Origin of the sequence: Microbispora oryzae, from assembly GCF_017896165.1 — a bacterium.
Classification (GTDB): Bacteria; Actinomycetota; Actinomycetes; order Streptosporangiales; family Streptosporangiaceae; genus Microbispora; species Microbispora oryzae.
In genome coordinates, this window is the sequence record NZ_JAFCNB010000018.1 from 1 (window position 1) to 111,726 (window position 111,726).

The 111,726-nt window shown below is 71.0% G+C and carries 111 protein-coding genes and 1 tRNA gene (1 of these 112 only partly in view); 69 read left to right on the forward strand and 43 right to left on the reverse strand.

Annotation, left to right across the window (positions count from 1 at the left end; translation table 11 throughout):
• The first annotated feature begins 413 nt into the window (after positions 1–413).
• From JOL79_RS25860 to JOL79_RS25870, 3 genes are read left to right on the forward strand one after another with little or no spacing between them, the layout of a single operon-like run.
• Positions 414–932, forward strand: coding sequence for an XF1762 family protein (locus JOL79_RS25860; protein ID WP_210158498.1), 519 nt, complete (start codon positions 414–416; stop codon positions 930–932).
• Positions 929–1,939, forward strand: a complete 1,011-nt coding sequence (locus tag JOL79_RS25865; protein WP_210158499.1) for a DNA-methyltransferase — start codon at positions 929–931, stop codon at positions 1,937–1,939. Before JOL79_RS25860 ends, JOL79_RS25865 begins: the two co-directional genes overlap by 4 nt.
• Positions 1,936–2,154: a helix-turn-helix domain-containing protein gene (locus JOL79_RS25870; RefSeq protein WP_210158500.1), complete on the forward strand. Its 219-nt coding sequence runs from the start codon at positions 1,936–1,938 to the stop codon at positions 2,152–2,154. Before JOL79_RS25865 ends, JOL79_RS25870 begins: the two co-directional genes overlap by 4 nt.
• A gap of 65 nt (positions 2,155–2,219) precedes the next feature.
• Here JOL79_RS25870 and JOL79_RS25875 read toward each other — a convergent pair whose 3' ends face one another.
• From JOL79_RS25875 to JOL79_RS25890, 4 genes are all read right to left on the reverse strand, one after another.
• A complete protein-coding gene (locus JOL79_RS25875) occupies positions 2,220–4,133 on the reverse strand; it encodes a hypothetical protein (protein ID WP_210158501.1) in 1,914 nt (637 codons plus the stop codon).
• Between the two features lie 427 nt (positions 4,134–4,560).
• Positions 4,561–5,118: a hypothetical protein gene (locus JOL79_RS25880; protein WP_210158502.1), complete on the reverse strand. Its 558-nt coding sequence runs from the start codon at positions 5,116–5,118 to the stop codon at positions 4,561–4,563.
• A gap of 356 nt (positions 5,119–5,474) precedes the next feature.
• Positions 5,475–5,551: transfer RNA gene (locus tag JOL79_RS25885), tRNA-Pro, on the reverse strand.
• A gap of 36 nt (positions 5,552–5,587) precedes the next feature.
• Positions 5,588–6,529: a metallophosphoesterase gene (locus tag JOL79_RS25890; protein WP_210158503.1), complete on the reverse strand. Its 942-nt coding sequence runs from the start codon at positions 6,527–6,529 to the stop codon at positions 5,588–5,590.
• Positions 6,530–6,603: 74 nt separating this feature from the next.
• Between JOL79_RS25890 and JOL79_RS25895 the strand changes: the two genes are divergently transcribed.
• On the forward strand, positions 6,604–7,059 hold the full coding sequence (locus JOL79_RS25895) for a GatB/YqeY domain-containing protein (protein WP_210158504.1): 456 nt from the start codon (positions 6,604–6,606) through the stop codon (positions 7,057–7,059).
• 112 nt (positions 7,060–7,171) lie between these two features.
• On the opposite strand, the gene JOL79_RS25900 is transcribed toward JOL79_RS25895, so the two are convergent.
• The gene (locus JOL79_RS25900) at positions 7,172–9,406 is read right to left on the reverse strand and encodes a transglycosylase domain-containing protein (protein WP_210158505.1); all 2,235 of its coding nucleotides are present in this window, start codon (positions 9,404–9,406) and stop codon (positions 7,172–7,174) included.
• A gap of 258 nt (positions 9,407–9,664) precedes the next feature.
• On the opposite strand from JOL79_RS25900, the gene JOL79_RS25905 reads away from it, so the two are divergent.
• Positions 9,665–9,961 (forward strand): WhiB family transcriptional regulator, encoded by a 297-nt coding sequence (locus JOL79_RS25905; protein WP_030506755.1) that lies wholly within the window; start codon positions 9,665–9,667, stop codon positions 9,959–9,961.
• Positions 9,962–10,177: 216 nt separating this feature from the next.
• Here JOL79_RS25905 and bagB read toward each other — a convergent pair whose 3' ends face one another.
• Complete coding sequence (bagB, locus tag JOL79_RS25910; protein ID WP_210158506.1) at positions 10,178–11,332, reverse strand: ATPase BagB; 1,155 nt, start codon at positions 11,330–11,332, stop codon at positions 10,178–10,180.
• Positions 11,333–11,390: 58 nt separating this feature from the next.
• Positions 11,391–12,425, reverse strand: a complete 1,035-nt coding sequence (gene bagA, locus JOL79_RS25915; RefSeq protein WP_210158507.1) for an ATPase BagA — start codon at positions 12,423–12,425, stop codon at positions 11,391–11,393.
• 164 nt (positions 12,426–12,589) lie between these two features.
• Between bagA and JOL79_RS25920 the strand changes: the two genes are divergently transcribed.
• The 5 genes from JOL79_RS25920 to JOL79_RS25940 all read left to right on the forward strand — a co-directional run bounded on the left by JOL79_RS25920 (position 12,590) and on the right by JOL79_RS25940 (position 15,918).
• Positions 12,590–13,525 carry a slipin family protein gene (locus JOL79_RS25920; RefSeq protein ID WP_210158508.1) on the forward strand — a complete coding sequence of 312 codons (936 nt, stop codon included), beginning with the start codon at positions 12,590–12,592 and terminating at the stop codon, positions 13,523–13,525.
• 20 nt (positions 13,526–13,545) lie between these two features.
• Positions 13,546–13,698 carry a Sp36 family protein gene (gene sp36, locus JOL79_RS25925; protein WP_143737071.1) on the forward strand — a complete coding sequence of 51 codons (153 nt, stop codon included), beginning with the start codon at positions 13,546–13,548 and terminating at the stop codon, positions 13,696–13,698.
• Positions 13,698–14,159 carry a RidA family protein gene (locus tag JOL79_RS25930; protein ID WP_210158619.1) on the forward strand — a complete coding sequence of 154 codons (462 nt, stop codon included), beginning with the start codon at positions 13,698–13,700 and terminating at the stop codon, positions 14,157–14,159. The genes sp36 and JOL79_RS25930 overlap by 1 nt, the downstream gene beginning before the upstream one ends.
• A gap of 71 nt (positions 14,160–14,230) precedes the next feature.
• A complete protein-coding gene (locus JOL79_RS25935; RefSeq protein WP_210158509.1) occupies positions 14,231–15,121 on the forward strand; it encodes an NUDIX hydrolase in 891 nt (296 codons plus the stop codon).
• Positions 15,118–15,918, forward strand: coding sequence for an MBL fold metallo-hydrolase (locus JOL79_RS25940; protein WP_210158510.1), 801 nt, complete (start codon positions 15,118–15,120; stop codon positions 15,916–15,918). The genes JOL79_RS25935 and JOL79_RS25940 overlap by 4 nt, the downstream gene beginning before the upstream one ends.
• A gap of 61 nt (positions 15,919–15,979) precedes the next feature.
• Here JOL79_RS25940 and JOL79_RS25945 read toward each other — a convergent pair whose 3' ends face one another.
• A complete protein-coding gene (locus JOL79_RS25945; protein ID WP_210158511.1) occupies positions 15,980–16,660 on the reverse strand; it encodes a Crp/Fnr family transcriptional regulator in 681 nt (226 codons plus the stop codon).
• 84 nt (positions 16,661–16,744) lie between these two features.
• On the opposite strand from JOL79_RS25945, the gene nth reads away from it, so the two are divergent.
• Together nth and JOL79_RS25955 are read left to right on the forward strand one after the other, a co-directional pair.
• Positions 16,745–17,464 (forward strand): endonuclease III, encoded by a 720-nt coding sequence (gene nth, locus JOL79_RS25950; RefSeq protein WP_210158512.1) that lies wholly within the window; start codon positions 16,745–16,747, stop codon positions 17,462–17,464.
• Between the two features lie 126 nt (positions 17,465–17,590).
• Complete coding sequence (locus tag JOL79_RS25955; RefSeq protein WP_372446813.1) at positions 17,591–18,238, forward strand: NUDIX hydrolase; 648 nt, start codon at positions 17,591–17,593, stop codon at positions 18,236–18,238.
• Here the strand turns inward: JOL79_RS25955 and JOL79_RS25960 are convergent.
• A complete protein-coding gene (locus JOL79_RS25960; RefSeq protein ID WP_210158514.1) occupies positions 18,185–18,898 on the reverse strand; it encodes a HEAT repeat domain-containing protein in 714 nt (237 codons plus the stop codon). The genes JOL79_RS25955 and JOL79_RS25960 overlap by 54 nt on opposite strands.
• Before the next feature lie 70 nt (positions 18,899–18,968).
• On the opposite strand from JOL79_RS25960, the gene JOL79_RS25965 reads away from it, so the two are divergent.
• Positions 18,969–20,156 (forward strand): MarP family serine protease, encoded by a 1,188-nt coding sequence (locus tag JOL79_RS25965; protein WP_210158515.1) that lies wholly within the window; start codon positions 18,969–18,971, stop codon positions 20,154–20,156.
• 30 nt (positions 20,157–20,186) lie between these two features.
• On the opposite strand, the gene JOL79_RS25970 is transcribed toward JOL79_RS25965, so the two are convergent.
• The 4 genes from JOL79_RS25970 to acs all read right to left on the reverse strand — a co-directional run bounded on the left by JOL79_RS25970 (position 20,187) and on the right by acs (position 24,445).
• Positions 20,187–20,681 (reverse strand): DUF309 domain-containing protein, encoded by a 495-nt coding sequence (locus JOL79_RS25970; protein WP_210158516.1) that lies wholly within the window; start codon positions 20,679–20,681, stop codon positions 20,187–20,189.
• 142 nt (positions 20,682–20,823) lie between these two features.
• Positions 20,824–21,744 (reverse strand): alpha/beta fold hydrolase, encoded by a 921-nt coding sequence (locus JOL79_RS25975; protein WP_210158517.1) that lies wholly within the window; start codon positions 21,742–21,744, stop codon positions 20,824–20,826.
• The gene (locus tag JOL79_RS25980) at positions 21,734–22,231 is read right to left on the reverse strand and encodes a phage holin family protein (RefSeq protein ID WP_210158518.1); all 498 of its coding nucleotides are present in this window, start codon (positions 22,229–22,231) and stop codon (positions 21,734–21,736) included. The genes JOL79_RS25975 and JOL79_RS25980 overlap by 11 nt, the downstream gene beginning before the upstream one ends.
• 237 nt (positions 22,232–22,468) lie before the next feature.
• Entirely contained in the window at positions 22,469–24,445 is a 1,977-nt protein-coding gene (gene acs, locus JOL79_RS25985) for an acetate--CoA ligase (protein ID WP_210158519.1), read from the reverse strand.
• 278 nt (positions 24,446–24,723) lie between these two features.
• Between acs and JOL79_RS25990 the strand changes: the two genes are divergently transcribed.
• The 4 genes from JOL79_RS25990 to JOL79_RS26005 all read left to right on the forward strand — a co-directional run bounded on the left by JOL79_RS25990 (position 24,724) and on the right by JOL79_RS26005 (position 29,557).
• The gene (locus JOL79_RS25990; protein WP_210158520.1) at positions 24,724–25,500 is read left to right on the forward strand and encodes a Fic family protein; all 777 of its coding nucleotides are present in this window, start codon (positions 24,724–24,726) and stop codon (positions 25,498–25,500) included.
• A 945-nt stretch (positions 25,501–26,445) separates the two neighbouring features.
• Entirely contained in the window at positions 26,446–27,486 is a 1,041-nt protein-coding gene (ssd, locus tag JOL79_RS25995) for a septum site-determining protein Ssd (protein ID WP_210158521.1), read from the forward strand.
• Positions 27,487–27,635: 149 nt separating this feature from the next.
• Positions 27,636–28,778, forward strand: a complete 1,143-nt coding sequence (locus tag JOL79_RS26000) for a TadA family conjugal transfer-associated ATPase (RefSeq protein ID WP_210158620.1) — start codon at positions 27,636–27,638, stop codon at positions 28,776–28,778.
• Positions 28,766–29,557: a type II secretion system F family protein gene (locus tag JOL79_RS26005; RefSeq protein ID WP_210158522.1), complete on the forward strand. Its 792-nt coding sequence runs from the start codon at positions 28,766–28,768 to the stop codon at positions 29,555–29,557. The genes JOL79_RS26000 and JOL79_RS26005 overlap by 13 nt, the downstream gene beginning before the upstream one ends.
• 74 nt (positions 29,558–29,631) lie before the next feature.
• On the opposite strand, the gene JOL79_RS26010 is transcribed toward JOL79_RS26005, so the two are convergent.
• On the reverse strand, positions 29,632–29,799 hold the full coding sequence (locus JOL79_RS26010) for a hypothetical protein (RefSeq protein WP_210158523.1): 168 nt from the start codon (positions 29,797–29,799) through the stop codon (positions 29,632–29,634).
• A gap of 87 nt (positions 29,800–29,886) precedes the next feature.
• Between JOL79_RS26010 and JOL79_RS26015 the strand changes: the two genes are divergently transcribed.
• The 4 genes from JOL79_RS26015 to JOL79_RS26030 all read left to right on the forward strand — a co-directional run bounded on the left by JOL79_RS26015 (position 29,887) and on the right by JOL79_RS26030 (position 34,066).
• On the forward strand, positions 29,887–30,504 hold the full coding sequence (locus JOL79_RS26015) for a type II secretion system F family protein (protein ID WP_210158524.1): 618 nt from the start codon (positions 29,887–29,889) through the stop codon (positions 30,502–30,504).
• A 218-nt stretch (positions 30,505–30,722) separates the two neighbouring features.
• A complete protein-coding gene (locus JOL79_RS34490) occupies positions 30,723–31,325 on the forward strand; it encodes a DUF4244 domain-containing protein (RefSeq protein WP_230985496.1) in 603 nt (200 codons plus the stop codon).
• Between the two features lie 72 nt (positions 31,326–31,397).
• Positions 31,398–32,330: an Rv3654c family TadE-like protein gene (locus JOL79_RS35605; protein ID WP_307848733.1), complete on the forward strand. Its 933-nt coding sequence runs from the start codon at positions 31,398–31,400 to the stop codon at positions 32,328–32,330.
• A 167-nt stretch (positions 32,331–32,497) separates the two neighbouring features.
• The gene (locus JOL79_RS26030) at positions 32,498–34,066 is read left to right on the forward strand and encodes a hypothetical protein (RefSeq protein ID WP_210158526.1); all 1,569 of its coding nucleotides are present in this window, start codon (positions 32,498–32,500) and stop codon (positions 34,064–34,066) included.
• 56 nt (positions 34,067–34,122) lie between these two features.
• Here the strand turns inward: JOL79_RS26030 and JOL79_RS26035 are convergent, their stop codons facing one another.
• Positions 34,123–36,621, reverse strand: a complete 2,499-nt coding sequence (locus JOL79_RS26035) for a DEAD/DEAH box helicase (RefSeq protein WP_210158527.1) — start codon at positions 36,619–36,621, stop codon at positions 34,123–34,125.
• A 147-nt stretch (positions 36,622–36,768) separates the two neighbouring features.
• On the opposite strand from JOL79_RS26035, the gene JOL79_RS26040 reads away from it, so the two are divergent.
• The 5 genes from JOL79_RS26040 to JOL79_RS26060 all read left to right on the forward strand — a co-directional run bounded on the left by JOL79_RS26040 (position 36,769) and on the right by JOL79_RS26060 (position 43,360).
• A complete protein-coding gene (locus tag JOL79_RS26040) occupies positions 36,769–37,119 on the forward strand; it encodes an STAS domain-containing protein (RefSeq protein WP_030506779.1) in 351 nt (116 codons plus the stop codon).
• A gap of 19 nt (positions 37,120–37,138) precedes the next feature.
• Positions 37,139–37,567: an ATP-binding protein gene (locus JOL79_RS26045; protein ID WP_210158528.1), complete on the forward strand. Its 429-nt coding sequence runs from the start codon at positions 37,139–37,141 to the stop codon at positions 37,565–37,567.
• 513 nt (positions 37,568–38,080) lie between these two features.
• Positions 38,081–40,411, forward strand: coding sequence for a sodium-translocating pyrophosphatase (locus tag JOL79_RS26050; protein WP_210158529.1), 2,331 nt, complete (start codon positions 38,081–38,083; stop codon positions 40,409–40,411).
• 221 nt (positions 40,412–40,632) lie between these two features.
• Positions 40,633–41,133, forward strand: coding sequence for a SixA phosphatase family protein (locus tag JOL79_RS26055; protein ID WP_210158530.1), 501 nt, complete (start codon positions 40,633–40,635; stop codon positions 41,131–41,133).
• A gap of 61 nt (positions 41,134–41,194) precedes the next feature.
• Positions 41,195–43,360: an FUSC family protein gene (locus tag JOL79_RS26060; protein WP_210158531.1), complete on the forward strand. Its 2,166-nt coding sequence runs from the start codon at positions 41,195–41,197 to the stop codon at positions 43,358–43,360.
• Positions 43,361–43,387: 27 nt separating this feature from the next.
• Here JOL79_RS26060 and serB read toward each other — a convergent pair whose 3' ends face one another.
• On the reverse strand, positions 43,388–44,611 hold the full coding sequence (gene serB / locus JOL79_RS26065; RefSeq protein ID WP_210158532.1) for a phosphoserine phosphatase SerB: 1,224 nt from the start codon (positions 44,609–44,611) through the stop codon (positions 43,388–43,390).
• Positions 44,612–44,791: 180 nt separating this feature from the next.
• Between serB and JOL79_RS26070 the strand changes: the two genes are divergently transcribed.
• The 3 genes from JOL79_RS26070 (at position 44,792) to JOL79_RS26080 (ending at position 47,967) form a co-directional block, all read left to right on the forward strand.
• Positions 44,792–45,508, forward strand: coding sequence for a GNAT family N-acetyltransferase (locus tag JOL79_RS26070; RefSeq protein ID WP_210158533.1), 717 nt, complete (start codon positions 44,792–44,794; stop codon positions 45,506–45,508).
• On the forward strand, positions 45,505–46,404 hold the full coding sequence (locus JOL79_RS34495) for a lysophospholipid acyltransferase family protein (RefSeq protein ID WP_210158534.1): 900 nt from the start codon (positions 45,505–45,507) through the stop codon (positions 46,402–46,404). Before JOL79_RS26070 ends, JOL79_RS34495 begins: the two co-directional genes overlap by 4 nt.
• A gap of 201 nt (positions 46,405–46,605) precedes the next feature.
• A complete protein-coding gene (locus JOL79_RS26080) occupies positions 46,606–47,967 on the forward strand; it encodes an extracellular catalytic domain type 1 short-chain-length polyhydroxyalkanoate depolymerase (protein WP_210158535.1) in 1,362 nt (453 codons plus the stop codon).
• 126 nt (positions 47,968–48,093) lie between these two features.
• Here JOL79_RS26080 and JOL79_RS26085 read toward each other — a convergent pair whose 3' ends face one another.
• The 4 genes from JOL79_RS26085 to JOL79_RS26100 form a co-directional block, all read right to left on the reverse strand.
• Positions 48,094–48,654 (reverse strand): DUF11 domain-containing protein, encoded by a 561-nt coding sequence (locus tag JOL79_RS26085; protein WP_210158536.1) that lies wholly within the window; start codon positions 48,652–48,654, stop codon positions 48,094–48,096.
• Positions 48,655–48,781: 127 nt separating this feature from the next.
• Positions 48,782–49,330: a hypothetical protein gene (locus tag JOL79_RS26090; RefSeq protein WP_210158537.1), complete on the reverse strand. Its 549-nt coding sequence runs from the start codon at positions 49,328–49,330 to the stop codon at positions 48,782–48,784.
• Between the two features lie 48 nt (positions 49,331–49,378).
• Positions 49,379–50,386, reverse strand: coding sequence for an S-adenosylmethionine:tRNA ribosyltransferase-isomerase (locus tag JOL79_RS26095; protein WP_210158538.1), 1,008 nt, complete (start codon positions 50,384–50,386; stop codon positions 49,379–49,381).
• Positions 50,383–51,051, reverse strand: a complete 669-nt coding sequence (locus tag JOL79_RS26100) for an SDR family NAD(P)-dependent oxidoreductase (protein WP_210158539.1) — start codon at positions 51,049–51,051, stop codon at positions 50,383–50,385. Before JOL79_RS26100 ends, JOL79_RS26095 begins: the two co-directional genes overlap by 4 nt.
• 123 nt (positions 51,052–51,174) lie before the next feature.
• Between JOL79_RS26100 and JOL79_RS26105 the strand changes: the two genes are divergently transcribed.
• Together JOL79_RS26105 and JOL79_RS26110 are read left to right on the forward strand one after the other, a co-directional pair.
• Entirely contained in the window at positions 51,175–52,443 is a 1,269-nt protein-coding gene (locus JOL79_RS26105; RefSeq protein ID WP_210158540.1) for a GAF domain-containing sensor histidine kinase, read from the forward strand.
• On the forward strand, positions 52,440–53,069 hold the full coding sequence (locus JOL79_RS26110; protein ID WP_210158541.1) for a response regulator: 630 nt from the start codon (positions 52,440–52,442) through the stop codon (positions 53,067–53,069). Before JOL79_RS26105 ends, JOL79_RS26110 begins: the two co-directional genes overlap by 4 nt.
• A gap of 85 nt (positions 53,070–53,154) precedes the next feature.
• On the opposite strand, the gene JOL79_RS26115 is transcribed toward JOL79_RS26110, so the two are convergent.
• Complete coding sequence (locus tag JOL79_RS26115; RefSeq protein WP_210158622.1) at positions 53,155–53,880, reverse strand: Rv1486c family protein; 726 nt, start codon at positions 53,878–53,880, stop codon at positions 53,155–53,157.
• 71 nt (positions 53,881–53,951) lie between these two features.
• Here JOL79_RS26115 and JOL79_RS26120 point away from each other — a divergent pair, with 71 nt between their 5' ends.
• The 3 genes from JOL79_RS26120 (at position 53,952) to JOL79_RS26130 (ending at position 55,815) form a co-directional block, all read left to right on the forward strand.
• Positions 53,952–54,740: an ABC transporter ATP-binding protein gene (locus JOL79_RS26120; RefSeq protein WP_210158542.1), complete on the forward strand. Its 789-nt coding sequence runs from the start codon at positions 53,952–53,954 to the stop codon at positions 54,738–54,740.
• A 73-nt stretch (positions 54,741–54,813) separates the two neighbouring features.
• The gene (locus tag JOL79_RS26125; protein WP_307848735.1) at positions 54,814–55,563 is read left to right on the forward strand and encodes a sulfite exporter TauE/SafE family protein; all 750 of its coding nucleotides are present in this window, start codon (positions 54,814–54,816) and stop codon (positions 55,561–55,563) included.
• Positions 55,564–55,569: 6 nt separating this feature from the next.
• Positions 55,570–55,815: a DUF8836 family protein gene (locus tag JOL79_RS26130; protein WP_230985497.1), complete on the forward strand. Its 246-nt coding sequence runs from the start codon at positions 55,570–55,572 to the stop codon at positions 55,813–55,815.
• Positions 55,816–55,854: 39 nt separating this feature from the next.
• Here the strand turns inward: JOL79_RS26130 and JOL79_RS26135 are convergent, their stop codons facing one another.
• Together JOL79_RS26135 and JOL79_RS26140 are read right to left on the reverse strand one after the other, a co-directional pair.
• Entirely contained in the window at positions 55,855–56,766 is a 912-nt protein-coding gene (locus JOL79_RS26135; RefSeq protein ID WP_210158543.1) for a Rieske (2Fe-2S) protein, read from the reverse strand.
• A 104-nt stretch (positions 56,767–56,870) separates the two neighbouring features.
• A complete protein-coding gene (locus JOL79_RS26140; RefSeq protein ID WP_210158544.1) occupies positions 56,871–57,122 on the reverse strand; it encodes a hypothetical protein in 252 nt (83 codons plus the stop codon).
• A gap of 286 nt (positions 57,123–57,408) precedes the next feature.
• Between JOL79_RS26140 and JOL79_RS26145 the strand changes: the two genes are divergently transcribed.
• Both JOL79_RS26145 and JOL79_RS26150 read left to right on the forward strand, forming a co-directional pair.
• Positions 57,409–58,266 carry a helix-turn-helix domain-containing protein gene (locus tag JOL79_RS26145; RefSeq protein ID WP_210158545.1) on the forward strand — a complete coding sequence of 286 codons (858 nt, stop codon included), beginning with the start codon at positions 57,409–57,411 and terminating at the stop codon, positions 58,264–58,266.
• Between the two features lie 48 nt (positions 58,267–58,314).
• On the forward strand, positions 58,315–58,521 hold the full coding sequence (locus JOL79_RS26150; RefSeq protein WP_210158546.1) for a DUF397 domain-containing protein: 207 nt from the start codon (positions 58,315–58,317) through the stop codon (positions 58,519–58,521).
• A 112-nt stretch (positions 58,522–58,633) separates the two neighbouring features.
• Here the strand turns inward: JOL79_RS26150 and JOL79_RS26155 are convergent, their stop codons facing one another.
• Together JOL79_RS26155 and JOL79_RS26160 are read right to left on the reverse strand one after the other, a co-directional pair.
• Entirely contained in the window at positions 58,634–60,082 is a 1,449-nt protein-coding gene (locus JOL79_RS26155) for a catalase (protein WP_210158547.1), read from the reverse strand.
• Positions 60,079–60,582, reverse strand: a complete 504-nt coding sequence (locus JOL79_RS26160; protein WP_210158548.1) for a Fur family transcriptional regulator — start codon at positions 60,580–60,582, stop codon at positions 60,079–60,081. Before JOL79_RS26160 ends, JOL79_RS26155 begins: the two co-directional genes overlap by 4 nt.
• 101 nt (positions 60,583–60,683) lie before the next feature.
• On the opposite strand from JOL79_RS26160, the gene JOL79_RS26165 reads away from it, so the two are divergent.
• Complete coding sequence (locus JOL79_RS26165) at positions 60,684–61,808, forward strand: CapA family protein (protein WP_210158549.1); 1,125 nt, start codon at positions 60,684–60,686, stop codon at positions 61,806–61,808.
• Positions 61,809–61,895: 87 nt separating this feature from the next.
• On the opposite strand, the gene JOL79_RS26170 is transcribed toward JOL79_RS26165, so the two are convergent.
• Positions 61,896–63,245, reverse strand: coding sequence for an HNH endonuclease signature motif containing protein (locus tag JOL79_RS26170; protein ID WP_210158550.1), 1,350 nt, complete (start codon positions 63,243–63,245; stop codon positions 61,896–61,898).
• Between the two features lie 1,042 nt (positions 63,246–64,287).
• Between JOL79_RS26170 and JOL79_RS26175 the strand changes: the two genes are divergently transcribed.
• Positions 64,288–64,920, forward strand: coding sequence for a TetR/AcrR family transcriptional regulator (locus JOL79_RS26175; protein ID WP_210158625.1), 633 nt, complete (start codon positions 64,288–64,290; stop codon positions 64,918–64,920).
• Here the strand turns inward: JOL79_RS26175 and JOL79_RS26180 are convergent.
• Entirely contained in the window at positions 64,914–65,309 is a 396-nt protein-coding gene (locus tag JOL79_RS26180) for a hypothetical protein (RefSeq protein WP_210158551.1), read from the reverse strand. The genes JOL79_RS26175 and JOL79_RS26180 overlap by 7 nt on opposite strands.
• A gap of 162 nt (positions 65,310–65,471) precedes the next feature.
• On the opposite strand from JOL79_RS26180, the gene JOL79_RS26185 reads away from it, so the two are divergent.
• Entirely contained in the window at positions 65,472–66,008 is a 537-nt protein-coding gene (locus JOL79_RS26185; protein WP_307848737.1) for a YfgM family protein, read from the forward strand.
• A gap of 206 nt (positions 66,009–66,214) precedes the next feature.
• On the opposite strand, the gene JOL79_RS26190 is transcribed toward JOL79_RS26185, so the two are convergent.
• The 7 genes from JOL79_RS26190 to JOL79_RS26220 all read right to left on the reverse strand — a co-directional run bounded on the left by JOL79_RS26190 (position 66,215) and on the right by JOL79_RS26220 (position 75,181).
• Positions 66,215–67,693, reverse strand: a complete 1,479-nt coding sequence (locus JOL79_RS26190; protein WP_210158552.1) for a hypothetical protein — start codon at positions 67,691–67,693, stop codon at positions 66,215–66,217.
• 134 nt (positions 67,694–67,827) lie between these two features.
• On the reverse strand, positions 67,828–70,416 hold the full coding sequence (gene clpB, locus JOL79_RS26195; RefSeq protein WP_210158553.1) for an ATP-dependent chaperone ClpB: 2,589 nt from the start codon (positions 70,414–70,416) through the stop codon (positions 67,828–67,830).
• 25 nt (positions 70,417–70,441) lie between these two features.
• Positions 70,442–70,789, reverse strand: a complete 348-nt coding sequence (locus JOL79_RS26200) for a heat shock protein transcriptional repressor HspR (RefSeq protein WP_210158554.1) — start codon at positions 70,787–70,789, stop codon at positions 70,442–70,444.
• Between the two features lie 4 nt (positions 70,790–70,793).
• The gene (gene dnaJ, locus JOL79_RS26205) at positions 70,794–71,960 is read right to left on the reverse strand and encodes a molecular chaperone DnaJ (RefSeq protein WP_210158555.1); all 1,167 of its coding nucleotides are present in this window, start codon (positions 71,958–71,960) and stop codon (positions 70,794–70,796) included.
• A 92-nt stretch (positions 71,961–72,052) separates the two neighbouring features.
• Positions 72,053–72,712, reverse strand: a complete 660-nt coding sequence (gene grpE, locus JOL79_RS26210) for a nucleotide exchange factor GrpE (protein WP_210158556.1) — start codon at positions 72,710–72,712, stop codon at positions 72,053–72,055.
• A complete protein-coding gene (gene dnaK, locus JOL79_RS26215) occupies positions 72,709–74,577 on the reverse strand; it encodes a molecular chaperone DnaK (protein ID WP_210158557.1) in 1,869 nt (622 codons plus the stop codon). Before dnaK ends, grpE begins: the two co-directional genes overlap by 4 nt.
• A 127-nt stretch (positions 74,578–74,704) precedes the next feature.
• Complete coding sequence (locus JOL79_RS26220) at positions 74,705–75,181, reverse strand: hypothetical protein (RefSeq protein WP_210158558.1); 477 nt, start codon at positions 75,179–75,181, stop codon at positions 74,705–74,707.
• Between the two features lie 132 nt (positions 75,182–75,313).
• On the opposite strand from JOL79_RS26220, the gene JOL79_RS26225 reads away from it, so the two are divergent.
• Both JOL79_RS26225 and JOL79_RS26230 read left to right on the forward strand, forming a co-directional pair.
• A complete protein-coding gene (locus JOL79_RS26225; RefSeq protein ID WP_230985498.1) occupies positions 75,314–76,042 on the forward strand; it encodes an ABC transporter ATP-binding protein in 729 nt (242 codons plus the stop codon).
• Positions 76,039–76,773, forward strand: coding sequence for an ABC transporter permease (locus tag JOL79_RS26230; protein WP_210158559.1), 735 nt, complete (start codon positions 76,039–76,041; stop codon positions 76,771–76,773). The genes JOL79_RS26225 and JOL79_RS26230 overlap by 4 nt, the downstream gene beginning before the upstream one ends.
• 164 nt (positions 76,774–76,937) lie before the next feature.
• On the opposite strand, the gene JOL79_RS26235 is transcribed toward JOL79_RS26230, so the two are convergent.
• On the reverse strand, positions 76,938–78,509 hold the full coding sequence (locus JOL79_RS26235; RefSeq protein WP_210158560.1) for an alpha/beta hydrolase: 1,572 nt from the start codon (positions 78,507–78,509) through the stop codon (positions 76,938–76,940).
• A 254-nt stretch (positions 78,510–78,763) separates the two neighbouring features.
• Here JOL79_RS26235 and proC point away from each other — a divergent pair, with 254 nt between their 5' ends.
• The 10 genes from proC (at position 78,764) to JOL79_RS26285 (ending at position 87,828) form a co-directional block, all read left to right on the forward strand.
• On the forward strand, positions 78,764–79,558 hold the full coding sequence (gene proC, locus JOL79_RS26240) for a pyrroline-5-carboxylate reductase (RefSeq protein WP_210158561.1): 795 nt from the start codon (positions 78,764–78,766) through the stop codon (positions 79,556–79,558).
• A gap of 84 nt (positions 79,559–79,642) precedes the next feature.
• Positions 79,643–81,037 (forward strand): efflux RND transporter periplasmic adaptor subunit, encoded by a 1,395-nt coding sequence (locus JOL79_RS26245; protein WP_210158562.1) that lies wholly within the window; start codon positions 79,643–79,645, stop codon positions 81,035–81,037.
• A gap of 17 nt (positions 81,038–81,054) precedes the next feature.
• Positions 81,055–81,780, forward strand: coding sequence for an ABC transporter ATP-binding protein (locus JOL79_RS26250; RefSeq protein WP_230985531.1), 726 nt, complete (start codon positions 81,055–81,057; stop codon positions 81,778–81,780).
• Complete coding sequence (locus tag JOL79_RS26255) at positions 81,777–82,961, forward strand: ABC transporter permease (protein ID WP_210158564.1); 1,185 nt, start codon at positions 81,777–81,779, stop codon at positions 82,959–82,961. Before JOL79_RS26250 ends, JOL79_RS26255 begins: the two co-directional genes overlap by 4 nt.
• 55 nt (positions 82,962–83,016) lie before the next feature.
• Positions 83,017–84,180: an acetoin utilization protein AcuC gene (locus JOL79_RS26260; protein WP_210158565.1), complete on the forward strand. Its 1,164-nt coding sequence runs from the start codon at positions 83,017–83,019 to the stop codon at positions 84,178–84,180.
• A gap of 52 nt (positions 84,181–84,232) precedes the next feature.
• On the forward strand, positions 84,233–85,006 hold the full coding sequence (locus JOL79_RS26265; RefSeq protein ID WP_210158566.1) for a phosphatase: 774 nt from the start codon (positions 84,233–84,235) through the stop codon (positions 85,004–85,006).
• 336 nt (positions 85,007–85,342) lie between these two features.
• Positions 85,343–85,546 carry a helix-turn-helix domain-containing protein gene (locus tag JOL79_RS26270; RefSeq protein ID WP_030456159.1) on the forward strand — a complete coding sequence of 68 codons (204 nt, stop codon included), beginning with the start codon at positions 85,343–85,345 and terminating at the stop codon, positions 85,544–85,546.
• Between the two features lie 162 nt (positions 85,547–85,708).
• On the forward strand, positions 85,709–85,807 hold the full coding sequence (locus JOL79_RS26275; RefSeq protein WP_018654693.1) for a 30S ribosomal protein bS22: 99 nt from the start codon (positions 85,709–85,711) through the stop codon (positions 85,805–85,807).
• Between the two features lie 71 nt (positions 85,808–85,878).
• Positions 85,879–86,907, forward strand: a complete 1,029-nt coding sequence (locus JOL79_RS26280; RefSeq protein WP_210158567.1) for an NAD-dependent epimerase/dehydratase family protein — start codon at positions 85,879–85,881, stop codon at positions 86,905–86,907.
• A gap of 63 nt (positions 86,908–86,970) precedes the next feature.
• The gene (locus JOL79_RS26285) at positions 86,971–87,828 is read left to right on the forward strand and encodes a lysophospholipid acyltransferase family protein (protein ID WP_210158568.1); all 858 of its coding nucleotides are present in this window, start codon (positions 86,971–86,973) and stop codon (positions 87,826–87,828) included.
• Between the two features lie 30 nt (positions 87,829–87,858).
• On the opposite strand, the gene JOL79_RS26290 is transcribed toward JOL79_RS26285, so the two are convergent.
• The 3 genes from JOL79_RS26290 to JOL79_RS26300 form a co-directional block, all read right to left on the reverse strand.
• Complete coding sequence (locus tag JOL79_RS26290) at positions 87,859–88,728, reverse strand: HAD family hydrolase (protein WP_210158569.1); 870 nt, start codon at positions 88,726–88,728, stop codon at positions 87,859–87,861.
• 135 nt (positions 88,729–88,863) lie between these two features.
• The gene (locus JOL79_RS26295) at positions 88,864–89,625 is read right to left on the reverse strand and encodes a DUF5667 domain-containing protein (protein ID WP_210158570.1); all 762 of its coding nucleotides are present in this window, start codon (positions 89,623–89,625) and stop codon (positions 88,864–88,866) included.
• Between the two features lie 87 nt (positions 89,626–89,712).
• Positions 89,713–90,252: a sigma-70 family RNA polymerase sigma factor gene (locus JOL79_RS26300; protein ID WP_230985500.1), complete on the reverse strand. Its 540-nt coding sequence runs from the start codon at positions 90,250–90,252 to the stop codon at positions 89,713–89,715.
• 349 nt (positions 90,253–90,601) lie between these two features.
• On the opposite strand from JOL79_RS26300, the gene JOL79_RS26305 reads away from it, so the two are divergent.
• A complete protein-coding gene (locus JOL79_RS26305; protein WP_210158572.1) occupies positions 90,602–92,194 on the forward strand; it encodes a putative quinol monooxygenase in 1,593 nt (530 codons plus the stop codon).
• On the opposite strand, the gene JOL79_RS26310 is transcribed toward JOL79_RS26305, so the two are convergent.
• Positions 92,191–92,439 carry a glutaredoxin family protein gene (locus JOL79_RS26310; protein WP_210158573.1) on the reverse strand — a complete coding sequence of 83 codons (249 nt, stop codon included), beginning with the start codon at positions 92,437–92,439 and terminating at the stop codon, positions 92,191–92,193. The two genes, JOL79_RS26305 and JOL79_RS26310, sit on opposite strands and share 4 nt — an antisense overlap.
• 179 nt (positions 92,440–92,618) lie before the next feature.
• Between JOL79_RS26310 and JOL79_RS26315 the strand changes: the two genes are divergently transcribed.
• The 7 genes from JOL79_RS26315 to hemL all read left to right on the forward strand — a co-directional run bounded on the left by JOL79_RS26315 (position 92,619) and on the right by hemL (position 100,413).
• Positions 92,619–93,317: a redox-sensing transcriptional repressor Rex gene (locus tag JOL79_RS26315; RefSeq protein WP_210158574.1), complete on the forward strand. Its 699-nt coding sequence runs from the start codon at positions 92,619–92,621 to the stop codon at positions 93,315–93,317.
• A gap of 25 nt (positions 93,318–93,342) precedes the next feature.
• Positions 93,343–94,698, forward strand: a complete 1,356-nt coding sequence (locus JOL79_RS26320) for a glutamyl-tRNA reductase (protein ID WP_210158575.1) — start codon at positions 93,343–93,345, stop codon at positions 94,696–94,698.
• Positions 94,695–95,606 carry a hydroxymethylbilane synthase gene (gene hemC / locus JOL79_RS26325; protein ID WP_210158576.1) on the forward strand — a complete coding sequence of 304 codons (912 nt, stop codon included), beginning with the start codon at positions 94,695–94,697 and terminating at the stop codon, positions 95,604–95,606. The genes JOL79_RS26320 and hemC overlap by 4 nt, the downstream gene beginning before the upstream one ends.
• Positions 95,603–97,192 carry a bifunctional uroporphyrinogen-III C-methyltransferase/uroporphyrinogen-III synthase gene (locus JOL79_RS26330; RefSeq protein WP_210158577.1) on the forward strand — a complete coding sequence of 530 codons (1,590 nt, stop codon included), beginning with the start codon at positions 95,603–95,605 and terminating at the stop codon, positions 97,190–97,192. The genes hemC and JOL79_RS26330 overlap by 4 nt, the downstream gene beginning before the upstream one ends.
• 23 nt (positions 97,193–97,215) lie before the next feature.
• The gene (hemB, locus tag JOL79_RS26335; protein WP_307848738.1) at positions 97,216–98,238 is read left to right on the forward strand and encodes a porphobilinogen synthase; all 1,023 of its coding nucleotides are present in this window, start codon (positions 97,216–97,218) and stop codon (positions 98,236–98,238) included.
• A 206-nt stretch (positions 98,239–98,444) separates the two neighbouring features.
• Positions 98,445–99,089 (forward strand): bifunctional DNA primase/polymerase, encoded by a 645-nt coding sequence (locus JOL79_RS26340; RefSeq protein WP_210158578.1) that lies wholly within the window; start codon positions 98,445–98,447, stop codon positions 99,087–99,089.
• Positions 99,090–99,123: 34 nt separating this feature from the next.
• Positions 99,124–100,413: a glutamate-1-semialdehyde 2,1-aminomutase gene (gene hemL, locus JOL79_RS26345; RefSeq protein ID WP_210158579.1), complete on the forward strand. Its 1,290-nt coding sequence runs from the start codon at positions 99,124–99,126 to the stop codon at positions 100,411–100,413.
• A 139-nt stretch (positions 100,414–100,552) separates the two neighbouring features.
• On the opposite strand, the gene JOL79_RS26350 is transcribed toward hemL, so the two are convergent.
• A complete protein-coding gene (locus JOL79_RS26350; RefSeq protein WP_210158580.1) occupies positions 100,553–101,488 on the reverse strand; it encodes an EamA family transporter in 936 nt (311 codons plus the stop codon).
• 199 nt (positions 101,489–101,687) lie between these two features.
• Here JOL79_RS26350 and JOL79_RS26355 point away from each other — a divergent pair, with 199 nt between their 5' ends.
• The 6 genes from JOL79_RS26355 (at position 101,688) to ccsB (ending at position 107,475) form a co-directional block, all read left to right on the forward strand.
• A complete protein-coding gene (locus JOL79_RS26355; protein ID WP_210158581.1) occupies positions 101,688–102,596 on the forward strand; it encodes a LysR family transcriptional regulator in 909 nt (302 codons plus the stop codon).
• Between the two features lie 28 nt (positions 102,597–102,624).
• On the forward strand, positions 102,625–103,362 hold the full coding sequence (locus JOL79_RS26360) for a histidine phosphatase family protein (protein WP_210158582.1): 738 nt from the start codon (positions 102,625–102,627) through the stop codon (positions 103,360–103,362).
• 76 nt (positions 103,363–103,438) lie between these two features.
• Positions 103,439–104,005, forward strand: a complete 567-nt coding sequence (locus JOL79_RS26365; protein WP_210158583.1) for a TlpA family protein disulfide reductase — start codon at positions 103,439–103,441, stop codon at positions 104,003–104,005.
• Positions 103,998–104,729 carry a cytochrome c biogenesis CcdA family protein gene (locus tag JOL79_RS26370; RefSeq protein ID WP_210158584.1) on the forward strand — a complete coding sequence of 244 codons (732 nt, stop codon included), beginning with the start codon at positions 103,998–104,000 and terminating at the stop codon, positions 104,727–104,729. The genes JOL79_RS26365 and JOL79_RS26370 overlap by 8 nt, the downstream gene beginning before the upstream one ends.
• Positions 104,729–106,504, forward strand: a complete 1,776-nt coding sequence (gene resB, locus JOL79_RS26375) for a cytochrome c biogenesis protein ResB (RefSeq protein WP_230985501.1) — start codon at positions 104,729–104,731, stop codon at positions 106,502–106,504. Before JOL79_RS26370 ends, resB begins: the two co-directional genes overlap by 1 nt.
• 2 nt (positions 106,505–106,506) lie before the next feature.
• Positions 106,507–107,475, forward strand: coding sequence for a c-type cytochrome biogenesis protein CcsB (ccsB, locus tag JOL79_RS26380; RefSeq protein ID WP_210158585.1), 969 nt, complete (start codon positions 106,507–106,509; stop codon positions 107,473–107,475).
• A 28-nt stretch (positions 107,476–107,503) separates the two neighbouring features.
• Here the strand turns inward: ccsB and JOL79_RS26385 are convergent, their stop codons facing one another.
• Positions 107,504–107,812, reverse strand: coding sequence for a PLD nuclease N-terminal domain-containing protein (locus tag JOL79_RS26385; protein WP_230985503.1), 309 nt, complete (start codon positions 107,810–107,812; stop codon positions 107,504–107,506).
• 188 nt (positions 107,813–108,000) lie between these two features.
• On the opposite strand from JOL79_RS26385, the gene JOL79_RS26390 reads away from it, so the two are divergent.
• Positions 108,001–108,969 carry a hypothetical protein gene (locus tag JOL79_RS26390; protein ID WP_307848739.1) on the forward strand — a complete coding sequence of 323 codons (969 nt, stop codon included), beginning with the start codon at positions 108,001–108,003 and terminating at the stop codon, positions 108,967–108,969.
• Positions 108,970–108,978: 9 nt separating this feature from the next.
• Positions 108,979–109,215, forward strand: a complete 237-nt coding sequence (locus JOL79_RS26395) for a hypothetical protein (RefSeq protein ID WP_210158587.1) — start codon at positions 108,979–108,981, stop codon at positions 109,213–109,215.
• 364 nt (positions 109,216–109,579) lie between these two features.
• Here the strand turns inward: JOL79_RS26395 and JOL79_RS26400 are convergent, their stop codons facing one another.
• Complete coding sequence (locus JOL79_RS26400) at positions 109,580–109,801, reverse strand: BldC family transcriptional regulator (RefSeq protein WP_079315524.1); 222 nt, start codon at positions 109,799–109,801, stop codon at positions 109,580–109,582.
• Positions 109,802–110,060: 259 nt separating this feature from the next.
• Here JOL79_RS26400 and JOL79_RS26405 point away from each other — a divergent pair, with 259 nt between their 5' ends.
• Complete coding sequence (locus JOL79_RS26405; RefSeq protein ID WP_210158588.1) at positions 110,061–110,273, forward strand: DUF4229 domain-containing protein; 213 nt, start codon at positions 110,061–110,063, stop codon at positions 110,271–110,273.
• Here JOL79_RS26405 and JOL79_RS26410 read toward each other — a convergent pair.
• Positions 110,270–111,541, reverse strand: coding sequence for a hypothetical protein (locus tag JOL79_RS26410; protein ID WP_210158589.1), 1,272 nt, complete (start codon positions 111,539–111,541; stop codon positions 110,270–110,272). The genes JOL79_RS26405 and JOL79_RS26410 overlap by 4 nt on opposite strands.
• 101 nt (positions 111,542–111,642) lie before the next feature.
• Here JOL79_RS26410 and JOL79_RS26415 point away from each other — a divergent pair, with 101 nt between their 5' ends.
• On the forward strand, positions 111,643–111,726 hold the 5' portion of the coding sequence (locus tag JOL79_RS26415) for a demethylmenaquinone methyltransferase (protein ID WP_210158590.1). The gene runs 654 nt beyond the window's last position; the window shows 84 of its 738 coding nt (coding positions 1–84); the start codon lies at positions 111,643–111,645; the stop codon falls past the right edge of the window.

The window sequence follows — 111,726 nt, forward strand, 5'->3', positions numbered from 1 at the left end:
ACGCGGTTCGGCAGCCCGCCGAGCCCGCCACCGCTCCCGACAGTCGCGTGGATCAACCCACCGACCCCCCAAGCACTCATAGCGTCCAAATAGCAGGACACTGTCTCAAAATCCTTGACAGGTACCGATTTCTTGCTCCAGTCCGAGAGGATTTCGTTGGTCTCGGAAACTGGTCTACGCACCGCCTCAGAATTTGCTCATAGCTGTTTCAGAGTATCGCCACAGAGTTTTCGCATAATCCGCCGCCCGGGACCTCTGAGTTGGTCAGAGTCGGCGTTTCCCGGCTCAGATCCGGCTCTGAGGGCTCGCTCTCTGAGGGCTCTCTGAGCCGCTGGTTATCCCTGGTCATGCGCCTCGGGCCGCCCGGCGGACCGACGGCGCACGCATCCGGAGAAACGTGTCCCGACTACACGATGGGAAGCAGGAATGACAAGAAGACAATCGCCAACGAGCGCGAGGGCCTAAGCGGTACCGAGCGTCTGGAGAGTCGTCGGCTGGTGATTTCGCCGGTGCCGATTCAGACCGCGCGGGCATTCATCGCTTGGACCCAGCCCCGCCTCGCTTTGCCGGCCGGTGCCGCGTTCGCTGTCGGTGCCCAGACCGGTGACGGCACGCTCGTTGGTGTTGCAGTCATCGGCTGGCCCACCGCCTGGGCCTTCGACGACGGCGACACCGCCGAGGTCCTCGCCCTGGCCACCGACGGCACACCCGACGCCAACCGGGCGCTGCTCGGTTCCGCCTGGCCCCTGGTCCGCGAGATGGGTTACCGGCGCCTGATCGCCTACACACGCATCGAGGAGTCCGGCACCGACCTATGGGACGCCGGGTTCCGCGTCGTTCCCAGGCCCTTCGGGTGGTGGGACACCGCCGGTCGAGCCGATAACGTCGCCCGCGTCCTGTGGGCGATCCGGGCCGTCGGGGGCCGCCGATGAGCGGGCTACGTGAGCCGTACTGGCACGACGACCACGCGGCGATCTACCACGGGGACGCGCGTGCGGTGCTGGCCGAAATGGCCGAGGGCTCGGTGGACTGCATCGTCACCAGCCCGCCCTACTGGGGCCTGCGGAACTACTGCGAGGGCCAGTACGGGCAGGAGGCCACACCGGAGGCGTACGTGGAGAACCTTCGGGCCACCTTCGCCGAGGCCCGCAGGGTTCTCGCCGACGACGGCACCTGCTGGCTGAACCTCGGGGACTGCTACGCGGCCAACTCCGACGGCTGGTCCCGCGGCAAGGACTACAACGCGCGCCAGCCCGAGGTGCGGCCCAAGGCCCGTCTGGCCGTACCGCCGAAGAACCTGCTCGGCATGCCGTGGCGGGTCGCCTTCGCCCTCCAAGAGGACGGCTGGATTCTCCGCAACGCCATCGTGTGGCAGAAGCCCAATGCGATGCCGCAGTCCGTCCGCGACCGGATGTCCAACAGGTACGAGCTGATCTTCCTGCTCGTCAAGCAGCAGCGGTACTGGTTCGACCTCGACCCGGTCCGTCAGCCCTACACCGGCGACCGTCCGATTTCCAGGCGGGCACGAGCCGGGGGCAACAAGCCGAACAGCATCACGACGGCCTGGCCTCCGAGCGGCAAGTACGGGGAGGACTCGGCCGGCCCGCGGCACGGCGCGGCGTTGCGGCCCACGGGTGAGCGGCATGCCGCCGCGCACCCCAACGGCAGGAACCCCGGGGACGTCTGGTCGATCCCCACCCGGCCACTGCGGGCCGCGCACTTCGCGGCATTCCCGATCGACATCCCGCTCAGGGCGATTGCCGCCGGCTGCCGTCCTGGCGGCACTGTCCTGGACCCGTTCACCGGCAGCGGCACCACCGGCATTGCCGCCCGGCAACTCGGCCGGAAGTTCGCCGGTATCGAACTGCACGCACCGTTCATCCAACTTGCTGGCGCGAGGTTCCGAGAGGCTGGAGCGGCATCGGGAGGCATGAGATGAAGTCGATGACATTCCGCGATCTACAGGACCTGCCGCCCACGATCGACCTGATGACCGCTGCCCGTGCCCTCGGCATCGGCCGGTCGAAGGCCTACCAACTTGCACGTGACGGAGAGTTCCCCGTTCGCATCATCCGCATCGGCGACCTCTACCGTGTCTGCACAGTCGACCTCATGAAGGTCCTCGGGGTGGACACGGGCGAACGAGCGATCTGAACTCGGGGCGTGTCCATGCCTCCTTTCGGCTTGGACACGCCCCTTGAGGATCTTGAGATTCCGCGTTAGGGCTGCGCTCCTGCTTTCCGCTCTGCTTCGGCGACGGTGTCCAGGACAGGGCCAACTGCTTGGAGCCATAGGGACTCCAGCCGACGCGAGCGTGATGGCTGGCGGCGCAAAATCGCGATTATGTAATCGCGGACGCTGGCCCGGCTGAGGTTTGATTTGCTCTTCCCCTCCAGAATCTGCTTGAGGCTCGGCCCTCCCTCTTCCTGAAGTGCCTCGACGAGTTCTAGTTCCTCGGTATCCAAGACTTCGAGCGGAGCGATGTCCGGGTCTTGAAGGAGGTTCTTGGCGCGCAGCCGCTCCCAGAGAACTGTGAGCGTAACGGGGTTGACTGGGAACCCTTCAGCAAGGACAAGCACTGGAAAGAACTTGCGATATGGCCTGTGAGCGGCTCCTGTGAGGCGGGATTCGTCCTCGCGGAGAGACTCGATCGTCGCATGGATCTGCTCGGCTTCTCCGACGAGCTTGTCCAAGTCCTCCACCTGCGCTTCTTCAGACTGTGCAACAACCGATTGGCGCTTTAGCTGGGTCGTGGTTGTTTCGATAACGACCCAGGCGTCGCCGTAGTCGATGACGATGTCCGCCACGCGGCGCTTCAGCTTTCGGAACACTGCACGAAGTTCAGCATCACCGTAGACCCGCTGCGCGGGGCTTCCCTCGGCCACGCTCTGGAGGACCTCGAGTACGTAAAACTCGCTGAGATGGCGGAGGCACTGTTCAGCCTGTTTCGCGGTCTTGGTGGTGACCGAACGCTTCCCTGAAGTTGCTCCTGCCTTGATGTCAAACAGCGGGAGCCATCCTACGATGCGGTTGATCAGCAACTTAGGATCAAGGACAAGGAGACTGCCGTCGGCCAGTCGAACGACGGGCCAGCGCTCAAAGGTGCTGAAGGCCCACTGGAGGCCCGGCTCGCCATATAGATCTATTTCCTCCTTGACCCCAAGTCGCAAGGTCAGTAGATCGGCGCCGAGGAGGTGGAGGACGCGATCCAGACGCTCTGACGACCATTTCAAAATGCTGAAGTAGCCAGCCGGGACATGGGGGCGACCTCCAGCGGCGGATGCCCAAAGGGCAAGGCCGACTGTCATGAGATCGTCAAGCGTGATGCCGGTGGCGTCCTTGTAAGCCTGAGCCAGGTCGATGACCTGCGGGTCGTCGCGATGTTCCGCAGGCATCTGGCGCCATCGACGGATAAAGCGCGCCATGAGGTGCACTTCGGAAGGTGGACTGTTGAAGTACTGATTGGCGATGATCTCGCGACCGAGTGGTCCTGGCGTGTCGCCCACCACGGACTGAGCAGGATGTTCTGCGCCTGAGCCGAGGTACTGCGTGATTGTGAGCAAGGCCAGGACGATATTTCCTGGATCGCCTTCGCGTTCACCCTGATCATTGCTACGGGCCAACGCGAGTTTGGCTAGAAGCAAAAGTGCTTGTGGAACGACCAGGCCGCGCTTGGGTTCGCGCAGCAAGTTCGTTACACGGTGCTGTAGCTCTCCCTCGAACCATATGGAGGCGTAGTGTCGGTCGAGCTCGGAACGTGCGGCACCGGGGGCTCGGAACGACGAGAGGATGTCGGCCACGAAGAAGAGTACGTCGTAGACGGATACACGGCGCAGTTCCTCTGCGATCAACGACGGTGGAGGAGCGAAACCTAGTATCTCCTTCGCGGTTAGATAGACCAGCAACAGGTCAATGGGGGCGGGCCCAGCCGAATCAGCGTGAACTGGCACGAGAAGCCCGCTGTCCAGGCTGCGCCATTCCGTCACCAGCGCCGGCACGGTGGTGCCCGATACAACGGGCCGGTCTGGATAGGAAGCCACGAGGCGGCTGTTGCTGAGCTTCCGCGGCTCGCCGTCCACAAGCAGGGCTCGTGCCCGAGCAATCTGAGCTCGCAGGCGGTGCTCGTCGTTCATGACACCTCGGCGAAGTTGGTAGCTGAACACCTATGCACAAGAATATCGAAAGTGCGATCGAACTTTGTAGCAGAATCCTTCGATTGTCTTGGCGTCGAGCTAATGAGGGACGTCCATAGGGCGCCTGCGGATGGGATCTAAGGATCGATCATGGTGGCCATCACTGGCGACCGCGGGTCGTGATGGCGGTGTCGATGAACAGTGCTCGTATCGAAGACACCTCCGCCGATCTTGCTGGTACCTCCGGCCGATGGCACTGCTCTCGGTGACTATGCACGGCGATTGCCTCGTCCAGTACCTCGTGGGGCCAGCGATGTCATTGCATCCAACGACACCAATCCGTCGAGCATGGTGAACCACTAACGTCGCCTACCTCGCCGTGATCCCGGATAGGGGCCGAGCTGGAGGAGGGGTCGCAGTCGCCCTGTCACCAACTAACGGCCACGGCGATTGGAACGGCCATGGGCTCATCCTGCCCGTCCCAGGTCAGCCACAACTCGTGGGGCGTGTCTACCTGAGCTACCTGAATGAGGAGGAACTCCAGCGACTCGCCCGCGCGAACGGCCGCATCGCGAGGGAGCTGTCGTGCAAGCCCTTGGAAGGGAACGTCGTCAGCGGTGACACCCGTGGCAGTCTGGGTTCCTTCGTTCCGCAACAAGTACCGCGCGCCTTGGACATGTTCTATCTTCCACCGCACGTCCTGCTGCACAGTAAGCCTTCGCTTGGGGGCGGCCGAGAGCTCTGCCGCCTGGATCTCGGGGAGTTGAGCGAGGGCGGCGGTCTTCTCCGCAGCGTTCGCAGAGCGGACCGCTGCTTCGGCAGCGATCTCGGTCGCCTTAGCCGATCTCTCTGCGATCTTCGAGTTCTTTCGCTGCCACACCCCAGTGGACACCAAGGTGAGCAGGGAGAGAGCGAAAGCAGCCCAGGCCGCGACGTCGCCGAAGTCGATATCCGACTGTTTGATCCATTCGATCACATCGTGCATGCGGCGGACTGTAGAGCACCTGGCGCCCTTACGTCCCGCTGAACCTGAGCTCCTGCGCGAGGGAGAGCCGCCGACTATGGGGGCGCTAGCGAGGTATCGCTTCCTTCCGGGGCTGTAGGGGCCGCGTACTCCTCAGGCTCGCTGGCCGGGGCATTAGAGCGACTGCACGCCTGGCCTTAAGCATTCCGGGGGCCCGAGACCTGAGGTTCAACCGGGCGCCGGGGCGGGTGATTTTCAAGGCTGCCTGGGGTTGCTAACGGCTACGTGATCGGGTTCAAACCACTAACGCCACGCTAACGAACGATCAAGGGCCTGATCGCTGTCTCCAGCAATCAGGCCCTTGACCTGCAACTACCTGGTCGGGGTGGCGGGATTTGAACCCACGGCCTCTTCGTCCCGAACGAAGCGCGCTGCCAAGCTGCGCTACACCCCGGTGGCTCAGGACCTCTGCCCTGTTGCCTCGGCAAGTCTAGCGGACTTTGCGGCTGCTTGTGCCATCTGACGTGACCGGGCGGCGTGGCACCAGGGTGAGCAGGGTGGCCTCCGGCGGGCATGAGAACCGCGCGGGCGCGTACGGCGAGGTGCCGAGCCCGGCGGAGACGTGCAGCCAGGCGCTCTCGTGGCGGCTCAGCCCCTTCACACGGGCGCGGTCGATGCCGCAGTTGGTGACCAGCGCGCCGTAGAAGGGGATGCACAGCTGACCGCCGTGCGTGTGGCCGGCGAGGAGGAGCTGGTAGCCGTCGTCGGCGAACCTGGACATGTTGCGCGGCTCGGGCGAGTGCATGACGCCAAGCCGCAGATCGGCGTCGACCGGTGCGGGGCCCGCGATGTCGTCGTACCGGTCCCGGTCGATGTGGGAGTCGTCGATGCCTCCCACGTGGACGTCCAGCTCGCCGACCTTGAGCCGGGCGGTCGTGTTGTTCATGTCCAGCCAGCCCGCGGAGATCATGGCGGCGCCCAGCTCACGGTAGGGCAGGTCGGGATGGTGCCGGCCGGAGTCGCCCTTGGAGGTCCGCCACAGGTAGCGGGCGGGGTTCTTGGGCTTCGGGGAGTAGAGGTCGTTCGATCCGTACACGAACAGGCCGGGCCGCTCGAGGAGGGGCTCGACGGCGCGGAGGTACGCGTCGACGGCGTCGGGGTGCGCCAGGGTGTCGCCGGTGTTGACCACGAGGTCGGGATTGAGCGAGGCGAGCGATCTCACCCAGGAGATCAACCGGGAACGGCGCGGGGTGAGGTGCAGATCCGAGATCTGCAGGATCCGCATCGGCCGTTGCCCCGGCGCGAGCACCGGCACGTCGAAGCGGCGCAGGCGGAACCAGTTGCGCTCCACCACGGAGGCGTAACCGAGACCGGCCACGCCGAGGCCGAGCAGGGACAGGGGAATCGCGGCGGCTTTCCTCACAACAGCCATGATGCCCGACGTACGCTCCGCCTCCCGCCATAACCTGGCGAGGATGCCGTCCCCCGCACGGCAAGATGGACCGCATGAGTGCGTTGAAGGACAAGCTGAAGGCCGATCTGTCGGTCTCGATGAAAGCCCGCGACGAAGTGCGGGTCCGGACGATCCGGATGGCCCTCGCGGCGATCAACGTCGAGGAGGTGGCGGGCAAGGAGGCCCGCGAGCTCTCCGACGACGAGGTGGTCAAGGTGCTGACCCGTGAGGCGAAGAAGCGCCGCGAGGCCTCCGAGGCGTTCGCGGGCGCGGGCCGCGTGGAGCAGGCGCAGGCGGAGCTGGACGAGCAGGCCGTCCTGGACGCCTACCTTCCCGCCCAGCTGAGCGACGAGGAGCTCGCGCGGCTGGTCGACGAGGCGATCGCGGAGAGCGGCGCGGAGGGCCCCAGGGCGATGGGCCAGGTCATGAAGGTCCTGAACCCGAAGGTGGCGGGGCGCGCCGAGGGCGGCCGGGTCGCCCAGGCCGTGCGGGCCCGCCTGTCCGCCTGACGTCGTCCGCCTGAACCCCGTCCGCGGGGGTCGGCGCGCGACGCTTGCCATGCCTGTGACAAGCGGGAACGGCCCTTCTCCGGTCACCCGGTGAAGGGCCGTTCCGCACGCGTCAGCGGTTGCCGAAGGGGGAGTTGGGGCCGGCGTTGAAGAAGTCGCCGGGCCCGCCGCCGTTGTCGCCGCCGTGCCCGCCGTTGTCGGGACCCGGTCCGCCGTCTCCGCCGCGACCGCCCTTGTCGTTCTTCGGCTTCGGCGGGGGAGCGCAGACGTGGGAGCAGCCGCCGAACCTCGACATGTCCGGCTTGACGAACGACGAGGGTTCGACGCCCTTGAGCGCTGACAGGAAGGTCGCCTTCCAGATCGGGCCCGGGATGCTGGCGCCGAAGACCGAGCCGTACGACCGGCCACCGATGACGCGGTTGCTCAGCGGGTAGCGGACCGGGCCGCGCGGGTCGCCGAGGCTGACCGCGCCGGCCAGGTCGGGGGTGAAACCGGCGAACCAGACGGTGCGGGAGACGTCGCCCGTACCGGTCTTACCGGCCGCGTCCCTGCCGATGCCGCCGACCCCCGACATGGTGCCCTTGGTGAACACGCCCGACAGGATGCTCGTGGCCGCGTCGGCGACCTCGGCCTCGACGGCCTGCTTGCACTCGGGCTTGAACGAGGTCACCTTGTTGAAGCGGTCGGTGATCTCGGTGATGGCCATCGGCGTGCAGTACTTGCCGCGGGCCGCGAGGCCGGCGTACGCGCTGGCGACGGTCACCGGGTCCATCTCGTTGAAGCCGAGCGTGAACGGCTCGAACTCCTGGAGCTTGCCGCCGTCGGCGCGCTTGATGCCGAAGTCCTTGGCGGTCTTCACGACGTCGCAGAGGCCGACCCTCTGCTCAAGGGTGAGGAAGAAGGTGTTCACCGAGCCCCACGTGCCCGTCTGCAGGGTCAGGAACCCGCCGTGGCCCTCCGCGTTGTGCAGCGGGGTCTTGATGTCGCCGACGGAGTTGCCCTTGCAGTCCTTGAACGCGGAGTAGCTGGGCGCCGTGTAGGTGCTGCCGACGTTGAAGCCGTCGTTGAACTTGTAGCCTTCCTTCAGCGCCGTCACCAGGGTGAACATCTTGAAGGTCGATCCGGCCTGGAAGCCCGTACCGCCGCCGTGCAGGGCGTCGGCGACGATGTTGAACGACATCTCGTTCTTCTTGCGGTTCGACCCGAACTTCCGGCTGGACGCCATGGCCTTGATCGCCCCGGTGCCGGGCTCGATCAGGGCCTCGGAGGCCACCGGCTTGTCGGACGGGTGAACATACTTCTTGATCGCGTTCTCCGCGGCCTTCTGCGCCTTCCGGTCGATGGTGGTCCTGATGGTCAGGCCGCCGCGGGCCAGGAAGTCCTCCCGGGCCTTGTCCGTCTTGCCGAACTGCGGGTCGTGCAGGATCTCATTGCGGACGTAGAGGCAGAAGTAGGGGAACTCGCTCTCCTCGCAGCCGCCGGGGATCGACTTGTCCTTGTAGCCGAGCTTCTTCGCCTTGGCCGCGGCGGCGTCGGCGGCCGTGACGATCCCGAGCTGCTGCATGCGGTCGATGACCACGTTGCGGCGGGCCAGGAGCCGGTCGCGGTACGACTTGCCGAGGTTGGGGTCGGTCGCGTTCGGGTCCTGTACGGCGCCCGCCAGCGTCGCCGCCTGCGAGAGGTTGAGCTCGGACGCGTGCTTGCCGAAGAACCGCTTGGCGGCGGCCTCGATGCCGTAGGCGCTGGCGCCGAAGTAGGCGATGTTGAGGTACCGGTTGAGGATCTCGTCCTTGCTGTAGCGCCGCTCGACGTCCATTGCGTAGCGGATCTCGTTGAGCTTCCGCGAGACCGTGGGGGCGATCGCCGCCTGCTTCTCGGCCTCCGTCTCGGCGCGGTTGAAGAGCACCTGCTTCACGTACTGCTGGGTGATCGACGATCCGCCCTGCGTCACGCCGCCCTTGGCGAGGTTGCGGACCAGCGCGCGGGCGGTGCCCTCGATGTCGAGCGGGCCGTGCTCGTAGAAGCGGAAGTCCTCGATCGCGACGATGGCCTTCCGCATGATCGGAGCGATCTTTTCGAGCGGCACGGACTCGCGGTTCTGGTAGTAGAACTGCGCGATCGGCTTGCCGTCGGCGTCGAGCAGCGTCGTCTTCTCCGGCAGCGGGGGTTCCTGCAGCGCCACCGGCGCGATGTGCAGCTCATTTATGCCGGCTTTGACCGTCACGCCGGCGCCGCCGATGGCGGGCAGGGCGATGGCCGCCACCAGCACTCCGGCCACGATCGCCGCCCCGATGAGGCGCACCAGACCCGCCGTACTGGACCCCAGTGATTTGCCGTGAGCTTGCACGAATCTAAGGGTACGTCGGATACGTGACTTCCCCGGCACCGCTTGCACGGCGGGGGATTACCCGTGCGAGGGGGGGACTAGTCATTCCCGGCCACATGGCCTGACATGACCATGCACGAATTTGGTCCCCCCGGGGTATGTCGGTTCGATCGTTTCGTTGCGTACGTTCTCCTCTGCGGCTACTGCAACCAGGAGGCCCGACGCCCGCGCCCGTCGGCCGAAACGACGACTGACCACCTAAGGGGAGTGGGGTCGAACATGTGGATCACGGATTGGACCTCCCGTGCCGCCTGCCGGGGTGCGGATCCTGACGCACTCTTCGTGCAAGGCGCCGCTCAGAACCGGGCGAAGCTCATCTGCCGGGGATGCCCTGTCCGTACGGAGTGCCTGGCCGACGCGCTGGACAACCGAATCGAGTTCGGCGTGTGGGGCGGGATGACGGAGAGGGAACGCCGCGCGCTGCTCAGGCGCCGGCCCGATGTGGAGTCATGGCGCGACCTGCTTGAGTCGGCCAAGGAAGAGTACGAGCGCACGAACGAGCTGATCGCCGGCTGAGCCGGTGGCTCGTGTGGAGTGAGCGTCGCCCGCGTCCCACCTCGCCGCCGCATCAGGCGGTGGGGCGGGCCTCCCTCCAACCCCGGGCGACACGCTCGAACGGCCGCGCGGCATGCGCGTGTCCGGCGAGCCGGTGAAGGCAGGCCGGTAGAGGCCGGCCTGTATGGCGGGCCTTATGGCAGGCCTTATGGCAGGCATGGCCCGTAAGGCTGCCCGTCAGGCGGTTCTGCGCGCCAGAGCCGACGACGCGAGGAGCCGTCCGATCTGGCGGAGCCCCGTCAGGTCGTGCACGTCCTCGGGCATCGCGAGCACCTGGGCGACCGGGACCGTGGGATGCGCCGAGGTGAAGTGCTCCCGCTGACGCTGTTCCCGGGCGGCGAGGCGCATGCGGTCGGCGTGCAGCCGCAGCACCGCCGCGGTGAGCTGGTGCTCGCCGCGGGCTTCGAGGTCTTCGGCGGCGGCCCAGCTCCGGGTCGCCGACAGCCCCGGCGCCGGCGACGTGTGCACCCGGTTGACGACGACCCCGGCCAGCGGCATGCGCTCCTCGGCCAGCCGTTCGACGAAGTAGGACGCCTCGCGCATGGCGTCGCGCTCGGGCGCGGCGACCACCAGGAAGGCCGTGCCCTGGGCCTGGAGGAGCTGGTAGGTGTGCTCGGCACGCTGCCGGAAGCCGCCGAAGACGGCATCGAGGGCGGAGACGAACATCTGGATGTCCCGGAGCACCTGCGCTCCGATGATCTTGGTGAGAATGCCGGCGACCATGCCGAACCCGGCGTTCAGCAACTTGAACGCGCTGCGCCCGCCGGCCTTCGCGGGGGCGGTGAGGATGCGGATCAGCTTCCCGTCGAGGAACCGCCCGAGCCGTTCCGGCGCGTCGAGGAAGTCCAGGGCCGACCGTGAGGGCGGGGTGTCCACCACGATCAGGTCCCACTCGTTCGAGCGGCGCAGCTGTCCCAGCTTCTCCATCGCCATGTATTCCTGCGTGCCGGAGAAGCTCGACGACAGCGACTGGTAGAAGGGGTTCGTCAGGATCTGCCGGGCCCGTTCCGGATCGGCGTGGGCCTCGATGATCTCGTCGAAGGTCCGCTTCATGTCGAGCATCATGGCGTGCAGCTCCCCGCCGGACCCGCCGACGCCCTCGACCCTGCGGGGGGTGTTGTCGAGCTCGGTCAGGCCCATGGCCTGGGCCAGTCGCTTGGCGGGGTCGACGGTCAGCACCACGACCGACCGGCCGCGCTCGGCAGCCCGCAGCCCGAGGGCGGCGGCCGTCGTGGTCTTGCCGACGCCGCCGGAGCCGCAGCACACGATGATGCGCGTGCCGGGATCGTCCAGGATCGCGTCGATGTCCAACGCGGGCGCGGTCCGGCTCACGGGATCAGCCCTTCCGGTACGACGTCAGACGTCGGGTACGACGGGACGGGGGCGGCGCTCATGCGGCCCCCTGGGCGCGCATCGTCTCGGCCAGCTCGTAGAGCCCGGCCAGGTCGGCCCCCTCGGTCAGCAACGGCAGGTCGTACTGCGGCACGAGAGTCGTCTCCAGTTCGGCGCGCTCGCGTTTCTCCAGCTCCGCGCGGCGGGCGTGCTCGCCGACCTCCTGGGCGAGCGCCTTGGCGAAGGCCGAGGCGTCGACGCCGTCGGCGAGCCCGGCGGCTTTCAGCCCCAGCGCGATCTCGGCCTGGTCGAGCCTGCCGTCGTAGGCGGCGTCGAGCGCCGGCCCGGGCAGGCCCTCCGCGCGGACCATGTTGACGAAGACGCCGCCGACCGGGAGCCCGGCCTCGCGGAGCTCGGCGATGCCGTCCAGGGTCTCCTGGACCGGCATCTCCTCCAGCAGCGTCACGAAGTGGACGGCGGTCTCCGGGGAGGCGAGGACGCCGCGCACCAGCTCGGCGTGGTTCTTCACCGGTCCCATCCGGGCCAGCCCCACGACCTCCTGGGTGACGTTCAGGAATCGGACGATCCGGCCGGTCGGCGGCGCGTCCATGACCACCGCGTCGTACGCCCTGCCCCCGGATCTGTCGCGCCGCCGCACGGCCTCGCTGGTCTTCCCGGTGACGAGCACGTCGCGCAGACCGGGCGCGATCGTGGTGGCGAAGTCGACGACACCCATCTTGGTGAGGGCCTTGCCCATGCGCTTCATGCCGTAGAACATCTCGAGGTAGTCGAGCATGGCCTCTTCGGGGTCGATCGCGAGCGCGTACACGTCGCCGCCGTCGGGCGCCACCGCGATCTTGCGCTCCTCGTACGGCAGCGGCGGCAGGTCGAAGACCTGCGCGATGCCCTGCCGGCCCTCCACCTCGACCAGCAGGACCTTGCGGCCGCCCGCGGCGAGCGCCAGCGCGAGCGCGGCGGCCACCGTGGTCTTCCCGGTGCCGCCCTTGCCGCTGACGATGTGCAGCCGGACGCCGTCCCAGTCGGTGTCGCGCGCGCCCGGCCGAGCTCTGCCTGTCTGGTCCCGTTCGCCCACGACTGGAAGGCTACCCAACGGTTACGTGCGGATTCGCGAGGGTTGCCGTCCGGGAACCGGGAGGTACGGCTCGCGCGTCGATTGGGTAAGGATTCGGCCAGGATCACTTCTGGTTCGTCCCCGGGCCGGGTCGGACCGCTCAGTCGGCAAAGGAGGTACCGGCCATGGAGTCGGTGCTGTTGGCGTTCATCGTCGTAGTGGGTTTCCTCCTGCTCGTCGCCCTGGCCCGGGGCGTGCGCGTCGTCCAGCAGTTCGAGACCGGGATCGTCTTCCGGCTCGGCCGGATCCAGTCCGAGATCCGGGGGCCGGGAATGCACCTGATAGTCCCGATCGTCGATCGCATGCAAAAGGTCAACATGCAGATCGTCACGATGGGCGTCCCGGCGCAGGAGGGCATCACCCGCGACAATGTTTCGGTCCGCGTCGACGCGGTCGTCTACTTCCGCGTCATCGACCCGATCAAGGCCGTCGTGAACGTGCAGAACTATCTCTTCGCGGTCTCGCAGGTGGCCCAGACCTCGTTGCGGTCCGTGATCGGCCAGTCGGAGCTCGACCAGCTCCTGTCCGACAGAGACTCGTTGAACTCCCAGCTCAAGGCCGTGATCGACGAGCCGACCGAGGGGCCGTGGGGCATCCGCATCGAACGCGTGGAGATCAAGGACGTCGCCCTCCCCGAGGGCATGAAGCGGTCGATGTCGCGGCAGGCTGAGGCCGAGCGGGAGCGGCGCGCCCGCATCATCACCGCGGACGGCGAGTTCCAGGCGTCCAAGCGCCTGGCGGCGGCGGCCCGGCAGATGTCGTCCGACCCGTCCGCGCTCCAGCTGCGCATGCTGCAGACCGTCGTCGAGGTCGCGGCGGAGAAGAACAGCACCCTGGTCATGCCGCTGCCCGTCGAGCTGCTGCGGTTCTTCGACCGGATGGCCCCGGCGGAGCAGCCGCCCGCCGCCGCCCCGCAGGAGGAGGAGCCGGAGCCGGCGGACGGGACGCTCGACGACCTGCCCGCCCTCGACGCCCCGGCCGACCTGCCGTCCGCGCCCGCCGACGGTTCCGTACGGCAACCGAGCCCGCGGATCGGCGGAGGCGACGGCGGCACCCCCTGACCGATCGATAGCCTTTGCCCATGACCAAGTGGGAATACGTCACCGTGCCGCTGCTGACGCACGCCACCAAGCAGATCCTGGACAACTGGGGAGAGGACGGGTGGGAGCTGGTCTCCGTCATTCCCGGGCCGAACCCCGAGCAACTGGTCGCCTACATGAAGCGGGCCAAGTGATGGCGACCCCGGAGGAGCGGCTCGCCGCTCTCGGGCTGAGCCTGCCCGAGGTCCCGGCCCCCGTGGCCGCGTACGTGCCGGCGGTGCGCACCGGCGCTCATGTCTACACGTCGGGTCAGCTTCCGACGGTGGAGGGCAAGCTCGCGGTCACCGGGAAGGTGGGCGCCGAGGTCTCCGCCGAGGAGGCGTACGACCTGGCCCGGATCTGCGCCCTCAACGCGCTGGCCGCGATCGCGTCGGTGACCGGCGACCTGTCGGCCGTCGTCCGCATCGTGAAGGTCGTCGCCTTCGTCGCGAGCGCCCCGGACTTCACCGGACAGCCTCAGGTCGTGAACGGCGCGAGTGAGCTGCTCGGCGAGGTGTTCGGCGATGCGGGCAAGCACGCCAGAAGCGCCGTCGGGGTGGCCGCCCTGCCGCTGGGCGCTCCCGTCGAGGTGGAGATCCTCGCCGAGGTCCGCTGACGTCACCGCTCCCTCACGGTGTGCCCGCTCCGGGCGCGTGAGGGAGCACGAGGCTCGGAACTGGAGGCCCGATGGGGATTCCGCTGCCGGGACACCTCGCGGACCGGGCCCGGGCGATGGCCGCGGGCGAGATCGTCGCGGTGCCGGCGCGTGACGCCGCCACCGTGGTGCTGCTGCGCGACGATCCGCTGGAGGTGTATCTCCTCGAACGCGCGGCCACGATGGCCTTCGCGGCGGGCGTGCACGTCTTTCCCGGCGGCTCGGTCGACCCGCGCGACGCGGATCACGCCGTCGCCTGGGCGGGTCCCCCGGCCGCCGAGTGGGCCGAGATCTTCCACGTCGACGAGCGGACGGCCCGTGGCCTGGTCTGCGCCGCCGTACGGGAGACGTTCGAGGAGTCGGGTGTGCTGCTGGCCGGCGCCGACGACGGAACCGTGGTCGGCGACACCACCGGGGACGACTGGGAGGCCGACCGGCTCGCGCTGGTCGGCGGCACCTTGTCGCTGGCCGGCTTCCTCGCCGGGCGCGGCCTGGTGCTGCGGTCCGACCTGCTCAGGCCGTGGGCCCACTGGATCACCCCGGCGGTCGAGACCCGGCGGTTCGACACCCGCTTCTTCGTGGCGGCCCTCCCGCCCGGGCAGCGGACGCGGGACGTCGGCGGCGAGGCGGCCGGGGTCGCCTGGATGCGGCCCGCGGACGCCCTGGCCGGCGCGGCGGCCGGGCAACTGGGCCTCATGGCGCCGACCCTGAACACGTTGACCGAGATCGGGGCCTTCGAGAGGATCGACGAGGTGTTCGCCGCCGAACGGACGATCATGACGGTGCTGCCCGCGGCCGTCGAGGTCGACGGGCGGATGGTGCTGACGGTTCCCGGCCTCGACTACCGCTCGGCAGTGCGGGGCGGCTCCGGGCGGAGCGCTGGAGGAGACGTGACGAACGACCCGGTGCGAGGGATCCGATGAGCGGGCTGCGCATCCCCGTGGACGGCGCCGGCGGCCCCGACGGTCAGGGTACGGCGAGTGCGGTGGCCGTCCTGGCGCCCAACCCGTCGCCCATGACCCTCGACGGCACCAACACCTGGGTGATCGGGCTCGGCGAGTCCGTCCTGGTGGTCGACCCCGGTCCGGACGACGAGGGGCATCTCAAGCGGGTGGCCGCGTCGCTGGCCGGCCGACGGGTGGCGGCCGTCCTGCTCACCCACGGCCACGAGGACCACAGCGCGGGGGCGGCCACGTTCGCCGGGATGGCCGGTGCGCCGGTCCGGGCGCTCGACCCGCGCCACCGCCTGGGCGACGAGGGGCTCGGCGACGGGGACGTGATCGTGGCGGGCGACACCGAGGTCAGAGTCGTCGCCACCCCCGGTCACTCGTTCGACTCGCTGTGCCTCTGGCTGCCGGCCGACCGGGCCATGCTCACCGGCGACACGATCCTCGGGCGCGGGACGACGTTGATCGCCCCCGACGGCGACCTGGGCGACTACCTGCGCAGCCTGGACCGGCTGCGGGCGAGCGCGGAGATCCTAGAGGCGGAGGCGCTGCTGCCGGGCCACGGACCGGTGCTGCCCGACCCCGTCGGCGTGCTCGACGCCTACATCGCGCACCGCAGGGAGCGCCTGGAGCAGATCAGGGAGGCGATCCGGCGTGGGGCGAGGGACGCTCGGGAGATCGTCGAGATGGTCTACGCGGGGGTCGACAGATCACTGTGGCCGGCCGCGGAGATGTCGGTGGCGGCGCAGCTCAACTACCTCAAGACACTCTGACCGTGCCGGGGCGCGCCAGGCGGGACGCGCGGCCGGACCGTTCCCGGCATCGGCCCGGTGACTAGCGGGACCGGTTGTAGAGCCGCTCGCGGTCCATGATGACGACGGCCTTGGCCTCGATCCGCAGCCAGCCCCGCTGGGCGAAGTCGGCCAGTGCCTTGTTGACCGTCTCCCGCGAGGCCCCCACGAGCTGGGCCAGCTCCTCCTGGGTCAGGTCGTGGTGCACCCGGATGCCGTCGTCGACCTTCTGGCCGAACCGGTCGGCGAGGTCGAGCAGCTGCTTGGCCACCCGCCCGGGGACGTCGGTGAACACGAGGTCGGCCAGGACGTCGTTGGTACGGCGGAGCCGCTGGGCGAGGGCCCGCAGCAGATGGAGGGCCACCTCAGGGCGACCAGTCAGCCACGGCCGCAGGTCGTCGTGGCCGAGGCCGGCCAGCCGGACGTCGGTCAGCGCGATCGCGGACGCCGTACGGGGCCGGGGATCGAACAGCGACAGCTCGCCGAACATCTCACCGGGACCGAGCACGCTCAGCAGGTTCTCCCGGCCGTCCGGGGCGGTGCGGGCGAGCTTGATCTTCCCTTCGAGCACCACGTAGAGCCGGTCTCCGGTCTCGTTCTCGCTGAAGAGGGTGCGTCCCTTGGGTAGTTCCACCTCGGTGATGCTCGTCCGCAGCGCCGCGGCGCTCTCCCGATCGAGCGCGGAGAACAGGGGAGCCTTGCTCAATACTTCTTCGGTGCTCACGGTGCCCCTCCTTGCAGTGGTCGCGCTCGGTCGCCGGCTCCGTGCTAGCCATTGTGACCCACGCCCGCCGCGTAGGCTTACGGGGTGTCCCGTAAAGTCCCGGCGGCTGGGGAGTCCCGGCTCGCGCTCGTGCGCCGTGCCCGGCGGATCAACAGAATCCTGGCCGAAACCTATCCTGACGCCCATTGTGAACTCGACTTCAGTACGCCGCTCGAGTTGCTGGTCGCCACGATCCTCTCGGCGCAGTGTACGGACAAAAGGGTAAATATGGTGACTCCGGTGCTTTTCGCGAAGTATCGGACCGCCGAGGATTACGCCGGGGCCGACCGCGCGGAGCTTGAGGAGATCATCAGATCCACCGGCTTCTACCGGGCGAAGACCGCCAGCATCATGGGCATGGCGCAGGCCCTGTGTGAGCGGCACAAGGGCGAGGTGCCCGGCAGGCTGGCCGAACTGGTCAAGCTGCCCGGCGTCGGCCGCAAGACCGCGAACGTCGTGCTGGGCAACGCCTTCGGCGTCCCCGGCATCACGGTGGACACCCACTTCCAGCGGCTGACCAGGCGCTTCGGGTGGACGACCCAGACAGACCCGGTGAAGATCGAGCACGAGGTGGGCGACCTCATCCCCAAGCCGGAGTGGACGATACTGTCGCACCGGCTGATCTGGCACGGCCGCCGGATCTGCCACGCCCGCAAGCCCGCCTGCGGCGTCTGTCCCGTCGCCGCCCTCTGCCCGTCGTACGGCACCGGCCCGACGGCCCCCGACGAGGCGGCGAAACTCGTCCGGCCGGGCCCGTTCTCCTGACCGCTCCCCGGCCCGTCCGGCGAAGCACGCGTACGGCGGCGGGAAGTTCGCGCGCCGCGTCATGGTTGTAAGGCACGCTTCTCATAGCGGGCCGACGCCCCGGGAGGGGCCGGACTACCGGAGGTGATCGTGGCTCCCGCCTGGTTGACGGAGCTGGCGTCGAAGGCCGGGGATCACCCCGTGCCGGCGGGCCTGCGGCCACCACCGGACGGCACCGGCCGCCGCGCGGCGGTGCTGATGCTCTTCGGCGACGGCCTCGAGGGGCCCGACATCCTGCTCATCCAGCGCAGCTCCAAGGGGCGGGTGCACGCGGGCCAGCCCGCGTTCCCCGGCGGCGGCGTCGACCCGCAGGACGACGGCCCAATCGCCGCCGCCCTCCGGGAGGCGGAGGAGGAGACCGGGCTCGAACCCGGTGGAGTCGAGGTCGTGGGCATGCTGCCCGAGCTCTATCTCGGGCACAGCGACAACCGGGTGACGCCCGTGCTGGCCTGGTGGCACACGCCCTGCGCCGTGCACGCCGCCTCGCCGGACGAGGTCGAGACCGTCGAACGGATCCCGATCGCCGAGCTGGTCGATCCGGCCAACCGGCTGCGGCTCCGGGTGCGGGGCACGGCCCTGTCCGTGGCGTTCCGCGTCCGCGGCCTGCTCGTGTGGGGCTTCACCGCCATGGTGCTCGACGGCGTGCTCGGCGCCGCCGGGTTCGAGGTGCCCTGGGACAGGTCACGGATCGAAGATCTGCCCGCCGAGATCGTCGAACTCGCCGCTCGCGGCTGAGGCCCCGGTCTGCGGGGCGGAGCCGCTCATGGCCAGCCCGCCCAGGTTGAGCCCGAGCGAGGCCCAGTCGGCGACGTCCTCGTCCGGATCCGCGGTCAGGCGACGCAGCGCCGTCAGACCGGCCTCATCGGGCGGATCGCCCAGCACGTGCGGCAGCGCGTAGGCCGCGCCGTACCGGACGGCCGGGTTCTCGTGGCCGGAGAGCATGATGACGGAAGACAGGGCGCGCCGGTCGCGCAGGTGACCGAAGGCGATCAGCACCGAGTAGAGCACGCGCGGGTCGGTCTCGCTCACCGCCAGGTAGCGGAGCACGGGCAGCGCCAGGTCGATGAACGGGCGGGAGCGGCCGAGCTCACCCAGGATGTCCACGCCGAGCACCCGCTCGGGCACGTCGCCGTTCGCGCAGAGCCGCCGTGCCACGGTGAACGTCTCCATGTCGCCGTGTTCCTGCAGCGCGGCGATGGCCTGCCACCGGGCCGGGCCGTGCGGATCCCGGTCGACCAGCGCGCTTCTGACCAGCTCCTCGATCGCCGACGGCTCGTGGCCGGCGGCGCCGCGGGCGTACGGCCACGAGGCCGGCCTCCCGCCGTCCCGGTCGTGCCCGGCGTGTGATTGCCGCCTCTGACCATCCCCGTCGTACGGCCCTTCCGATGCCCCCATGACGTCACGATATCGGCGAGACCTGGGAGACGCCCGCACGACGACGGGCGTGGCTGGATACCGTTGAGTCGTGCGCGGAGATTTCCTCGACCTCATCCTCATCGGTCTCGTCGTGGCCTTCGCCGTATCCGGCTACCGCCAGGGCTTCATCATCGGAGCCTTCAGCTTCATCGGCTTCGTCGGCGGCGCCGTGCTGGGGATGTTCATCGCGCCGCCCATCGCGGGGGCGATCGTGAGCGGGGACACCGAGAGGGCCCTGCTCGCCATCGTGATCGTCTTCCTGGCGGCGACGGTCGGGCAGTTCGCCTCCTCGACCATCGGGGCCGTCGTACGCAGCCACGTGACCTGGGAGCCCGCGCGGATGGTCGACGCCCTCGGCGGTTCCGTGGCGAGCGGCCTGTCCGTCCTCGCCATCGCCTGGCTGCTCGGCTCGCTGCTGGTCTCCATGAGTTTCGTCGGATCGCTGAAGGAGCAGGTCGACGGCTCCCTCGTCTGGCAGACGGTCGACGAGGCCATCCCCAACCGCGTCCGGGCCTGGCAGAAGCCGTTCAGGGACTTCGTCGACTCCTCCGAATGGCCGCAGGTCATCACCTCGATCGGCGGGCAGAACGTCGCGCCGCCCGACCAGAGCATCCTGACCGGAAGCGCCGGGCTGGCCCGGGCGCCGCGGGCGATCGTCAAGGTGCAGGGCACCGCCCCGAGCTGCCGCAAGCTCATCGAGGGCACCGGATTCGTCTACGCCCGCCACCGCGTCATGACCAACGCCCACGTCGTCGCCGGCGTGAGCGAGGGACTGCGGGTCACCGACTCTGACGGGGTGCAGCACGCCGCCAAGGTCGTGCTCTACAACCCCGATCGGGACATCGCGGTCCTCCTCGTCCCCGACCTGCAGGTTCCGTTCCTCAAGTTCGACATGACCGCCAGGAAGGGCGACAACGCGGTGATCGCCGGATATCCCAAGGGCCACGGGTTCACCCCGCTGGCCGCCCGCATCCGGATCAAGCAGCCCGCCGAGTCGTACGACATCTACAACCAGCGGAAGGTCAACCGGGAGGTCTACGCGATCCGCGGCAAGGTGCAGCCGGGCAACTCGGGCGGTCCGCTGCTCAGCTCGGACGGAAGGGTCTACGGGGTGATCTTCGCCGCGGCGACCGACCAGGCCGAGACGGGCTACGCGCTCACCGCCGAGGAGGTCCTCCCCGACGCCCAGGACGGGAGCAAGGCCGTCGCCACCGTGGGCACGCAGGAGTGTGACTAGGGGATCCGTCCGGCCGGGGACAGGGGGACCTCAGCCCCGGGAGGCCGCGTCGTCGTGGAGATGCGCAAGGACCGTGGCGATGGCGCCGCCCGCGTCGGCCAGTCCCGCGTCGATCTCCGCCGTCAGCCGGTCCGTCGCCAGCGCCAGCGCCCGCAGATCCAGTCCGTACGGCCGCCGCGAGCCGTACACGCCGAGCCGGGCCGCGCCCCTGGTCAGCAGCGCCGCGGCGCCGGACAGGTTGCCGCGCTGAACATGGGTGAGCCCCACGCAGATCTGGGCCAGGCCCTGCCAGAGCTCCCGCTCCTCGTCCGGACCGGTCTTCCAGCGGGCCTCCAGCACCTCGTGCGCGTGGAAGGGCCGCTCGGCGGCGAGGAGCCGCCTCGCCTCCTCAAGGGCCTGCCGGGCGCCGGGGGAGTAGTCGTCCGGGACGCGGGGAACGCCCTGCGCGCCACGCGGCAGCGGCCTGCCGTACTCGTCCCTCGGACGGGAGCTGCGGGGTCGTCCCGCCTCGTCACGGTCACGCATGGTCCCTCCGCGGGTGGGGTCATCACGGCCGCCTGGTAGTCCGGGCACTTCAGGGCACATTTCTACAAGAGTCTGCTCGATCGCGTTGTGGATTCGAGCAGGTGGGCACCCCAACCGCCGTCCGGAGAGCGGGGAGCCGTGGTCAGCGGTCGGGCTCGGGGTCGTTCAGCCAGGAGATCAGCTCGGCGTCGAACTGCTCGGGACGTTCCTCGTGGGGGAAGTGGCCCGCGCCCTCCACGAGTCGCCAGCGGTACGGCGCCGCGACGAACCGGCTCGACCCCTGGGCCGTACGGGGAAGGACGCAGGGATCGAGGGCCCCGTGCAGTTGCAGCGTCGGCGCCTCGATCTCGGTGCGCATCTGGCGGATGTAGCGGAATCCGTCCGGCCGGAACTGGGAGCGGGCCAGCCACCGGTAGTACTCCAGGGCACAGTGCGCCGCCGCTGGGATCCGCAGCGCGTCCTGATAGACGCGGGTGGCGGCCTCCGAGGGCCGCTCAGGGCCGGACCACCGCTCGATCAGCCGCCCCACGAGCGCGCCGCCGTTGCGGGTGAGCCGGCGCTCGGGCAGGAGCGGGATCTGGAAGCCCAGGGCGTAGCGGCTCGCCCTGAGCTGCCCGAAGGGCTCGGTGAACAGGGAGGCCCACAGCCGGACGGGGTGCGGCGCGGAGACCGGCACCAGGCGGCGGACGACCTTGGGGTCGACCACGCTCATCGTCCAGGCGAGCAGGCCGCCCCAGTCGTGCCCGACCACGATGGCTCCGGTCTCGCCGAGGGCCCGGACGAGCCCCGCGGCGTCGACGGCGAGCGTCGGCAGGTCGTATCCCCTCGGCGGTTTGTCGCTGGCGCCGTATCCCCGCAGGTCGGGGGCCACGGCGCGGTAGCCGGCCTCGGCGAGCGACACGAGCTGGTGTCGCCAGGTCCACCAGAACTGGGGGAAGCCGTGCAGCAGCAGCACCAGCGGGCCCTCGCCCGCCTCGGCGACGTGGAACCGGGTGCCTCCCGCGTGCACCGTCCGATGGCTCCATGGGCCGTCGACCTGGACCATGCTCTCGTCAGCCGGCATCGGTCACGGACTCCCGGTGCGCGCCCACCTCGCCGGCCGTCGGCCCGGTGTACGGCCGCCCGGGCGCCTTCTCCGCCGATGTGGGACCCACCCAGCGCTCGGCCGCGAGTTCGGGCGTCTCGCCGTCGCCCTTGAGGCCGCGCAGGCTCCGTACGGTCCGCTTCATCCCGGCCAGGCCCTTCAGCCGCCGGTAACCGATGAAGACCAGGAGCGCGGCCACGAGCAGATAGAAGACCGTGACGACGGTGAACGCCAGCCACGCGGCCAGACCGGCCGCTATCAGCCCGTACGCGATGGCGAACGAGGCGAGGATCAGGCACAGGTGCCCCATGAACGCGGCGGCGCCGAACAGCCCGGAGGCCATGCCGACCCGCTTCGCGTCGAACTTGAGCTCGGCCTTGGCCAGCTCGATCTCCGAGCGGACGAGGGTCGAGATGTGATGGCTCGCCTGGGCGACCAGCGCGCCGAGCGATTCGTCCTCAGGCATCGGACACCTCCTATCTGCGACTATCAAACATCATTCCGTGTCCGTCCCGCGCACGCGCATGCGATGCCTGTGGATACGCTCCGTGATTCCCTAGGGGTTCCGTTCGGCGTTCCGCCTCGCGGATCACGGCTCCGCCGGCGGTCTGGCCCCCGAGTCGTCGCCGGAGCGGCTCGGGGGACAACCGGGGACATCCCCGGGGACCGGCGTCCCCGAGAGACATCCCCTGTCAAGCTCGGCTCAGTCGTCGCTCTTGGCGCTGGGCAGCTTCTCGGCGATCAAATTCATCACGGAACTGTCGGTGAGCGTGGTGACGTCGCCCAGAGAGCGGTTCTCCGCGACGTCGCGGAGCAGGCGGCGCATGATCTTGCCCGAGCGGGTCTTGGGCAGCTCGGGGACGACCATGATCTGCCGGGGCTTGGCGATCGGCCCGAGGGTCTTGGCCACGTGCGCCCGCAGTTCGCCGGCGATGTCCCCGCTCTCGTCGGCGCCGCCCCGCAGGATCACGAACGCGACGATGGCCTGGCCGGTCACCGGGTCGGTCGCGCCCACGACCGCGGCCTCGGCGACCTTCGGGTGGCTGACCAGCGCGCTCTCCACCTCGGTCGTCGAGATGTTGTGGCCGGAGACGAGCATGACGTCGTCGACGCGGCCGAGCAGCCACAGGTCGCCGTCTTCGTCGCGCTTGGCGCCGTCGCCCGGGAAGTACATGCCGTCGAAACGCGACCAGTAGGTGTCGACGTACCGCTTGTCGTCGCCCCAGATGGTGCGGAGCATGGACGGCCAGGGCTCCCGTACGACGAGGAAGCCGCCGCCGCCGTTCTGGACCGAGTTGCCCTGATCGTCGACCACGTCGGCCACGACTCCGGGCAGCGGGCGCATGGCGGCGCCCGGCTTGCCCGCGGTGACCCCGGGCAGCGGGCTGATCATGATGCCGCCGGTCTCGGTCTGCCACCAGGTGTCGACCACCGGGCAGCGTCCGGCGCCGATGTGCTCGCGGTACCAGACGTACGCCTCGGGGTTGATGGGCTCGCCCACCGAGCCGAGCACCCGGAGCGACGACATGTCGAACTTCGCCGGGATGTCGTCGCCCCACTTCATGAACGTCCGGATGGCCGTCGGGGCCGTGTAGAGGATCGTGACCTTGTACTTCTGCACGATCTCCCAGAACCGGCCGCGGTGCGGGGTGTCCGGGGTGCCCTCGTAGATGACGCTGGTGGCGCCGTTGGCCAGCGGGCCGTACACGATGTAGGAGTGCCCGGTGACCCAGCCGATGTCGGCCGTGCACCAGTAGATGTCCGTCTCGGGCTTGAGGTCGAAGACGGCGTGGTGGGTCCAGGCGACCTGGGTCAGATAGCCGCCCGTGGTGTGCAGGATGCCCTTCGGCTTCCCGGTGGTGCCGCTCGTGTAGAGGATGTAGAGCGGGTCCTCGGCGTCGTGAGGGACGGGCTCGTGCGTGTCGGCCTGACGGTCGACGAGGTCGTGCCACCAGACGTCCTTGTCGCCGAACGGCACGTCCTGGCCGGTCCTGCGGACCACGAGCACGTGCTCCACGCCGGGCGACTCGGCGACGGCCTCGTCGACCGTGGGCTTGAGCGCGCTCGGTGCGCCGCGGCGGAATCCGCCGTCCGCCGTGATCACGATCTTGGCGTCGGCGTCGTGGATGCGGCTCTTCAGCGCCGTGGCCGAGAAGCCGCCGAAGACCACCGAGTGGATGGCGCCGATGCGGGCGCAGGCGAGCAGCGCGATGGGCAGCTCGGGGATCATGGGCATGTAGACGGCGACCCGGTCGCCCTTGCGCACGCCCAGCTCCTCCAGCGCGTTCGCGGCCTTCGCGACCTCCTTCGCCAGGTCGGCATAGGTGATCGTACGGCTGTCGTCCTCCGGCTCGCCCTCCCAGTAGAAGGCGACCTTGCCGCCCCTGCCCTCCTCGACGTGCCGGTCGACGCAGTTGTACGCGACGTTCAGCCGGCCGCCCACGAACCACTTCGCGAACGGGGGCTCCCATTCGAGGGTCGTGTCCCAGCGCCTGGCCCAGGTGAGCCGGTCCGCGGCGCGCTCCCAGAACCCGAGGCGATCCTCGGCGGCCTCCTCGTAGGCCTCCGCCGTGACGTTCGCGGCCGCCGCCAGGTCGGCTGGTGGGGCGAACCGGCGCGTCTCGCTCAGCAGGTTCGACAGCGTCTCCTGGGTCTCCTGACCGGGGGTCTCGGTGGCCACTGCGTACTCCTTCACAACGTCCCGTGTTCTGCTTAGGTCGGCCGCCTCGGCCAAGCCGGGGTATGTCCGGTCCCACTTCACCAGGCGCGGGGTGTCAAGTACAAGTAATCGAGGCCGGTGGCGCACAATGCGCCGCCTCGGCTGTTAGCAGAGGTAGTCGCGCTATAGAGGAAATTTAGTGATACGCCGGGGTGGTGCCTCGGCTCCCCGGTTCACTGCGCTGAACGGCCGCACCTCCTCGCCGAACGACCCCCTACCCGCCGGTAAGGTCGGTGGGCGTGAGCGATCCATTGGCGGCCATCGCCGAGTTGCCGGGGGTTCCGGAGGCCGTACGAGAGGCCCGTGAGGCGATCGACCGGCTCTACCGGCACCGGGTGCTGCGGCGGCGGAGCCCGGAGGTCTCGGCGGAGTCGGCCCTGCGCGGCGCCCGCGCCTCCGCCGCGCTGGAAGGGGTCGACGTCCCGCTCGATCCGGTACGGCGCGGTGAGGTGACCGATCCGGTCGTCCAGGGCGCGCTGCGGGTGTCGGCCGAGCTGGGGCGGCTCGCCGGGGTGTGGCGGTCGGCCCCCCGCCAGGCCCTCGCCCGCCTGCACGCGCTGGCGGCGGTCGGGCTCACGGACGCGCCCGGACGCCCGAGGACCACGCCCACCTCGGTCGATCCCCTCGGCCTCGGGCCGGCGCCGGGCCCGGAGGAGACCGCGGCCCGGATGTCCGCCCTTGCCGATCTGGCGTCGGGCGCGACGACGGCGCCGGCGCTGGTCACCGCATCGATCGTGCACGCCGAGCTGGCCGTGCTGCGGCCGTTCGGGACGGCCGACGGCCTGGTCGCGAGGGCCGCGCAGCGGCTCATACTCGTCGAGTTCGGACTCGACCCGAAATCGCTGGACGCGGTCGAGATGGGGCATTTCGAGCTCGGCGACGCGTACGCCGAAGGGCTGCGGTCATACCTGAAGGGCACGGGGGAGGGCGTCGGCGCCTGGGTGCGGCACTGCGCGGACGCCGTCGTCCTGGGTGCGCGGGAGGCCGTCGCGGTCTGCGAGGCCCTCTCCCGCTGACGCGAGGATCGACGGGTGGCTCCGCTGGGGATCTACCGGAGACTTCGCCGAGGGGCTGCCGGGGACCGGTGAGTCTGCCCCGCACAAGCGAACGGCGTCCCTGGTCTGGAACGCCGTCGCCGTACGTCTCACCGGGTTACCAAGCGTGCACCTCTGTTTGCCGGATCGGGTCGAGCCCGTCTCGGCACGCCTCCCGCGGCTGGTCGCGCGTGGGTGCCCGGTGGCCGTACGCGGGCTCAGCGGCCCGCACCCCCTTTCTACGTCGGTTTCCCAGTGGGGGAAAGCCTCCCGCCAAGACCTTTACTGGGACCCCCGATTACGGCCATGTGTCCGCTTGGTGGCGGTATGTCAGCTATTGATGTGATCTACCCATTTATGGGAATGTGAAAGCCGCAAGCGTCCGGAGGGGCACAGGAGCCCTGCGGGGCATTGCGGCCAGCCGTGCCGACATGCAACACTGACTGCTGGAAAAAAAATTACTCAGATGTGAGATGGCGCTCGACGAACGTCTCGTCGGTCAGGCAGCATACGTGTGTCCTTCCTGTGGGGATGACCCGTTCGCGAGCCGGAGTTTGACAGCTCTTGCCATGCTCCTGGTACATGAATAAAGCTTTCTTCTAACACGGGACCGGCTCTACCCCCCCAGAGCCGGACCGCTCGGCGACCCCCGCTCTCCCCCCCGGCGGGGGTCGCCCATTTCTGCCGGGGTTTGTCACGCGGCGTCTCGCCACCTGGCCTCGTATCTCTGTCCGGCCCGCTTCCTAGCCCGGCCCGCTTCCTAGCCTGGCCCGCTTTGCCATCCGGCCCCGGTCCGTCCACAGGCGCCCGCCCGTCCACAGAACGGCATTCGCCTTCCCGGCCTCACCGCGCTCCCACGCACCCTGTTCTCCCGGACGTTCTTTCTGGCGTTCTTCCGGACCTACCTCCGGACGAGAGGAGACAGCCGTGCACCGCCCCCTGGCCATCACCGACGATCGGGAGTTGCTCGACGACCTCCTTCGCATCGCGGCCGCCGCGGGCGTCGAGCTGGAGATCGCGCGCGCGGCGGCACAGGCCCGGCCGCACTGGGGCCGGGCTCCGCTCGTCGTGGTGGGGGACGACCTGGCCGACGACCTCGCCGCCACTGGGCCGCCCGCCCGGCCGAACGTCGTCATCGTCACCAGGACCACCGGCGACCCCGAGATGTGGCGGCGGTGCGTCGCGGTGGGGGCGCGCGGCGTGCTTGAGCTGCCCCGGGCCGAGCGCCTGCTGGTCGAAGAACTGGGCGACGCCGTGGAGCCGCTGGCCAGAGCCGGCACCGTGGTCTGCGTCGTCGGCGGCCGGGGCGGGGCCGGAGCGACCGTGCTCGCCACGTCACTGGCCCTGACCGCCTCCCGAGCGGGATCGCGGACGCTCCTCGTCGACGCCGATCCGCTGGGCGGCGGCATCGACGTGGTCCTCGGGCAGGAGGAGGCGGTGGGCGCCCGCTGGCCCGACATCGTGGGCAGAGAGGGACGGGTCAGCTTCGCCGCCCTGCAGGGCGCGCTCCCGACATTCGGCGAACTGACCGTGCTGTCGTGGCACCGCGGCCAACCGGGGCCGATACCGCTTGAGGCGATGCGGGCCGTGCTCGACGCGGCCCAACGCGGCTGTGACCTCGTCGTCGTGGATCTTCCCCGGCACGTCGGCGAGGCGGCGGCGGAAGCCCTGGCCCGGGCCGCGACGACCCTCGTCGTGGTCCGCGCCGATCTACGCGGAGTGCTGGCCGCTGCCCAGACCGTCGCCATGCTCCGGCGTCACACAGGCGAGCTGCGTGGGGTCCTGCGCGCCGGCACCGTGGAGCCCGACGTGGCCGCCGGCTCCGCCGGCCTGCCGTCCGCCGGAGTCGTCCCCGAGGTCCGCGCGCTGGTCGAGACGCTCGACCGCGGTGATCCGCCTCCGCTCGGCCGCACTCCACTGGGCCGCTTCTGCTCGGAGCTGCTCGCGTCTCTGGCGGACCTGTCATGAGCGGTTCCCGGCAGGCGTCCGGCCGGGCCGGCTCGGGCCTGCCCACTGCCATCGGCGATCTCGGGGGGAACTCCCGCGTGGACGCCGATCCGGGCGTGGACCCGCGCGCCGATCGGCCGGCCCGGGAGCCGGCGGTCGCACCCGAACTGATGGAGTCGGTGCGGGTGCGCCTGTCGCGGTCCGGTGCTCCTCCCACCGCGGCCGAGGTCGCCGCGGCCCTGCGGGCCGAGCGGGCGGTTCTGGGAGACGCCGAGGTGCTCGCCATCGCCCGCATCCTCCGCGCGCACCTCATCGGAGCCGGACCGCTTGAGACGCTGCTGGCCGAGCCCGGTGTCACGGACGTCCTGGTGAACGGCCCCGACCAGGTCTGGATCGACGACGGCCGTGGGCTGCGCCGGACCGCGGTGACCTTCCCCGGCGACGAGGACGTCCGGCGGCTCGCCCAGCGCCTCGCCGCGGCGGCCGGACGACGGCTCGACGACGCCTGCCCCTATGTCGACGCGCGTCTGGCGGGCGGCGTGCGGCTGCACGCGGTGCTTCCGCCGGTGGCGCCCGAGGGCACGTGCCTGTCTCTCCGCCTCCCGCCGAGAAGGACGTTCACGGTCGAGGAGCTCGTTCCCCACGGCGGCGCGGCGATGCTCCGGGCAATCATGACGGCGCGGCTGGCGTTCCTCGTCACGGGCGGAACGGGCACGGGCAAGACGACGCTCCTGTCCGCCATGTTGTCCTGCACCGATCCGGGTGAGCGGCTGCTGCTGGTCGAAGACTCGGCGGAACTCCATCCTCGGCACCCCCACGTCGTACGGCTGGAGGCACGGCCGCCCAACCTCGAAGGCGCGGGCGGGGTCGGCCTGCGCGAGCTCGTCCGGCAGGCCCTGCGCATGCGCCCGGACCGGGTGGCCGTCGGCGAGGTCAGAGGCGCCGAGGTCGTCGATCTCCTGGCCGCGTTGAACACGGGCCACGAAGGCGGCTGCGGCACGCTCCATGCCAACAACGCGGCCGACGTGCCCGCCAGGCTTGAGGCTCTGGCCTGCGCGGCGGGGCTGTCCCGGGAAGCGGTGCACAGCCAGATCGGCGCGGCGCTCGACGTGGTCGTCCACCTTGTCCGCGACCCCGGTGGGGGACGCAGACGGGTGGCCGAAATCTGTCTCCTTCACCGTGAGCCGTCCGGACTCGTCGTGGCGGTGCCCGCCGTCACGTTCGCCGCCGACGGCACGCCGCACGCCGGACCGTCGTACGAGACGCTCGGGTCACGGTGCGCCCGGCACGGGGAGGCGCGGTGGCCGTCCTAGCCGTTCTCGCCGCGATGATCGCCGCCTGGGTCTGGAGCGGCCCCGACGCCGTCCGCGCCCGGCTGCGCCCGCTCCTCGGAGCGGCCGGCCCGGGGAACGCCTCCCGGTGGAAACGGGCGTTCACGGTCCCGCGCGGGCTCACCGTGGGAACCGCAGCGGGGACCGCTGTGGGAGTCACTGCGGGGGTCACTGCGGGGGTCACTGCGGGGGCCGCCGCCTGGCGGGGCGCCTTCATCGAGCTGTGCCAGGGCCTCGCCGCCGAACTGGCAGCGGGCCGTACGCCGGGCGACGCGCTGGCCAGAGCGATCTCGTCGATCCACCCGCCGGATCCGGCGGTGCTGGTCCCGGTGACGGCCGCGGCCAGGGACGGCGGTGACATCGCCGCCGCGCTCCGGCGCGCGGCCCCGGAGGCGGGGGGAGAAGGTCTCCGCCGGCTGGCGGCCTGTTACGAGGTCGCCGTCACGGTCGGAGGCGGCCTCACGGCCCTCGTCGAGCGGCTGGGCGTGTCGCTGCGGGAGGCCGAGGCGCACCGGCAGGACGTGGCCGCACAGCTCGCTGGTCCACGCGCGACGGCGCGCATGCTGGCGGTCCTACCGCTGCTCGGTCTGCTGATGGGCGCCGGTCTCGGCATGAATCCCCTGACCTTCCTGGTGGGAGGGCCCGCCGGCATCGCCTGCCTGGTAACGGGTGGCGCGCTCGACGCGGCCGGGGTGTGGTGGACCAGGCGCCTGGTGGCTCGGGCCGAAGAGATGCCCGGAAATGGAGGCCGCGGCTCGTGAACGCGCTGCTCGGGAACGCACTGTTCGCCGGGATTCTCGTCGGGGCCGGCATCTGGTTGTGGCCGGCCAGGCCCTCACCCGCTCGGCGACTGGCCGCGCTCAGACCCGGTGCCGGCGCCACGAAGTCTCGCCCCGGCGCCCACGCCCCGTACGGCGCCTCTGACCTGCATGGAGGTTCTGGTCTGCACGGTGGCTCTGACGGTGGCTCTCGTCTGCACCTGCACGGTGGCTCTGGTCTGCACGGTGGCTTTCCCCGGGACGCCCTTGACCTCCGCCACGGCCTTCCAGCTGATGCGTACCTGGGACCAGGCACCGCCCGAGACGGCCGAATGCGCGTCAGAGCCGGACGGCCCCCTCCCGGACTTCTGATCGCCGGGCCGCTCGCCCTGGCCGGTGCCCTCCTGGTGGGCGGCTTCGCGGGTATCGCGGTCGGCGCGGTGCTCGCAGCGGCGGCGATCGTGATGGCGGCGCGGCGGGAGACGCCGCAGGCCCGGCACCGGAGAGAACGCGTCACCGCCGATCTGCCCTTCGCCGCCGACCTGATGGCCTCGTGTATGCGGGCGGGGCAGCCACTGGGCCGTGCCGTCGACGCGACGGCACGGGCGATAGGCGGGCCCCTCGGCGAGAGTCTGTCCTGGGCCGCGACACAGATCCGGCTCGGGGCCGATCCCACGGAGGCGTGGGAGGCGCTGGGCGCCGATCCTTCGCTCGCACCACTCGCGCGCGCGATGACGCGGGCGGCACGGAGCGGAGCGCCTCTGGCCGACGTTCTCACCCGGCTCGCGGACGACGCGCGTCTTGCCGCGCGGGCAACGGCCTCGGCCGCCGCCCGGAGGGCGGGCGTCCAGGTTGTCGCCCCGCTCGGGCTCTGCTTCCTACCGGCATTCGTGTTTCTCGGGATCATCCCCGTGGTGGCGGGACTCGCCGCGGAGATCGCGCTGCCGTGACGACCGGTGTTCCACAGCTGTGGATGACCGATTCCACAGCTGTGGACATCCCGGCGGGACAAGCCGCGAAATCGCTGTTCTGGGGTGGTTTCCTTCGCAGTCCACAGGCGACTCGTTTTCCACAGAGCGCCGTACGGTTCCATTCGGCGAACCCCCCGTCGCGCACCCTTGACCTGCACGGGCGGAGGGACTGCCCGTCGCCCCGTCAGGAGGAATCCATGAACGGATGGACGATCGAGCCGGCGGACGCCGCGCCCTCCCACACCGCACCGGGCACCGAACCGTCCCCGCCTGCGCCGGGCACCGAGCTCTCCCCGGCCACGCTGGGCGGCGCGGAGCCCGGTCTCCAGCACGCGGGTCTCCAGCACACGGGTCTCCAGCACGCGGGTCTCCGGCAGCCGGGCCCCCAGCGCAGGGGTCCCCGGCATGCGGCTCCCGTGGCTCAGCGGAGCCCCCGTTCGGTGGCGCCGAGATCTCCGGGGCGGAGCCGGCACCGCCGGATCAGCCGGTGGACCCGGCTGATCAGGCTCCTGGCGCCGGTCCGGTATCTGCGCTCGACCGGCGGAGAGGGCATGAGCCGGTTCGCCCGGATCGATCTCGCGCCGTTCCTCCGTGGAGGTGCGCGCTTGCGTGCGATGGGGCTGCGACGCGTCGTGGCGGCACGCGAAAGGGCCGAAGCGGGCATGTCGACCGCGGAGTACGCCGTGGGCACCATTGCCGCCTGCGGTTTCGCCGCGCTGCTCTTCAAGGTGGTGACCAGCGCCGAGGTCCGGTCGATGCTCGCCGCCCTCATTCAGAAGGCGCTGAAGCTGGCCGCCTGAGCGACCGGGCATTCCACCCCCTTCAGGGATGAGGACTCAGGGTCACGGCAGTGGGACGGACGGGGAGGAAGCATGGGCGTCGACGGCGCGGGCCGCCGGACCAGTGGACGCGGCCGGGGGGAGACCGGTTCCGTGACAGCGGAGACGGCGGTCGCGCTCCCCGCCCTCGTGGTGGTACTGGCCGCCGCGCTCTGGGCCGTAGCGGTGGTCGGGGCCCGATTGGAGTGTGAGGACGCGGCTCGGGTGGGTGCGCGGGCCGCGGCAAGGGGCGAGACGCCGGAGACGGTGCGGTCCATCGTGAGGAAGACCGCGCCGCTCGGGGCGCGGGTTCGGGTGTCCTACGGGACGGGAACGGTCGAAGTCGAGGTGTCGGCCCCCGTGCGGTCCTCGTGGCCGGTGACGCTCCCGCGGCTGACCGTCGCGGCCCATGCCGTCACCATGACCGAACCCGGTCTGGTTCCTCCGCCGGCCGTTCCCGCGCCGGGATCGCCTCCTCCAGATGCCGGGACGCCACTGCCGGCCTCCGCCCTGCCAGGATCCCTTGACCTGATCGGTGCCGCAGGCCTGTCGTGCGGGCGGGGGTCGCCTCGGACCGCGACGCGGAGAGGGACACGGTGCGCGACGCGGAGACGGAGAGAGGCACAGGGAGAGACGCGGAGAGACCGGGGCTCGGCGACGGTGTGGACCGTGACTCTCATGGTGGCGGTGTGGGCGGTCGCCATGGTCGTCGTCGAGACCGGCGCCGCTCGGGTCGCCCGACATCGGGCACAGAGCGCGGCCGATCTCGGCGCGCTCGCCGCGGCCTCCTGGGCTCTGGCGTCGCCCGAGGACGCGTGCGGGCGGGCGTCGGCCGTCTCCGAGGCGAACGGCGCCCGTCTCACCTCCTGCTCCGTCTCACACGGGATCGCCTCCGTCTCGACCGGGGTGCGGTTCTCCGTCGCGTTGCTCGGGAGCCGTACGGCGACCGGGACCGCCCGAGCGGGCCCCGTGGCGGCGGACGCCTGAGGCGTGTCTGTCGCAATAGAATCACGACTTCTTGGACTTTTTGTCCAAAAGTGACCTGCTGCCGTAAGGTGCCGCTTGCTCTCCGCTGCCGAGCGGGATTCGGCTGAGGTGGGGTGACCGGACCACTCTCGACGAAGGGATGCGTCGTGCCCAGGGTTCGCAGGTATGTGGCTGCGGTGCTCCTCCCGCCGCTGGCCATGGTGTCCGCGCTGATCGTCGGCGCCCGCCCTGCCGCGGCGGTCGACGGGGAGATCGTTTCCCCCGCGGCCGGAGAGGTCGTGCGCGCCGCGGGTCCAGTGAACATCTCGGCACGGACGGACTGGTATCAGGTCAGCATGGCCCTCTACGTCGAGGGCCCGTCCGTAGGGCGCCAGAAGATCGGTTCGGGCGGTGCCGACCAGACGCTCAGCGGATCCTTCGACCCCGGAAACGCGCCCAACGGCACATTCACCGTCAGCCTCTACGGAGAGATTACGCACAAGACCTACGCCACCTCGACGTTCGTGCTCAGCCGACCGCCCGAGGCTCCGAGCGGCGTGGAGGCGCAGCTCAAGGATCCGTCCAGGATCGTCGTAACCTGGGCCAGGGGACCCGAACCCGATCTCCGGGCCTACGACGTGTCCTCCACCAAGCTCGCCAAGGCGGGCTCGGTGCCGGTGGACACGGCCTGTTCCGGCGGGTTGTGCCAGGCGAGTCTCACGGTCCCGAAGAGCGCGGCTGGCCAGAAGGTGGATGTCGCGGTCCGGGCGATCCGCTCGGACGGCCAGGGCGGCGAGGTGGGCTCGGCCAGGTCCGCGGCCTATGTCGGTGTTCCGGCCGCCAAAGCCTCGCCGAAGCCGTCACCGGCGGCCACGGCGAAGTCCGGCACGGAGGCCACCAAGCCCCGGACGGCGCATACGAACACGCGCGGCGGCATTCCCACGCATGTGGCCCCGGTCGTCCCCACGCTGTCCGCCGACCCCGGCGAGGGGCTTCGCCTGCCGCAGGTGAGCCAGGCGGGTCAGGAGCCGGTTCCGGCACGATCGGCCGTCGGCCTCGACGCGCAGGCATCCTCCGGGCTGCTCGGCGGTCTCAATCCCTGGGTTTATGTGGCGATAGCGGTCGTGCTGCTGCTCGTGGGAGCTCATCTTGGTGCGCTGATGGTGCGCCGGAGGGCCGCGCCCGTTCCCGCGTCACCGGTCGCGGGCGACGGCGGCCGGTCCGGGGCCGGGGTCGACCCGGCGACGGGTTCGCCCGCCCTGGCACCCGCGAGGTCGTCCGCCACCACGGTGAACGGCGCGGGCTTCATCACCCGGCGTCCCACCGTCATCCTGGCCACGTCCACCGCCGGGCCTTCCCCCGCCGAGCCCTCTGCGGCTGGGCCTACCACCACCGCGGCTTCCCCCGCCGAGCCCTCTACGACCGAGAGTTCCACGACCGGGGCTTCCACGACCGGGGCTTCCACGACCGGGGCTTCCACGACCGAGAGTTCCACAGCGGCTGAAGCCTCTACCGCCGTCACCAGCGCTGGCGCGACCACCGACCCTGCCGGTCCCGCCACGACTGCCTCCTCCCCCACGACTGCCCCCGCCTCGGCTGCTGGCACCGCTGCCCCCGACACCGTCGCGGCGCCCGCGACTCCGGAGCCGGAAGATCTCCGCGGCGACAACGTACGACGGCTCCCGCTGCGGCAGCCCGAGCCTGACGTCTGGATGGAGGAGGACGAGGCGCTGCCCGGCGCTCGCGTCGATCGCTGAGCTCGATCGCCGGGCTCGATCGCTGGGCTCGATCGCTGGGCTCGATCGGCTCGCGGTCAGGGGCGTAGAAGGACGTCGAGGAGGCGGATGGCGCCCGCCTTGTCGAGGGGTTCGTTGCCGTTCCCGCATTTCGGCGACTGGATGCACGATGGACAGCCTCGTTCGCATTCGCAGACCGAGATGGCCTCCCGGGTCGCGGCGAGCCACTCGGACGCCCGGGCGTATCCGCGCTCGGCGATGCCGGCGCCTCCGTCGTGGCCGTCGTACACGAAGACGGTGAGCAGGCCCGTGTCGGGATGGAGCTCGGTCGACACGCCTCCGATGTCCCAGCGGTCGCAGGTGGCGAACAGCGGCAGCAGGCCGATGGACGCGTGTTCCGCGGCGTGGGCCGCGCCTCCGAGGTCCACGGGCCTGCTCCCGGAATTCTCGGCCAGGGGGGTGAGCGCGGTGTCGGGGAGAGTCCACCAGACGGCCCTGGTGCACAGCGTGCGGGGCGGCAGGTCGAGGGGCTCCTCCCCGAGAACCTCCCCGCTCTGGGTCCGCCGCTTGAGGAAGGACACGACCTGCCTGGTCACCTCGACCTTCCCGAAGTGCAGTTCACCGGGGCCGAAGGGCCGCGACCGCTCCGATTCGAGCACCCGGATGTCGGTGACGTCGCGGGCGAAGGTCGAGTAGTCCGGCTGGCCGGCGGTGACCAGGGCGACGCCGGAGTCGAGATCCAGCAGGTCGACCACGAACGTCTCGCCCTGATGCAGATACACGGCACCGGCGTGGACGGCGGTGTGCGCGGAGGACTCGTCCACTGTGCCCAGGAGGCGCCCGGTCGACGCCTCGACCACCTGGACGGGTGATCCTCCGGAGCCCCGGATGTCGGCCAGGTCGGCGGCCCGGTCCCGGCTCGTCCAGAACCACCCCGCCGGTCGTCTGCGCAGCATGCCCCGGCTCACGAGGTCGTCGAGCACCCCGGCCGCCGCGGGGCCGAAGATGTCCAGGTCGTCCTCGGTGAGGGGAATCTCCGCTGCGGCCGCGCACAGGTGCGGTGCGAGCACGTACTGATTGTCCGGATCGAGCACGGTCGCCTCGACCGGCTGCCCGAAGAGCGCCTCGGGATGGTGGACGATGTAGGTGTCCAGCGGGTCGTCGCGAGCGATCAGCACGGCCAGGGCGTCCTGCCCGGCGCGTCCCGCCCGGCCCGCCTGCTGCCAGACGGAGGCCCGGGTGCCGGGCCACCCGGCGATCAGGACGGCGTCGAGGCCCGACACGTCCACGCCGAGTTCGAGCGCGTTTGTGGTCGCGAGCCCGGTCAGTTCACCGGAACGCAGCGCCTTCTCCAGCACGCGCCGGTCGTCGGCCAGGTATCCCGCCCGATAGGCCGCCACCTTGTCGGCCAGCCGTCCGGGCCGCTCCGCGCCCTGGCCCGCCGCCGCTGAAGGGTCTGCCGGCACTGCCGCCATCGCCGGATCGCTCGGGCCCTCCCGCCCAGTGTCCGCGTCCGTGTCCGTATCCGGATCGGAGGCTTCGTCGACGCCGCCGTCCGGCGCGCCGGGGTGGGCGTACTCGAGGTCTTCGATCTCCTCCAGGTGCCGCCGGGCGGCGAGGGCGACGGTCTCGGCCGCGCGGCGCGACCGGACGAACGCCAGCGTGCGGACGTCCTCGATCACGAGGTCCGCGAGCAGGTCGGCCGCCTCTGCCGTCGCCGTACGGCGCACGGGTGCGCCCCCCTCGCCCCGCAGGTCGGTCAGGGGAGGCTCCCAGAGGGCGAAGGTGGTTGAGCCCCGTGGGGACGCGTCCGTCGTCACCTCGGCCATCTCAAGGCCGGTGAGGCGCCTTCCGGCGACGCCGGGGTCGCTCGCCGTGGCGGAGGCCAGGAGGAAGACCGGCCGCGCGCCGTACCGGGCGGCGACCCGGCGCAGCCGGCGCAGGATCTGGGCGACGTGGGAGCCGAAGACCCCCCGGTAGCCGTGGCACTCGTCCACGATCACGAGCCGGAGGCGCCGCCAGAAGGACGTCCAGGACTGGTGCCTCGGCAGGACCGATCGATGGAGCATGTCGGGATTTGTCAGTATGTAGTTGGCGTTCTGGCGGATCCACTGCCGCTCTTCCGCGGGGGTGTCGCCGTCGAACGTCGCCGCCCGCACCTGGGTGAGCCGGAGCCGGCGCAGGGAGGTGAGCTGGTCGGCGGCCAGCGCCTTGGTCGGGGTGAGATAGAGCACGGTGCCGCCGGAGAAGACCTCCGAGACGGCCGGAAGGAGGTAGGCCAGCGACTTTCCCGACGCGGTGCCTGTGGCGATGATCACGTTTCGGCCACGGTGTACCAGGTCGGCGGCCTCGAGTTGGTGCGGCCAAAGTCCTGATATGCCTTGATTCGTCAATCGCGAGACCAGAAGCTCCGGGGCCCAGTCTGGCCACTCGGCTTGACCCGCCTGACGTGCTGGAACATGCTCCACATGGGTGACCCGCCCCTGGCGCGCGGGAGCCGCGAGCAGGCGGGCGAGGAGGGTGCCTGTTCGGTACGAAGAGGAAGAAGTCGGAGTCACTGGTTTCCAGTTTGGCATCTGCGGGGAGAGTCGCCCGGAGTCGTGATTTCGTATAGACACGGAGTCGCCGCGTGGTTGAATGCCGCGCGTCAGGGTCGTCGTTCTGGAGCTACCAGGATGTTCGATCCGCATGGAGACCTACGCAAGTAAGGCGCTGGAGGATCTGTGGATCTGAAGTTGGACCACCATTCCGAAGACAATCTCACCATCGTGGATGTCGAGGGTGAGATCGACGTCTACACCGCGCCCAGACTGCGTGAGCTGCTGATCGACCTGGTCAACAAGGGCAACTTCCACCTGCTCGTGAACATGGAGAAGGTGGACTTCCTCGACTCGACTGGTCTTGGTGTGCTGGTCGGCGGCCTCAAGCGGGTGCGGGCGCACGACGGGTCCCTGGAGCTCGTCTGCACACAGGAGCGGATCTTGAAGATTTTCCGCATCACCGGTCTGACGAAGGTCTTCGGGATCTACGCCTCCGTCGAGGAGGCCAAGGAAGCCCACGGCCGGGACAAGTGACGGCCGAGGAACAAGCACCATGGCCACCGTCGAGCTGACGTTCACCGCCCTGCCCGCCCATGTGCGTACCGCGCGGCTGGTCGCGACCGCGATCGCCCGGCGTACCGGAGTGGCGGAGGAGCTTCTGGACGAGGTGCGGCTCGCCGTCGGAGAGGCGTGCTCGCGGGCTGTGGAGGCGCATCGCCTCCACTGCCCGGCGGAGCCCGTTCGCATCGACTTACGTGACGACGGGGGACGTTTCGAGGTCACCGTGACCGATTCGGCCCCGAGCGAAGACGTCAAGCCGGATCTGACCGAGCCGAACGGAGGCGCCATCCCCGAGATGGCCGGCCTCGGAATCGCGGTCATCGCCGGCCTGGCCGACGAGGTCGAGGTGTCACCCGGGCCGAAGGGCATGCGCATCCGCATGAGCTGGCCCGCGTCGCCCAACGGTCTCACCGTCGTCTGAGCCGCGTCCTGAGTCTCCTCCTGAGCCGCCCGCGGAACGTCTCGCCTCAGGTCGTCTGAGCCGACCGCGGGCGCTGTACCCGCCATGCGTTGAACCCCGCCGTACCCCACGCCAATCCTCCCCGCACCGCGGACCATGCCGGGATCGAGTGTCGCCATCGCCGCGACACTCGATCACTCGTTCCGGCAGGGAAAACCTTTCGGCCGTCCGATACGGTTACAACTGAGTCTCCGAAACATGATGGTCATCTGCTGGCCGATGACGAAGACCCTGGTCAATAGGGCTACATAGCGGAGCAAATGTTCCGCCATTACTGGACGGCGCATCGATCAACGGGCCTCAGGGCCTTCATATCCGCGAGCTCCGTGCGTAGACTCCCGGCACCGGCCAAGGTATTGCGGATGCAACCGGAAGCGGCACATGCCAACCGCCCGGCAGTGCGTCGCGAGGCCACGGATTGTCAGCAGCGCCCTCCGGGCAGGACCCGAAACCCCGTCTGGCCGAGGAGGACGGATGTCTGCCTATCTAGCCGCTGACGAAGGCGCAGCGGTTGCCCTCAATGGATCCCATCTCACCCTTGTCGTAGTAGTCGCCGTCGTGGCGCTACTCGCGCTGGCCGTAGCCGGCGGACTGGTGCGTGAGGTGCTCGGAGCCGGACAGGGCACCGAGCGGATGCAGAACATCGCGAGGGCCGTTCAGCAGGGCGCCGCCGCGTATCTGACGCGGCAGTTCCGCACACTAGCGATCTTCGTTGTCGTCATTCCCTTCCTGCTGCTGCTTCTGCCCGCCGACTCGATGGGTGAACGAATCGGCCGGTCGGTGTTCTTCGTCGTCGGCGCGGTCTTCTCCGCGCTCACCGGATTCACCGGCATGTGGCTCGCCGTGCGCGGCAACGTGCGCGTCGCCTCGGCCGCCCGCGAGGCCGGTGAGAAGGTCGCGATGCGGATCGCGTTCCGCACCGGTGGTGTGGCCGGCATGTTCACCGTCGGTCTCGGCCTGCTGGGCGCCGCGCTCGTGGTGGTCATCTACAAGGGCGACGCCCCGAACGTCCTGGAGGGCTTCGGGTTCGGCGCCGCGCTGCTCGCCATGTTCATGCGTGTCGGCGGCGGTATCTTCACCAAGGCGGCGGACGTCGGCGCCGACCTGGTCGGCAAGGTCGAGCAGGGCATCCCCGAGGACGACCCGCGCAACGCCGCGACCATCGCCGACAACGTGGGCGACAACGTCGGCGACTGCGCCGGCATGGCGGCCGACCTGTTCGAGTCATACGCCGTCACCCTCGTCGCGAGCCTCATCCTGGGCAAGGCGGCCTTCGGCACCGAGGGCCTGGTCTTCCCGCTGATCGTCCCGATGATCGGTGTGATCACCGCTGTCATCGGCATCTTCACCACCGCGCCGCGCAGCGGCGACCGCTCGGGCATGGCCGCCATCAACCGCGGCTTCTTCATCTCCGCCGCCATCTCGGCGGTGCTGGTCGCGGTCGCCGCCTTCGCGTACCTCCCGTCGAGCTTCTCCGGGCTCTCCGGCGTCAGCGGGCAGATCTCCTCGCTGTCGGGTGACCCGCGCCTGATCGCGATCGGCGCGGTGCTCATCGGCCTGGTCCTGGCCAGCGCGATCCAGATCCTCACCGGTTACTTCACCGAGACCAACCGCCGTCCGGTGCGGGAGATCGGCGAGAGCTCGCTCACCGGCCCGGCGACCGTGATCCTTTCCGGTATCTCGGTGGGCCTGGAGTCCGCGGTCTACTCCGCCCTGCTCATCGGCGGCGCCGTCTACGGCGCGTTCCTGCTGGGCTTCGGCAACGTCACCATCGCCCTGTTCGCCGTCGCCCTGGCCGGCACCGGCCTGCTCACGACGGTCGGCGTGATCGTGTCGATGGACACGTTCGGGCCGGTCTCCGACAACGCGCAGGGCATCGCCGAGATGTCGGGCGACGTCGAGGGGGAGGGCGCCCGCGTCCTCACCTCGCTCGACGCCGTGGGCAACACGACGAAGGCCATCACGAAGGGCATCGCCATCGCCACGGCGGTGCTCGCCGCGACCGCCCTCTTCGGGTCGTTCCGTACGGCGGTCGAGGCGCAGCTGGCGACGGCGTCGCAGGGCGTGAAGGACGCGCTGGGCTCGTTCGCCAACTTCAGCCTGTCCGTCGACTCCCCGAACGTCCTGGTCGGCCTGATCGTCGGCGCGGCCGTGGTGTTCCTGTTCTCGGGCCTGGCGATCAGCGCGGTCGGCCGCGCGGCCGGCCGGGTCGTCTTCGAGGTGCGCGAGCAGTTCCGCAGCAAGCCGGGGATCATGGACGGCAGCGAGCTGCCCGACTACGGCCGCGTCGTGGACATCTGCACCCGCGACTCGCTGCGTGAGCTGGCCACGCCCGGTCTGCTGGCCGTTCTCACGCCGATCGCCGTCGGCTTCGCGCTCGGGTACGCCCCGCTCGGGGCCTACCTGGCCGGCGCCATCGCGGCCGGCACCCTCATGGCGGTCTTCCTGGCCAACTCGGGCGGCGCCTGGGACAACGCCAAGAAGCTGGTCGAGGACGGTCACCACGGCGGCAAGGGCTCGGAGGCCCACTCCGCCACGGTCATCGGCGACACCGTGGGCGACCCGTTCAAGGACACGGCCGGTCCCGCCATCAACCCGCTGATCAAGGTGATGAACCTGGTCGCGCTGCTGATCGCGCCGGCCGTCGTGACCTATGCCGACAACGTCGGGGTCCGCGTCGGCGCGACGGTCATCGCGGTCGCGGTGGTCGTGGCCGCGGTCGTCGTGTCCAAGCGCCGCTCGACGAGCATCGCCACGTCGGGCGACTCCCACGAGGAGCGCACGTCGCAGCCCGTCGCCCACTGATCACGGGCCACTGATCGGCCCCTGATAACGGCGCGTTGGTGACACAGTGCGCCTGATGTTCCGTACGGACCCGAAGGTCCCCCGTTCCTGGAGCGGGGGACCTTCTTCATACACTTGTCAGCTATGGACAAGCCCAGCGGCGGGCGGAGCCTCGCGCTGATCCTCCTGACCATGACCGCCATGTTCGCAGTGATCGTGGGTCTCGCCATCTGGGCGTCGGGATGAGCGGCCGGACGGGCGAAGCGGCGAACGGGTGGCCGCCGGGCGCCCGGACGCTCGTCGTTGTCAGGCACGCCAAGGCTGGCGACGCTCCGGGGCTGCCCGACCGTGAGCGTCCCCTGACCGGCCGGGGCGAGCGCGACGCGCGGAACGCCGGCGACCGGGTCAGACCGCTCGAACCCGACCTCGTCGTGGCCTCCCCATCGAAACGGACACGGCGGACGGCCGAGCTCCTCGGCCTCGACGCGCCGATCGAGATCGAGCGCGACATCTACGAGGCCTATCCCGAGGATCTGTTCGCCCTCATCCGCCGTACGGATCCGGCCGTCGGCACTCTCGTGCTGGTGGGCCACAACCCGGGCGTACACGAGCTGGTCGTCTCCCTTACGCGGGGCGAGGTCGACGGCTTCCCGCCCGCGGCCCTCGCCGTGATCGAGCTGGCCGGGCCGTGGGAGGAGGCGGGACCGGGGGCGGGACGACTGGTCGGGAGTTTCCGTCCCTGAGCCGGGGTAGGGGGGCGACCTGCGCATCACAGACTTCATCACCGCTCGGGCGTCGCGGCCGGTGGATCCCCGCCTCGCGCTGGGCTTCGGTCTGACCGGAGCCGCCGGAGTCGTCATCCCGCTGGTCGTCGGCCTGGTCACCGGGCATCCGGCGGCGGGGGCCACCGTCGGTCTCGGCGCGTGGCTGGTCGCGGCCCGCTCGATCCTCGACCCGGCCGGGGTGCGCACGCCGTACCTGCTGCTGGTGGATCTTTCCGTGGGTGTCGGCACGTCCCTCGGACTCCTGGCCTCGGGCCGCAGCTGGCTGATGGTCATGCTCGCGTCGGCGCTTGCGGGCATCGGCGGCCTGATCCGCCCTGTCGGCGTCACCGCGGCGCTCACCCTGTTGCTCACGGCCGCCAACCGCCCGCCGATCGACCCGCCGGCACACATCGCCCTCCAGATGCTCGGCGGCCTGCTGCCCGCGGTGCTGCTCACGCTGCCCTGGCCCTGGCGGCGGACCCGCCCCCTCATCACGACGCTCTCCGCGGCCACGGAGGCGCTGGCCGACCTCGCCAAGGCGGTCGGCCCGCCCGGCACCGACCCGGCGGAGTGGGACCGCCTGCGCCGCCGCGCCGCCCAGGCCCTCGCCGAGGTCCGCGCGAGTCACGCCCGGCACCCATGGCAGCGGCGCTCCCCATTCGTACGGCAGGTGTCGATCGCCCTGCGGCGGGTCTTCCACGAGATCATCGCCATCCGTGGGCTCGCCGGCACCCTCGACCGCCGGGCGCCCGAGGTGGGCGCGACGGTGGGCCTGGACGGTCTGGTCACCTCGCTCGTCCTGGCGTTGCGCGGGTATCTGCCGGAGTGCCCGCCCGTGGACGAGCCGCTGATCGCCGATTTCGCCCGCCGCGCCGACGACCTGCGGGCCCGTTCGGACGGCGGGGAGCGTGACGAGGCGATCCACGTCCTGCTGCGGCAGATCGCCCAGTCAGCGGGGCGCATCGCGCGGACGCTGTCGGAGGCGGCGGCCGCGGCCCGGCTGCTGTGCGTGCCCGGCCTCTCGCTGCCGCCTCTCGCCGCCCTGCCGGCCGCCCTGCCGGCCGCCCTGCCGGCTACCCTGCCCACCGCCCTGCGGGGCTCCGGCCTCCGGGCCGAGCTCGGATTCGGCAACCCGCGCGTACGGCACGCCGTGCGGGTGTTGCTCGGGACGGCCTTCGCCTCCCTGATAATCGTGATCTTCCATCCCGCCTTCCCACACTGGCTGGTCATCGCGGTCCTGGTCACCATCCAGCCCACGTACGGCGAGACCCGGGCGAGGGTGTGGGCCCGCATCGGCGGCAGCACGGTGGGCGGAATCGCCTCCGCGGTGATCTTGCACTACGCCCCCGGCCACTGGACGCTCGTCCTGCTGATCGGAGTCTCGGCGGCGCTGGCGTTCGGGCTGGCGTCGGCGCATCACGCCTACTGGGCCACGTTCATGACGATGTGCGTGCTGCTGCTGCTTGACTTCCAGGTCAGGCAGACCGCCAGCGTCGCGGAGTCGCGGATCGTGCTGACCGTGATCGGCGGCCTCATCGCCATCGCCTGCACCCGCCTGCTCTGGCCCAGGGGCGAGAGCGTGCGGCTCGCCGAGCGGGTCGCCCGCATGCTCGACGCGCACGGTGCCGCCGTACGCGCGATCGCCCAGCTGAGCAGGGGAAAGGCGCGCGTCGAGAAGGTCGAGGAGCGGCTGCGGAAGGCCGGAGTGGACGCGGACATGGTCGCGGCCTCACTCCGTTCCGTCGCGCAGGAGCCCGGCGGAACCGGCTACGCCCAGGTGGCGGGTGCCGTGGACGCCGCCCAGCGGGTGCGCGACGACTCGATCACGCTCATGTCGGTGCTGTGGGACGGGCCTGTGGTTGACGGGCGGGGGGAGGCGCCGGAGGTTGAGGCACTGGAGGCCGGGCCGGTGCCGGATGTGCTCGACGCGATCGCGGACCGGCTGGCAGCCGTGGCCGAGGACGTCAGGAGCGGGGAGCCGGACGACGGCTCCGCGGAGGTCGACCGGCGGCTGTCCGACGACGCGGCGTGGGTGGGCGCGGCCGCCGAGGAGCGGCTCGCGGCCCCGGAGCCGGGTGGCGGCACGCGGATACGGGTCCGTCGCTCCCTGGCGCACCTGGCCGCGGTCGACCAGGCGCTGCGCTCGCTGCACGACGACGCCGTACGGCTCGCGCACGCGGCCACCGGGGCCTTCGCCGCGCGCTGAGACCCCATGGCCGGGATGGTCGGCAGGTCAGTCGGCCGTGGGCGGCACGCCGTCCTCGGCGTCGGCCGCCTCGACCTCCTCCCGCGAGATGCCGAGCAGGTAGAGGATCGAGTCCAGGTACGGCACGTTGAGCGCGGTGTCGGCGGCCTGCCGGACGACCGGCTTGGCGTTGAACGCGATGCCGAGCCCCGCGAGGGCGAGCATGTCGAGGTCGTTGGCGCCGTCGCCGATGGCCACCGTCTGGCTGAGGGGGATGCCCGCCTCGGCGGCGAACCGCTCCAGCGCGCGGGCCTTGCCGGGCCGGTCGACGATCTCGCCGACGACCCGGCCGGTGAGCCGCCCGTCGACGACCTCAAGGGTGTTGGCGGCCGAGTAGTCGATGCCGAGGTCGGCGACGAGGGCGTCGGTGATCTGCGTGAACCCGCCGCTGACGATGGCGAAGCGGTAGTCGAGCCGCTTGAGGGTCCGGACGAGGGTGCGCGCACCCGGCGTGAGCACGAGCTCCTTGGCGACCTTGCCGAAGACGTCCTCCGGCAGGCCCTCGAGCAGGGCCACCCGCCTGACGAGCGACTGGGCGAAGTCGAGCTCGCCCTGCATGGCCCGTTCGGTGATCTCGGCGACCTCGTCGAGGCAGCCGGCGTGCTTGGCCAGCAGTTCGATGACCTCGTCGCGGATCAGCGTCGAGTCGACGTCCATCACGATGAGCCGCTTGGCGCGGCGGTGCAGCCCGCTGCGCTGGACGGCCACGTCGACCCGCTGCGCCGCCGCCTCGGCGGCCAGCTCGGCCCGCAGGGCCTGCGGGTCAGCGCCCGACACGGCCATCTCGATGCAGGTCACGGGATAACTCGACAGCCGCTCGATGCGGTCGATGTTGGCGCCGCTCGCGGCGACCCGGCCGGAGATCCCGGCCATCGCGGCGGGCAGGAGCGGCGCTCCCAGCACCGTGACGTGCAGCCGCCCGCGCCGGCGCTTCTCCTTGGAGATCGTGCCTGTGGCGATCTCAAGGTCCATGTCGAGGTCGGCGGCGACCTGCTCGACCGCGGTCCACAGGCCGCCGATCGTGCCGCCGGTGCCGGTCGGGGGCCCGCCCGCGTACGCGACGAGGACACCGAGGGTGAGCCGCCCACGGATCACGACCTGTTCGACGTCGGCCACTGTCACAGGGAATCCGGAGAGCACGGAGAACAGCCGGGAGGTCACACCCGGCCGGTCCGGACCGGTCAGCGTGATCAGGAGTGTGCGCTGGTTCACGTTGTTTGAGGTTACTGCGCCGCTTGGGCGATGCGTGCACGAGGTTCACGATGCGGACGCCTGGCTGCCCCCGATGTGAGGGACGGCGGTCATTTCGCCATGTCGTCATAATCACCAGCCGCACCACAGGTGCCGGCCCCCCTGGCCCAGCGAGACCTCCAGAAGGAAGGACGCGCGCCCATGACGATATCCCTCGACACCGGCCGGTACACCGTGGGGCTGGCCGAAACGCCCGCCGACGTCCGCGCCGCCCAGCGTCTGCGCTATCAGGTGTTCTCCGAGGAGATGGGCGCCCGGCTCGACTCTCCCATAAACGGGTACGACGTCGACGGGCTCGACGCGTACTGCGACCACCTGCTCGTACGCGAGGGCGACATGGTGGTCGGCACCTACCGCCTGCTGGCGCCGGGCCGTGCCGACCGGCTCTACTCCGACGGCGAGTTCGACCTGAGCGCCCTGGACGGTCTGCGCGGTCACCTGGTGGAGGCGGGGCGCACGTGCGTCCACCCCGACCACCGGGCCGGCGCGGTCGTCGGGCTGATGTGGGCCGGGATCGCCCGCTACATGGTCACCGGCGGCTACTCCTGGCTCGCCGGCTGCTGCTCGGTGCCGCTGGACGACGGCGGAGTGGTGGCCGCCGGGGTCGTCGACCGGGTGCCTCTCGGCCCCGAGGAGTATCGGGTGACGCCGCGCAACCCCTGGGTGCCCGCCAAGGTGCCCCGGCCCGAGCGCTTCGTGCTGCCGTCCCTGCTCCGTGGATACCTGAGGCTCGGTTCGTTCGTCTGCGGCGCGCCCGCCCACGACCCCGACTTCGGTACGGCCGACTTCTTCGTGCTGCTTTCGCTGGCCGACGTCGACTCCCGCTACCTGCGGCACTTCCTGGGAGACATGTTGTGAGCGCGATCGCCCATCTGCCGGTCACCAGCTCCCCCTGGACGCCGCTGTCGCCGTGCACGCCCGACTGCGTGGGGGAGCCCGCCGCCGTGGTCGGGCCCGTACGCCGGGGCCTCCGGCTGACCGCCACCGTGCTCACGATCCTCGCCGGAATCCCGCTCGCGCTGGTCCTGTGCCGGTCGGGCACGGCCCGCCGGATGCGCTGGACCATGCTCTGGTCGCGGCTGCTCCTGCGGGCGCTGGGCGTCAGGATCGAGACTCGCCGCGGGTTCGCGTTCGTGGGCGGGCCCACCGACGTCCGCGCGGTTCCGGACGAGCAGGGGCCGGCGCTGCTCGTGTGCAACCACGTCTCCTGGCTCGACCCGCTGATCATGGCCGCGACCAACCGGTGCCGTCCGCTGGCCAAGAGCGAGGTGAGCCGGTGGCCGCTGATCGGCATGCTGGCGACCGCGGGCGGGGCGCTGTTCATCGACCGGGAACGGCTGAGCACCCTGCCTCGCGCGGTGGCGGACGTCGCGGCCGCCCTGCGCGACGGCGACAGCGTGGCGGCGTTCCCCGAGGGCACCACCTGGTGTGGACGGCAGATGGGGGCGTTCCGCCCGGCCGTGTTCCAGGCGGCGATCGACGCGGGTGTCCCGGTCAGGCCGCTGGCCCTGCGCTTCCGCCAGGGCGAGGGGCTGTGCACCTGCCCGTGCTACGTGGGGGACGACTCGCTGACGGCCTCCATCCGCAGGGTCGTCGCGCTCCGGGGGCTCGTCGCCGAAGTGACGGCCTTCCCGGCGGTACGGCTCGCGCGTCCCGCGCCGTCGCCCGAGGCGCGCCGCACCCTGGCGTACACCACCGAGGCATACGTCCGCACCGCCCTGACGGGACACGAGCGGCGGGCCGCGGCCGCGTAGACGGGCCGGTGGGCGCGCCCGGCCGCTCGTTCGCGCCGGCCTCCGCCGCGACGCGGAGGCCGACGTTGAACGACGACGGCGAAAGTTTCACAGGGTTCGCTCTCCCTCTCCAGCTCAGCTGATGTGGATCTATCCGCTGCTTGCCTCCAGAAACATTTCGGTAGAGCTTCCAAATGTTTCGAATGACGGAAGGGGCAGTGGATGAGAGCGAAGATCCGCGCCGTGGGCGCGGCGATCACTGCGGCGGTCCTCGTCGTCATGGCGCTGGTGACGGCACAGACGGCGTCGGCCGCCGGCCTGACCGAGGTGACTAATTTCGGTACTAATCCCAGCAACCTGCGCATGTACCTGTACGTGCCGAACAATGTGGCGCCACGGCCGGCGATCCTGGTCGCGGTGCACTACTGCACGGGATCAGGCCCGGCCTTCTACTCCGGCACGGAGTTCGCGTCCCTGGCCGACCGCTACGGGTTCATCGTCGTCTACCCGTCGGCGACCAGGAGCGGCTCCTGCTTCGACGTGTCCTCGCCCCAGGCGCTCCGGCACGACGGCGGCAGCGACCCGGTGGGCATCATCTCGATGGTCAGGTACGTCCTGCAGCACAACAACGCCGATCCGAACCGGGTGTACGTCACCGGGGCCTCGTCGGGCGGCATGATGACCAACGTCCTGCTCGGCGACTACCCCGACGTCTTCAAGGCGGGGGCGGCGTTCATGGGCGTGCCGTTCGGGTGTTTCGCCACCACGGACGGCTCCAGCTGGAACAGCACCTGCTCCAGCGGGAATCTGATCAAGACGCCACAGCAGTGGGGCGACCTCGTCCGCGCGGCCTACCCCGGCTACACCGGTGCCCGCCCGCGCATGCAGGTGTGGCACGGCACGACGGACACGACGCTCGCCTACCCCAACTTCGGCGAGGAGATCAAGCAGTGGACGAACGTCCTCGGGGTGAGCCAGACGCCCTCGTTCACCGATCACCCGCAGTCGAGCTGGACCCGCACCCGCTACGGCGGCACCGGCACCCAGGCGCCGGTCGAGGCGATCAGCGTCCAAGGCGTCGGGCACAGCCTCCCCCTGGGCGGCATGGCCGCGATGGCGATCGCGTTCCTGGGCCTCGACGGCTCGGCGCCGCAGAGCCCGTCGCCGTCCCCCACGCCGTCCCCCACTGTGTCGCCCAGTGCGTCTCCCACCGTGTCCCCCACGGCGTCCCCGAGCCCGAGCCCGTCGTCCTCGCCCAGCTCGCAGCCCGGAGGGGCGTGCCGGGTCTCGTACACGGTCAACGCGTGGAACAACGGCCTCACCGCGCAGGTGAACATCACGAACACGGGGTCGTCGACGATCAACGGCTGGTCGCTGGCGTTCACCCTGCCGGGCGGCCAGACCGTGACGGGGGCGTGGAACGCCACCATCGCGCCGTCCAGCGGGCAGGTGACGGCCGGGAACCTCTCCTACAACGCGACGATCCCGCCGGGCGGATCGACGAGTTTCGGCTTCCAGGCGACACACACGGGCAACACCGGCTCGCCGTCCTCATTCACCCTGAACGGGGCGGCCTGCTCGTGATCTGAGGGGATCCCTTGCCCGCTCTCCCCGTTCCCCGGCACGGCACCGCCGGGGAACGGGGACGGAGAAACGGAAACGCCCGCCTGGACGCTCCAGGCGGGCGATCTCGTCGGGGTGAACTGGGTGCTACTTGACGATGCGCGTCGTCGCCGACTTGGCGTAGAACCAGCTCTTGTAGCCGAGCTCCTTGAGCGCGCGGCGGTCGAGGTCCTCGGCGCCCGTGGGGACGTCGAAGACGATCGCACCGAGCTTGGCCGTCGCCCTGCCGGTCAGACCCTTCTTGAACTGGACCGTGAGGTCGAGCCAGTCGGAGTCGCCGACCTCAAGGATGTACGGGTTCCAGCAGATGACGGTCCGGCCCTCGAAGTCGCACTGGGTGCCCTTCGCGCCCCGGTACCAGACCTTCGTGACGCCCTTGGGCAGGGTCCCGCCGAGCCAGTAGTAGTTGGCGTCGAACGGCCCCGAGTTGACCACGTCGAGCTTGTACGTGATCTTCCTGTTGACCTTGGCCTTCGAGGGGGCGCGGAGCTTGACCTTGAAGACCGAGTACGGGTCGCTCGCCTTGGCCGCTACGGCCTTCACGCTCGCGGGAGCGGCCTGGGCCGGCGCCGCGGCGAAGAAGGCGGCCCCCGTCGCGAGCGGCGCGACGAGCGCGAGACTGGCGATCTTCGCGATCCGGTGACGCATGTGAGGAAGTCTCCTTGGGGAGTGGGGGGAACAAATAAACCCCTGTGAATGAGGAGGCGTTTCTATCACCGGGACAGATAACCCGTAAAGATCTTTTTTACGAAATTCCCCTTTCGGTTTGGAACGGTCAACGGATGATGCTGCTCTTCGACTTGATCCACCTGAGCTCCGGGGAGACGTCGCCGAGCAGTTGACGCGGATCGGTGTCGAGCGAGGTGTCGAGCACGGTGCCGCCGAAGTACCCGTACAGGTTGCCGCGGGCGGAGCCGCTGACCCACGCCTTCGCGTAGAACGTGTAGCTGTGGCCCCTGGAGAGCCCCGGAAGCAGGCACAGCGCCCGCGTCCGCTCCCGCGTGCACCGCTCGTGGTAGCGGGAGTTCTTCGGGACGTAGATACGGACCGCGGTCGCGCCCTTGGGGTACTTGACGGCCAGGAAGATCTCCTGCGTCTTCGTCTTCGTGTTGTTGGTGAGTTTCACCGTGGTCGACGTGACGCGGCCGGCCCGCACCCGCACCGGGTAGAGGACCCTGATCCGCACGGGGGCGGAGGAGGCCGCGCGAGCGGCGGACGCCTCACTCCGGGAAGCGGTGACGGCGGCGGCGGGCGCGGCGGTGAGCGCGACCGCGCAGAGAGGAACCGCCAGGAGCGACGTGAACGTGGCGATGAGGGTTCGCATGCGGCAAGCCTTTACCAATGACGTCACAACGGGATCACACCGTTAGTTTCAGAGGATGAGGTGGCTGTCGCCGAACTCATGCCACAGGTAGGACTCCCGCAGCGCTGCCTGGTACGACCGGGAGACCAGCTCCGCGCCCGCGATCTCGGAGAGCATCATCAGATGGGTCGAGCGGGGCTCGTGCAGGCCGGTGACGAGCCCGTCGACGGCGCGGGCCCCCGTGGCCGGGCCGACGATGTGCGAGGTCCACCCCGACGACGGCCGGACCGCCCCGTCCGGGGAGCCGGCGGCGGCGGTCTCCAGCGCCCGGACCACCGTCGTGCCGACCGCGATCACCCTGCCGCCGTTCGCGCGGGTCAGGTTGGCCAGATCGGCCGTCCGCGGCGGCACGGAGAACCACTCCGGGTACGGCGGCTCGTCCTTCTCCGGGGAGGCGACACCGGTGTGCAGCGTGATGGGCGCGACCGTCACCCCCCGGGAGACGAGCGCGGTGACCAGCTCCGTCGTGAAGGGCCTGGCCGCGCTGGGCATCTCGGCGCTGCCCGGCTCCCGGCCGAAGACCGTCTGGTAGTCGGCCAGCGGCCAGTCCTCCCGCACGTAGCCGTACCGGATCGGGACCCCGTGCCGCTCCAGGTAGGGGAGCACGTCGGTGTCGAGCCGCGCCCGCCACAACCGCGGCGTGGCCCGGCCCGCGAGCCTGAGCGTGGCGCCGCCTGGCATCGGCAGCCACTCCCCGGGCGCGGCTCCGTCGTAGGGTTCGGTGGCCCCCGCCGTCCGGCGCCGCAGCTCGACCAGCCACTCCCCGGACCGGATCCGCCCGGAGAAGTGCACGGCGAGCCGGTCGAGCCGTACGGCGGCGGGGAGCGTGGCGGAGTTGTTCACGACCAGCAGGTCGCCGGGCGCGAGCAGATCGGCCAGGTCGGTGAAGGTCCGGTGGGTGATCTCGCCGCTGTCCCTGCGGGACACCAGGAGGCGGACGCCGTCGCGCCGCAGTCCCCGCGCCTCCGGCGGCGTCGCCGCCTCCGACCCGGGCGGCAGCGTGAAGCCGGTGATCACGGGAGCTCCCCGCGGGTGAACCGGCCCCCGGCCGGGCGGGCGGAGACGAGGTGGACGAGCGCGGCGGCGACGGTCTCGGGGGGCGGCGCCGCGGCGGCCTCGTCCTCGCCCACCGCCTCCGCGAGCATCCGGGTGCGCATCTCGCCCGGATCGACCGACCAGACCGCGACCTCGGGCTCCTCGGCGGCGAGCACGTTCGAGAGCTGGTCGAGGGCGGCCTTGGTCGCGCCGTACCCGCCCCATCCCTCGTACGCCCCCACGGCCGCGTCCGACGAGATCGAGAGGATCGCACCGCCCCGCTTACGCAGCGCGGGCAGGGTGGCCTGGGCCAGCGCCAGCGGGGCGACGACGTTGGTCTCCAGCAGCGCGCGCAGGCCGGCGAGCGGGTAGTCGGCGAGCCGGGGGAGCGGCGTGGGGCCGAGCCCGCTCGCGTTGTTGACCAGCAGATCGAGCTCGGGGACGGCCGCCGCGAGGCGGGCCACGTGCGCCGGGTCGGTGACGTCCCCCGCGATGGCCGTGACGCCGAAGCCGAAGTCGAACGCGGCGGAGTAGAGGTCCTCCTCGCCGCGGGCGGTGAGCAGCAGCGACCATCCGTCGGCAGCCAGGGCCTTGGCTAGGGCGAGACCGAGGCCGCGGGACGCTCCGGTGATAAGAGCCTGTTTCATGCACTCGACGCTAGGGAGGCGGGCCCGCCGGCACATCGGCCGTGCGACCGGCCCGGGCTCGTCGGGTCGGCCTACGCCCAGGGACCGATCCCCTCCCCCAGGCCACGACCTAGGCTGGGGGACGTGTCCCAGCCCACCGACCCCACCGACCCCACCGAGGCCACTGGTCAGGCGAGCGGGCCGGAGCGCGACGAGGTGCTGCACGCGGTCAGCTCGGCCGTCCTCGCGGTCACCCGTCACCTGTCCGTACGCGAAGTCCTCCAGGTGATCGTGCGGTCGGCCGCCCGGCTCCTCGACGCCCGCTACGCCGCGCTGGGCGTGCCCGACGAAGACGGCGCGTTCGCCGAGTTCGTCGCCGAAGGCATCTCCGGCGAGCAGTGGGCGGCGATCGGCCCCACCCCGCGCCAGCACGGCATGCTGGGCGCGATGCTGCGGGAGGCCGCACCCGTCCGGCTGGCCGACATCCGCAGGGATCCCAGGTTCGGGTGGTGGCCGAAGGCCCATCCGGTGCTCAAGGACTTCCTCGGCGTCCCCATCCTCGACGGCGACCAGGTGCTCGGCATCGTCTTCCTGTCGAACAAGCGGACGCCGGGCGGCTTCACCGAGGCCGACGAGGAGCTGCTGACCCTCTTCGCCGCACACGCCGCCATCGCCCTCACCAACGCGCGGCTGTACGAGCGGGGCCGCGAGCTGACCGTAATTGAGGAGCGGACCAGGATGGCCCGCGAGCTCCACGACGCGGTCAGCCAGAAGCTCTTCTCGCTCCGGCTGACCGCGCGGGCCGCGGCCGGCCTCGCGCCCGTTGACCCGGCGCGGGCCGCCGCCGAGATGGAACGCGTCGAGCGCCTGGCCGGGGAGGCGATCACGGAGCTGCGCGCCGTGATCGTCGAGCTCCGGCCGCCGGAGCTCGACCGGCACGGGCTCGTCGACAGCCTCCGCCGGCACGTCCGGCTGCTCGACCGGCTCCAGCCGATCACGGTCGGCTTCTTCTGCGCCGGAGACCCGCCCACCGGCCTGCCGTCGGAGACCGAGGTCACCGTGTTCAGGGTCGCCCAGGAGGCGCTGCACAACGCGCTCCGCCACGCCCGTGCCACCCGGGTGGACGTCCGGCTCTCGTACGGGCCGCCGTCCGTCACCCCGTCCGTCACCCCGTCCGTCACCCCGTCCGTCACCCCGTCCGTCACCCCGTCCGTCACCCCGTCCGTCACCCCGTCCGTCACCCCGTCCGTCACCCTTGAGGTGATCGACGACGGCGTGGGATTCGACGAGCCCGGGGTGGGCGGCCTGGGCCTGGCCTCCATGGCCGACCGCGCCGAGGCCGCCGGCGGCCGTCTCGCCGTCGTCTCCGCCCCCGGCCGGGGGACGACCGTAAGACTGGAGGTGCCCGCGTGATCCGCGTCCTGATCGCCGACGACCACCCGGTGGTCCGCCAGGGCCTGCGCACCCTGCTGGAGATCCAGCACGACATCGCGGTCGTCGGAGAGGCCGGCGACGGCGCCGAGGCGGTGGAACTGGCCCGGTCGCTCAGCCCCGACGTGCTGCTGCTCGACCTGAAGATGCCGGTGCTCGACGGGCTGGGGGCGCTCGCCGAGATCGACGCGCGGGACGTCCGGGTGATCGTGCTCACCTCGGTGAGCGACCGGGCCGGGGTCACCCCGGCCCTGCGGGCAGGAGCGATGGGCTTCCTCTACAAGGACGTGGACCCCACGGCGCTGGTGCAGGCCATCCGGGCGGTCCACGGCGGTCAGATGCTGCTCGCCCCCGAGGCGGCGGAGGCCGTGCTGGCCGGCCCCGCGAGTACTCCGGGCGCCGACGCCGCCTCCGCGGGGCTCCTCACCGAACGGGAGCGCGAGGTGCTCGGGCTGATCGCCGCCGGCTGCTCGAACCGGGAGATCGCCCGCAGGCTCGCCGTGTCGGAGAAGACCGTGAAGACCCACGTCTCCAACGTGCTCATGAAGCTCGGCGTGCAGGACCGCACCCAGGCCGCCCTGTTCGCCGTACGGCATGGCCTGGCCTGATCCCCGGCTGTGAGCCCGGCCGGTGACCCTGTGCCCGACCCTGCGCCCGACCCGGGCCTGACCCGGCCATGAGCCGGGCCCGGCTTCACGGCTGCGTCTGGCCGAGATCCGCGAGGGCGTGATGGGCGGCCACCCGGGCCCGCCGTACCGCCCGGTCGAGGTCGCGGAGCGCCTCATGGCGTACGGCGACCTGGCCAGAGGTGAGGCCCCGCCCGTCGGCGAGGCGCAGCGCGGCGGCGAGACGGGCGGCGAGGGCGCCGACCCGGTGAGCCCGCCCGGGGTAGCCGGGGGCCAGCTCCTCCTCCCCGCCCCGCAGGGAGGGGAAGCCCTGGGCCGGGCCGTCCACCGCCGACAGGGCGTCGGTGGCGGCGAGCATGGCGCCCGTCAGCGCTCGCTCCGCCTCGGCGAGGGACGGCACGTCCGGCATGGCGGGAGAGGCGTCCTCGGCCGTCCACCGGATGCCGGAGTAGGAGGAGCCGCGGCGGTCCTGGGCGGGCACCAGCCCCACGCACCGCCCCGGCAGCACGGCGATCGCGGCCTCACCGGCCTCGATGGCGGCGCCGTTGAACGCGGGCGGGCCGGTCAGCCCGAGAGGATCACCGGGAACGGGGAGGGCCAGCCGGAAACCGCACAGGCCGTCGGAGCGCCGGTCGATCAGGAAGGCGCGAAGCGTCGTCTCCCCGGATTCCGCGGCCACCACCTGGGGGCCCGCCACCCGCTCCACGCGGTCGACGGCGTCGTCGAGGCTCACCTGCCCGGCGAGCCACGAGTTCGTCCAGGCGACCAGTGTGGGGGCGACGGATGAATCGATGCGCACCCGATCCACGATATGCGTTGGCCCTACCGTAGTTTTGTCTCAGCGAACCATGGGAGGGGGCCGCGATGGGCGGTCAGGTGCTACGGCTTCAGGATGTGGCCGTCCGCAGGGACGGCTCCGTCTTGTTGCGCGGCATCGACTGGAGCGTCCGGGAAGACGAGCGTTGGGTCGTGATCGGCCCCAACGGCGCGGGGAAGACGACGCTGCTGCAGGTGGCGGCGTCGTTGCTGTACCCGTCCGAGGGTTCGGTCGAGATCCTCGGCGAGCGTCTCGGACAGACGGACGTGTTCGATCTGAGGCCCCGGATCGGCCTGGCGAGCACGGCGCTCGCCGAGCGGATCCCACCGGAGGAGAAGGTCATCGACCTGGTGCTCACGGCCTCCTACGCCATCCTCGGCCGGTGGACCGAGGAGTACGACTCGCACGACGTCACGCGGGCGGTGGAGCTCATCGACCAGCTCGGCTGCGCCCACCTGATCCGCCGGCGGTTCGGCACCCTCTCCGAGGGCGAGCGCAAGCGGGTGCAGATCGCCCGCGCGCTGATGCCCGATCCGGAGCTGCTGCTGCTCGACGAGCCCGCGGCCGGGCTCGACGTGGCCGGCCGGGAGGACTTCGTACGCCGGCTCGGCACACTGGCCCGAGACCCCAAGTCGCCCACGATGGTGCTGGTCACGCACCACGTCGAGGAGATCCCCTCCGGGTTCACCCACGTGCTGCTGCTCCGCCACGGGTCGGTGGTGGCCCAGGGGGAGATCGAGTCGGTCATGACCGCGGAGAACCTGTCCAGCGCGTTCGGCGTCCCGCTGACCCTCGACCGCGGCGGGGAGGGACGCTGGTACGCCCGCCCCGCATGACCGGTGACCGCGAAGGTCCCGCCCGGCCGGGAGACCGTCCCGGGGAGCGGGGCCATGTGAGGGAGCGGCGTACGTGACTCCGCTGGAGATGGCGGGCGTCTTCGTCGCGGGTATCGGCGCCGGAGCGGTCAACGCGGTGGTGGGCTCGGGCTCGCTGATCACGTTCCCCACCCTGCTGGCGGTCGGCCTGCCGCCGATCGTGGCCAACGTGTCCAACAACGTGGGCCTCGTGCCCGGCGGGATGACGGGTGTGCTCGGCTACCGGCCGGAGCTCGCGGGCCAGCGGGCCCGGCTGATCCGGCTCGGCGCCGCGTCGGTCCTCGGCTCACTCGCCGGCGGGCTGCTGCTGCTCAACCTGCCCGAGAAGGCCTTCACGGCGATCGTCACCGTGCTCATCGCCGTCGCCTGCGTCCTGGTGCTCGTCCAGCCGAAGCTCAACCGGTGGCTGGCTGAGCGGCGGCCCCCTCATCCCCACGGCGGCCCGTGGGCGTGGGTGGGCGTCCTGCTCGCGGGCATGTACGGCGGCTACTTCGGGGCGGCTCAGGGCATCATTCTCATCGGGCTGCTCGGCAGCTTCCTCGATGAGGAGATCCAGCGCGTCAACGCGGCGAAGAACCTGCTGTCCCTGCTGGTCAACGCCACCGCCGCGGTGCTGTTCACGCTGGTCGCGCCGGTGCACTGGACGGCCGTGCTGCTGATCGCCGCCGGTTCGGCCGTGGGCGGATTCGCCGGAGCCCGGCTCGGCCGCCGGCTTCCCGCCCCGCTGCTGCGGGGATTCATCGTCGTGATCGGTGTGGTCGCGATTGTGAAGTTGCTGTCCTGAAAGGGTATGTCTCCCTTCATGAAGGGCGACCGGGTGGAGATCGTCATAGATGCCGGCGGCACTCCGCGTACCTATGAGGTGGTGGCGACCCGGGCCGGCCGCCGCATCGAGATCACCACGGGCCGGGGAGTGGTCGAGGTGACCGAGGTGACCCGTACGGGCACACCGGTCCGGACGGCCAGGTTCATGTCCAACCGCATCCTCGCCCTGGTGGAGCATCCGGCCGACGACCGCGGCCCGGACGTCGAGTGAGGCCGCGCCCTGGAGTGAGGCCGGACGCGGAGCCCCGGCTCAGTCGGCCGGGCGGACCTGCAGGACGCCGTCGTGCCGGATGCGCGTCCGGAAGGCCGGCTGGCGCGAGGTGGCCGGGCCGTGCACCACGGAGCCGTCCTCGACGCGGAAGACACTCCCGTGCCAGGGGCACATGACGCAGGGCTCACCCTCCACGACGGTGATCCGTCCCTGGTGCAGCGGACCGGCGAGATGGGAGCAGCTGTCCGCCAGGACGCTCACCTCGTCGCCCATCCGCAGCACGAACAGGTCGATGTAGCCGAGCCGGCGCATGACCGGGCGCCCGTTCGGCAGATCCTTCAGCGGGCACAGGTCGTGCCAGCCGAGCGGGACCAGATGGCTGACCGACTCGGCGTGGTTGGCCCCGGCCGCCTGCCGGTAGGCCATGTGGCCGCCGAGATAGCCGCCCACTCCGGCCGCGCCCAGCCCGGCGTACGCGAGGGTCCGGCCGATCCGCTCCCGCCCGGCCACCCGCATCATCAGGGAGCCCGTGTAGAGGGCGGCGGCGGCGACGTTGGTGAGCGCGTGCACCAGGCCCACCCGCTGCTGCTCGCGGTGGAGCACGGACCAGTCCGTGAGGCCCGCGGCGGCGGCGGGGACGGCGCTGGCGAGGCCCGCCACGATCAGGCTACGGGCCGCCCGCGGGTCGGCCCTGGTCAGGTCGAGCACGGCGGTGGACAGCCAGCAGCCGAAGCTCACCATGGCGAGCGCCGGGTGCAGAGGGTGCCCGATGGGCACGCCGTGCAGGAAGTCGCGTAATTTCCCGGGCCCGAGCGCGCCCCGCACGGCCTTGGCGAGCGCGCCGATCGGCTTGTCGAACGCGGCGGTCCGCTCCAGCCCGTCGAGGACTTCGGGAGACGGGACCATGCGTTGCAGCCGGCCCGTCCGTCGCGGCCTGGTCGTCTCTTCCATCTTCGCCCCCTAACATTCCAGCCCGTACCCATGCCGCACGCCCATGAACATCGCGGAACGGACGGCGGCCACGGCGCGCCTCACCCGTGGCGCGGGGCCGCCCGTCACACGGAGAACAGCCGGCCGACCTCTTCGAGCTCGCGGACCAGGTCGAAGCGCGGGTCACGGTAGGTCCTGGCGCCGAAGCCGGTCCGGTTCACCGTCCACCTGAGCTCCCTGGCCCACCGGTCCTGGTCCGCGCACAACGCCGTGTCCGCGATGGTCATCCGGCTCTGGAGGAGCGTCAGCCAAGTCATGCGGTGCGGGCGCAATGGAGACTCCTTCTGGTGTGGCGTGGAGTTCTCGTTGATCGTCACCGGGCGTGCGGGAGATTTCCGGGCGACCCGATCGGATGCCTCGGGAAGCCGAAAATCGTTCGGCTTCGATCGTGACCCACGAGAGATATGACGGCAATACTCGGTGTAAGAAAACCCGTGCGGTTCTTCTCCCGATACGCCGTCACATGCTCGGTTACGGGCGCTGCAACGTGCCCTGCACCGCACACCGACATTTCCGGCGTTCTCTGCATTTCCGGCAGGCAGAGGTAGCCTTCGGGAGAGGGCGCTCCCCCGGCGTCCCCTCAGGTGGCGAAGGAGGTCCGCTATGCCGGACCACGTCAGTCCCATCGTCCGACGGCGGCGCCTGGGGCAGGAACTTCGCCGGTTGCGCGAACGCGCCGATCTGACCGGGGAGCAGGTGGCGGCCCGCCTCGGCTGGTCGGCGGCGAAGGTCAGCCGCATCGAGACGGCCCGGACGTCGCCACGCGAGGCGGATGTGAACGCTCTCCTCGTGATCTACATGGTAGATTCCAGCCAGCGCCAAGAGCTGCTCGCCCTGCACCGGGACGCGACCCGGAAGGGCTGGTGGGAGGAGCATCGAGACTCCCTGCCCAAGGAATACACGACCTTCCTGGGGCTGGAGGCCGAGGCCACGGCGGCACGCGACTGGGAACCCCAGGTCGTGCCGGGTCTGTTCCAGACCGAGGCGTACGTGCGGGCCATGATGGCGAGCGGACAGCGCAGCACGCTTGAGGCTCCCGGCGGGGTCCGGAGCCGGATCGAGGTCCGCCTGGCCCGGCAGGGCGCCGTCCTCAGGGCCGAGCCTCCGCTGAACCTCTCGGTGGTGATGGAGGAGTCCGTCCTGCTGCGCCGGTTCGGCGACGACGAGGTGATGCGCGAGCAGCTCGGACGGCTCGTCGAGGCGACGGAGCTGCCCAACGTGACGCTGCGGGTCCTCCCGCTGGAGGGCGATCACCCGATCAACGTCGGGGCGTTCTGCCACCTGAAGGTGCCCGACTTCCATGACGTGGTGTATCTGGAGGCGCTTCTCGGCGGCCGACTGCTGGAGGACGAGATGATCGTCTACCGCTACGAGGTCGCCTTCGACTACCTGGAGACCAAGGCGCTCGACGTGCTGGCCTCCCGGAAGCTCATTGAGAGAACTGTCAGCCGCTGGCGATGAGCCATGAGCCGCCCCGGATCGTTTCCGGGGGGAAGAGACCCTGAATCGATGAACGCATCTGATGCGCGCGACGTCGCGTGGTGGAAGAGCAGCCGCAGCTCCAACAACGGCATGTGCGTGGAGGTCGCGCGTCTGGCCGACGGCCAGGTGGGCGTACGGGACAGCAAGGACCGGGACGGCCGGGTCCTCGTTTTCACCCCCGCGGAGTGGGACGCGTTCCTCGGAGGCGTGAAGGACGGCGAGTTCGACATCTGAGGCGCCTGAGACTTCTGAGGCGCTTCACGGCGTTCCGGGCGCGGCCTGCCCGGAACAGGCGTACGGCTCGCACCTCCGGGGGAGGCGCGAGCCGTACGCAGGGGAACGGGGGTCAGGAGAGACCAAGGCCGCGGGCGACTCCCTGGCCGAGGTCCTTGTGCACGTTGGTCCAGTACTCGACCACGCGCTTCCGCATGTCGGCGGTGACCTCGGGAGCCGAGGCGTGGCCGACGACGTTGCTCACCAGGTGCTCCCGGTCGGTGTCGGACAGCACGTTCTCCCACAGCGCCCGGGGCTGGACGAAGTCGTCGTCCTCCCGGTGCCTGGCGTACGCGCTGCGGATGATTTCCCCGGCGATCTGGTAGCTCTCGCCCGCGAAGATCGACGGGTCCGCCGCGGGGCCACCGGCGGAGTTGGGCGCGTAGATCGGATCGTTCGGGTTGGTGAACGCCATCGGGCCGTCCTTGCTGTAGGTGTGGACGGGAGCTTTCGGCCGGTTCACGGGCAGCTGCAGGTAGTTGGGCCCGATGCGGTACCTGTGAGCGTCCGGGTAGGAGAGCAGCCGGCCCTGGAGCATCTTGTCCGGTGAGGCGCCGATGCCGGGCACCATGTTGGCGGGCTCGAAGGCGGCCTGCTCGACCTCGGCGAAGTAGTTCTCCGGGTTCCGGGTGAGGGTGAACCTGCCGATCGTGATCTCGGGGTAGTCGGCGTGCGGCCACACCTTGGTCAGGTCGAACGGGTTGAAGCGATAGTCGGCGGCCTCCTCGAACGGCATGATCTGCACGTTCACCGTCCAGGACGGGTGATCGCCGTTCTTGATCGCGGTGTGCAGGTCGCGGATGTGGTAGTCGGCGTCCTGCGAGACGATCGCGTCGGCCTCGGCCGCGGTGAAATTCTTGATGCCCTGGTCGGTCTTGAAGTGATACTTCACCCAGAACTTCGCGCCGGCCGCGTTGTACCACAGGAAGGTGTGCGAGCCGAAGCCGTGCATGTGCCGCCAGCTCGCCGGCGTGCCGCGGTCGGTCATCAGGAACGTGACCTGGTGGGCCGACTCGGGCGACAGCGTCCAGAAGTCCCACTGCATGTTGTTGTCGCGCAGGTGGTTGTCGGCGCGACGCTTCTGGCTGTGGATGAAGTCGGAGAACTTCGAGGGGTCGCGGATGAAGAAGATCGGCGTGTTGTTGCCGACGATGTCGTAGTTGCCTTCGTCGGTGTAGAACTTGATCGAGAAGCCGCGCGGGTCGCGGGCCGTGTCGGCGCTGCCCAGCTCGCCGGCCACCGTCGAGAAGCGCAGGAGGAGGTCGGTCTCCGCGCCCTTCCGGAAGAGCCCGGCCTTGGTGAACTGGCTGACGTCCTCGGTGATGCGCAGGACGCCGTACGCGGCGCCGCCCTTGGCGTGGACGACCCGCTCCGGGACCCGCTCCCGGTTGAAGTGGGCCATCTTCTGGATGAGGTAGTGATCTTGAAGGAGCAGCGGCCCGTTCGGGCCGACGGACAGCGAGAACTCGTCGCTCGGCGCGGGAATGCCCGCATCGGTCGTAGTAACCGGCCTGTCGCTCATGGGGCGATCCTCCCGGGTTCCTTTCGGGGTTGTTCGGATTGCGGGATCGCGGATGGACCGGTTCGCTGGTCATCCGTCGGGTGGCGGCCCTCGGCCGCTCGGCAGTCGGGGCAGAAGCCCCAGTAGGTCACGTCCGCCTCGTCCACCAGGAATCCGGCGTCGGACACCGGGTCCAGGCAGGGGGCGTGGCCAACGGCGCAGTCGACGTCCGTGACCTTCCCGCAGCGGCGGCAGACGAGATGGTGGTGGTTGTCTCCCACACGTGTCTCGTACCGGGTGGGGCTGCCCGCGGGCTCGATGCGGCGCAGCAGGCCGCCGCGGTGCAGCGCGTTCAGAGAGTCGTAAACGGCTTGCAGGGAGACCTGCCCGACGCGTTCGCAGACACCCCGGTGGACCGCGTCCACGTCGAGGTGATCCCCCTCCCGCACGGTCTGCATGATGGCGAGCCGGGCCGCGGTCACCCGCAGCCCGGCATGTCGGAGCCGGTCGGAATCCTGCACACCCCCACGCTAACAGCAAACCTGAATGACTCAAGTAAAGGAAGTATCCAAGTTAGTTGTGGACGGCAATCTCTCGGGCGTCACCCGGATGTCACCGGGAGATGGCATGCTCGGGTGCCGTGAGACGTCACCATCTGGCCCTTCCCCTCTTCGGCTTCCTCCTTCTGGCCGGATGCGCGGCCGCCGAGGGCGAGCAGGTGCCCCCGGCCTCCGCCTCAACCGCCGGGTCGACCGCGGCCTCGGCCCCGACCGCCGCCGAGAGCCCCGGTGAAGCGGCGTCGCCGTCGCCCTCACCTCGGCCGTACACGATCTCGTTCGCCGGAGACGTGCATTTCGAGGGTGTTCTGCGCGCCCGCCTCAACGCCGACCCTCGTACGGCACTCGGACCCATCGCGGCGGTGCTGCGCAGGTCGGACCTGACGGCGCTCAACCTGGAGACCGCCATCACCACCGGCGGCACCCCCGCGCCGGGCAAGCAGTTCACCTTCCGGGCGCCGCCCAGCGCCTTCACCGCGCTCAAGGCGGCCGGGGTCGACGTCGTCACGATGGCCAACAACCATGGCATGGACTACATGGAGGGCGGGCTCCGCGACTCGCTGGCCGCCATCCGCAAGAGCGGCTTCCCTGTGGTGGGCATCGGGCGGAACGCCACCGAGGCGTATCGGCCGTACCGGGCCACGGTGCGGGGCAACCGGGTGGCGCTCATCGGGGCGACGCAGGTGCTCGACTCCCAGTTCATTCAATCCTGGACGGCCACCGCGACCAAGGGCGGTCTCGCGTCCGCGAAGGACGAGCCCCGGCTGCTGCGGGCCGTACGGCAGGCCCGCAAGAGCTCCGACACCGTCATCGTCTTCCTCCACTGGGGTACGGAACTGGTCAAGTGCCCCACCCCGGCCCAGCGGAGCCTCGCCGACCACCTGGTTGCCGCGGGCGCCGACGTGGTGGTGGGAAGCCACGCCCACATCCTGCTCGGCGGTGGTTTCCACGGCCGTGCCTTCGTGCAGTACGGCCTGGGCAACTTCGCCTTCTACAACTGGGGTCCGGACACCGGCACCACCGGCGTCCTCACCCTGACCGTCAAGGGCCGCGACGTCCTCAAGGAGCAGTGGACGCCGGCGCGGATCAACGGCGGCGTGCCGATCCCGCTCGCCGGCCAGGCGAAGCAGCAGGCCGTGAACTCCTACCAGGCGCTGCGCGGCTGCACCGGACTGTCCGACGACACCTGAGCCCCCGGCCGGCGCCTGTCTCGGGGGCGTACCAGCGGCGCGTGTCGGCGGGGCGTGCTTCGGTATCCCCGGGCCGTCCCATCCCGCTTATCCCGGTGGGTGGGTGACCCGGTTGGGGCGCGGTAGCCCGGCGGGGCGTTCGTGTTTTCGGCGGTTGGGGTGGTGGAGGAGGGTCCAGGTGCCGTTGGGGTTGCGGCGAGCGGTGTAGCGGTGGGGGTGGGCGAATTTGTCGCGGTTGTGGAAGGTGCAGGCGGGGGCCAGCACGTCGAGGTTGGTCACGCCGTCGTCGATCCAGCCGTGGACGTGGTCGACTTCGGCCATGTCGGCGGGGATCGGGCACCCCTGGCAGTAACAGGTCGCGTACTGCGCCAGCAGTGCCTTCCGCTGGGCCGGGGTCGCCAGGCGGACCGAGCGGCCCATGTCCAGCACCTGACCCTTGGCGTCCATCACCAGCCGGGTCAACCGTGAGTTCCGGGCCAGCCGGTGAACGTCGCTGACGGGCAGCAGATGCCCGGTCGCGACGAGCAGCCCGGGGGCCAACCGGTCGGGGGCGTGCCCGCAGGTGCGGCACGCGTCAGCCCGCACACCGCCGGCCTCCGCTGTCGCCTCCGCCCACGCCTCCGCCTGCGCTTCCGCTGTCGCCTCCGCCCACGCCTCCGCCTGCGCTTCCGCTGTCGCCTCCGCGGCGCCGCGCGTTCCCGTGGCCTCTGCCCGTGTTGCTGCCCGTGTCTCCGCCCGTGTCCTCGCCCGTGTCTTCGCGTCTGCGTCTGTGCCCGTGTCTGGGAGAGCGCTCGCAGCGGCGTCTTCGGCGGCAGCAGCGGCAGCATCGGTAGTGGCGTCTGCGGCAGCGCCGGTGGGGGCGAGGATGTCGTCGGGGAGGGATTCGACGCGGACCATGACGAGGAGTTCGGTGGTGACCTTCTCGCTCAACAGGGCGGCGAAGGCGTCGGCCTGGCGGACGCGGAGCGGCCGGTCGTCGTCCCTGTCCTTCGGCCGGGCGTAGGCGGTCATGAACTCCCGCAGCCGCGCCGCTGCCTCCCTGGGCAGGCGGAACTCACCCTCCACCCCACCGGTGTCGGACGGGCGGAGCAGCAGGAACCGGGACGCGTAGTCGTTCTTGCATTCTTCGACGAGGGTGCCGGGGTCGAGGATCTCCCGGATGTACCGGCCGGCCTTGGCCACCTCCGCACACGTCGCACTGCCGGCCAACTCCACCAGGATCGGCTCGGCTTCGGCCGCCTGCTCGTCGGTGAGTTTGGCCGTCACCGTGGTGATCACATCGACGGCTCCGCCGGACAGGGACCCGGCCCCGTAACGCTCCTCCACCAGGGGGAGGCGGGCCACCTCCGTGGCGAGGCGCAACCACCGCGACGCCTGCGCACCGGTCATCCCCGGACCACGCCGCACCACCCACGGCGCCCCCGGTACACCCGCCACGCCCAGAACATCCGGTGCTGACGCGTCCGGTGTGGGAGCGCCCGACGCAGACGCGTCCGGTGGGGGAGCGTCCGGTGCGGAGGCAGCCGGTGGGGGTGTGCTCGGCGCAGGGGCACTCGGTCTGTCCGAGCGGAGCCAGGAAGTGGTGGAGGCATGCCCATGCGCCTTCGCCTCGCCCGTGACGTTCACCACGTGTAACCGGCCCGCCACCAGCGAGCCCATCACGTCCATCGCCTGAATCAGCGTCTCCGCCTCGTGGAAACACACCGCAGGACTGTCCGGCAGACCCGCACGCGCCATCCCCGTGACCAAACCCAACACCACATCCGCGACATCACCGGCACCGTAACCAGCCGCCACATCACCGGCCGCGGCATCACGGGCGGCTTCGCCAGCGCTATCGCCCACGGGGTCTTCGGCAGACCGCCCCGGCGGAGGCAAAGCAGGATCCAGACACGCACCCGCCGGCAGGGGCGGCACCCCATCCGCCGGGACGCGACGAGGAGCCGGAGCCGCCTCCGAGGCTGCCGACCCGAGGGAGTCGGCATCACGACCCGCTCCCCGGCCCATGGACCCCGTGACGCCGTGCACCTCACTGGAGCCGGCGACGCCACCGACGCCAGAGTCACGAACCGCCGACATCGGAGCACCCCCTCCCCACCATCAGTCCGATCACGTGTTCGAAACGCTACCGACCGTCACCGACAATTTCCGGGGAGCCCCTCGGGCTGTGGAAAACCCTGGAGTTGTGTCTTCGGCGGACTCGCGGCCAAGAGTGCGACGGCCTCGCCGTCGACCCCGTAGAGCCGCGTCCTGGCATGCCTGGGGAGGCACGCCGATACGAGGCTGACGATAAGCAGTCCAGCCGGGCGGAGGAGTGGAACGGCCCGGGAGGAGGTGGGGAACAGCCCGGCGGAGTGGGCGGTTGGGCCTGCCGGGAAGGTTCCAGGCGGGCAAGATGGTGATTGTGTCCAGCCGGCCTGTGTGGGGAGTCGACGGCCCGACCGTCGAAGATCAGGAGCGTGCCGGCGGCGAGGCGAGCATGGCCGAGCCGCTGCGCCGCAGGCCCAGCCAACGGCGCAGTGCCCGCAGGGTCGAGCGCATGCTCGACGCCTGCGCGGAACTGCTCGACGAGGGCGGGTACGAGGCGTTGTCCACCACGCGTGTCGCGGAGCGGGCGGGGGTGGCCATCGGCTCGCTTTATCAGTTCTTTCCCGACAAGCGAGCCCTGATGCAAGCCCTGACCAGGCGGAACGTCGAGGTCTTCGTGTCGAGGGTGGGTAGCCGCTTCCTGACCGATGACTACGTCGGCTGGTGGGACGCGGTCGACGCGATCATCGACGTCTACGTGGAGATGCACCGCAGTGTCCCGGGCTTCCGGTCTCTGCATATCGGCGACGTCTTCGATCTCAACCTGCTCGACTCGGTCGCCGACAACAACACCGTGATCGCCGGGCGGCTGCGGGCGCTGTTGCTCGCCGAGTTCGGGCTGGTGGACAGCGCGGAGCTGGATCGTGCCATCCTCGTGGCCGTCGAGGCGGGGGACGCCGTGCTCAAGCTCGCGTTCCGGGATGACCGGGAGGGAGCGCCCGAGATCGTGGCGGAGGCGAAGCAGCTCATCCGCGGCTATCTGTCCCGGCAGCTCCGGGCCGAGGGCGTGCCGCCGGCTCAGTGATGGTGATGTCGTGCGCGCACCGGCTCGGGGCCGGCGGCGGGCACGACGATCGAGGAGAAGAGGGTCGGTTCCATCATCCGCACCGAGCTGTCGTTGCCGTCGTTGTGCCAGGGCCTGTTGTGGGTGCGCGGCGGTGGTGTCAGCTGACGTTCGTCGTCCTCGGGGGCCCGGGTGACCGTCCGTCCGCCCGCCCGGCCGGAACCGCATCGTACGGCGGCGGCGGGTTCGACGGTGAGCTCCATCATCTGCAGCTGCGCCTGGAGGCGGGCGAGCTCCCTGCGAGCTTGGTCGAGCGCCTCGAACTGGGCGCTGGCGTAGCCGGCGATGCCTGGGACCACGGCGGCCAGGACCGTTGCGGAAGCGAGAGTCAGGATGACTCGCTTGGACATGTGTATCGCTCCTCCGCCGAGCTGGACGTGCACCGGCGATGCGCGATATGCCCGCTTAGAAGTGGTTAAAAGCGTTTAGTAGCCAATCGTGTACTAATTGTGGCGTCGAGAATGCCGTGGGTTGTCCTGCGAAAACAGTGGGACGTCGGTAGCCTCGGCTCTGTGTCACATGTGACAAATGAGCAGCTAGACCGACTGCTTGAACAGGCCCTGCTGCACGACGATCACGGCGCGCTCGCCCGCCGGCTCGACGCGCTCGCACAGGCATATGAGTCCGGGGAGATGTCCCGTTCGGCGATCTTCGTGCTGGCGGCGGAGGAGTGGCGTCAGGCCGGCCAGCCGGCGACGGCGCTGGACCGGTTCCAGAGCGCGATCGACGACGGCGGCGAGGTGCCGGTCGACCCGCGGTCGGGCATCGCGGACACCTTGTTCGAACTGGACCGGCCCGACGAGGCGCGGGAAGTCATCGCCGCCATCAGGGCGGATCGGTGGAATCCGGCGACCGCTCTCACCGTCGCCGAGACCCTCGCGGCGTACGGCGACCTGGACGGCGCGCATGAGTGGGCCACCGAGGGTGTGCGGGCGTGCCCGCCGGGCTCGGCCGTCCGCGACTCGCTGCTGCGCATCCGCTACCGCATCCGCCTCGACCTCGGGCTGCCCGAGGACGATCTCGACGGCCTGCTCGACGCGTCGCGCTGAGACTCCGCCGTCCGCCGGGCATGGGGGCGCGTGAGAAGGCGCATGAGGGACGCGTGAGAAGGTGCATGAGAGGCGCATGAGAAAGGGGCCGTGAGACACGGCCCCTTCTGTCGATCCCGGGCTCGGCGCTCGGCCGCGCGCTCCGGGACGTGGCGTTCGATCGGCCCGGTGCGCCGCGTGGTGCGGGTGGCCGGGCCGTCGTCGTGCTATGGCAGGAGTTTCTTCCCGGTCGCGTTCGCGAGCTCGGTGACCGCCTTGGTGCTCGCCGCCTTCGCCAGCACAGGCGTGGTGATGTCCCCGTCCTGGGAGTGGGCGGACGCCTTCGGGTAGACGCGTCCCGCGCGTTCCGGCCGCGCACCCGCCCTCATCGTTCCGGGCTGGGCCGCCGAAGCGGCGGCGTCGCCCTGCCGGTGGTGACGGTGCCGCCGGTGCTTGGCCGCCCGCGCCTGGCCAGCCTGTGCCTGGTCAGCCTGTGCCTGGTCAGACGGCGTCTGGCCGGCCTGCGACCCTGCGGCCTGTGATCGATCGGTCTGCGACTCCTCGGTCCGTGACCGGCGTGTGTCGGCAGCCTGGCCCTGGTTCCGCGACTGCCCCTGGCCCGCCGCCGCCCGCGTGTCCGCCTGGTCACGGTGTCCGCGGTGGGCGCCGTGTTGCGTTCCGCGCTGGGTTCCGCGCTGGGTTCCGCGCTGAGTTCCGCGGTGCTCGGTGACCTGCCCGGCGCCCATCGAGGTCGCCCCGGCCGGGTCGCTCACCGCCTGGCCGGCAGCGCCGGCCCGTGCGCTGTCGTTCCGTGCGCTGTCGTTCCGTGCGCTGTCGTTCCGCTTGGCCCCGTGCCGGCCCGTGTCGTGCTGGCTGGCGTGCTGGCTGGCCTCGTCCTGCCGGGTCTCGGGCTTCGGATGCCGGTGCCGCTTGTGGAGGGCCTCACCGATCGGGTGCACCCGCTTCCCGGAGCGGGACTCCTCCGCCCGGCTGCCGATGGGTGCGGCGAGCGGTGCGGCGAGCGGCGCCGCGAGAGGCGCGGCCGCCGTGCCGGTCCCGGTCGGTATGCAGACCGTGTTGGCGACGGAGGGCCGGGACGGGGCGACGGCCAGGAGCGGCATCCTCGACGCCGGGAAGATCGTGCGGGGAGCGGCGGGCACATGGCCGGCCACGTCCCTGGTGGCCGCGGGAAGGGCGTTCGACGCGGGGAGCGTCCTCGGGCCGACGGCCGGTACGGCGGCCTTCGGAGCCGCGGGGAGGCCGGCCGGGACGGCCTTGGCGGCGGAGGGGAGACCGCCGGGAACGGCCTTGGCCGCGGACGGCAGGCCCGCGGGCACGGTCCTGGGCGCCGCGGGGAGACCGGCGGGCAGGGTCTTGGGCGCCTCCGGGAGAGCGGCGGGCAGGATCCTCGGCGCGGGAAGTCCCGTGGGCAGGGCCCTCGGGGTGCCCGGCAGCCCGCCCGGCACCGCCGTGGCGGGGGCGGCGACCGCCCGGCCGGGCAGCCCCGGCCGTCCCTGCCCGGCCGCGGCCCCGGCGGCGTCGGCGACGCTGAGCACGCCCGCCGCCGGGGCCAGGGCGGGCAGCCCCGCGGGAACCGGGGTCCGGCCCTGCGGCTCGCACGCGCCCACGGTGGTCGCGCCGTTCTCCGCCATGGCCTGACCGCCGGTGAACCAGCTGACGCCGGCGGTCACGGCCGCCAGCGCCACGCACCGCCCTCGAATACTTCGCGATGTCCTGGACATGCACGTCCCCCTGACTGCGTACGGTAGTCCGACGAAGGCCGAACGTAGCCAGCCAGGGGAAACGGCGGGGTCGGCTTGCCCCAATGGTGGGGAAGACCTTACCGAGCGGCCCGGATGCTCAGCGTGTCCTCGGGTTCGGCAAAGTCGACGATTACCTCGTCGCCGTCGCGGATGGTCCCGGACAGCAGTTCCTTGGCCAGCTTGTCTCCGATCGCCGTCTGGATCAGCCGGCGCAGGGGCCGGGCGCCGTACAGCGGGTCGTAGCCGGTCAGGGCCAGCCAGTCGCGGGCGGCGGGCGTCACGGTCATCGTCAGCCTGCGGTCCGCGAGCCGGGCGGCGAGCCTCGCCACCTGCAGGTCGACGATCTGCGAGAGCTCCTCGGTGCCCAGTGCGTCGAACACGATGATGTCGTCGAGCCGGTTGAGGAACTCCGGCTTGAACGAGCCGCGCACCGCGTTCAGCACCGCCTCCCGCTTGGCTCCGTTTTCCAGCGTCGGGTCGACGAGGAACTGCGAGCCGATGTTGGAGGTGAGGATCAGGATCGTGTTGCGGAAGTCGACCGTACGACCCTGACCGTCGGTCAGCCGGCCGTCGTCGAGCACCTGGAGCAGGATGTCGAAGACCTCGGGATGGGCCTTCTCGATCTCGTCGAGGAGCACCACGGTGTACGGCCTGCGGCGGACGGCCTCGGTGAGCTGGCCGCCCTCCTCGTAGCCGACGTAGCCGGGAGGGGCGCCGACGAGCCGCGCGACGCTGTGCTTCTCGCCGTACTCGCTCATGTCGATGCGGGTCATCGCCCGCTCGTCGTCGAACAGGAACTCCGCCAGCGCCTTGGCCAGCTCGGTCTTGCCAACGCCGGTGGGGCCGAGGAAGAGGAACGAGCCGGTCGGCCGGTCGGGGTCGGAGACGCCGGCCCGGGCCCGCCGTACGGCGTCGGAGACGGCCTGGACGGCGTCCTTCTGGCCGATCAGGCGCCTGCCCAGATCGTCTTCCATGCGGAGCAGCTTGGCGGTCTCACCCTCCAGCAGCCGCCCGGCCGGGATGCCGGTCCAGGACGAGATGACCTCGGCGATGTCGTCGGGGCCGACCTCCTCCTTGACCATGGGCTCCTCGGCCTCGGCGTTCTCGGCCGCGCGGGTGGCCTCGGCCAGCTCCTTCTCCAGCCGGGGCACGTCGCCGTACATCAGCCGGGAGGCCGACTCGAAGTCGCCGTCGCGCTGGGCCCGCTCGGCCGCGCCGCGAGCCGCGTCGAGCTGCTTCTTCAGCTCCCCGACCCGGTTGAGCCCGGCCTTCTCCCGCTCCCAGCGGCCGACGAGCGAGCCCAGCTCCTCCTGCCGGTTGGCCAGCTCCTCGCGGAGCTTCGCCAGGCGCTGGCGGCTCGCCTCGTCGGTCTCCTTGGCGAGCGCCAGCTCCTCCATCTTCAGGCGGTCGACGCTGCGCTGGAGCTGGTCGATCTCCACGGGGCGGGAGTCGATCTCCATGCGGAGCCGGGACATCGACTCGTCGACCAGGTCGATGGCCTTGTCGGGGAGGAACCTCGCGGTGATGTACCGGTCGGACAGCGTCGCCGCCGCCACCAGGGCGCTGTCGGAGATCTGCACCTGGTGGTGCGCCTCATATCGGCCCTTCAGGCCGCGCAGGATCGCGATGGTGTCCTCGACCGTCGGCTCACCGACGTAGACCTGCTGGAACCGTCGCTCCAGGGCGGGGTCCTTCTCGATGCGCTCGCGGTACTCGTCCAGCGTGGTCGCGCCGATCATCCGCAGCTCGCCTCGGGCCAGCATCGGCTTCAGCATGTTGCCGGCGTCCATCGCGCCCTCGGCGGCGCCCGCCCCGACCATCGTGTGCAGCTCGTCGATGAAGGTGATGATCTGGCCGTCGCTCTTCTTGATCTCGTTGAGCACGGCCTTGAGCCGTTCCTCGAACTCGCCGCGATACTTCGCGCCCGCGACCATCGCGCCGAGGTCGAGCGCGACCAGTCGCTTGTTGCGCAGGCTCTCCGGAACGTCACCGGCCACGATGCGCTGAGCCAGCCCCTCCACGACGGCGGTCTTGCCGACACCGGGCTCGCCGATCAGCACCGGGTTGTTCTTGGTCCGGCGCGACAGGACCTGGACCACACGCCGGATCTCGCCGTCCCGGCCGATCACCGGGTCGAGCTTGCCGGACCGCGCGCGCTCGGTGAGGTCGACGCCGTACTTCTCCAGCGCCTGATAGGTGTCCTCGGGCGTCTCGCTGGTGACGCGGCCGTGCCCGCGGACCTTCTCGAAGGCGTCGAGCAGGGCGTTCGGCGTGGCGCCCTCGGCCTTGAGCAGCTCGGCCACCTGACCGCCGTCGGCCGCGAGGCCGACCAGCAGGTGCTCAGTGGAGACGTACTCGTCCTCCAGCTGCCTGGCCCGCTGCGCCGCCGTGTTGAGGACAGTGAGCAACTGGCGGGAGCTCGACGGCGCGCTGACGGTGGAGCCCTGCGCCTTCGGCAGCCGGTCGAGTTGCTCCTCGACCTGGGTGCGCAGCCGCTTCCAGTCGGCTCCGACTGCTTCGAGCAGGGGAACGGCGACGCCGCCCGTCTGCGCGAGCAGGGTGGAGAGCAGGTGGGCGGGCGACACCTCCGGGTTCCCTTCGGCCGCCGCCCGCCGTACGGCCCCAGACAGAGCCTCCTGGCTCTTCTGCGTGAGTTTGTAGTCCATATGTGTGATGCCTCGCTTCGCAGCCTCAGGCCGGTGGCAGTTCGTAGCGGATCAGCGCACGGATCATCGTGACCTCGCCCCGCAGCTGGGCGACCTCTTCGCGCAGCCGTATGTTCTCGGTCTCGAGCTCAAGGATGCGTTTGATCCCCGCGAGGTTGATGCCGTGTTCCTGGGAGAGGCGCTGGACCTCGCGCAGCAGCACGATGTCCCTGGTGGAGTAGAGCCGCCCGCGGCCCGCCGTACGGCCGGGGCTCACGAGGCCGAGCCGGTCGTACTGGCGGAGCGTCTGCGGATGGAGCCCGGAGAGCTGGGCGGCCACCGAGATCACGTAGACGGGTGTGTCATCGGAAATGTCGAAGAATTTCGCATCCATCGGCTCACTCGCTTCTGGCCTGCTTGATCAGCTCTTCGCGGAGGTCCGGGCCCTCGGTGGCGTTCTTGAACTCCTCCAGGGCGGACCGGGCCTTGTCGTCGAGGTTCTGCGGCACCGTGACCTGGACGGTCACGAGCAGGTCGCCCTTGGTGCCGTCCTTGCGTGCGGCGCCGCGGCCCCGCACGCGGAACGTGCGGCCGTTCGGAGTGCCCTCGGGAATGCGCAGCGTCACCGGCATGCCCTTGAGCGTGGGCACCTTGATCTCCGCGCCCAGGGCGGCCTCGGGGAACGTGACGGGCACGGTGACCGTCAGGTTCTCCCCGCTGCGTCCGAACACCGGGTGGGGCTTCACGTGGACCAGCACGTAGAGGTCGCCGGCCGGGCCGCCGTTCTCGCCCGGCGCGCCCTTGGCCTTGATCCGGATGCGCTGACCGTCTCCCACCCCGGCCGGGATGCGGGCCTGGATGGTCCGGGTGCTCTTGCCCCGGCCGCTGCCCTCGCACACCGGGCACGGGTCGTCCACGATCAGTCCGCGGCCGCGGCAGTCGCGGCACGGCTCGGAGAACGCGAAGTTGCCGAGGTTGCGGCTGGCCGCCCCGGTGCCGTCGCACGTCGGGCAGACCCGCGGAGTGGTGCCCGCCTTCGCGCCGGTGCCGGAGCACGCCGGGCAGGCCGACGAGCTCGTCAGCCTGAGTGACACGGTGGTGCCGTCGACCGCCTCGCCGAAGCCGAGCGTCACCTCGGACTCGATGTCCTGGCCACGCCTCGGCCTGCTGGTGGTCGTGGTGCGCGTCCCGCCCCCCCGGTTGAACAGCCCGCCGAACAGGTCGCCGATCCGGTCGCCGCCGCCCGAGCTCCCGGAGAAGAGATCGCCGAAGTCGAAGTTGAAACCGCCCCGGGGCGCGCCCGCCCCGGTGTAACCGCCCATCCCGGAGCCGAACAGGGTGCGGGCCTCGTCGTACTCCTTGCGGCGCTTGGTGTCCGACAGCACGTCGTAGGCCTCGGAGACGCTCTTGAACTTCTCCTCGGTCTCCGAGTTGCCCGGGTTGGCGTCCGGGTGATACTGCCGGGCCAGCTTGCGGTAGGCCTTCTTGATCTCCTCGGCGGTCGCGGTCTTGGGCACACCAAGGACGGCGTAGTAGTCCTTTTCCAAGTAGTCCTTGGTGCTCATCTATCGCTTCCTTCGAAACTCAAGGGGAGTCAGTGGCCGTCTCTCCCGATCTTTCCTGATCGGGAGAGACCTTCGGATGTCAGGCACACGACCTACACCGCGGAGGCGCCGGAGCCGTCCGCGTCACCGGCCTCCGCCGCGCCCTCGTCGGCCGCCACCTCGCCTGGCTCGGCGACGGCGACACGGGCGGGGCGCAGGATCCTGTCGCCCATGCGGTAACCGGGCTGGAGGATCTCGACGCACGTGGGCTCGGTGACCTCCGCCGAGTAGCTGTGCAGCAGAGCCTCGTGGACGGTGGGGTCGAACGGGTCGCCCTTCACGCCGTACGTCGACAGGCCGAGCTTGCCGACGGCCGCCTCCAGCGACTCGCTCACCTTGGCGAAGCCGCCGGTGAGCTCGCCGTGGTCACGGGCGCGGCCGATGTCGTCGAGCACCGGCAGGAGCTCGTTGAGCACGCTGGCCACGGCCTGCTCTCTCACGGTGATCCGGTCGCGCTCGACCCGCTTGCGGTAGTTGCTGAACTCCGCCTGCAGTCGTTGCAGGTCGGCGGTCCGCTCCGCGAGGAGGTCCGAGGCGTCGGCCGGAGCCGCCGCCGGAGCCTGCCCGGCGGGGGCACCGGCCGGGCCCTGGTCGGAGGAGGCGGGGGCCGCCTGCTCCCCGGCGCCCTCGCGGGCCCGCCCGGTCTCCGGGTCGATCTTGCGGTTGTCGCGGATCACCGGCTCCTCCGCGGAGCCGTTCTCACGCGGGCTCACTTGGTGCCGCCCTCCTGCTTCGGCTCGTCATCGATGATCTCGGCCTCGACCACGTCGTCATCCGCCTTGCCCTGCTCGGCACCGGCGCCCTGCGCGGCGCCGTCGGCGCCCGCGCCCTGGGACTGAGCGTAGATCGCGGACCCCATCTTCTGGCTGACCGTCGCGAGAGTCTCGGCGGCGGTGCGGATGGCGGCCGTGTCGGTGCCCTCAAGCTCCTTCTTCAGAGCGGACAGCGCGTCGGTGACCTCGGTCTTGATGTCGGCCGGGATCTTCTCGTCGTTCTCGCCGAGGAACTTCTCGGTCTGGTAGGCCAGCGCGTCCGCGTTGTTGCGGACCTCGGCCTCCTCGCGGCGCTTCTTGTCGTCCTCGGCGTAGGACTCCGCCTCGCGCATCATGCGCTCGATGTCGTCCTTGCCCAGGGCCGAGCCGCCGGTGATCGTCATCGACTGCTCCTTGCCCGTGCCGAGGTCCTTCGCCGAGACGTTCACGATGCCGTTCGCGTCGATGTCGAAGGTGACCTCGATCTGCGGGATGCCGCGCGGCGCCGGGGCGATGCCGGTCAGCTCGAAGGTCGCCAGCTTCTTGTTGTACGCGGCGATCTCGCGCTCGCCCTGGTAGACCTGGATCTGCACCGACGGCTGGTTGTCCTCGGCCGTGGTGAAGACCTCCGAGCGCTTGGTCGGGATCGTCGTGTTGCGCTCGATGATCTTCGTGAAGATCCCGCCCTTGGTCTCGATGCCGAGGCTCAGCGGGGTGACGTCGAGCAGCAGGACGTCCTTGACCTCACCCTTGAGGACGCCGGCCTGGAGAGCGGCGCCGATGGCGACGACCTCGTCCGGGTTCACGCCCTTGTTGGGCTCCTTGCCGCCGGTCAGCTCCTTGACCAGGTCGGACACCGCGGGCATGCGGGTCGAGCCGCCGACCAGCACCACGTGGGCGATGTCCGAGACCTTGATCCCGGCGTCCTTGATGACCTGGTGGAACGGGCCCTTGCAGCGCTCGAGCAGGTCGGCCGTGATCCGCTGGAACTCGGCCCGGGTGAGCTTCTCCTCCAGGTGCAGCGGGCCCTCGGAGGAGGCGGTGATGTAAGGCAGGTTGATCGTGGTCTCTGTCTGGCTGGACAGCTCGATCTTGGCCTTCTCCGCCGCCTCGCGCAGTCGCTGGAGGGCCATCTTGTCCTTGGACAGGTCGACGCCGTGCGCGTTCTTGAAACGGGTCACGAGCTCGTCGACGATCCGCTGGTCCCAGTCGTCGCCGCCCAGGTGGTTGTCACCGCTGGTCGCCTTGACCTCGACGAAGCCGTGGCCGTCCTCCTGGCCGACGTCGAGCAGGGACACGTCGAAGGTGCCGCCGCCGAGGTCGAAGACCAGGATGGTCTGGTCCTTCTCCTTGTCGAGGCCGTACGCCAGGGCCGCGGAGGTGGGCTCGTTGATGATCCGCAGCACGTTGAGGCCCGCGATCTGGCCGGCCTCCTTGGTGGCCTGCCGCTGCGCGTCGTTGAAGTACGCGGGAACGGTGATCACCGCGTCGGCGATCTTCTCGCCCAGGTATGCCTCCGCGTCCTGCTTGAGCTTCTGCAGGACGAACGCGCTGATCTGCTGGGGAGTGAACTTCTTCCCGTCGATCTCGACGGTCCAGTTCGTGCCCATCTGGCGCTTGACCGAGCGGATGGTCCGGTCGACGTTGGTCACCGCCTGACGCTTGGCGACCTCTCCGACAAGGACCTCGCCGTTCTTCGCGAAGGCGACCACGGACGGAGTGGTCCGCGAGCCCTGCGCGTTCGCGATGACGGTGGGCTCGCCGCCCTCGAGGATCGAGACGACGGAGTTGGTCGTCCCAAGGTCGATACCTACCGCACGTGCCATGAGTACGTCCTTGTAGTCAAAGTTGAGTCGGGTGGACTCATACTCGCCCGACTCCCGGTGGGTTGTCAATCGAGTTGAGTCTACGGGGCTCAACCCCGAGGCGCGTGGCGGCATTCCCCGAATCGGGTCATCCCGCCGCGCCGTCCACGACCTTCCGTCCGTCGAGCGGGGCCTTGAGGGCGACGGCCGTCCGCTTCTTGAGGGCGATATCGATGCAGGCGACGTCGGGCGAGCGGGGATCCGTTCCCTCGTAGAGGGTGACGGTCACCGTCTTCGGGGTCTCGGCGACCTCGACCCGGTCGAGCACGTTGCACGGCTCGACTCCCGACCACCAGACGATCTCCAGTGACCGGCCGTCCGCGGAAGGGGTGGCGTCGAGCCATCTCACCTTCCGCGTCCGCACCGTGTGCCCCGCGGGGGTCACCAGGCTCGGCGCGGGCGCCGGCGCGGACGCGGGTCCGGGCGCGCCGGGCGTGGTCGAGGCGGGGGGTGGGGCGGGCGTGTGCGTGGGCGGGGCGGATGGGGCGGAGGCGGTCGTGTCGGAGGGTGTCTCTCCGCAGGCGACCGCGAGGGTCAGGAGGGCCGCGAGCCAGATTTTCCGCATACCCCGTTAACGGCCGGCCGCCCCCCGGGGTTCAAGCCGATGTTGTCAGGTGAGTTCACCCGCTGTGTCAGGTGCCCCGGATTCCCGGATTTCCCCGTTGACGGCCATCGCCACTGACCTTAAATTCATCACATGATGAATTTAAGCGAGCCCGCGGTCTCGGTACGAGATCTGCGGGTGTCCCGAGGCGGCGTCGAGGTGCTGCACGGGCTCACGTTCGAGGTGCCCCGAGGGCAGGTGACGGGCCTGCTGGGCCCGAGCGGGTGCGGGAAGACCACGTTGATCCGCTCCATCGTCGGCGTGCAGGTCGTCGCCGGGGGCGAGGTGAGCGTCCTCGGCGAGCCGGCGGGCAGCCCCGCGCTGCGCCGGCTGATCGGCTACTCCACGCAGAGTCCTGCGGTCTACCGGGACCTGTCGGTCCGGGAGAACCTGCGCTACTTCGCGTCCGTCCTGGGCGCCCCGCGCGACGACGCCGACCGGGTCCTTGAGGAGGTGGGGCTCGCCGAGGCGGCCGGCCAGCTCGGCGGCACGCTTTCGGGCGGTCAGCTCACCCGCGCCAGCCTGGCCGTGGCCCTGCTCGGCCGCCCCGAGCTGATCATCCTGGACGAGCCGACGGTCGGGCTCGACCCCGTCCTGCGCCAGGAGCTGTGGCTGCTCTTCCACGGACTCGCGGCCAGGGGCGTCACGCTCCTCGTCTCCAGCCACGTCATGGACGAGGCCGCCCGCTGCGACCGGCTCCTCGTGCTCCGCCAGGGCGCGATCCTGGCCGACGGCACCCCCGCGAGCCTGCGCGAGCACACCGGTACGACCGACCTGGAGGAGGCCTTCCTGCGCCTCATCGAGGAGACGACGGCGGCGTGAACCCCTCGATCACCCTCGCGACCGCGCGGCGCATCCTGACCCAGCTCCGGCACGATCACCGCACCGTCGCCCTGATGACGCTGGTGCCCACGCTGGTGATGATCCTGCTCTACTACGTGATGGACGACGAGCGGTCGTTCGCCCAGTGGGCGCCGGTCCTGCTGTGCGTCTTCCCCTTCCTGGTGATGTTCCTCGTCACCTCGATCGCGACCCTGCGCGAGCGGACCTCCGGCACGCTGGAACGGCTGATGGCGATGCCGCTGGGCAAGCTCGACCTGCTCGTCGGGTACGGCCTGGCCTTCGGCCTGATGGCGTGCGCGCAGGTGGCGCTGGCCCTGACGGTGTCGCTGACGTGGCTCGGTCTCGACCTGCCCGGCTCGCTGTGGCCGCTGGTGCTCGTGGCGGTGCTCAACGCCCTGCTGGGCACCTCGCTGGGCCTGCTGTGCAGCGCGTTCGCGCGTACCGAGTTCCAGGCCGTGCAGCTGATGCCGGTCGTGATGATCCCCCAGATCCTCCTCGGGGGCATCCTGGTGCCGCGCGCCCAGATGGCGGCGCTGCTGGAGTGGATCTCCGACGTGCTGCCGATGTCGTACGCGATCGAGGCGATGAAGGACGCGGCCATGGGCGACGATCTCGGCGGCGAGTTCTGGCGGGACATCCTGGTGGTCGCGGGGTGCGTGCTGCTCGCGCTCGTCCTGGGCGCCGCCACCCTGCGCCGCCGCACCCCGTGAGCCCCCGGTCGAGTGGCGGGGCCGCGCCGGCGCGCTCGCCGTCCGGGGACGGAAACGGGGGGAGCCCCTGATCCGGGTGGATCAGGGGCTCCCTGGTCTCGGCCCGCCGATGGCGGGCGGTCGAGCTACGGCCCGTCAGGCGGGCCGGTGGGACCGGCGCGGGCTCAGCGCTCGCCCGGCACCCAGTCGTCGGCCTGCGGGGTCGCCGACTTCGTGAGGGCCGAGGCGGCGGCCGGCGGCACCGGGTCCGCGAACGGCGCGCAGTGGACGTCGGGGCCGGGCTTGCCGGCGGGCAGCGTGCCGTCCGTCAGGTAGGCCTTCCAGATGTCGTCGATGCAGGCGTTGCCCCGGCCGGTCAGACCGTGGTTGCCGCCGCCGTCCATGACCACGAGCCGGGAGTTGGGGAAGCGGCTGTGCATCACGACACCGCCCTCGTACGGCGTGGCGCCGTCCTTGGTGTCCTGGAAGAACAGCGCGTTCTTGATCTTGTTGCCGTTGATGCGGGGCGCGTGGCCGCCTCGGGTCGGCCAGAAGGCGCACTGCGCGTTGTACCAGGTGTTGCCCCAGGTCAGGAAGGGAGCGGTCCGGTACGACTGCCACATGTCGCGGTGCCACGTGGTCCAGTTGCTCGGCCAGTTGACGTCCGAGCACTCGACGGCCGCGTAGACGGCGAAGCCGTTGTCGTCGCCGCTGCTGTCGCCGTAGGTGGCGTACGCGTCGAGCAGGGCCGAGGCGTCGGAGGCGGTGACGTACTTCGACAGCGCGTTGGCGAGCAGCGGCCAGCGGCTCTTGAGGTAGCCGCCCGCCAGGTAGGTGTCGTCGAGCTCGTCCGGGCCGACCCGGCCCTCGGCCGGGGTCGCCTTCAGCTTGGCGCGGGCCGCGTAGTACGCCTTCTCGACGACGGCGTCGGCGGTGCCGAGGTGGTACGTCGAGTCGTACTTGGCGATCCAGGCGAAGAAGTCCTTGGCGCGGCCCTCGAAGGCGTGGTTCTGGTCGATGTTGGCGTCGTACCACACGCGGTCGGGGTTGACGATGCTGTCCAGCACCAGGCGGCGGACCTGGTTCGGGAACAGTGTCGCGTAGGTGGCGCCGAGGTAGGTGCCGTAGGAGTAGCCGACGTAGCTGATCTGCTGCTGGCCGAGGGCCTTGCGGATCTGGTCCATGTCGGTGGCCGCGTCGACCGTGGTCATGTGGTTGAGCAGGTCGCCGTAGGTCCGGCGGCAGGCGTCGGCGTACCCCTTCGACCGCTTCACCCAGGAGAGCTCCTCCGCCAGGTTGGACGGGTTGTAGTCCGGCCGGACGGGGTCGAAGAAGTGGGCGTCGCAGCTGAGGGCGGGCTCGCTCGACCCGACGCCGCGCGGGTCGAAGCCGATGAGGTCGTACTGCGCGGCCAGGGCCGTGCCGAGCCGCGACTCCATGACCGCGGGATATGCGAGGCCGCTGCCGCCGGGTCCGCCCGGGTTGAACAGGAGGGCGCCCTGGTAGTGGGCGGTGTCGGTGGCCTTCTTGCGGGAGACCGCGATCTTGATCTTCTGGCCCTTCGGCCTGCCGTAGTCGAGGGGGACCTCGACCATCGCGCAGTCGATGCCCGTCGGCAGCCCTTCACACTGTGCCCACTGGGGAGCGGGCGGAGTGTACTCGGGGGCGTGCTGAGCGCTGGCCGACGCGGGTCCCGCGACCAGCACTCCACTCAGCCCCAGGCCGGCGGTGGCCAGCGCTGTGAGGATCTTCTTCACCTGTACCCCTTCGACGCCTGCGGCTCCTCCGTTGGAACCGACTTATGGCCCAACCGGAGATCATGCGGATAAAGGACGCATAAGGCGACGGACTTCCGTAGTTGGTTGCGAAACCGCAACATTGAAGTGCACATGTCGTTAGGACCCGCGGTCGTCGAGGCCGTTCTCCTCGCGTGACGCCGGACGTCGCGCCCGGAAACCCTCGGTAAGCTGCGACAAAGATCCTTGCAGAGCCGCGGCGATGAGGTGCGGGAATGATTGCGATACTCGGAACCGGCAAGATGGGCGAGGCCCTGCTGTCCGGGCTGGTCCGCGCCGGGCTGCGGCCGGACGAGATCATGGCGACCGCCCGGCGGCCCGAGCGGGCCGAGGCCCTGCGGCGGCAGTACGGCGTGCGGGTCGGTGGCAACGCCGAGGCCGCGAAGGCGGCCGACACCCTGATCCTGGCCGTCAAGCCGCAGGACATGGGCGCGCTGCTGGCGGAGGTCGCGCCGCACGTCCCCGCCGGGGTCCTGGTCATCTCCGTCGCCGCGGGCATCACGACCGCCTTCGTGGAGTCCCGGCTGGGCGAGGGCGTTCCGGTCGTCCGCGTCATGTCGAACACGCCGGTGCTGGTCGACGAGGCCATGAGCGTGATCTCCGGCGGGGCGCACGCCTCTGAGGAGCACCTCAAGCGCACCGAGGAGCTGCTCAGCCCGGTCGGCAAGGTGCTGCGTATCCCGGAGTCCCAGCAGGACGCGGCGACCGCCCTGTCGGGCAGCGGCCCGGCGTACTTCTTCTACCTGGTCGAGGCCATGGTGGACGCGGGCATCCTGCTCGGCATGCCGCGTGCCGCGGCGCTCGACATGGTGACCCAGTCGATCGTCGGCGCGGCGATCATGCTGCGGGACTCCGGCGAGCACCCCGTGATCCTGCGGGAGGCCGTGACCTCGCCGGGCGGCACGACGATCTCGGCCATCGCCGAGCTCGAACGGCACCGGGTGCGGGCGGCGTTCCTCGACGCGATCGAGGCGGCCCGCGACCGCAGCCGCCAGCTCGCCTCCGGCTGACGCCCGGCCGCGCGTAAGCGCGTACTCGGGGCAAGCGCGTACGCCGGAAAAGGGGGCGGATTACCTCCGCTTTACCATTGGCCCGTGACGTATCGGCGCGGGATCCTCCCGCTTCTCGTCGTCGTCCTGGCCGCCGGCTGTTCCTCGCCGGAGCCGCCCTCGGTGGTCCTCGGGGCCGTCACCCGGACCACGGTGAGCGAGGTCGTCGAAGCCCCCGCCACGGTCGGCGCACGGGCCGTCGCCACGCTCACGGCCCCGGCGTCCGGCACCGTCGCCAAGCTGTACGTCCAGGACGGCGAGACGGTCAGGAAAGGCCAGACGATCGCCAGGATCAGCTCGCCGCAGGCGAAGGAGCAGCTGACGGCGGCCCGGAAGGCCGACAGACAGGCGTCGCGCCCGGTCTCGATGGGAGGCGGCGGCGCGGTCGCGGTGCGCCTGCCCCGGGTGCGGGTTCCCGGATCGCTCGACGCGACGGTCGCGCGCTACTTCGCCGAGGCCAGGAAGGCGGCCAGGTCGGTCGGGGACGCGAAGGCCCGGGCGCGGCTGCTGGCGGCCATCGACACCGCGCAGGCTCAGCAGCGGGCCCAGCGGCGCGCGCTCACGCGGGTGGTGGACGGGCTCAGCCGCTCAGTCGAGCAGGTGCTCGCGCAGGTCAGCGGTCAGGTGGGCGCCGGGCTCAGCGGGCTGGGCGCGTCCATGTCGTCCCTGCGGGCGGCCTCGATGGCGCAGACCACAGCCGCCGTGCGGGCCGCCGAGCGCACGGTCGACGCCCTCGTGGTGAAGGCGCCGTTCGGCGGGGTGATCACCCTCGGCGGGGCGTCGTCCTCCGGGTCCGGCGCGGCGGGGCTCGGGGCGCTCCTCGGCGGGCTTCCCGCCGGCGTCGCCGAGCAGGCCGCGCCGTCGGTGGCCGTGCCCGCCGGACGTTCCGGCGGCGTGATCGCCACGGGCGTCCCGGTGGCGGCGGGCGACCCCATCGCCACCGTGACCGACGTCTCCAGGCTGACGCTCTCCGCCGACGTCGACGAGACCGACGTGCTGCTCGTCCGCAGGGGCACGCGGGCGGAGGCCGAGTTCGACGCCGTGACCGGGGCGACGTACACCGCCTCGGTGACGGGCGTGGGGGTCACGCCCAAGGAGGGGGCCACCGGGGGTGTCAGCTACCCGGTGCGGCTGACTCTGGGGCCCGGCGCCTACGACGGAGGCGGCGCCGCCCCGGCTCCGAAACCGGGCATGAGCGCGGTGGTCCGTCTCGCCGTACGGCAGGCCACGGACGCCGTGGCCGTACCGGCGTCGGCCATCGTGACCAGCGGGAAGGACACGATCGTCTGGGCGTCCCGCGGCGGCGTGGCGGAACGGCGGGTGGTCAGGCTGGGCGCCCAGGGCGACGCGGCGGTCGAGATCCTCAGCGGCGTGTCGCCGGGCGAGCGCGTGGTCGTGAAGGGCGCCGACACGGTCCGTCCCGGCCAGCCGCTCACATGACCGTTCCCGTGACCGCCATGCCGGACGACGGCGCGACGAGCGCCTTCGAGGCGGTGGACCTGCGGCGCTCCTACCAGCTCGACGGCGTCTCGGTGGAGGCGCTGCGGGGCGTGACGCTGACGATCGGGCAGGGGGAGTTCGTCGCCGTCGTGGGGCCGTCGGGTTCGGGCAAGTCGACGCTGATGCACCTGCTCGGCTGCCTCGACCGGCCGACCTCCGGTGTCCTGCGGGTCGGCGGCGTCGACGTGGCCACGCTCGACGACACCCGGCTCGCCGAGTTGCGCAACGAGGCGATCGGTTTCGTGTTCCAGTCGTTCCATCTGCTGGCCCGCACCTCGGCGCTCGACAACGTGGCGCTTCCGCTGGTCTACCGGGGGGTGTCGCGGCAGGAACGCCGGGCCAGGGCGCGGGCCGCCCTGGAGGCCGTCGGGCTCGGTCACCGGATGGGTCACCGGCCGTCCCAGATGTCCGGGGGCGAACAGCAGCGGGTCGCGATCGCGCGCGCCCTCGTCGGCGATCCCCGGGTGGTGCTCGCCGACGAGCCCACCGGCAACCTCGACACCCGCAACGGCGAGGAGGTCATGGGCCTCCTCGAACACCTCAACGCCGAGCGCGGCGTCGCCGTCGTGCTGGTCACCCACGACGGCGAGGTCGCGGAACGGGCCCGCCGCCAGATCCACGTGCGTGACGGTCTCGTCGAACTGGACACGGGCGCGCCCGCGGCGGACGGGGAGGCGCGATGAGAACGGGCGAGGCGCTGGTCATGGCGGTGGAGGCGCTCCGGGTCAACCGGCTGCGCAGCGCGCTGACCATGCTCGGCGTGATCATCGGGGTGCTGGCCGTGGTGATCCTGGTCGCCATCGGCACCGGGGCGAAGAACGCGGTGGAGAAGGAGATCGCGGGGCTCGGCAGCAACATCATCCTGGTGGTGCCCGGCCAGGTCGGCCTCGGGGCCGCGCCGACGCAGAGCCGCCTCGACCTGTCCGACGTCGCGTACGTCCGCCGCGTGGTCGGCGATCCGTCCAAGGTCACGGTAGCGGTGAACTCGGGGGAGCCGGTCAGAGTCGGGCGCACCGAGGTGTTCGCCACGCTGACGGGGACCGACCAGTACCTGCCCAACGTCTTCGACCGGCCGCTCCGGCGCGGCCGCGGCCTCAGCGCCACGGACGTCGACACGCGGCGGCGGGTGGCCATCCTCGGCGCGGAGGTGGCGGGCAAGCTGTTCGGCGACCTCGACCCGATCGGCCGCCAGGTGACGATCGCGGGCGTGCGGTTCCGGGTCATCGGGGTCTACGAGACCATCGGGTCGACCTTCGGGGTAGCCCGTGACCAGGAGGTCCACGTCCCGGTGACCACCGCCCAGCGGCTGATCGGGCTGCCGAGGGTCAACGGCATCGCGATCGGGGCGTCCGGGCCCGACGAGATCGAGCCGCTGCAGCGCCGCGTGGTCGACGCCCTGCGGGCCCGCTACCCCGACGAGCAGTTCTCCGCCGTCACCCAGACGCAGCTCCTCGGGACGATCGGGACCGTCCTGAGCATGCTGACCGGCGTTCTCGCCGCGATCGCCGGCATCTCGCTGCTCGTGGGCGGCGTCGGAGTCTCCAACATCATGCTCGTCGGCGTGCGGGAGCGGACCAGGGAGATCGGCCTGCGCAAGGCCCTCGGCGCGCGCCAGCGGGACATCCTCGGCCAGTTCCTCATCGAGGCGGTGCTGCTGACCACGATCGGCGGGGTCGTGGGCATCCTGCTGGGCGTCGGCGGGGCGCTGCTCATCCAGGCGCTCTCCCCGGTGCCGGCCTCGATCACGTGGTGGTCGATCGCTCTCGCGTTCGGCGTGTCGGCCGCGGTGGGCGTCTTCTTCGGTGTCGCCCCCGCCCGCCGGGCCGGCCGGCTCGACCCGGTGATCGCGCTGCGCGCCGACTGAGCCGCCCCCACCCGGGACGTACGCGGCCGGGCGCGGGTGCGATAGCGTCGCAATCATGAGTCGGGCGGTGCGAGTCGTCTGGGACGACGGGTTGATCTCCTACGATTTCGGCCGCGGTCACCCGCTGGCACCCGTGCGCGTCGAACTCACCATGGCGCTCGCGCGCGAGCTCGGCGTGCTCGACGGCGTCGAAGTCGTCGGCTGCCTGCCCGCCGGCGACGACGAGCTGGCGCTCGTCCACGACCGCGACTACATCGCGTCCGTCAAGGAGGTCCAGAAGACCGGCCGGCCCGACCTGCGCCGCGGCCTCGGCACCGAGGACAACCCGGTCTTCGCCCGGGTGCACGACGCGTCCGCGCTGGTCGCCGGGGCCACGCTGGCCGCGGCCCGGGCCGTGTGGACGGGTGAGGCGGATCACGCGGTCAACGTCGCGGGCGGCCTCCACCACGCGATGCCGGGGGCCGCGAGCGGCTTCTGCGTCTACAACGATCCCGGTGTGGCGATCGCGTGGCTGCTGTCGCAGGGCGCCACCCGCGTCGCGTACGTGGACATCGACGTGCATCACGGCGACGGCGTCCAGACGATGTTCTACGACGATCCCCGGGTGCTGACGATCAGCCTGCACGAGACTCCCCGCACGCTCTTCCCGGGCACCGGGTTCCCCCACGAGACGGGCGCAGAGGGCACCGCGGTGAACGTGGCCCTGCCCGCGGGCTGCGGAGACGAGAGCTGGCTGCGGGCGTTCCACGCGGTGGTGCCGCCCCTGGTCCGGCACTTCCAGCCGGAGGTGCTGGTGACCCAGCAGGGCTGCGACAGCCACGCGCTCGACCCGCTGGCCCACCTCATGCTCAGCGTGGACGGCCAGCGCACCGCCTACGCGGCGCTGCACCGCCTCGCTCACGAGGCGGCGGACGGACGGTGGGTCGCCGTGGGCGGCGGCGGCTACGAGCTGGTCCAGGTGGTGCCGCGGGCGTGGACCCACCTGCTGGCCGAGGTTGCGGGCACGCCGGTCGACCCGGCCACGCCCACGCCCGCGGCCTGGCGGACGCTGGTGGACCGGCGGACCGGGGAGGTGCCGCCGGCGACCATGACCGACGGCCGCGAGCCCCGCTGGCGCGACTTCTCGGAGGGATACGATCCAGCCGACGCCGTCGACAGGGCCGTCATGGCGACCAGGAACGCGGCGTTCCCCCTCCACGGCCTGGATCCGATGCCGTGACCCGCGCCGGGGCCGCCGGAATCACACAGAGCCGAGGAGCGCTGACAACCACGTGACCCCTTCCCGCGCCGAGCTCCACGAGCACCTCGTCAGAACCGCCATCGCCGGCGACGTCGCGACCAGCCGGGAGAACAACCTCGACCACTACCGGTCGCTCGCGCTCCGGGACCCGCACTACACGTTCGGCCTGACCTTCGAAGCCGAGTGGACGTTCCACGACATCCTCGACCTCATGGCGCGGCGGGCCGGCGTGACGGCCGACCCGGACCACCAAGAGGGCCAGGACGTCATCGACCCGGCGCGCACGATCGACGCCGTCGAGGAGATGGGCGACCGCATCGCCAAGGTGCTGCGCCGGGCCGCGCCCCGCGTCGTCGTCGCCACCGGGCACCCCACCGGGCTGCTCGCCGTCCACCTGGCGCTGGCGCGGTTCGCGGCCGACCGGGGGGCCGTGCTGCTGACCCCCGCGGAGGGCTGGACGTACACGGGCTGGCCGGGTCGGCGCCGGAGGGTCCGTTACCTGAACGGCGTGGCGATGCTGGAGGAGAGAGGAAGCTTCGTCCACAGTCACGACCCCGACCCGATGCGGGCCATGCTCGCCGAGGAGCGCCCCGACTTCGTGATCGCCGACCACGGCTGGGCCGGTGCCGCCGGGGAGGCCGGGATCGAGACGGTCGGCTTCGCCGACTCCAACGATCCGGCGCTCTTCCTGGGCGAGGCCGAGGGCAAGATCGCGGTCACCGTGCCCCTCGACGACAATGTGCTGCCGCGCTACTACGGGCCTCTCACGGCCTACCTGCTGGACCGTGTCAACCGCAGCCTCTGACCGCAGCCTCTGACCGGAGCCTCTGATCGGATCCGGTCCTCCCAAACCACCTGTTTCGCGCCTACTTTTCCCGGGGCCTGCCGACGGTTTGCCAACTTTTTCGTGATCCTGGGCGACTCTAAAGGGAGAGAAGTTGGTCCGTTCCAAGATTGAGGCGAGGGGCACGGTCCGGCCGCTGCCAGCGATTTCTCGGATTTTGACGGCATGCGACCTCCAAGACTGATGAAATGGGGGGTTTGCCTCCTCGGAGTCCGGACTTACGCTGACAGCAGTACACGTGCGTGAGCGATGGCACCAGTGGGGATAACCCGGAAACACGTGCGGAAGAGGCGTCCGATGGGTGCAGGCGAAAGACCTCTCAGCGAGGTGAAGTTCCTGACGGTGGCCGAGGTCGCCACTGTCATGCGGGTGTCCAAGATGACGGTGTACCGGCTCGTGCACTCGGGCGAGTTACCGGCCATCCGGGTCGGTCGATCCTTCAGAGTGCCTGAGCAGGCGGTGCACGACTACCTGAGAGACGCGTTCATCGAAGCGGGATGACGCGGCTCCGCAGCGGAGGTCATGCCGTGACGGGGGCATGGCCGATGTGTGGCCGTGCGGAGACCCCCGGGAGGAGCGATCTACCGCGGATCGCCGGTAGGCTGTTGAGCCGGTGTGCGCACGCACGCCGGTTTGACATCCATCCCTTCACCTGGGGGTCCCGTGGGCTCTGTGATCAAGAAGCGCCGTAAGCGCATGGCGAAGAAGAAGCACCGCAAGCTGCTGAAGAAGACCCGCATCCAGCGGCGTAACAAGAAGTAGTCGAGACGGCGCGCGCACCGGTCCCCCGGGGCCGGGCCACCGTGCGCACGCGATCCCCCAGCGAGGCGACGATGACTCGTACCGTTCTCGTCACCGGGGTCTCCCGTCATATCGGCGCCAGAGTGGCGAACGCGCTCGCGGCGGACCCGGAGATCGGCCGGATCATCGGAGTGGACACGGCGCCGCCATCCCTCCACCGGGACGACGGCGCGTCGCTCGGTCGTACCGAGTTCGTCCGTGCCGACCTGAACGGCCCGGACGTCGGCCGGATCATCGGGTCGGCGGACGTCGACACCGTTGTGCACCTCGACCTGGTCAGCGGACCGGTACGCAGCCGCGCCGCCATGAAGGAGCACAACGTCCTCGGCACCATGCAACTGCTGGCCGCGTGCCAGCGGTCCGCCTCGGTGCGCAGGGTGGTGGTGCGCTCGACCACGGCTGTGTACGGCGCGTCACCGCACGCTCCCGCCGTGTTCACGGAGGACCTCGCGCCGGCCGACGGCGCGCAATCCGGCTACGAGAAGGACGCGTTCGAGGTCGAGGGGTACGTCCGGGGCTTCGCCAGGCGCCGCGCCGACGTGGCGACCACGGTCCTCAGGTTCGCGCCGGTCATGGGGCCGGGCGTCGACACCCCGCTGACCAGGTACTTCTCGCAGGACGTGCTGCCCACAGTGCTGGGCTTCGACCCGCGGCTGCAGTTCGTCCACGAGGACGACGCGGTGGAGGCGCTGTGCCGCACGGCGCGTGCCGATCACCCCGGCGTCTTCAACGTGGCCGGAGAAGGGGTGCTGCTGCTGTCCCAGTGCGCCAGGCGCGCGGGCCGGCCGGCGGTCCCCATGCCCGCTCCCGCGTTCCGCCTCTTCGGCGGCCTCGCCAGGAGCGCCGGCCTGGTGGACTTCACGCCGGAGCAGCTGTCGCTGCTGATCCACGGCAGAGTCGTGGACAGCGGGCGGCTGGCCGCGGAGCTCGGGTGGCGGCCCGCGTACTCCACGGCGGCCGCGTTCGACGACTTCCTCCGGTCACGCGGCCTCCCCTCCGGCCTGTGGCCGGCCGCGTTCGACCGGCTGGCGGACCTGGTGACCGCGCACCGGCCGCGCTGAGCCTGCGCCGATTCCGGGCCGATCCGCGCCGACCCCCCGTGATGGACCGAAGGTGACACGACGATGAGCACGATGCCGACTCCGGACGAGCGGCTCGCCGCGCTGCTCGCCTTCCTGCGGCGCCGTGTCACCGGGGATTACGAGATCGACGAGTTCGGCTTCGACCCCGACCTCAACGGCACGGTCCTGCTGGAGCTGCTCCGGCCGCTGTACCGGCAGTGGTTCCGGGTCACGACCGTCGGGCTGGAGAACGTCCCCGCCCACTCGGGCGCGCTCGTCGTGGCCAACCACTCCGGCACGCTGCCGATGGACGCGCTCATGCTGCAGGTGGCGCTGAACGACGAGGCGCACCGGCCGATCCGCCTGCTGGGCGCGCATCTGGTCTATCAGCTCCCCGTGCTCGGCCATCTGGCCCGCAAGTCCGGTCACACGCTCGCCTGCCCGGAGGACGCCGACCGGCTGCTGCGCAAGGGCGAGCTCGTGGGGGTCTTCCCCGAGGGCTTCAAGGGCGTGGGCAAGCCGTTCTCCGAGCGGTACCGGTTACAGCGGTTCGGCCGCGGCGGCTTCGCGGCGTCCGCCATCCGCGCCGGGGTGCCCATCGTGCCCTGTGCGATCGTCGGGGCCGAGGAGATCTACCCCAAGATCGGCGACGTCCGGGCGCTGGCCCGCCTCCTCGGCCTGCCGTATCTACCGATCACCCCGTTCTTCCCCTGGCTGGGCCCGCTCGGCCTCGTGCCGCTGCCGTCGAAGTGGATGATCGAGTTCGGCGAGCCGATCAGGACCGACGAGTACGGCCCCGACGAGGCCGACGACCCCATGGTGATCCTCGAGCTGACCGACCAGGTCAGGGAGACCGTCCAGGAGCGTCTCGACGCCCTGCGGAAGCGCCGCGGTCCCGCGTTTCCCCCGTTCGCGCGCTGATCCCGGCCCTGATCCTCACACTGATCCGCGTCAGAGTACGGACCGGTAGTGCCGGCGGAGCGCGATCCCGGCGGCGATGCCCCCGGCGACGGCCCCGGCGGTCGCCGCGATGGGCAGCCCGATCATGGTGGCCTTGCGCCCGGTGCGGAAGTCGTGGATCCGCCAGTCCTGTTCCCTGGCGTACTCGCGCAGCTCGCTGTCGGGATTGATCGCGTACGGGTTCCCGACGAGGGAGAGCATCGGCAGGTCGTTGGCCGAGTCGCTGTAGGCCGAGCAGCGGGACAGATCGAGCCCCTCACGCCTGGCGAGCGCGCGCACGGCCTCGGCCTTGGCCGGGCCGTGCAGGAGATCGCCCACCAGCCGTCCCGTGTAGGCGCCGTCCGCGGTCTCGGCGACGGTGCCGAGCGCCCCGGTCAGCCCGAGCCGCTGAGCGATCACCCGGGCCAGCTCGACCGGAGTGGCGGTGACGAGCCACACGCGCTGTCCGGCGTCGAGGTGGGCCTGGGCGAGGGCGCGGGTGCCCGCCCATACGCGGTCGGCCATGACCTCGTCGTAGATCTCCTCGCCGAGCCGCACCACCTCGTCGACCTTGAGCCCGGCGACGAACGCGAGGGCCATCTCCTTGGCCTTGGCGATGTGCTCGGGGTTCTCACTGCCCCGGACCCGGAACAGCGCCTGGCCGAGGGCGAACTTCGTGAGGTCCCGCGTGGTGAACAGGCCGCGCGCGGCGAGCCCGCGGGCGAAGTGGTAGATGGAGGCGCCCCGCATCATCGTGTTGTCGACGTCGAAGAACGCCGCCGCCGTGGGGTCGGGGACCACGGCCGGGGCGGAGACCGCCGCGGCGGCCGCCACCTCGCCGGCGATCTCCGCCGCCATCCGCCGTCGCAATAGCCGCCTCATGGCTCATCAGCTTAACCGCCGCCCGTTGCCCGCCAGTGGAGCCCGCGTCGGGCGGATCTCGTGTCAACCGCCCGCCCACGTCCACCGCGCGACCGCCGGCGCCTGGCCCCTGTGGCCCGAGTTTCCCTGGGGCCGTCAGGGGCCCGACGGGCCGGAGGACGCCGTCATCGTGTCGATGTAGCTGAGGTATTTGTTGGCCTTGTCGCGGTTCTCCCGGTCGAGCTTCGGCAGCAGCGGCTCCACGAGGGAGTGCTGCTCCCGGGCGAACCTGCGGACCTCGCCCCGGTCTTCGGCTCGCGGCGCCACCCGGCTCAACGCGGCCCTGGTGGTGGACTCCATGTCGTCGAGCGTCTGGGTGATGAGGCGGTGCCGGTCGCGTGTCCTGGCGGCGACGAGCGAGGCCGTCTCGGCCGCCCGCAGCCGCGCCGCGGCCATCTCCCGCTGGGCCCGGTCCTCGTCGTCGTAGGCCAGGGAGAGCACAGTCGACTCGGCGGCCCTCTTCAACGGATAGAGCGGCTCGCCCGGCACCGAATCGTACGTCCGGACCCCCGTGGCGAACATCAAAACCATCAGGCCCGCGAAGACCAGCACCGGCCGGAGCCGCACGATCAGCGGGCGGCGCCTCGGGCGACGCCGGTGGAGCCCGCCGGGCGCGTCCCCTGGGGCGCCGGCCACCTCGTCGAACGCCGGAGGAGGCTCGACGGCGGTCGTGCGCTCGGCGGCGTGGTTGCGCAGCAGTTCCTCGCGGAGTCGGGCCCTGAACTCGGGGGTCGGGCCGCTGCCGAGCAGGACGCGGAGCCCGGTGACGTGCCGGGAGACGCGGTTCGCGACGCGTGCCGCCCGTCCGCCGTACGCGCGGCGCGAGGGTCGCCACCAGCCCATCAGTGTTCTCGCCATCCCCCGCTCGATGTACCGGAGACCGGATCGGCGATCCGTCTCCGCGACATGCCCAACGACATGGGGGCGGAATGGTTACGGCAGAGGTCAGCCGAGATCCCGGGGAAGCGCCCGGGCCAGCGCTTTGATCGCCCGGAACTGGAGTGCCTTGATGGCTCCGCTCTTCTTCCCCATGATCATCGCGGTCTCGGCCAGCGACATGCCGTGCAGGAAGCGCAGGATCACGCACTCCTGCTGCTCGGCGCCGAGTTGCTTGATCGCCTGCATGACGTGCTCGTTGACCATGTTGGTGACGACCGCGTTCTCGGGGATGTTCGGGCCGTCCAGGGGACGGTCGAGCACCTCGGCGGTGGTCACCTCAAGCCGGTTGCGCCCGGACTTGAAGTGGTCGGTCACGAGGTTGCGGGCGATGGTCACCAGCCAGGCCCCGAAGTCGCGGCCCTGCCAGGTGAAGTCGGTGATGCCGCGCAGGGCGCGCAGGAAGGTCTCGCTGGTCAGGTCCTCGGCCAGGGCGTGGCCGCCGACCCGGAAGTAGACGTAGCGGTACACCAGGTCCACGTAGTGGTCGTAAAGGAGCCCGAAGGCCTCGCTGTCGCCCGTCTTGGCGCGCAGCACAAGGGACTGCATCTCTCCGTCGTGATCGCCACGACGTACGGCGGGGTCGGCGGAGCGCACGGACTGCGCTGCTCCGGCGGCAGGAGGGGAAAGTCCTGCCAACGGCCACGTGTTCGGCATCCGGTATCCCATGGGGGAAGGGGAGTCGGTGCTCGAACACTTTAGAAATCAACGGGAGATAACACAATCCGTCTGAGCGTAGTAATTACTTCCGGTAACGTCGCTTTTGCTGGCGGGTCCGCTGGATTCCCAGCAGATGCCCAGGTCACACGTGTGTAATGGGGTCCGTGCGGCTGTCAGGTTCTCTTCGGGGGCACCGGCTACCCGCGGGAAGGCAAAGTCCGGCAGCATGGGGTCCACCATGGAAGTCCTAGTCGCCATCCTCGCGTTCGCCGGCGCCCTGCTCGCCGGTGCCACCACCGTCGTGCTCGTCGGGCGGCTCCGTGACGAGCCCTCGGGCTGGTTGATCGCGTGGAGCATCGCCACGGGCGCGCTGGCCGTGTCCCTCGCCGCCGTCGCCGTCGGACACCTGGCCGGATTCGGGTCCGCCACCTTCCGGGCGTACCAGATCACCGGGTCTCTGCTCGCCCCGCTCTGGCTCACGATCGGCAATCTGCAGTTGCTGGCGGAGAAGGCGTCGGCCCGCTTCGCCGGATGGCTCTTCGGGATCGCCCTGACGGTCGTGGGCGCTGTGATCATGCTGCTCGACCCGCTCAGCGGCAGCTTCGGCAAGCAGCTTCCCGACGGGCCCAGCCACTGGGACCTCTGGCCGGAGAATCTCCTGCGGGGCGCTCACTTCGTTCTGATCTTCCTGCTGCTCTTCGCGCTCTGCATCGCGCTGCTGAGCTGGCGGGACGGGGACGACTACGACGTCGACAACATGAACGCGACCGTGCTGATCGCCCCGGCGGGCATGGCGCTCTGCGCAGCCCTGGAGCTGTCGCTCCCGGGGATCGTCATCGTCGCGCTCATGGCCGCGGCCTCCGGCGGCGCCTGGTACGTGGTGGTCCGGCCGCTCGCGCCCTACGACGACGAGGACGACGAAGACGACGAGGACGACGCCAGGCACGGCCGGGACCCGCGTAACGCGCGTGACGCCCGTGTCGCCGGTGCCGCCGGGGACCCCGGAAACGCGGAATGGCGGCAGGGCCGGGAACGGAGCGGCGCGCGGCGCGGCGCCGACCGGCCCGACGTCCCCGTGGCGTCGGCCTCCCCGATGCCCGCGGCCCCGGCGTCCTCACGCCGTTCCGGTCTGGGCGACCTGGTCGCGGAGTACCGGGCGGGCGAGCAGGGGGAGGTCGACTACGCGGCACGCATGCGCCCCAGGGACGACTCCTACGCCCAGGCCCGCCCGGAGGACGACTTCGGCGGCCCGGCCACGGGCCAGCTCATGGCCGCGGACTCCTACCCCCAGGCCCGTCCCTCCGACTACGGCATGCCGGCGGGCGTGCCGCCCCACGCGGACAAGGGCATGCCGGCGACGGGCGCGGTCTACCCCGGCGCCGAGGTGCCCCCGCCCGCCATGCCGTCGCCCGAGGAACTCGCGGCGAGCTTCGGCGTGGGCTTCAACCGGGGCGGCGGCGCGAAGCAGGGCGCCAAGCCGGGCGCGGGCTCCGTCAAGCCGTCTCCGGCCATCTACGGCCTGCTCACCGTCTTCACCCTCCTGGACGGCACCGGCGACGCGTTCGACAAGCTGGCCGAGGAGACGATCGCGGCCGTGCAGCGCACCGAGCCGGACACCCTGGTGTTCATCTGCCACGGAGTGAAGTCGGCCCCGCTGCAGCGCATCGTCTACGAGCTCTACCGGGACGAGGTCGGCTACGCCGAGCACCAGCGGCAGCCCCACATGGAGCGCTTCACGACGGAGCGCGTGGCCTACGTGCTGGCCGCCAACGTGATCGAGCTCACCGTCAGCGCCGCGAAGGTCGTGCCGCTGCCCACGGCGAACTTTTAGCGCGCGAGTGCCTCGCGCAGCCGGGTCTCGTTGACCCGCCAGTAGTCGTGCTGGACCCCGTCGATCAGGACGACCGGGATCATCTCGCCGTACTCGGCCTGATCCTCGGGCGTGGCGGTGATGTCCCGCTCCTCCCACTGCACGCCCAGCTCACCGGCCACGCGGGACACCACGGCCCGGGCGTCATCGCAGAGGTGACAGCCCGGTTTGCCGAGCAGCGTGATGCGGTGATCATGAGGAGGCATGCCACCCAGCTTATGCGGGTCCCGGGACCCCGATTGGCGACCTTGCGCCGATCCTGGGACAGTGAAGACACGCCGACTTTGTGCATCGCTTCACAAAGCTACTAACCTGTTGTTATCCGTCGCATCCGCTCGTGCGGCCGGGGGCGCACCGGCCGTCCGTTCCCCTGGAGCCCTGGGCAGTGAGCCGCCGTATCCCGCAGGCACGCGATCGTGGCATTCCCGACGCCACCGTGGCGCGGCTGCCGCTGTATCTGCGTGCCCTCAACGGGCTGGCCGAACGGGGCACGCCGACCGTGAGCTCGGAGGACCTCGCGCTCGCCGCGGGGGTGAACTCGGCGAAGCTCCGCAAGGATCTCTCGCACCTCGGCTCGTACGGCACCCGCGGCGTAGGGTACGACGTGCAGTACCTGATTTACCAGATCTCCCGTGAGCTAGGTCTCACCCAGGATTGGGCTGTCGCCATCGTGGGGGTCGGTAATCTCGGGCGAGCCCTCGCCAACTACGGCGGGTTCGTGTCCAGGGGGTTCCGCATCGCGGGCCTGCTCGACGCCGATCCCCGCGTGGTGGGCGACCGCATCTCCGGCCTGGTGGTGGAGCACACCGACGAGCTGGAAGCCGTGATCAAGAAGCGAGGGGTCTCGATTGTGGTGATTGCCACACCGGCGAGCGCGGCGCAGCAGGTCTGCGACCGCGTCACAGCGGCGGGCGTCACCAGTATTTTGAACTTTGCCCCGGTTGTCCTGACTGTTCCGGACGGCGTTGATGTCCGTAAAGTCGATTTATCAATCGAACTTCAGATACTTGCGTTCCACGAGCAGCGCAAGGCCAATGGAGGGCCAATCATGTCCGAGGAGTGGCCGGACGGGGTGGTCATGTGAGTGAGCCATCGTTCGGAGCGCGCTCATGAGCATCCTCGTCGTCGGCCTCAGTCACCGGACCACACCGGTCTCGCTGCTCGAACGCGTGACGGTGAGCGGTGACGCGCTCGTCAAACTGCTGCACAGCCTGCACAGGGACGAGAACGTCGCGGAGTCGCTCGTCGTCTCCACCTGCAACCGCGTCGAGGTGTACGCGGACGTCGACCGCTTCCACGGCGGCCTGACCGCGGTCACCGGCCTGCTCAGCGACCACTCGGGTCTCCCCCAGGAGCAGCTCGCCAAGCACCTGTACGTGCACTACGAGGAGCGGGCCGTCCAGCACCTCTTCACGGTGGCCTGCGGTCTCGACTCGATGGTGGTGGGCGAGGGCCAGATCCTCGGGCAGATCCGCACCGCCCTGCGGCTGGCCCAGCGCGAGGGCACCGCGGGGACCGCGCTCAACGAGCTCGCCCAGCAGGCGCTGCGGGTGGGCAAGCGGGCGCACGCCGACACGGGCATCGACCGGGCGGGAGCGTCGCTCGTCGGAGTGGGGCTCACGCTCGCCGAGCGGATGCTCGGCCCGATCGGCGGCAGGCGGGCCCTGGTCGTGGGCGCGGGCTCGATGAGCTCGCTGTCCGCCGCGACCCTGTCCCGCGCGGGCGTCACCGACATCGTCATCGCCAACCGCACCCGCAGCCGCGCCGTACGGCTGGCCGAGTCGGTCGGCGGCCGGGCCGTCGCCCTGGCCGACGTCCCCGCCGAGCTGGCGGAGGCCGACCTGGTCGTCTCCTGCATCGGCTCCGGGTCGCGTTCGATCACCGTCGACATGGTCGAGACCGCCGTCCGGGGACGCACCTCCCCGCTCTTCCTGCTCGATCTCGCGCTGCCCCACGACGTCGACCCCGGCGTCCGGCTCCTGCCGGGCGTCACGCTGGTCGACCTGGAGTCCATGCAGCAGGCGGGCCTGGGGGCCGACGTCGAGGACGGCGGCAGGGCCGACGCGATCGAGCAGGTCAAGACCATCGTGGCGGAGGAGGTCTCGGCACACCTGGAGACCGAGCGGGCCGCCGTGGTGACGCCGACCGTGATCGCGCTGCGCAGCAAGGCCGCCGACGTGGTCGAGGCGGAGATGGGCCGGCTGCTGTCCCGGCTCCCCGAGCTCGACGGCCGGGCGCGTGACGAGGTCACCCAGACCGTCCGGCGCGTCGTCGACAAGCTGCTGCACGAGCCGACCGTACGGGTGAAGCGGCTGGCCGCCGCCCCGGGAGGCGACCAGTACGCCGAGGCGCTCCGCGAGCTGTTCGGCCTCGATCCCAAGGCGCCCGACGCGGTCTCCCTGATCGACGGCCCCGACGACGGGACCGGCAAGGGGACGGCCGGCCGGAAGGGGGTGGAGCGGTGAACGACCCCCTGCTGCTCGGCACCCGTAAGAGCCTGATGGCGACCACCCAGTCGCAGGCGGTGGCCGACCGGCTCACCGCCCTGACCGGGCACCGGGTCCGCCTGGCCGGCGTGACCACGCTCGGCGACGTCTCCCGCGCCCACCTCACGCAGCTCGGCGGCACCGGAGTATTCGTCAACGAGCTGCGCTCCCGGCTGATCGGGGGCGAGATCGACTTCGCCGTCCACTCGCTCAAGGACCTGCCGACCCGGCAGGACGAGCAGGTGGTGATCGCGGCCATCCCGCCGCGCGACGATCCCCGCGACGCGCTCGTCGGCACCGCCAAGTTCAGCGACCTCGCGCCCGGCGCCCGGGTCGGCACCGGCTCCCCCCGCCGGGTCGCCCAGCTCCGGATGCTGCGGCCTGATCTCGAATACGTCGCGATCAGGGGAAACGCGGACACCCGGATCGGCAAGGTAACCTCAGGCGAGCTTGACGCGGTGGTCCTGGCCGCCGCCGGGCTCGGTCGGATCGGCAGAGAGGCGGAGATCTCGCAGGTGTTCGAGATCGACGAGATGCTGCCCGCTCCCGGGCAGGGCGCGCTCGCCGTCGAGTGCCGGGCCGACCGTCACGACCTCATCGAGCTGCTCGGTGTGCTCGACGACCCGGAAACGCGGGCCGCCGTCACCGCCGAACGCTCGGTGCTCGCCGCCCTAGAGGCCGGTTGCGCGGCCCCGGTAGGTGCTTTCGCCTCCGGTGACGGGCACATTCTCAGTCTGACCGCTGCCGTCGTCGCCGTCGACGGACTCCGGTCGGTGCGCACGTCCACCTCCGGACCCACTCCGGCGGCCATGGACCTCGGCCGTGAGCTGGCCGCCGCCATGATCGCCGAAGGGGCCGGCACATTGATGGGGGAGCAGGCCCATTGAGCTCCGCGAATCACAACCCACAGGCCCCGTCCGGGTTCGTCGCCTTCGTCGGCGCGGGGCCCGGCGACGAGAACCTGCTCACGTTGCGCGGTGCCGACCTGCTGAGCAGGGCAGACGTCGTCGTCCTCGACCGCGTGGCGCACGATCCGCTGCTGCGCCACTGCCGTGAGGGCGTCGAGGTCGTCGACATCGGTCCCGACGCGGCGGAGAACTCGGTCTCGCTGCGCACCATCCAGGAGGCCAAGTCGGGGCGCACCGTGGTGCGGCTGTGCCCGGGCGACCCGTCCTTCTTCTCCTCGGTCACCGACGAGGTCGCGGCCTGCGGCAAGGCCGACGTCGACTTCGAGATCGTCCCCGGCGTGCCGCCCGCGACGGCCGTGCTGACCTACGCGGGCATTCCGCCGGCGGTGTCGGTGCCCGAGTTCAGGATCGTGGACGCCGCACAGGTCGACGACTGGTCGAAGCACGCCTCCTGCGACGGCACGCTGGTGATCTACAACGGCGTCGCCGAAGCCGTGCCGATCAGCAAGGCGCTGGTCACCGGCGGGAAGCCGGACACCACGCCCGTGGCCGTGACCAGCGACGGCACCACCACCGAGCAGTACACCGTCGTGTCGACGCTCGGGCGTCTCGGCCCCGACCTGAAGCACGCGGGCATGGCCGAGCCGGCGCTGATCGTGGTCGGCGAGGCCGTGGGCATGCGCGACCGGCTGTCGTGGTTCGAGACCAAGTCGCTGTTCGGCTGGCGGGTGCTCGTGCCGCGCACCAAGGAGCAGTCCAAGAACCTGTCGGAGCAGCTACGCTCGTACGGCGCGGTGCCCGAGGAGGTGCCCACGATCTCGGTCGAGCCGCCGCGCACGCCGCAGCAGATGGACCGGGCGATCAAGGGCCTGGTCACCGGCCGGTACGAGTGGGTCGCCTTCACCAGCGCCAACGCGGTCAAGGCCGTACGGGAGAAGTTCGAGGAGTACGGCCTGGACGCCAGGGCCTTCGCCGGGCTCAAGGTCGCCGCCGTCGGCGAGGCCACAGCCCGCGCGCTGGTGGAGTTCGGCGTGAAGCCCGATCTCATGCCGACGGGCGAGCAGTCGTCCGAAGGGCTGCTGGCCGAGTGGCCGCCGTACGACTCGATGCTGGACCCGATCAACCGGGTGCTCCTGCCGAGGGCCGACATCGCGACCGAGACGCTCGTCGCGGGTCTCACCGAGCTGGGCTGGGAGTGCGACGACGTGACCGCGTACCGGACGGTGCGGGCGGCGCCCCCGCCCGCCCCGATCCGCGAGGCGATCAAGGGCGGCGGCTTCGACGCCGTGCTCTTCACCTCGTCGTCCACGGTCCGCAACCTCGTCGGCATCGCCGGCAAGCCCCACAACGTGACCGTGATCGCCGTCATCGGCCCGCAGACGGCCAAGACCGCCGAGGAGTTCGGCCTGCGGGTCGACGTGATGGCGGACAAGCCGTCCGCCACCGCCCTGGCCGCGGCCCTGGCCGACTACGGGGCCAAGATGCGGCACGCCGCCATCTCGGCGGGGGAGGTGCCGCGCCGGCCGTCCCAGATGCGGCGTGGCGCCCGCCGCCGGGTGAAGTGACCCGTACGAGCGGAGAAACCACAGTGACCGCGTCTCCTCGTGACATCAGGCCCGTAACCGAGACCGCCCCGTTCCCGGCGGCGCGGCCCCGGCGGCTGCGCCGTACGGCGGGGCTGCGCCGCCTGGTGGCGGGCACCCGCCTCCACCCGGCCGAGCTGATCCTCCCGATGTTCGTGAAGGAGGGCATCGCCGGGCCGCAGCCCGTCGGGTCGATGCCCGGCGTGGTGCAGCACACCCGCGAATCCCTCCGCAAGGCGGCGCACGAGGCGGCCGAGGCGGGTGTCGGCGGGATCATCCTCTTCGGCGTGCCCGAGCAGAAGGACGCCCGCGGCTCGGCGGCCGACGACCCCGAGGGGATCGTCCAGGTGGCCCTGCGGGATCTCGTCTCCGACATCGGCGACTCGCTGGTCGTGATGACGGACACCTGCCTGGACGAGTACACCGATCACGGGCACTGCGGCCTGCTCACCGAGAGCGGCGAGGTCGACAACGACGCGACCCTCGAACGCTACGCCTCGGCCGCGGTGGCCCAGGCGGAGGCCGGATCGCAAGTCATCGCGCCGAGCGGCATGATGGACGGCCAGGTCGGCGCGATCAGGGAGGCGCTCGACGCGAACGGCTTCGCCGAGATCCCGATCCTCGCCTACTCCGCGAAGTACGCCTCGGCGTTCTACGGGCCGTTCCGGGACGCCGCCGAATGCGCCCCGCAGTTCGGCGACCGCAGCGCCTACCAGCAGGACCCGGCCGGTCCGGTCGGCGAGGCCCTGCGCGAGGTGCGGCTCGACCTCGCCGAGGGCGCCGACGCTGTGATGGTCAAGCCGGCCCTGGCGTATCTGGACATCCTGCGCCAGGTACGCGACCTGGTCGAGGTGCCGGTGGCGGCGTACCAGGTCAGCGGCGAGTACGCGATGATCGAGGCGGCGGCCGCCAACGGATGGATCGACCGGGATCGGGCCATCATGGAGTCGCTGATCGCGATCCGCCGGGCCGGGGCCGACCTGATCCTCACCTACTGGGCCACCGAGGTCGCACGGCGCCTTTCCTGACGGCGTTCCGGCGCTCCGATCCGCCCTGCCGGGCGCGTACCTTCCGCGGCCGACTATCCTGACAGGTCATCCAGGTCCTCACGGTTCCGTGCCGCGGCCCTGGACCCAGGAATGAGGAGCATGGCTCCGCGGCCGCCGGGCGAGGCCCGGCCGCCAAGGCCGGTCCGGTCCGGCCGCGGGCCGAGTGGCTTGTGGGGAGGAGCGCCATGGTGGGGGTGCCGCTGGCTCGCCGCACGAAACGGCGTGCGCACCGGGTGCCGGGGAAGGTGTCCGCGGTGCTGGAATACGCCAGGCTGGGCTGGGCGAGCGCCATGGGCGCCCATCCGCTGGCCGAAGGGGGCAGGGCCTGTTCCTGCGACCGGGTGGGCTGTCCCGACCCGGGGACGCATCCGCTGTCGCCCGCCTGGCAGATGCAGGCGACGACGGACTCGGCCCAGCTGACCCGCTGGTGGCAGCAGGAACCCGAGGCGAATGTGATTCTGCCCACCGGCAGGGTTTTCGACGTGTTCGACGTACCCGCCACCGCGGGGATCCCGGCGCTCGCCGCCATGGACTCCGCCGGTTTCGAAACGGGCCCGGTCGCCGAGAACGGCGACCGGGCCCTCTTCTTTGTCGCCACCCGCGGCGCCCCCGAGGACGAGGACGAGTGGTGGTCCTGCCACCTCGACGCCGGTCCGGAGACGATCGCGGAGACGCCGGGCCTGCGGTGGCACTGCCGGGACAGCTACGTGCTCGCCCCGCCCTCCACGCTGCGCGAGGGCGTGGTCGCCTCGTGGATCAGGCCGCCGGACGGCCGTCCGCTGCCCGATCCGCTGCGCGTGCTCGACCTCCTGGCCGACTACTGCGAATAGGAGGCCGCCGCCGGCGGCCCCTAATGTTGGGGACGTGACTCGAACGCAGACCTCCGAGGACCTGTTCGCCCGCGCCCGGCAGATCGTGCCGGGCGGCGTCAACTCTCCGGTACGCGCCTTCGGCGCCGTGGGCGGCACCCCCAGGTTCATGGCCGCGGGAGAGGGCCCGTACATCACGGACGTGGACGGCAACCGCTACGTCGACCTCGTCTGCTCGTGGGGCCCGATGATCCTCGGCCACCGGCACCCCGCCGTCGTGTCCGCGGTCGAGGAGGCGCTGGCCCGGGGCCTGTCGTTCGGCACCGCGACCGAGGGGGAGGTCCGGCTCGCCGAGGAGATCGTCTCCCGGGTGGGGCCGGTCGAGAAGGTTCGCCTGGTCAGCTCCGGCACCGAGGCCACGATGTCCGCCGTGCGGCTCGCCCGGGGCTTCACCGGCCGTTCGAAGGTCGTGAAGTTCGCCGGCTGCTACCACGGCCACGTCGACGCCCTCCTCGCCTCGGCCGGCTCCGGCGTCGTCACCTTCGGCCTGCCCGACACCCCGGGCGTCACCGGGGCCTCCGCCGCCGACACGATCGTGCTGCCGTACAACGCGATGGAGGCGGTCGAGGAGGCGTTCCGGCAGTTCGAGATCGCCTGCGTCATCACCGAGGCCTGCCCGGCCAACATGGGGGTCGTGCCGCCCGCCGAGGGCTTCAACCGGCGCCTGCGCGAGCTGTGCGCCGAGCACGGCGCGCTCCTGATCGTGGACGAGGTGCTGACCGGCTTCCGGGTCTCCGCCGCCGGCTGGTACGGCCTGGAGCCCGTCGAGGCCGACCTCATGACCTTCGGCAAGGTCATGGGTGGCGGCCTGCCCGCCGCGGCGTTCGGCGGCCGGGCCGACGTCATGGCCCTGCTCGCCCCCGAGGGGCCCGTCTACCAGGCCGGGACGCTGTCGGGTAACCCGCTCGCCTGCGCGGCCGGGCTGGCCACGCTGAGGGCCTGCGACGACGACGTCTACGACCGGCTCGACGCGTCGGCCTTGGTGATCGGCCGGGCCGCCTCCGACGCGCTGGCCGCCGCCGGGGTGCCGCACCGGCTCCAGCGGGCCGGCAACCTGTTCTCGATCTTCTTCACGGACCGGCCGGTCACCGACTTCGACACGGCGAGGACGCAGAACGCCGAGGCCTACCGGGCGTTCTTCCACAGCATGCTCGACCAGGGCGTCTACCTGCCGCCCTCGGCGTACGAGGCGTGGTTCGTCTCCGCGGCCCACGACGACGAGGCGCTCACCCGCGTCGCGGAGGCCCTCCCCGCCGCCGCCAAGGCCGCGGCCCAGGCCCTCTGAGGCGCGGGGCGGGCCAGTACTCGAGGGCGCTGCTCACGTCACTTACCGTAGCATCGTCCCCGTCACGCTTCGTGGTCATTCCAATCATCTCCGTATGTCGCGTCCGTTGTCTCCCGCTTGGTCCGGCGCGGGGAACCGGTCAGCGGGCGCGACCGCTCGGGACGTCGATCGCCGGCGGCGTCAGGTCGTCCAGGCGTGGGGTGGGGCGGGAGCCGGAGGTCGCACGGCGGGGGCGGGTGTTCGCGTACAGCAGTCCGGCGACGATGAGGGCGCCCGCCACGAGGGTCGTCGCGGAGATCGTCTCTCCGGTGGCCAGGGCGGCGGACCCCAGCCCGAAGACCGGCACGAGCAGCGAGTACGGCGCGACGACCGAGGCGTCGTAGCGGCTCAGCAGGAACCCCCAGACGCCGAACCCGCCGAGCGTGGACAGGTAGGCCGCGAACAGGACCGCACCCGTGCCCTCGAACGTGAAGACGGTCAGCGACGACGGCCCTTCGAGGGCGAGGGCGAGCAGCAGCAGGGGGACCGACGACACCGCGCTCACCCACACCATGAATCGGAGCGGGTCGGGTGGCGCGGCCTTCCGGGTGGACACGTTGCCGAGCCCCCATCCGGCGGCCGCGCCCACGCACAGCGCGAACGCCGTGAAGGGGATCGCTCCGGATCTCGCCACCACTCCGGCGGCGATCAGGCCGAGGCCGCAGAACGCGACCGCCATTCCGGCCAGGCGCCGCCGGCTGGTGCGCTCGCCGAGCAGCGCCGCCGCGAAGATCGCGGTGAAGACCGCCTGCACCTGGAGCACGAGCGAGGTCAGCCCGGCCGGCATGCCCGCCCGCATGCCGATCAGGAGCAGGCCGTACTGGGTGACCCCCAGGCTGGCCCCGGCGGCGAACACCCAGCGCCACGGGACGCGGGGCCCTCCGACGAACAGCACGGCGGGGACGGCGGCCAGCAGGAATCGGAGTGCGGCGAACATCAGGGGCGGATAGTGCCGCAGGCCCGCCTGCATGACCACGAAGTTGACGCCCCACACGGCCGCCAGCGCGACGGCCAGGGCGAGATGACGAGGACGCACGCGTCCACTCCTTCGCTTGGGGGATCGGTGTGACCGTCACCCGGGATCTCCGGGGGACCCGCGGGCAAGGAACGGCGAGCCCCGCGACGCACCGGTCTGCTGAAGAATCCTTTGTCGATCGGTATGACAACAGATTCGCACTGCTTAACTATTGAGGACAAGCGAGATTTTCTTAGGTCTATTGTTTAGACTCGCTTAGATGTTGGATCTGAACCGGCTGAAGGCCCTGCACGCGGTGGCCGTCCACGGGTCGGTGGGCGCGGCGGCCGAGGCTCTGATGGTGACGCCGTCCGCCGTCTCCCAGCAGCTCGCGAAGCTGGAACGGGAGACCGGGACGGTCCTGGTGGAGCGCAACGGGCGCGGCGTACGCCTGACGGACGCGGCGGGTCTGCTCGCGGAGCACGCCGGGCGCATCATCGCGCTCGTGCAGACCGCCGAGGCCGACTTCGAGGCCCTGCGGGGGGCGGTGGTGGGCCGGCTCACCGTGGCGGCGTTCCCGACCGCCGCGCGGGGCGTTCTCCCGCAGGCGCTGTCCGTCCTGAAGCGGCAGCACCCCGACCTGGACCTGCTGCTCTACGAACGAGAGCCGGAGCGGCAGATCCGCGAGGTGGCCCGGGGGGAGATCGACCTCGGTGTGGTCCAGGACTGGCTCAACCGCCCCATGGCGATGCCCGACGGACTGGAGCGCGTCACCCTGCTCGACGACGTCGCCGACGTCGTGGTGGCGGCGGGGAACCCCCTGGCGGGGCGGCGGGGAGTGCGCCTGGCCGACCTCGCCGACGACCCCTGGATCAGCTCGACGCCGGGCACCGTCTGCCACGACTTCCTGGTGTTCCTCTTCCGCTCGCAGGAGCGGGAGCCGCGGATCGTGTGCATGGCCGACGAGTACCCGACCCAGCTCGCCCTGGTGGCCGCCGGACACGGCTACGCGCTGATCCCCCGGCTCGGCAGGGGGCCGCTGCCCCCGGGCGTCGAGGCGCTGACCCTGGATTCGCCGCCGGTCCGCCGGATCTACGCCATCTGGCGAGCCGACGCCGCCCGGCGCCCGGCGATCCGCGCCGCGGTCGACGCGCTGCGCTCCGTCGGCTCCGGCCTCCACCTGCTGTGACCGGCGGGCCGGGTAGGCTGTCGAGGTCATGACAGAAATGACCATCGTCCACCTCCTGCGTCACGGGGAGGTGCACAATCCGTCCGGCGTCCTGTACGGCAGGATGCCCGGCTATCACCTGTCCGAGACGGGGCACCGGATGGCCGCCACGGTCGCCAAGGCCGTCGCCGGCCGGGACATCGTGGCCCTGTGGAGCTCCCCGATGGAGCGCGCCCAGGAGACCGCCGCGCCGTCGGCGGAGGCGCTCGGGCTGGAGGTCCGGCTCGACGAGCGGCTCATCGAGGCCGGGAACGTCTTCGAGGGGCTGCGGGTGACCGGGGGCGGCGGCGTGTTCCGCGACCCGCGGGCCTACCGGCACTTCAGGAACCCGTTCCGCCCGTCCTGGGGCGAGCCGTACACCGACATCGTGATCCGCATGAAGTCGGTCATCGACGACGCGAGGCGCCAGGTCAGGGGGCACGAGGCGCTGCTGGTCAGCCATCAGCTGCCGATCTGGATCACCAGACTCGCCGCCGAGGGCCGCCGGCTGTGGCACGATCCGCGCCGCCGCCAGTGCGCGCTGGCCAGTCTCACCAGCTTCACCTTCGAGGGCGGCCGGCTGATCAGCGTCGGCTACAGCGAGCCCGCCGGGATGCTGCTGCGTGAGACCTCGGCCCAGCCGCAGGGGGACGCCGCGCTGTTCGAACGGGCCGACGTGCCGCTCGCCGACATCGCGGGGCGCGAGCCCGAGGACGAGGGAAGCGGCAGGTCGCTGCCCGGAGCGTGACCCGCCGGGCGGTGCGCTCCCCGGCGTCGGTAGGCTTACAGCTCTACCGGTCGTAGTGCAAGGAGATCCTCCTCCCGTGTCCGCCAAGAGCCTGACCGTCATCGCCGCTCTGGCCGTGACAGCCGTCGCCGGCTGCGCGGGCGGCCAGACGTCCCAGCCCCGCTCCGGCGACACCCGGTTCGTCGCGGGAGACGGCCGCGTCGAGTTCTTCGACGCGGCGCAACGCCACAAGGCCCCCGAGATCGGCGGCGCGACGCTCGACGGCGGGACGACCCAGATGGCCCCCGGCAAGGTCTACGTGCTGAACTTCTGGGCGTCCTGGTGCGCCCCCTGCCGCGCCGAGGCCCCCGTGCTCAAGGACGTCGCCGCCAAGACGAAGCCGAAGGGCGTGGAGTTCCTCGGGGTCAACTTCAAGGACCTCCAGGCGTCGGCCCAGGCGTACGACAGGACCGTCAAGCCGGGTTACCCGAGCCTGTTCGACCAGAGCGGCAAGGTGCTGCTCAAGTTCCAGCCCACGGTGCCGCCGGCGGCCATCCCGTCCACGCTGATCATCGACGGTCAGGGGCGCATCGCCGCCCGCGCGCTCGGCGCGGTGAAGTACGACGACCTCCTCAACGCGGTGACCAAGGTCAGCGATGAGTGACCTCGGCAGCACCCTCGCGAGCGGCTCCCTGGTCCTGGCGCTGCCGATCGCCCTGGCCGCCGGGGTGGTCTCGTTCGCCTCGCCGTGCGTGCTGCCGCTCGTGCCCGGCTACCTGTCGTACGTGACCGGCATGAGCGCCGACCCCAGGCGGGGGCGGATGGTCCTCGGCAGCGCGCTGTTCGTGCTCGGCTTCGCCGCGGTGTTCGTGCTCGGCGGCGCTCTCTTCGGCGGGCTCGGCGGCGTCCTGCTCGGGAACGCCGACGTGATCACCCGCGTGCTCGGCGTCGTGACCATCGTGCTCGGGCTGGGATTCCTGGGGCTGGTCCCCGGCCTCCAGCGCGACGTGCGCATCCATCGGCTGCCCACCGCCGGTCTCGCCGGGGCCCCGCTGCTCGGGGTCGTGTTCGGGCTCGGCTGGACGCCCTGCATCGGGCCCACCCTCGCCGTCGTCCTCACGCTCTCGGTCAACCAGGGGAGTGCCGCGCGCGGCGCCGTGCTCGCCTTCGCGTACGCCCTGGGGCTCGGCGTGCCGTTCGTGCTCGCCGGGCTGGCCTACCGCAGGGCGCTCACCGCCTTCCGGGCCGTGCGCCGTCACACGGTCCTGGTCACCCGAATCGGAGGCGCCATGCTGGTCGCGGTGGGCCTGCTGCTGGTGACCGGCTGGTGGGGCGGCATCATCGCCGGCATCCAGGGCTGGGTGGGCGGATTCGAGCCGGTGATCTGATGAGCCCGACCCAGGACACCGGCACACCGCACGGCACGACCGCCAAGCCACAGGACGGCTGGCAACAGGACGGTCAGGCCAGGGACGGTCAGGCACAGGACAGTCAGGCACAGGACAGTCAGGCACAGGACAGTCAGGCACAGGACACCGCTGTCTCGGCCGCCTCCGCGGCCATGGGCACCGCCCCGCGCGAGCCCGAGCGGCCGGTCGGCCTCGGCCTGGTCGGCTGGACGCGCTGGACCTGGCGCACCCTCACCTCGATGCGCACCGCCCTGATCCTGCTGTTCCTGCTCGCGCTCGGCTCGGTGCCCGGCTCGCTCTACCCGCAGCGCTCCGTGGACCCCGCCAGGGTGGCGCAGTACTTCACCGACAGCCCGACCGAGGCGAAGTGGCTCGACCGCTTCTGGCTGTTCGACGTCTTCACCTCGCCCTGGTACGCGGCGGTCTACCTGCTGCTGTTCATCTCGCTCGCGGGATGCGTGTTCCCGCGCGCGCTCCAGCACCTCAAGGAGATCCGCCGCCGACCGCCCGCGGCCCCGCGCAACCTGCTGCGGCTGCCGCACGCCGCTGACTTCGACGGCGACCTGTCGCTGGAGGATGCGGCCAGGACGCTGCGCCGCAGGCGCTTCCGGGTCGTCACCGGGCCCGGCTGGGTGGCCGCGGAGAAGGGCTACCTGCGCGAGACCGGCAACCTGCTCTTCCACGTCTCACTGCTCGCGTTGCTGTTGGCGATCGGCCTGGGCGGCCTGTACGGCTACCGGGGCAACGTGCTCGTCGTGGAGGGCGACGGCTTCGCCAACACCGTCGCGGCCTACGACAGGTTCATGCCGGGCCAGCGGGTGTCGGCGGAGTCCCTCACGCCGTTCTCCTTCACACTCAAGGACTTCCAGGCCAGTTATGTGGCGGCCGGGCCGAAGGCCGGGCAGCCGCTCGACTACAGCGCCAGGCTTTCGGTGCAGGACACGCCCACGGCGCCGCCGCGCGACGTCGATCTCAAGGTCAACGACCCGCTCGACGTCGATGGCACGCTGACCTATCTGATCGGGCACGGATACGCCCCGACCTTCCGGGTGACGGACGGCAAGGGCCAGGTGGCGTACGACGGGCCGGTGCCGTGCCTGGCGGACGACCAGGCCACCTACACCTCCGAGTGCGTCATCAAGGTGCCCGACGCCGAGCCGACCCAGCTCGGCTTCCTGGCGCGGTTCCTGCCCACGACCGTGCCGAACGGGAACGCCTGGGTGTCGATCTTCCCGGGCGCCGCCAACCCGACGGTCCAGGTCTTCCCGTTCGCGGGCGACCTCGGCCTGAAGTCGGGCCGGCCGCAGTCGGTGTACCAGCTCGACACCGATCACCTGAAGCCGCTCGGCGCCATGTCGGCCCAGCCGACGCCGCTCAAGGTTGGGGAGACGAAGGAGCTCGCCGACGGAGCGGGGAAGATCCAGTTCACCGGCGTCAAGGAGTGGATCAGCCTCCAGACCACGTACGACCCCGGCCGGCTGCCGGCGTTGATCGCCGCGGCGGCCGCCGTCATCGGGCTGGTGCTGTCGCTGACGGTCCGCCGCCGCCGGGTCTGGGTCCGCACCGGGGACGGGAAGGTCACGGTCGGCGGGCTCACCCGTACGGAGGGCACCGGCGCCGCCTTCGCCGAGGAGTTCGGCGAGATCGTCACCGCCCTCGGCGGGAACGCCACGGAGGCCGGGACGCCTCCGGCCGGTCCCGTCGGCGAGGATCAGGAACACGACGTGCCGGGCGCCCGCCCGGCCGAGGAGTAGTCATGCTCACGCAGGTCAACGACGGACTCGCCACGGTGAGCGATCAGCTCGTCCTGGTCACCGTCCTGCTCTATCTCGCCGCCATGATCTGCTTCGCCCTGGAGCTGGCCTTCGGCCGGGTCCGTACGGCGGTCGTGGCGGAGCGCAGGCTGGTCACGGTCGGCGCCCCCGCGGCCCCGGAGAACGGCGTAGGGGAGGGCGCGGGGGACGGTGGCGGCGCCGAGCCGCAGCAGGCCGCCGGATGGGCGATCACGGCGGGTTCGGCGGGTGTCGTGATCTCCTGGCTCGCCTGGGCGGGCAACCTCGCCGGCATCCTCACCCGCGGCCTCGCCGTCGACCGGTGGCCGTGGGGCAACATGTACGAGTTCGTGGTGGCTATCTGCTTCGCGGCCGTCACGGCGTTCCTGGTGCTGCTGACACGTCAGCCGATCCGGTTCCTCGGGGCGTTCGTCACGCTGACGGCAGCTCTCGGCCTCGGCTTCGCGGTGCTCTTCCTGCATGTCCAGGCCGGGCCGGTGATGCCCGCCCTGCACTCGTACTGGATCGCCATCCACGTGACCGCGGCGATCGTGGCCAGCGGGCTCTTCGTCCTCGCGGGCGTCTGCGCCATCCTCTACCTGATCCGCAAGGACGGGCGGGCGTCCAGCCTGCCGACCCGCGAGGTGCTGGAGCGCGTCGTCCACCGGACGATCGTGATCTCCTTCCCGATCTGGACGTTCGCCGTGATCGCCGGGGCGATGTGGGCCGACCGGGCCTGGGGACGCTACTGGGGCTGGGACCCCAAGGAGGTCTGGGCGTTCGTCACGTGGGTCGTGTACGCCGCGTACCTGCACGCCCGCGCCACCGCGGGCTGGCGCGGCAGGGCGGCGATCATCATCTCGCTCGTCGCGTTCGCCTGCCTGCTGTTCAACCTGATCGGGGTGAACATCTTCATCTCGGGCCTGCACTCCTACGCGGACGTGCCGAGCTAGGAGACAGGCACGGAGGGGATGGGCGCCGTCAGTCCTCGTCGCGGAGACGGCGCTCCAGCCTGCGCAGGAACTCGGGGTCGTCGTCGGGTCCGCGCGGCGTCTCGTGGTGCGACGCCCGCGCACGAGCGGCCATGGGGCCGTACACGATCTCCCTGACGCGCGGGGGACGGCCCAGGAACAGCCAGAACAAGCCGCCCAGCGCGGCGAGGACCACCACGATGAGCACCCACAGAGGCTTCGACAGGGTCATCATCTCCTGCCCGGGGGTCGTGATCACGTCGAGCAGGCAGTAGAGCCAGAAGGCAAGCAGCGCCAGGCCGATAATCACGCTAGGCATGCCCACACGGTAAGCCATCGCGGCGAGTGATTGGGCTGGTCCGCCCGCATCCGGACCGGCGGAGACGCCGATTGGCACGCACGGCTGGGGGGAATCCGGCCGGGTAAAACCCGCGGCGGGGACGCCTGCGTGACCGCCGTGAGCCAAGAGGGCCGTTGGGGATGACGCGGCCCGATCAGCATCGTACGGTGGACCGGTACAGAGCGGGTCGCGAGATCGCCGGCGAGTGCGTGCGGTCGTCTGCCGGGCCCGATGACGGCGGGGAGCGCGACAAGAGGGGTGCGATGGCGGATCCGGGCGACAGGGGCCGCCACCGGCGGGGCTCGCGGTGGTGGCAGCGCGGGCCGTACCTGTCGGCGCATCGCCGGGCCGACGCCGCCGGGCGCCCGGCGGAGCGGACGCCGGACTGGTACCCCGAGCCGGAGCGCCCGGTGGAGCGGGTCCACACGGTGACCGCGCCCGTGGTCGACGATCGGCCCCAGTACACCTGGCGCGACTTCGAGCTCGACGACCAGCCGCTGCGGGCCACGCCGCACGGCCCCGACGTGCCCGACCTGCGGGACGGCAGGCGGCACTGCGGGCCGCTCGAACGCGTCCTGTACCGCCAGTGGGACGCCGCCGAGGGGCCGCCGTCCGCCGACGCCGTACGGGCCGTCGACAGCCTGGCCAGGCTGCCCGACCAGATCAAGACGAAGCTCGCCATCGGGCTCGACGGCATCTACGTGGGCCGGGGCGGGGTGCCCGACCTCGACGACATGGGCTACCTGCGCGGGGCGCCGCTGCCGTCCGGCCGTGCCACCTGGGACGTCTGCGCCGGCGCGTACGGCGACCGCAAGATCGTGGTGGGCGACCGGCCGTCGCCCACGCCGGACGTGATGCTGCACGAGGTGGGGCACGCGCTCGACGACGTGGACGCCGCCGCGGGCGAGTGGGTCTCCGACTGCCCCGACTTCGCCCGCCTGTACGAGGAGTGCCTGCCGCTCTTCGCCTCGTCCTTCCACCGGCAGCCGGCGGGCCTCGGGCGCAAGGAGTTCTTCGCCGACGCGTTCGCCGCGATCGCGTCCAGGCAGCGCCCGGCCCTGGTCGACATGCTGGGCGGTGACACGCGGGCGGCGCTCAACGTGATGCTCTTCTTCAACAGGCGCTACGGGATCTAGGTGATTCTGATGTTCGTGATCCGGCTCGGCGACGGGACACTCCGCGTGCCCCAATCGGTGACCAGCGATGACGGGCGCCTGATCGGCAACGCCTACGTCGAGGTAGGGCCGGGCGATCCCGGCTACGACGGATGGCTGGCGGAGTCGATCACCGAGGAGGAGGCGCTCGAACGGCGCCGCCGGTGGCGTGAGGACGACGCGGAGCTGGAGAAGGCGTTCCTCGCCTTCAAGGCGGATCAGGAGTAGGAGGCTCTGACGGCTGAGCCGGAGCGGACGAGTTCCCCGAAGAGATCTCCGGGGTCCTCGGTTAGCGTCGGCCGGGCGCAGCGGCGCCCGCCTTCACCGCATCACTCCTGGTTCGTCGCGCACGCCACCGCCGCTCACACCGCCGCTGTGCCGCCCCGGTCGTGCCTGCCGGCCGAGTTGGCCGGGGCGGTGCCGGGAGCGCGATGAGGGCTGAACGAGGACGAGACAGGAACGAACCCGGGCCGGCAAGGGTGCAGGACGAGCCGGTAGGCATGGTGGTGCAGGGGGCGACGCGGCGGAGCCGACTCCGGTGACCCTGCGGCGTCCGGGTAACGCGCAGGATCACTCGGTGCTGGTTGGTGCGTCAGACTCGCGGTGAGTCGCCGTTCGGCCGTTCGGCCGTGAGGACGTCCTCGCCGCGAAGGAGGGCGTGTACTTCCGACTCGCGGAACCGCCTGTGCCCTCCGGGGGTACGGATGCTGCTGATTCGCCCAGCCGCGGCCCAACGGGTCACGGTCTTCGGGTCGACCCTGAAGAGTGCGGCAACCTCTCCAGGAGTCAGCAGTCGCTCGCTGCTACTCTCCACAATCTCTCCCCCTCGCGTCCCGCGTCCTGCAGCGGGCGGACAGGTAACCAGTGTGCCGAGCGAAGCCTGATTTATCCGTGGTTTTCGGAGAAGATCACGGGTTGTTACCGGCTCAGTGCCCGATTGTTATATGATAGAGCCTCTTTGGGGCGCTCATGGGTGTTTCTTTACAAAAGCGCCTTGTTGTGAACACTAGCAGTGTCCAGCGCTGATGCGAAGAGCGACCGAGGTCTCGTGAGAGTGACGTAACCTCGACGGTGTGCATCCGGTCGTCGTTTACACCCTTTCCCGCCTCGGCCTGTTCGCCGTCGCTCTCGCCGTCCTGCGCCTCGTGGGCCTTCAGTCGCTCCCGGTGCTGCTCGGACTGGCGTTCCTCATCAGCGGATTCGCCAGCTACGTCCTGCTGTCCAAACAGCGCGACGCGATCAGCGAGCGCATCGCCAGGAATCGCCGGGGAGCGGGGGAGAACTAGGTCGCCGGGAACATGCCGACGCGGGCATGGTACTCATGCCCGAGCTCTGTCGTGTCGCTTCCCACCAAAAGCCCCTTCTTAACGCTGAGGAACGCCTTTACCCCGATTCCCCTTTCTCGCGTCGGGTTCCACGCCAGCGCCCTGCCGGTGCCCGGGTTGATCGCCCCGATGCCGGGGCGGCTCACCGCCCCACGGCCCGCGGAATCCGATCCGAGCGGGTTGTCCAACCAGCGCTGATGTCCTCCGACGTACACGGCGGCCCCGGTCACGGCGACCGAATAGAGCGAGTCGCCCCCCGTGAGGTTCACCCAGGTGGGGCGGATCCGCTCGCCCCTCGCGTACGTCTCGAACCGAGCCGCGGAATCGCAGAGCTTCGCCGTCCGCGGCGCGGGCCCCCCGGTCGTGACGACCACGAAGTAGCGCCCGTCGGGCGACAGGTCCAGCCCCCGCAGATAGGACGGGAAGTCGGGCTTGCAGTTCGCCGCGTACGCCTCGGTGTGCCAGTCGGCCACCCGGCCGGCGGTCAGATCGATGACCCCCAGCTGCGGGCGGCGCAGCCCGTCGAGCGTACGGAAGGAACCGTCGACCACTAATCGGTCGCGGACGGCGGCCATCGAGTAGATCGCGGCGGCGCCGCCGGGCCCGTCGCCCGGGGTGACCGTGAACGCCGGGTCGACCTCGCCCGTCGCGGCGTCCACCCGGGCCAGCGCCGTGCGCGGGCTGCGCCCGACCCTGGCGAAGTCGCCGCCCACATAGAGCCGGTCGCCCAGCCGTACCAGGCTGGACACGTCGCCGCCGTAGACGGGGGCGTAGAACGACTCGACCGGCGAGCCGTCGCGCACCCGTAGCCGGATCAGGGCCCGGACCGGTGTGGTGAACGAGCCTCCGGCGTAGACGGTGCCGCCCGGCCCTGGGGCCAGGGCGGACACGGGTCCGTCGAGATCCGGCGCGAAGTCCGGCAGGACCCGGCCGGTGCGGAGGTCGAAGGCGAAGATGTTGGCCCGCGGCAGCTCCTCGCCGCCGCCGGCCTCCCGCACCGCGGTGAACTGCCCGCCCACGACCACGGTGTGCCCGACCAGGGCGAACGCCGTGACGATGCCGTCGAGCACGTGGGGTGTGACGTCCACGGGATCGGCCGAGACCACCCGGGGCTGCGTGACCCCGGCCGGCGGCAGGACACGGGGCGTCGCCGCCGCCCGCGCCGGCGCGGCCGGTGCGGGAAGCGTGGCGAGCGTCGCCAGCGTGACGAGTGCGGTTCTCGAGGCCATTCCCCAAGTTCTAGCAGACGCGGCGTAATTGAAGAACTACGTTCCGCTCATCCGGCCACGACGGTGAGGCCCCGGTCCCCGTGCGGCCTAGGCTTGCCTGCATGACACGCGCATCGCTCGACAAGCAGCCGCGCGAGGTCGCCGCGATGTTCGATCGCACGGCCCGGCGCTACGACCTCGTCAAC

What these genes read in the sequence shown, in the direction of transcription:
- JOL79_RS26175 (WP_210158625.1), top strand. Translation starts at nt 64,288, where the DNA reads ATGGCCGAGCCGCTGCGCCGCAGGCCCAGCCAACGGCGCAGTGCCCGC.
- JOL79_RS35605 (WP_307848733.1), top strand. Translation starts at nt 31,398, where the DNA reads ATGGGCGTCGACGGCGCGGGCCGCCGGACCAGTGGACGCGGCCGGGGG.
- JOL79_RS26085 (WP_210158536.1), bottom strand. Translation starts at nt 48,654, where the DNA reads ATGCGTCACCGGATCGCGAAGATCGCCAGTCTCGCGCTCGTCGCGCCG.
- JOL79_RS26120 (WP_210158542.1), top strand. Translation starts at nt 53,952, where the DNA reads ATGGGCGGTCAGGTGCTACGGCTTCAGGATGTGGCCGTCCGCAGGGAC.
- JOL79_RS26310 (WP_210158573.1), bottom strand. Translation starts at nt 92,439, where the DNA reads ATGCCTCCTCATGATCACCGCATCACGCTGCTCGGCAAACCGGGCTGT.
- JOL79_RS25970 (WP_210158516.1), bottom strand. Translation starts at nt 20,681, where the DNA reads ATGCGTGACCGTGACGAGGCGGGACGACCCCGCAGCTCCCGTCCGAGG.
- dnaK (WP_210158557.1), bottom strand. Translation starts at nt 74,577, where the DNA reads ATGGCACGTGCGGTAGGTATCGACCTTGGGACGACCAACTCCGTCGTC.
- JOL79_RS26130 (WP_230985497.1), top strand. Translation starts at nt 55,570, where the DNA reads ATGTCTCCCTTCATGAAGGGCGACCGGGTGGAGATCGTCATAGATGCC.
- JOL79_RS26360 (WP_210158582.1), top strand. Translation starts at nt 102,625, where the DNA reads ATGACAGAAATGACCATCGTCCACCTCCTGCGTCACGGGGAGGTGCAC.
- JOL79_RS25880 (WP_210158502.1), bottom strand. Translation starts at nt 5,118, where the DNA reads ATGCACGATGTGATCGAATGGATCAAACAGTCGGATATCGACTTCGGC.
- JOL79_RS26285 (WP_210158568.1), top strand. Translation starts at nt 86,971, where the DNA reads ATGAGCACGATGCCGACTCCGGACGAGCGGCTCGCCGCGCTGCTCGCC.
- JOL79_RS25940 (WP_210158510.1), top strand. Translation starts at nt 15,118, where the DNA reads ATGAGCGGGCTGCGCATCCCCGTGGACGGCGCCGGCGGCCCCGACGGT.
- JOL79_RS26165 (WP_210158549.1), top strand. Translation starts at nt 60,684, where the DNA reads ATGGCATGCTCGGGTGCCGTGAGACGTCACCATCTGGCCCTTCCCCTC.
- JOL79_RS26295 (WP_210158570.1), bottom strand. Translation starts at nt 89,625, where the DNA reads ATGGCGAGAACACTGATGGGCTGGTGGCGACCCTCGCGCCGCGCGTAC.
- JOL79_RS26090 (WP_210158537.1), bottom strand. Translation starts at nt 49,330, where the DNA reads ATGCGAACCCTCATCGCCACGTTCACGTCGCTCCTGGCGGTTCCTCTC.
- JOL79_RS26270 (WP_030456159.1), top strand. Translation starts at nt 85,343, where the DNA reads ATGGGTGCAGGCGAAAGACCTCTCAGCGAGGTGAAGTTCCTGACGGTG.
- JOL79_RS25865 (WP_210158499.1), top strand. Translation starts at nt 929, where the DNA reads ATGAGCGGGCTACGTGAGCCGTACTGGCACGACGACCACGCGGCGATC.
- JOL79_RS26070 (WP_210158533.1), top strand. Translation starts at nt 44,792, where the DNA reads ATGACGATATCCCTCGACACCGGCCGGTACACCGTGGGGCTGGCCGAA.
- JOL79_RS26000 (WP_210158620.1), top strand. Translation starts at nt 27,636, where the DNA reads ATGGAGTCGGTGCGGGTGCGCCTGTCGCGGTCCGGTGCTCCTCCCACC.
- clpB (WP_210158553.1), bottom strand. Translation starts at nt 70,416, where the DNA reads ATGGACTACAAACTCACGCAGAAGAGCCAGGAGGCTCTGTCTGGGGCC.
- JOL79_RS26135 (WP_210158543.1), bottom strand. Translation starts at nt 56,766, where the DNA reads ATGGAAGAGACGACCAGGCCGCGACGGACGGGCCGGCTGCAACGCATG.
- JOL79_RS25930 (WP_210158619.1), top strand. Translation starts at nt 13,698, where the DNA reads ATGGCGACCCCGGAGGAGCGGCTCGCCGCTCTCGGGCTGAGCCTGCCC.
- JOL79_RS25975 (WP_210158517.1), bottom strand. Translation starts at nt 21,744, where the DNA reads ATGCCGGCTGACGAGAGCATGGTCCAGGTCGACGGCCCATGGAGCCAT.
- JOL79_RS26340 (WP_210158578.1), top strand. Translation starts at nt 98,445, where the DNA reads ATGGTGGGGGTGCCGCTGGCTCGCCGCACGAAACGGCGTGCGCACCGG.
- JOL79_RS26200 (WP_210158554.1), bottom strand. Translation starts at nt 70,789, where the DNA reads ATGGATGCGAAATTCTTCGACATTTCCGATGACACACCCGTCTACGTG.
- JOL79_RS26080 (WP_210158535.1), top strand. Translation starts at nt 46,606, where the DNA reads ATGAGAGCGAAGATCCGCGCCGTGGGCGCGGCGATCACTGCGGCGGTC.
- JOL79_RS25860 (WP_210158498.1), top strand. Translation starts at nt 414, where the DNA reads ATGGGAAGCAGGAATGACAAGAAGACAATCGCCAACGAGCGCGAGGGC.
- JOL79_RS26255 (WP_210158564.1), top strand. Translation starts at nt 81,777, where the DNA reads ATGAGAACGGGCGAGGCGCTGGTCATGGCGGTGGAGGCGCTCCGGGTC.
- JOL79_RS25960 (WP_210158514.1), bottom strand. Translation starts at nt 18,898, where the DNA reads ATGGGGGCATCGGAAGGGCCGTACGACGGGGATGGTCAGAGGCGGCAA.
- JOL79_RS26180 (WP_210158551.1), bottom strand. Translation starts at nt 65,309, where the DNA reads ATGTCCAAGCGAGTCATCCTGACTCTCGCTTCCGCAACGGTCCTGGCC.
- JOL79_RS26220 (WP_210158558.1), bottom strand. Translation starts at nt 75,181, where the DNA reads ATGCGGAAAATCTGGCTCGCGGCCCTCCTGACCCTCGCGGTCGCCTGC.
- sp36 (WP_143737071.1), top strand. Translation starts at nt 13,546, where the DNA reads ATGACCAAGTGGGAATACGTCACCGTGCCGCTGCTGACGCACGCCACC.
- JOL79_RS26305 (WP_210158572.1), top strand. Translation starts at nt 90,602, where the DNA reads ATGGAAGTCCTAGTCGCCATCCTCGCGTTCGCCGGCGCCCTGCTCGCC.
- JOL79_RS26145 (WP_210158545.1), top strand. Translation starts at nt 57,409, where the DNA reads ATGCCGGACCACGTCAGTCCCATCGTCCGACGGCGGCGCCTGGGGCAG.
- dnaJ (WP_210158555.1), bottom strand. Translation starts at nt 71,960, where the DNA reads ATGAGCACCAAGGACTACTTGGAAAAGGACTACTACGCCGTCCTTGGT.
- JOL79_RS26055 (WP_210158530.1), top strand. Translation starts at nt 40,633, where the DNA reads ATGAGCGGCCGGACGGGCGAAGCGGCGAACGGGTGGCCGCCGGGCGCC.
- JOL79_RS26155 (WP_210158547.1), bottom strand. Translation starts at nt 60,082, where the DNA reads ATGAGCGACAGGCCGGTTACTACGACCGATGCGGGCATTCCCGCGCCG.
- JOL79_RS26015 (WP_210158524.1), top strand. Translation starts at nt 29,887, where the DNA reads ATGCGCGTCAGAGCCGGACGGCCCCCTCCCGGACTTCTGATCGCCGGG.
- proC (WP_210158561.1), top strand. Translation starts at nt 78,764, where the DNA reads ATGATTGCGATACTCGGAACCGGCAAGATGGGCGAGGCCCTGCTGTCC.
- JOL79_RS25870 (WP_210158500.1), top strand. Translation starts at nt 1,936, where the DNA reads ATGAAGTCGATGACATTCCGCGATCTACAGGACCTGCCGCCCACGATC.
- JOL79_RS25920 (WP_210158508.1), top strand. Translation starts at nt 12,590, where the DNA reads ATGGAGTCGGTGCTGTTGGCGTTCATCGTCGTAGTGGGTTTCCTCCTG.
- JOL79_RS26290 (WP_210158569.1), bottom strand. Translation starts at nt 88,728, where the DNA reads ATGAGGCGGCTATTGCGACGGCGGATGGCGGCGGAGATCGCCGGCGAG.
- JOL79_RS25875 (WP_210158501.1), bottom strand. Translation starts at nt 4,133, where the DNA reads ATGAACGACGAGCACCGCCTGCGAGCTCAGATTGCTCGGGCACGAGCC.
- resB (WP_230985501.1), top strand. Translation starts at nt 104,729, where the DNA reads ATGAGCCCGACCCAGGACACCGGCACACCGCACGGCACGACCGCCAAG.
- JOL79_RS26355 (WP_210158581.1), top strand. Translation starts at nt 101,688, where the DNA reads ATGTTGGATCTGAACCGGCTGAAGGCCCTGCACGCGGTGGCCGTCCAC.
- JOL79_RS26150 (WP_210158546.1), top strand. Translation starts at nt 58,315, where the DNA reads ATGAACGCATCTGATGCGCGCGACGTCGCGTGGTGGAAGAGCAGCCGC.
- ccsB (WP_210158585.1), top strand. Translation starts at nt 106,507, where the DNA reads ATGCTCACGCAGGTCAACGACGGACTCGCCACGGTGAGCGATCAGCTC.
- JOL79_RS26050 (WP_210158529.1), top strand. Translation starts at nt 38,081, where the DNA reads ATGTCTGCCTATCTAGCCGCTGACGAAGGCGCAGCGGTTGCCCTCAAT.
- JOL79_RS34490 (WP_230985496.1), top strand. Translation starts at nt 30,723, where the DNA reads ATGAACGGATGGACGATCGAGCCGGCGGACGCCGCGCCCTCCCACACC.
- JOL79_RS25895 (WP_210158504.1), top strand. Translation starts at nt 6,604, where the DNA reads ATGAGTGCGTTGAAGGACAAGCTGAAGGCCGATCTGTCGGTCTCGATG.
- JOL79_RS26280 (WP_210158567.1), top strand. Translation starts at nt 85,879, where the DNA reads ATGACTCGTACCGTTCTCGTCACCGGGGTCTCCCGTCATATCGGCGCC.
- JOL79_RS26250 (WP_230985531.1), top strand. Translation starts at nt 81,055, where the DNA reads ATGCCGGACGACGGCGCGACGAGCGCCTTCGAGGCGGTGGACCTGCGG.
- JOL79_RS25890 (WP_210158503.1), bottom strand. Translation starts at nt 6,529, where the DNA reads ATGGCTGTTGTGAGGAAAGCCGCCGCGATTCCCCTGTCCCTGCTCGGC.
- JOL79_RS26395 (WP_210158587.1), top strand. Translation starts at nt 108,979, where the DNA reads ATGTTCGTGATCCGGCTCGGCGACGGGACACTCCGCGTGCCCCAATCG.
- JOL79_RS26260 (WP_210158565.1), top strand. Translation starts at nt 83,017, where the DNA reads ATGAGTCGGGCGGTGCGAGTCGTCTGGGACGACGGGTTGATCTCCTAC.
- JOL79_RS26045 (WP_210158528.1), top strand. Translation starts at nt 37,139, where the DNA reads ATGGCCACCGTCGAGCTGACGTTCACCGCCCTGCCCGCCCATGTGCGT.
- JOL79_RS25905 (WP_030506755.1), top strand. Translation starts at nt 9,665, where the DNA reads ATGTGGATCACGGATTGGACCTCCCGTGCCGCCTGCCGGGGTGCGGAT.
- JOL79_RS26385 (WP_230985503.1), bottom strand. Translation starts at nt 107,812, where the DNA reads ATGCCTAGCGTGATTATCGGCCTGGCGCTGCTTGCCTTCTGGCTCTAC.
- JOL79_RS26370 (WP_210158584.1), top strand. Translation starts at nt 103,998, where the DNA reads ATGAGTGACCTCGGCAGCACCCTCGCGAGCGGCTCCCTGGTCCTGGCG.
- JOL79_RS26225 (WP_230985498.1), top strand. Translation starts at nt 75,314, where the DNA reads ATGATGAATTTAAGCGAGCCCGCGGTCTCGGTACGAGATCTGCGGGTG.
- JOL79_RS26320 (WP_210158575.1), top strand. Translation starts at nt 93,343, where the DNA reads ATGAGCATCCTCGTCGTCGGCCTCAGTCACCGGACCACACCGGTCTCG.
- JOL79_RS26300 (WP_230985500.1), bottom strand. Translation starts at nt 90,252, where the DNA reads ATGCAGTCCCTTGTGCTGCGCGCCAAGACGGGCGACAGCGAGGCCTTC.
- JOL79_RS25935 (WP_210158509.1), top strand. Translation starts at nt 14,231, where the DNA reads ATGGGGATTCCGCTGCCGGGACACCTCGCGGACCGGGCCCGGGCGATG.
- JOL79_RS26035 (WP_210158527.1), bottom strand. Translation starts at nt 36,621, where the DNA reads ATGCCAAACTGGAAACCAGTGACTCCGACTTCTTCCTCTTCGTACCGA.
- JOL79_RS25980 (WP_210158518.1), bottom strand. Translation starts at nt 22,231, where the DNA reads ATGCCTGAGGACGAATCGCTCGGCGCGCTGGTCGCCCAGGCGAGCCAT.
- JOL79_RS26100 (WP_210158539.1), bottom strand. Translation starts at nt 51,051, where the DNA reads ATGAAACAGGCTCTTATCACCGGAGCGTCCCGCGGCCTCGGTCTCGCC.
- JOL79_RS26410 (WP_210158589.1), bottom strand. Translation starts at nt 111,541, where the DNA reads ATGGCCTCGAGAACCGCACTCGTCACGCTGGCGACGCTCGCCACGCTT.